Source organism: Kribbella sp. VKM Ac-2571 (genome assembly GCF_004362255.1).
Classification (GTDB): Bacteria; Actinomycetota; Actinomycetes; order Propionibacteriales; family Kribbellaceae; genus Kribbella; species Kribbella pratensis.
On the sequence record NZ_SNWS01000001.1, the window covers coordinates 711711 to 827053 of the forward strand.

Annotated in this window: 101 protein-coding genes and 1 riboswitch (2 of these 102 cut by a window edge); of the genes, 55 read left to right on the forward strand and 46 right to left on the reverse strand. The window is 68.7% G+C overall.

Annotation, left to right across the window (positions count from 1 at the left end; translation table 11 throughout):
* Nucleotides 1-361: the 5' portion of a DUF3043 domain-containing protein gene (locus EV651_RS03450; RefSeq protein WP_133781820.1), read on the reverse strand. 227 nt of this gene lie to the left of the window's left edge; 361 of the gene's 588 nt are visible here — the first part of the coding sequence; its start codon is at nt 359-361; the stop codon falls past the left edge of the window.
* A gap of 166 nt (nt 362-527) precedes the next feature.
* Between EV651_RS03450 and EV651_RS03455 the strand changes: the two genes are divergently transcribed.
* The 4 genes from EV651_RS03455 to EV651_RS03470 all read left to right on the forward strand — a co-directional run bounded on the left by EV651_RS03455 (nt 528) and on the right by EV651_RS03470 (nt 3988).
* Nucleotides 528-1346 (forward strand): PspA/IM30 family protein, encoded by an 819-nt coding sequence (locus EV651_RS03455; protein WP_131462562.1) that lies wholly within the window; start codon nt 528-530, stop codon nt 1344-1346.
* On the forward strand, nt 1343-1618 hold the full coding sequence (locus EV651_RS03460) for a hypothetical protein (RefSeq protein WP_130380279.1): 276 nt from the start codon (nt 1343-1345) through the stop codon (nt 1616-1618). Before EV651_RS03455 ends, EV651_RS03460 begins: the two co-directional genes overlap by 4 nt.
* A gap of 233 nt (nt 1619-1851) precedes the next feature.
* A complete protein-coding gene (locus EV651_RS03465; protein ID WP_238156622.1) occupies nt 1852-3378 on the forward strand; it encodes a sugar transferase in 1527 nt (508 codons plus the stop codon).
* 40 nt (nt 3379-3418) lie between these two features.
* A complete protein-coding gene (locus tag EV651_RS03470) occupies nt 3419-3988 on the forward strand; it encodes an RNA polymerase sigma factor (RefSeq protein WP_133781822.1) in 570 nt (189 codons plus the stop codon).
* A gap of 42 nt (nt 3989-4030) precedes the next feature.
* Here EV651_RS03470 and EV651_RS03475 read toward each other — a convergent pair whose 3' ends face one another.
* The 11 genes from EV651_RS03475 to EV651_RS03525 all read right to left on the reverse strand — a co-directional run bounded on the left by EV651_RS03475 (nt 4031) and on the right by EV651_RS03525 (nt 20084).
* Nucleotides 4031-4378, reverse strand: a complete 348-nt coding sequence (locus EV651_RS03475; protein ID WP_133781824.1) for a hypothetical protein — start codon at nt 4376-4378, stop codon at nt 4031-4033.
* A gap of 3 nt (nt 4379-4381) precedes the next feature.
* Nucleotides 4382-6034: a right-handed parallel beta-helix repeat-containing protein gene (locus EV651_RS03480; RefSeq protein ID WP_133781826.1), complete on the reverse strand. Its 1653-nt coding sequence runs from the start codon at nt 6032-6034 to the stop codon at nt 4382-4384.
* A 13-nt stretch (nt 6035-6047) separates the two neighbouring features.
* Nucleotides 6048-7250, reverse strand: a complete 1203-nt coding sequence (locus EV651_RS03485) for a glycosyltransferase (RefSeq protein WP_133781828.1) — start codon at nt 7248-7250, stop codon at nt 6048-6050.
* Nucleotides 7247-8494 (reverse strand): O-antigen ligase, encoded by a 1248-nt coding sequence (locus tag EV651_RS03490; protein ID WP_133781830.1) that lies wholly within the window; start codon nt 8492-8494, stop codon nt 7247-7249. The genes EV651_RS03485 and EV651_RS03490 overlap by 4 nt, the downstream gene beginning before the upstream one ends.
* Complete coding sequence (locus EV651_RS03495; RefSeq protein ID WP_133781832.1) at nt 8491-10149, reverse strand: hypothetical protein; 1659 nt, start codon at nt 10147-10149, stop codon at nt 8491-8493. Before EV651_RS03495 ends, EV651_RS03490 begins: the two co-directional genes overlap by 4 nt.
* On the reverse strand, nt 10146-11366 hold the full coding sequence (locus EV651_RS03500) for a Wzz/FepE/Etk N-terminal domain-containing protein (protein WP_133781834.1): 1221 nt from the start codon (nt 11364-11366) through the stop codon (nt 10146-10148). The genes EV651_RS03495 and EV651_RS03500 overlap by 4 nt, the downstream gene beginning before the upstream one ends.
* A gap of 70 nt (nt 11367-11436) precedes the next feature.
* A complete protein-coding gene (locus EV651_RS03505; RefSeq protein WP_202870133.1) occupies nt 11437-13383 on the reverse strand; it encodes an alginate lyase family protein in 1947 nt (648 codons plus the stop codon).
* Nucleotides 13380-15530 carry a bi-domain-containing oxidoreductase gene (locus EV651_RS03510; RefSeq protein ID WP_133781836.1) on the reverse strand — a complete coding sequence of 717 codons (2151 nt, stop codon included), beginning with the start codon at nt 15528-15530 and terminating at the stop codon, nt 13380-13382. Before EV651_RS03510 ends, EV651_RS03505 begins: the two co-directional genes overlap by 4 nt.
* A 20-nt stretch (nt 15531-15550) precedes the next feature.
* Nucleotides 15551-17470: an asparagine synthase (glutamine-hydrolyzing) gene (asnB, locus tag EV651_RS03515; RefSeq protein WP_133781838.1), complete on the reverse strand. Its 1920-nt coding sequence runs from the start codon at nt 17468-17470 to the stop codon at nt 15551-15553.
* A 2-nt stretch (nt 17471-17472) separates the two neighbouring features.
* Nucleotides 17473-18711: a glycosyltransferase family 4 protein gene (locus EV651_RS03520; RefSeq protein WP_133781840.1), complete on the reverse strand. Its 1239-nt coding sequence runs from the start codon at nt 18709-18711 to the stop codon at nt 17473-17475.
* Entirely contained in the window at nt 18708-20084 is a 1377-nt protein-coding gene (locus EV651_RS03525; protein ID WP_133781843.1) for a UDP-glucose/GDP-mannose dehydrogenase family protein, read from the reverse strand. The genes EV651_RS03520 and EV651_RS03525 overlap by 4 nt, the downstream gene beginning before the upstream one ends.
* 116 nt (nt 20085-20200) lie before the next feature.
* Here EV651_RS03525 and EV651_RS03530 point away from each other — a divergent pair, with 116 nt between their 5' ends.
* The 4 genes from EV651_RS03530 (at nt 20201) to EV651_RS03545 (ending at nt 22325) form a co-directional block, all read left to right on the forward strand.
* Complete coding sequence (locus tag EV651_RS03530) at nt 20201-20551, forward strand: hypothetical protein (protein ID WP_133781845.1); 351 nt, start codon at nt 20201-20203, stop codon at nt 20549-20551.
* The gene (locus EV651_RS03535; RefSeq protein ID WP_133781847.1) at nt 20551-21219 is read left to right on the forward strand and encodes a hypothetical protein; all 669 of its coding nucleotides are present in this window, start codon (nt 20551-20553) and stop codon (nt 21217-21219) included. Before EV651_RS03530 ends, EV651_RS03535 begins: the two co-directional genes overlap by 1 nt.
* A gap of 111 nt (nt 21220-21330) precedes the next feature.
* Nucleotides 21331-21669, forward strand: coding sequence for a hypothetical protein (locus EV651_RS03540; protein WP_133781849.1), 339 nt, complete (start codon nt 21331-21333; stop codon nt 21667-21669).
* Nucleotides 21666-22325: a hypothetical protein gene (locus EV651_RS03545; protein WP_133781851.1), complete on the forward strand. Its 660-nt coding sequence runs from the start codon at nt 21666-21668 to the stop codon at nt 22323-22325. Before EV651_RS03540 ends, EV651_RS03545 begins: the two co-directional genes overlap by 4 nt.
* A gap of 13 nt (nt 22326-22338) precedes the next feature.
* Here EV651_RS03545 and EV651_RS03550 read toward each other — a convergent pair whose 3' ends face one another.
* Together EV651_RS03550 and EV651_RS03555 are read right to left on the reverse strand one after the other, a co-directional pair.
* A complete protein-coding gene (locus EV651_RS03550; protein ID WP_202870134.1) occupies nt 22339-22656 on the reverse strand; it encodes a helix-turn-helix domain-containing protein in 318 nt (105 codons plus the stop codon).
* 20 nt (nt 22657-22676) lie between these two features.
* A complete protein-coding gene (locus tag EV651_RS03555; RefSeq protein WP_202870135.1) occupies nt 22677-23066 on the reverse strand; it encodes a type II toxin-antitoxin system RelE/ParE family toxin in 390 nt (129 codons plus the stop codon).
* A 246-nt stretch (nt 23067-23312) separates the two neighbouring features.
* Between EV651_RS03555 and EV651_RS03560 the strand changes: the two genes are divergently transcribed.
* From EV651_RS03560 to EV651_RS03605, 10 genes are read left to right on the forward strand one after another with little or no spacing between them, the layout of a single operon-like run.
* Nucleotides 23313-24374, forward strand: coding sequence for an NAD(P)-dependent oxidoreductase (locus EV651_RS03560; RefSeq protein WP_133781855.1), 1062 nt, complete (start codon nt 23313-23315; stop codon nt 24372-24374).
* Nucleotides 24374-25606 carry a class I SAM-dependent methyltransferase gene (locus EV651_RS03565; RefSeq protein WP_133781857.1) on the forward strand — a complete coding sequence of 411 codons (1233 nt, stop codon included), beginning with the start codon at nt 24374-24376 and terminating at the stop codon, nt 25604-25606. Before EV651_RS03560 ends, EV651_RS03565 begins: the two co-directional genes overlap by 1 nt.
* Before the next feature lie 29 nt (nt 25607-25635).
* On the forward strand, nt 25636-26469 hold the full coding sequence (locus EV651_RS03570; RefSeq protein ID WP_133781859.1) for a sugar phosphate nucleotidyltransferase: 834 nt from the start codon (nt 25636-25638) through the stop codon (nt 26467-26469).
* Nucleotides 26469-27128: a PIG-L deacetylase family protein gene (locus tag EV651_RS03575; protein WP_133781860.1), complete on the forward strand. Its 660-nt coding sequence runs from the start codon at nt 26469-26471 to the stop codon at nt 27126-27128. Before EV651_RS03570 ends, EV651_RS03575 begins: the two co-directional genes overlap by 1 nt.
* Nucleotides 27129-27160: 32 nt before the next feature.
* Complete coding sequence (locus EV651_RS03580; protein WP_166658475.1) at nt 27161-28282, forward strand: class I SAM-dependent methyltransferase; 1122 nt, start codon at nt 27161-27163, stop codon at nt 28280-28282.
* Nucleotides 28283-28284: 2 nt separating this feature from the next.
* A complete protein-coding gene (locus EV651_RS03585) occupies nt 28285-29568 on the forward strand; it encodes a hypothetical protein (RefSeq protein ID WP_133781864.1) in 1284 nt (427 codons plus the stop codon).
* Nucleotides 29565-30509 carry a glycosyltransferase gene (locus EV651_RS03590; RefSeq protein ID WP_133781866.1) on the forward strand — a complete coding sequence of 315 codons (945 nt, stop codon included), beginning with the start codon at nt 29565-29567 and terminating at the stop codon, nt 30507-30509. Before EV651_RS03585 ends, EV651_RS03590 begins: the two co-directional genes overlap by 4 nt.
* A 2-nt stretch (nt 30510-30511) precedes the next feature.
* The gene (locus EV651_RS03595; RefSeq protein ID WP_133781868.1) at nt 30512-31759 is read left to right on the forward strand and encodes a polysaccharide pyruvyl transferase family protein; all 1248 of its coding nucleotides are present in this window, start codon (nt 30512-30514) and stop codon (nt 31757-31759) included.
* Between the two features lie 2 nt (nt 31760-31761).
* Nucleotides 31762-32310: a dTDP-4-dehydrorhamnose 3,5-epimerase family protein gene (locus EV651_RS03600; RefSeq protein WP_133781870.1), complete on the forward strand. Its 549-nt coding sequence runs from the start codon at nt 31762-31764 to the stop codon at nt 32308-32310.
* Nucleotides 32307-33635, forward strand: coding sequence for a glutamate-1-semialdehyde 2,1-aminomutase (locus EV651_RS03605; RefSeq protein ID WP_133781872.1), 1329 nt, complete (start codon nt 32307-32309; stop codon nt 33633-33635). Before EV651_RS03600 ends, EV651_RS03605 begins: the two co-directional genes overlap by 4 nt.
* Here EV651_RS03605 and EV651_RS03610 read toward each other — a convergent pair.
* Together EV651_RS03610 and EV651_RS03615 are read right to left on the reverse strand one after the other, a co-directional pair.
* Entirely contained in the window at nt 33607-34326 is a 720-nt protein-coding gene (locus EV651_RS03610; protein WP_238156648.1) for a phosphatase PAP2 family protein, read from the reverse strand. The genes EV651_RS03605 and EV651_RS03610 overlap by 29 nt on opposite strands.
* A 34-nt stretch (nt 34327-34360) precedes the next feature.
* Nucleotides 34361-35899, reverse strand: coding sequence for an FAD-dependent oxidoreductase (locus tag EV651_RS03615; RefSeq protein WP_166658476.1), 1539 nt, complete (start codon nt 35897-35899; stop codon nt 34361-34363).
* Between the two features lie 270 nt (nt 35900-36169).
* Between EV651_RS03615 and EV651_RS03620 the strand changes: the two genes are divergently transcribed.
* The 5 genes from EV651_RS03620 (at nt 36170) to EV651_RS03640 (ending at nt 41754) form a co-directional block, all read left to right on the forward strand.
* Entirely contained in the window at nt 36170-37678 is a 1509-nt protein-coding gene (locus tag EV651_RS03620) for a sugar transferase (protein ID WP_238156623.1), read from the forward strand.
* Nucleotides 37678-38619, forward strand: coding sequence for a GDP-L-fucose synthase (locus EV651_RS03625; protein WP_133781880.1), 942 nt, complete (start codon nt 37678-37680; stop codon nt 38617-38619). The genes EV651_RS03620 and EV651_RS03625 overlap by 1 nt, the downstream gene beginning before the upstream one ends.
* On the forward strand, nt 38616-39614 hold the full coding sequence (gmd, locus tag EV651_RS03630; RefSeq protein ID WP_166658477.1) for a GDP-mannose 4,6-dehydratase: 999 nt from the start codon (nt 38616-38618) through the stop codon (nt 39612-39614). The genes EV651_RS03625 and gmd overlap by 4 nt, the downstream gene beginning before the upstream one ends.
* Nucleotides 39615-39729: 115 nt before the next feature.
* On the forward strand, nt 39730-40476 hold the full coding sequence (locus tag EV651_RS03635) for a WecB/TagA/CpsF family glycosyltransferase (protein ID WP_133781882.1): 747 nt from the start codon (nt 39730-39732) through the stop codon (nt 40474-40476).
* A gap of 9 nt (nt 40477-40485) precedes the next feature.
* Nucleotides 40486-41754 carry a hypothetical protein gene (locus EV651_RS03640; protein WP_133781884.1) on the forward strand — a complete coding sequence of 423 codons (1269 nt, stop codon included), beginning with the start codon at nt 40486-40488 and terminating at the stop codon, nt 41752-41754.
* On the opposite strand, the gene EV651_RS03645 is transcribed toward EV651_RS03640, so the two are convergent.
* The 3 genes from EV651_RS03645 to EV651_RS03655 form a co-directional block, all read right to left on the reverse strand.
* The gene (locus EV651_RS03645; protein ID WP_238156624.1) at nt 41741-43234 is read right to left on the reverse strand and encodes a fibronectin type III domain-containing protein; all 1494 of its coding nucleotides are present in this window, start codon (nt 43232-43234) and stop codon (nt 41741-41743) included. The genes EV651_RS03640 and EV651_RS03645 overlap by 14 nt on opposite strands.
* Nucleotides 43235-43292: 58 nt before the next feature.
* Nucleotides 43293-44822, reverse strand: a complete 1530-nt coding sequence (locus EV651_RS03650) for a fibronectin type III domain-containing protein (protein WP_133781886.1) — start codon at nt 44820-44822, stop codon at nt 43293-43295.
* 144 nt (nt 44823-44966) lie between these two features.
* Nucleotides 44967-47186 carry a LamG-like jellyroll fold domain-containing protein gene (locus tag EV651_RS03655; protein ID WP_133781888.1) on the reverse strand — a complete coding sequence of 740 codons (2220 nt, stop codon included), beginning with the start codon at nt 47184-47186 and terminating at the stop codon, nt 44967-44969.
* A 176-nt stretch (nt 47187-47362) separates the two neighbouring features.
* Between EV651_RS03655 and EV651_RS03660 the strand changes: the two genes are divergently transcribed.
* Together EV651_RS03660 and EV651_RS03665 are read left to right on the forward strand one after the other, a co-directional pair.
* Nucleotides 47363-48988, forward strand: coding sequence for a Wzz/FepE/Etk N-terminal domain-containing protein (locus tag EV651_RS03660; protein ID WP_133781890.1), 1626 nt, complete (start codon nt 47363-47365; stop codon nt 48986-48988).
* On the forward strand, nt 48988-50274 hold the full coding sequence (locus EV651_RS03665; protein ID WP_238156625.1) for a hypothetical protein: 1287 nt from the start codon (nt 48988-48990) through the stop codon (nt 50272-50274). The genes EV651_RS03660 and EV651_RS03665 overlap by 1 nt, the downstream gene beginning before the upstream one ends.
* On the opposite strand, the gene EV651_RS03670 is transcribed toward EV651_RS03665, so the two are convergent.
* Entirely contained in the window at nt 50260-51672 is a 1413-nt protein-coding gene (locus EV651_RS03670) for a right-handed parallel beta-helix repeat-containing protein (RefSeq protein WP_238156626.1), read from the reverse strand. The two genes, EV651_RS03665 and EV651_RS03670, sit on opposite strands and share 15 nt — an antisense overlap.
* A 239-nt stretch (nt 51673-51911) precedes the next feature.
* Nucleotides 51912-53318 (reverse strand): glucuronate isomerase, encoded by a 1407-nt coding sequence (gene uxaC, locus EV651_RS03675; RefSeq protein WP_133781894.1) that lies wholly within the window; start codon nt 53316-53318, stop codon nt 51912-51914.
* A 142-nt stretch (nt 53319-53460) separates the two neighbouring features.
* Between uxaC and EV651_RS03680 the strand changes: the two genes are divergently transcribed.
* Genes EV651_RS03680 through EV651_RS03705 form a run of 6 tightly spaced genes read left to right on the forward strand, consistent with a single transcriptional unit; the run spans nt 53461 to nt 59905 of the window.
* A complete protein-coding gene (locus EV651_RS03680; protein WP_133781896.1) occupies nt 53461-54456 on the forward strand; it encodes a LacI family DNA-binding transcriptional regulator in 996 nt (331 codons plus the stop codon).
* Nucleotides 54457-54512: 56 nt separating this feature from the next.
* Nucleotides 54513-55721: an ABC transporter substrate-binding protein gene (locus tag EV651_RS03685; RefSeq protein WP_133781898.1), complete on the forward strand. Its 1209-nt coding sequence runs from the start codon at nt 54513-54515 to the stop codon at nt 55719-55721.
* Entirely contained in the window at nt 55718-56809 is a 1092-nt protein-coding gene (locus EV651_RS03690) for an ABC transporter ATP-binding protein (protein ID WP_133781900.1), read from the forward strand. Before EV651_RS03685 ends, EV651_RS03690 begins: the two co-directional genes overlap by 4 nt.
* Nucleotides 56806-57684 (forward strand): ABC transporter permease, encoded by an 879-nt coding sequence (locus EV651_RS03695; protein WP_133781902.1) that lies wholly within the window; start codon nt 56806-56808, stop codon nt 57682-57684. The genes EV651_RS03690 and EV651_RS03695 overlap by 4 nt, the downstream gene beginning before the upstream one ends.
* On the forward strand, nt 57681-58526 hold the full coding sequence (locus tag EV651_RS03700) for an ABC transporter permease (RefSeq protein WP_133781904.1): 846 nt from the start codon (nt 57681-57683) through the stop codon (nt 58524-58526). Before EV651_RS03695 ends, EV651_RS03700 begins: the two co-directional genes overlap by 4 nt.
* A complete protein-coding gene (locus EV651_RS03705) occupies nt 58523-59905 on the forward strand; it encodes a mannitol dehydrogenase family protein (protein ID WP_133781906.1) in 1383 nt (460 codons plus the stop codon). Before EV651_RS03700 ends, EV651_RS03705 begins: the two co-directional genes overlap by 4 nt.
* A gap of 17 nt (nt 59906-59922) precedes the next feature.
* On the opposite strand, the gene EV651_RS03710 is transcribed toward EV651_RS03705, so the two are convergent.
* Both EV651_RS03710 and EV651_RS03715 read right to left on the reverse strand, forming a co-directional pair.
* Nucleotides 59923-61317 carry a right-handed parallel beta-helix repeat-containing protein gene (locus EV651_RS03710; RefSeq protein ID WP_238156627.1) on the reverse strand — a complete coding sequence of 465 codons (1395 nt, stop codon included), beginning with the start codon at nt 61315-61317 and terminating at the stop codon, nt 59923-59925.
* Between the two features lie 376 nt (nt 61318-61693).
* Nucleotides 61694-63397, reverse strand: a complete 1704-nt coding sequence (locus tag EV651_RS03715; RefSeq protein ID WP_238156628.1) for a right-handed parallel beta-helix repeat-containing protein — start codon at nt 63395-63397, stop codon at nt 61694-61696.
* A 72-nt stretch (nt 63398-63469) separates the two neighbouring features.
* Between EV651_RS03715 and EV651_RS03720 the strand changes: the two genes are divergently transcribed.
* The 5 genes from EV651_RS03720 to EV651_RS03740 all read left to right on the forward strand — a co-directional run bounded on the left by EV651_RS03720 (nt 63470) and on the right by EV651_RS03740 (nt 67520).
* Nucleotides 63470-64663 (forward strand): glycosyltransferase, encoded by a 1194-nt coding sequence (locus tag EV651_RS03720; protein ID WP_238156649.1) that lies wholly within the window; start codon nt 63470-63472, stop codon nt 64661-64663.
* A gap of 88 nt (nt 64664-64751) precedes the next feature.
* Entirely contained in the window at nt 64752-65162 is a 411-nt protein-coding gene (locus EV651_RS03725; RefSeq protein WP_238156629.1) for an adenylyltransferase/cytidyltransferase family protein, read from the forward strand.
* 20 nt (nt 65163-65182) lie between these two features.
* Nucleotides 65183-65914 (forward strand): CDP-alcohol phosphatidyltransferase family protein, encoded by a 732-nt coding sequence (locus EV651_RS03730; RefSeq protein ID WP_133781912.1) that lies wholly within the window; start codon nt 65183-65185, stop codon nt 65912-65914.
* Nucleotides 65914-66330, forward strand: a complete 417-nt coding sequence (locus EV651_RS03735; protein WP_133781914.1) for an adenylyltransferase/cytidyltransferase family protein — start codon at nt 65914-65916, stop codon at nt 66328-66330. The genes EV651_RS03730 and EV651_RS03735 overlap by 1 nt, the downstream gene beginning before the upstream one ends.
* Nucleotides 66330-67520: a glycosyltransferase family 4 protein gene (locus EV651_RS03740; RefSeq protein ID WP_133781916.1), complete on the forward strand. Its 1191-nt coding sequence runs from the start codon at nt 66330-66332 to the stop codon at nt 67518-67520. Before EV651_RS03735 ends, EV651_RS03740 begins: the two co-directional genes overlap by 1 nt.
* 22 nt (nt 67521-67542) lie before the next feature.
* On the opposite strand, the gene nadA is transcribed toward EV651_RS03740, so the two are convergent.
* Nucleotides 67543-68724, reverse strand: coding sequence for a quinolinate synthase NadA (gene nadA / locus EV651_RS03745; RefSeq protein ID WP_133781918.1), 1182 nt, complete (start codon nt 68722-68724; stop codon nt 67543-67545).
* 82 nt (nt 68725-68806) lie between these two features.
* Between nadA and EV651_RS03750 the strand changes: the two genes are divergently transcribed.
* From EV651_RS03750 to EV651_RS03785, 8 genes are all read left to right on the forward strand, one after another.
* A complete protein-coding gene (locus EV651_RS03750) occupies nt 68807-69382 on the forward strand; it encodes an NTP transferase domain-containing protein (protein ID WP_166658479.1) in 576 nt (191 codons plus the stop codon).
* A 38-nt stretch (nt 69383-69420) separates the two neighbouring features.
* Complete coding sequence (locus tag EV651_RS03755; RefSeq protein ID WP_133781921.1) at nt 69421-70296, forward strand: MoxR family ATPase; 876 nt, start codon at nt 69421-69423, stop codon at nt 70294-70296.
* A 70-nt stretch (nt 70297-70366) separates the two neighbouring features.
* Nucleotides 70367-71392, forward strand: a complete 1026-nt coding sequence (locus EV651_RS03760; protein WP_238156630.1) for a VWA domain-containing protein — start codon at nt 70367-70369, stop codon at nt 71390-71392.
* Entirely contained in the window at nt 71385-72500 is a 1116-nt protein-coding gene (locus tag EV651_RS03765) for an XdhC/CoxI family protein (RefSeq protein WP_133781925.1), read from the forward strand. Before EV651_RS03760 ends, EV651_RS03765 begins: the two co-directional genes overlap by 8 nt.
* 75 nt (nt 72501-72575) lie before the next feature.
* Nucleotides 72576-73085 (forward strand): (2Fe-2S)-binding protein, encoded by a 510-nt coding sequence (locus EV651_RS03770; RefSeq protein ID WP_133781927.1) that lies wholly within the window; start codon nt 72576-72578, stop codon nt 73083-73085.
* Nucleotides 73082-75505: a xanthine dehydrogenase family protein molybdopterin-binding subunit gene (locus EV651_RS03775; protein WP_133781929.1), complete on the forward strand. Its 2424-nt coding sequence runs from the start codon at nt 73082-73084 to the stop codon at nt 75503-75505. Before EV651_RS03770 ends, EV651_RS03775 begins: the two co-directional genes overlap by 4 nt.
* Complete coding sequence (locus tag EV651_RS03780) at nt 75502-76356, forward strand: xanthine dehydrogenase family protein subunit M (protein ID WP_133781931.1); 855 nt, start codon at nt 75502-75504, stop codon at nt 76354-76356. Before EV651_RS03775 ends, EV651_RS03780 begins: the two co-directional genes overlap by 4 nt.
* On the forward strand, nt 76353-76988 hold the full coding sequence (locus EV651_RS03785) for an SRPBCC family protein (protein WP_133781933.1): 636 nt from the start codon (nt 76353-76355) through the stop codon (nt 76986-76988). Before EV651_RS03780 ends, EV651_RS03785 begins: the two co-directional genes overlap by 4 nt.
* 6 nt (nt 76989-76994) lie before the next feature.
* On the opposite strand, the gene EV651_RS41780 is transcribed toward EV651_RS03785, so the two are convergent.
* Entirely contained in the window at nt 76995-77147 is a 153-nt protein-coding gene (locus tag EV651_RS41780) for a hypothetical protein (protein ID WP_202870136.1), read from the reverse strand.
* Entirely contained in the window at nt 77147-77548 is a 402-nt protein-coding gene (locus EV651_RS03795) for a VOC family protein (RefSeq protein WP_133781935.1), read from the reverse strand. Before EV651_RS03795 ends, EV651_RS41780 begins: the two co-directional genes overlap by 1 nt.
* A gap of 219 nt (nt 77549-77767) precedes the next feature.
* Between EV651_RS03795 and EV651_RS03800 the strand changes: the two genes are divergently transcribed.
* Both EV651_RS03800 and EV651_RS03805 read left to right on the forward strand, forming a co-directional pair.
* Nucleotides 77768-78862, forward strand: coding sequence for a glycerate kinase (locus EV651_RS03800; protein WP_133781937.1), 1095 nt, complete (start codon nt 77768-77770; stop codon nt 78860-78862).
* A gap of 148 nt (nt 78863-79010) precedes the next feature.
* On the forward strand, nt 79011-79367 hold the full coding sequence (locus EV651_RS03805; RefSeq protein WP_130446795.1) for an iron-sulfur cluster assembly accessory protein: 357 nt from the start codon (nt 79011-79013) through the stop codon (nt 79365-79367).
* A gap of 63 nt (nt 79368-79430) precedes the next feature.
* Here EV651_RS03805 and EV651_RS03810 read toward each other — a convergent pair whose 3' ends face one another.
* Nucleotides 79431-80882, reverse strand: coding sequence for a DHA2 family efflux MFS transporter permease subunit (locus EV651_RS03810; RefSeq protein ID WP_133781939.1), 1452 nt, complete (start codon nt 80880-80882; stop codon nt 79431-79433).
* A gap of 112 nt (nt 80883-80994) precedes the next feature.
* Between EV651_RS03810 and EV651_RS03815 the strand changes: the two genes are divergently transcribed.
* Both EV651_RS03815 and EV651_RS03820 read left to right on the forward strand, forming a co-directional pair.
* Nucleotides 80995-81705 carry a TetR/AcrR family transcriptional regulator gene (locus tag EV651_RS03815; protein ID WP_166658480.1) on the forward strand — a complete coding sequence of 237 codons (711 nt, stop codon included), beginning with the start codon at nt 80995-80997 and terminating at the stop codon, nt 81703-81705.
* 179 nt (nt 81706-81884) lie between these two features.
* The gene (locus EV651_RS03820; RefSeq protein WP_238156631.1) at nt 81885-83318 is read left to right on the forward strand and encodes an MFS transporter; all 1434 of its coding nucleotides are present in this window, start codon (nt 81885-81887) and stop codon (nt 83316-83318) included.
* A gap of 239 nt (nt 83319-83557) precedes the next feature.
* Here EV651_RS03820 and EV651_RS03825 read toward each other — a convergent pair whose 3' ends face one another.
* On the reverse strand, nt 83558-84811 hold the full coding sequence (locus tag EV651_RS03825; RefSeq protein ID WP_133781943.1) for an aspartate aminotransferase family protein: 1254 nt from the start codon (nt 84809-84811) through the stop codon (nt 83558-83560).
* Nucleotides 84812-84891: 80 nt separating this feature from the next.
* Here EV651_RS03825 and EV651_RS03830 point away from each other — a divergent pair, with 80 nt between their 5' ends.
* Nucleotides 84892-86364 carry an NAD-dependent succinate-semialdehyde dehydrogenase gene (locus EV651_RS03830; RefSeq protein WP_133781945.1) on the forward strand — a complete coding sequence of 491 codons (1473 nt, stop codon included), beginning with the start codon at nt 84892-84894 and terminating at the stop codon, nt 86362-86364.
* Nucleotides 86365-86429: 65 nt separating this feature from the next.
* On the opposite strand, the gene EV651_RS03835 is transcribed toward EV651_RS03830, so the two are convergent.
* Nucleotides 86430-87080 (reverse strand): GntR family transcriptional regulator, encoded by a 651-nt coding sequence (locus tag EV651_RS03835; RefSeq protein ID WP_133781947.1) that lies wholly within the window; start codon nt 87078-87080, stop codon nt 86430-86432.
* A complete protein-coding gene (locus tag EV651_RS03840; protein WP_166658481.1) occupies nt 87077-87805 on the reverse strand; it encodes a maleate cis-trans isomerase in 729 nt (242 codons plus the stop codon). The genes EV651_RS03835 and EV651_RS03840 overlap by 4 nt, the downstream gene beginning before the upstream one ends.
* Nucleotides 87806-87850: 45 nt before the next feature.
* On the opposite strand from EV651_RS03840, the gene EV651_RS03845 reads away from it, so the two are divergent.
* A complete protein-coding gene (locus EV651_RS03845; RefSeq protein WP_133781949.1) occupies nt 87851-90877 on the forward strand; it encodes an FAD-binding and (Fe-S)-binding domain-containing protein in 3027 nt (1008 codons plus the stop codon).
* A gap of 86 nt (nt 90878-90963) precedes the next feature.
* Here EV651_RS03845 and EV651_RS03850 read toward each other — a convergent pair whose 3' ends face one another.
* From EV651_RS03850 to EV651_RS03860, 3 genes are read right to left on the reverse strand one after another with little or no spacing between them, the layout of a single operon-like run.
* Nucleotides 90964-92151 (reverse strand): PLP-dependent aminotransferase family protein, encoded by a 1188-nt coding sequence (locus EV651_RS03850; RefSeq protein WP_133781950.1) that lies wholly within the window; start codon nt 92149-92151, stop codon nt 90964-90966.
* A gap of 4 nt (nt 92152-92155) precedes the next feature.
* Entirely contained in the window at nt 92156-93355 is a 1200-nt protein-coding gene (locus EV651_RS03855; RefSeq protein WP_133781952.1) for a M24 family metallopeptidase, read from the reverse strand.
* Complete coding sequence (locus EV651_RS03860) at nt 93352-94107, reverse strand: Asp/Glu racemase (protein ID WP_238156632.1); 756 nt, start codon at nt 94105-94107, stop codon at nt 93352-93354. Before EV651_RS03860 ends, EV651_RS03855 begins: the two co-directional genes overlap by 4 nt.
* Before the next feature lie 67 nt (nt 94108-94174).
* Between EV651_RS03860 and EV651_RS03865 the strand changes: the two genes are divergently transcribed.
* From EV651_RS03865 to EV651_RS03875, 3 genes are read left to right on the forward strand one after another with little or no spacing between them, the layout of a single operon-like run.
* Nucleotides 94175-95167, forward strand: a complete 993-nt coding sequence (locus tag EV651_RS03865; RefSeq protein ID WP_238156633.1) for a D-2-hydroxyacid dehydrogenase — start codon at nt 94175-94177, stop codon at nt 95165-95167.
* Nucleotides 95164-96549: an amidase gene (locus EV651_RS03870; protein ID WP_133781955.1), complete on the forward strand. Its 1386-nt coding sequence runs from the start codon at nt 95164-95166 to the stop codon at nt 96547-96549. The genes EV651_RS03865 and EV651_RS03870 overlap by 4 nt, the downstream gene beginning before the upstream one ends.
* Nucleotides 96546-97040, forward strand: coding sequence for a DUF3830 family protein (locus EV651_RS03875; protein WP_133781957.1), 495 nt, complete (start codon nt 96546-96548; stop codon nt 97038-97040). Before EV651_RS03870 ends, EV651_RS03875 begins: the two co-directional genes overlap by 4 nt.
* Here EV651_RS03875 and EV651_RS03880 read toward each other — a convergent pair.
* The 11 genes from EV651_RS03880 to EV651_RS03930 all read right to left on the reverse strand — a co-directional run bounded on the left by EV651_RS03880 (nt 97027) and on the right by EV651_RS03930 (nt 110614).
* On the reverse strand, nt 97027-97839 hold the full coding sequence (locus tag EV651_RS03880; protein WP_133781959.1) for a MerR family transcriptional regulator: 813 nt from the start codon (nt 97837-97839) through the stop codon (nt 97027-97029). The two genes, EV651_RS03875 and EV651_RS03880, sit on opposite strands and share 14 nt — an antisense overlap.
* An 8-nt stretch (nt 97840-97847) precedes the next feature.
* Nucleotides 97848-99182, reverse strand: coding sequence for an amidase family protein (locus EV651_RS03885; protein ID WP_133781961.1), 1335 nt, complete (start codon nt 99180-99182; stop codon nt 97848-97850).
* 33 nt (nt 99183-99215) lie between these two features.
* Complete coding sequence (locus EV651_RS03890; protein ID WP_166658482.1) at nt 99216-100346, reverse strand: amidohydrolase family protein; 1131 nt, start codon at nt 100344-100346, stop codon at nt 99216-99218.
* Nucleotides 100347-100375: 29 nt separating this feature from the next.
* A complete protein-coding gene (locus EV651_RS03895; RefSeq protein ID WP_133781965.1) occupies nt 100376-101554 on the reverse strand; it encodes a M20 family metallopeptidase in 1179 nt (392 codons plus the stop codon).
* Nucleotides 101555-101571: 17 nt separating this feature from the next.
* The gene (atzF, locus tag EV651_RS03900) at nt 101572-103155 is read right to left on the reverse strand and encodes an allophanate hydrolase (RefSeq protein WP_133781967.1); all 1584 of its coding nucleotides are present in this window, start codon (nt 103153-103155) and stop codon (nt 101572-101574) included.
* The gene (locus tag EV651_RS03905; protein WP_133781969.1) at nt 103152-105104 is read right to left on the reverse strand and encodes a 5-oxoprolinase/urea amidolyase family protein; all 1953 of its coding nucleotides are present in this window, start codon (nt 105102-105104) and stop codon (nt 103152-103154) included. The genes atzF and EV651_RS03905 overlap by 4 nt, the downstream gene beginning before the upstream one ends.
* A gap of 2 nt (nt 105105-105106) precedes the next feature.
* Nucleotides 105107-105724, reverse strand: a complete 618-nt coding sequence (locus EV651_RS03910) for an urea amidolyase associated protein UAAP2 (protein WP_133781971.1) — start codon at nt 105722-105724, stop codon at nt 105107-105109.
* On the reverse strand, nt 105721-106338 hold the full coding sequence (locus EV651_RS03915) for a DUF1989 domain-containing protein (RefSeq protein ID WP_133781973.1): 618 nt from the start codon (nt 106336-106338) through the stop codon (nt 105721-105723). The genes EV651_RS03910 and EV651_RS03915 overlap by 4 nt, the downstream gene beginning before the upstream one ends.
* Nucleotides 106335-107918 (reverse strand): amino acid permease, encoded by a 1584-nt coding sequence (locus EV651_RS03920; protein ID WP_133781975.1) that lies wholly within the window; start codon nt 107916-107918, stop codon nt 106335-106337. The genes EV651_RS03915 and EV651_RS03920 overlap by 4 nt, the downstream gene beginning before the upstream one ends.
* A 56-nt stretch (nt 107919-107974) precedes the next feature.
* A riboswitch (guanidine-I (ykkC/yxkD leader) is annotated at nt 107975-108092 on the reverse strand.
* Between the two features lie 97 nt (nt 108093-108189).
* Nucleotides 108190-109128, reverse strand: coding sequence for an NAD(P)-dependent oxidoreductase (locus EV651_RS03925; RefSeq protein ID WP_133781977.1), 939 nt, complete (start codon nt 109126-109128; stop codon nt 108190-108192).
* A gap of 85 nt (nt 109129-109213) precedes the next feature.
* Complete coding sequence (locus EV651_RS03930) at nt 109214-110614, reverse strand: serine hydrolase (protein ID WP_238156634.1); 1401 nt, start codon at nt 110612-110614, stop codon at nt 109214-109216.
* Between the two features lie 37 nt (nt 110615-110651).
* On the opposite strand from EV651_RS03930, the gene EV651_RS03935 reads away from it, so the two are divergent.
* On the forward strand, nt 110652-111548 hold the full coding sequence (locus EV651_RS03935) for a diacylglycerol kinase family protein (protein WP_238156635.1): 897 nt from the start codon (nt 110652-110654) through the stop codon (nt 111546-111548).
* On the opposite strand, the gene sigJ is transcribed toward EV651_RS03935, so the two are convergent.
* On the reverse strand, nt 111522-112379 hold the full coding sequence (sigJ, locus tag EV651_RS03940; RefSeq protein ID WP_202870137.1) for an RNA polymerase sigma factor SigJ: 858 nt from the start codon (nt 112377-112379) through the stop codon (nt 111522-111524). The genes EV651_RS03935 and sigJ overlap by 27 nt on opposite strands.
* Before the next feature lie 78 nt (nt 112380-112457).
* Here sigJ and EV651_RS03945 point away from each other — a divergent pair, with 78 nt between their 5' ends.
* A complete protein-coding gene (locus EV651_RS03945; protein WP_133781983.1) occupies nt 112458-112826 on the forward strand; it encodes a DoxX family protein in 369 nt (122 codons plus the stop codon).
* On the opposite strand, the gene pulA is transcribed toward EV651_RS03945, so the two are convergent.
* On the reverse strand, nt 112823-115343 hold the final stretch of the coding sequence (gene pulA, locus EV651_RS03950) for a pullulanase-type alpha-1,6-glucosidase (RefSeq protein ID WP_133781985.1). The gene runs 3131 nt beyond the window's last position; 2521 of the gene's 5652 nt are visible here — the last part of the coding sequence; the start codon falls outside the window, past its right edge; the stop codon is at nt 112823-112825. The two genes, EV651_RS03945 and pulA, sit on opposite strands and share 4 nt — an antisense overlap.

The following is a 115343-nucleotide window of genomic DNA, read 5'->3' on the forward strand; positions in this document are numbered from 1 at the left end:
GCGGCGAGAACACGACGCCGATCAGCGACACCACCAGGAGGACCGGCAGCGCGAACTCCATCACCGAGTAGCGCGCGTCGACGTAGTCGCGGGCGAAGCGCCGTACCGGGCCCTTGTCGGCGGCCGGCAGGTACCGGTCGTCGCCGGTCTGCATCGCCGTCTGCATCTTGGCGCGCTCGGTCCGGACCTTCTCCCGCCGGATCGCCGAGGCCTCCTTGCGGTTGCGCGGCTTCTTGAACGCGGCCTTGCGGGCGGCTTCTGCTTCCTTGCGGCTCGGCGTCGGACGGCCCTTGCCGCCCGGCTTGCCCTGGGGTTCGGCAGGTACGGTGGTATCTGTCTCAGACTTGGTACGACGGAACACGGGGTCAGAACCTCATTCGCAGGGCAGGTCGCGACTCGGGGTGGTCCCCGGACCTTCCTCCTACTTTATCCGGGCCGGTCCTGATGGTGTGGTGACCCGGTGGGACATAGGGTGGAAGGCACGCACGCCGGGTCGTCAGTCCGGCACAGAAGGGGTACGGATATCGATGAGCATCTTCAAGCGGATGTCGACGATCTTCAAGGCCAAGGCGAACTCCGCCCTGGACAAGGCCGAGGATCCTCGCGAAACCCTTGACTACTCGTATCAGAAGCAGCTCGAGCTGCTGCAGAAGGTACGGCGGGGTGTGGCCGACGTGGCCACCAGCCGGAAGCGGGTGGAGCTGCAGGCGTCACAGCTGCAGTCCCAGTCGGCCAAGCTGCAGGAGCAGGCGCAGAAGGCGCTCTCGATGGGCCGCGAGGACCTGGCCCGCGAGGCCCTGACCCGCAAGTCCGGTCTCCAGGGCCAGATCGACGACCTGACCACCCAGCACGCCCAGCTGCAGGGTGAGGAGGAGAAGCTGACGCTGGCCTCCCAGCGGCTGCAGGCCAAGGTCGAGTCGTTCCGGACCCGCAAGGAGACCATCAAGGCCACCTACACCGCGGCCGAGGCGCAGACCCGGATCAACGAGGCCTTCTCCGGCATCTCCGAGGAGATGAGCGACGTCGGTCTCGCAGTCCAGCGCGCCGAGGACAAGACCCAGCAGATGCAGGCCCGGGCCGGCGCGATCGACGAGCTGCTCGCCTCCGGCGCGCTCGACGACGCGAGCGGCACCGTGAAGGACAACATCACCCTGGAGCTGGACCGGATGTCGTCCGGCTCCGACGTGGAGAACGAGCTGGCCGCCATGAAGGCCCAGCTGGCCGGCGGCGGTGCGCCGAAGGAGCTCTCCGGTGAGGGGGCCGCTCAGGCCCAGCCGCAGTCCGCCCAGCCAGTGCAGCAGCCGGCAGCCGAGCCGGCGCGACCTCAGGACGGAGATGTTCGGTGATCGTTCGCATCATGGGTGAAGGCCAGTGGCGACTGGCCGACGACAAGCTGGACGCGCTCAACGCGGTGGACGGCGACCTGGAGAAGGCGGTGTCGTCCGGCGACGAGACGGCGTACCAGACCGCGTTCGCCGCGCTGCTGGACTTCGTCCGCTCCGGCGAGCAGGTTCCGGACAACGAGCTGCACGACTCCGACGCCATCCTGCCCCCGTCGGACAGCTCGCTCGCCGAGATGCGTGAACTGATCAGCGGCGACGGCTTGATCGCCGGCTGATCACTTACAGTAGCTACTGTTTCGAGACCCCTGGGACCGAAAACTGGTCCCGGGGGTCTTTTTCCGGTACGGCGATTGCGCGGGGGTAAACACTCGTCATCAGTGCTGTTCCAGGCGGCATTCGCGTAGTACTGTCTGGTTCACGCCGTTGTGGGGGCGGCGATGGACGAGGTCCGTGACGGGGTGGGGGTTGGTCACGGGTTTCGCTGTACACCTGTGGGGGGTGGCTGTACGTGACCGAATTCGTCATGTCTGAAGGACTCGCCGAACCAGCTGATTTGCGGCCGGCGCCGTCGGGGGACCGGCGTCGGCCGGTCTGGGTGGTTCCGGACACGGTGCCGGCTGTGCTGCCGCGCTCCGCCCGGTACACCGAGGCGCGCTGGGTGGCGAAGTACCGGCGGGCGTCGCTGGCGGCTGATCTCGGCGCCGGGGGGATCGGCGCCGCGCTGGCCCTGGTGGCCCGGTTCGGGGCTCAGATCAACCTTGGATACGTCGTGCTGGGGGTGCTGCTGCCGGTCGCCTGGGTGGCCTGTGTAGCACTGCAACGCGGCTACGAGACCCGGTACTTCGGCACCGGGCCGGAGGAGTTCCGCTCGATCATCCGGGCCGCGGTGGCCCTGACCGCCATCGTGGCGATCTCGTCGTACGCGACCAAGAGCGAGGTTGCTCGAGGGTTCGTCGTGCTGGCGGTGCCGATGACGTGTGCGGCGGCCATGGTCGGCCGCTGGATGCTGCACCGGCAGATCTCCTGGCGGCGGTTCGCCGGCCGGTGCATGCGCCGGGTACTGGTTGTCGGACGCAACGACCAGGTGACCACGCTGAAGCGGCACCTGGAAGAACGGCCGGCCGACGGGTACGTCGTGGTGGCCAGCTGCCTGCCGCGTGGCGACGCCTTCGAGGAGCCGGAACCGGAGCGCCTGGGCCGGACCGAGATGGACATCCTGGCCGCGGTCGACCAGTACACCGTCGAGGTCGTGGCCGTGGCCGCCGACCCCGAACTGGCCGGACACACGCTGCGGAAGCTGTCCTGGGCACTCGAGCAGCGCGGTGTCGAGCTGATCGTCTCGCCGGGCATCGTCGAGGTCGCCGGTCCGCGGATCTCGATCCGGCCGGTCGCCGGCCTGTCGCTGCTGCACCTGGAGCGGCCGTCGGTCTCCGGCGGACCGCACCTGCTGAAGAGCATCTTCGACCGGGTGGTCGGGTGCCTGATGCTGCTCGGCGTCGCGCCGATCCTGCTGGTCACCGCGATCCTGGTGAAACTCACCAGCCGCGGGCCGGTGCTGTTCCGGCAGACCCGGGTCGGCCGCGGCGGCAAGCAGTTCCAGATGCTGAAGTTCCGCACGATGGTGGCCGACGCCGAGGCACGCAAGGCCGAGCTGCACGCGCTGAACGAGGGCAACGGGGTCCTGTTCAAGCTCCGCGACGACCCGCGGGTGACCAGGGTCGGGCGGTACCTGCGACGGTTCTCGATCGACGAGCTGCCGCAACTGGTGAACGTGCTCCGGGGGGACATGTCACTGGTCGGCCCGCGTCCGCCGTTGCCCGCCGAGGTCGCGCAGTACGCGATCGACGACGCGCGGCGGATGCTCGTGAAGCCGGGCCTGACCGGCCTGTGGCAGGTCAGCGGACGCAGTGACCTGACCTGGGAGGAGTCCATGCGGCTCGACCTGCGGTACGCCGACAACTGGTCGATCGCGCTGGACCTTCTGATTCTGTGGAAGACCGCACGTGCCGTGCTGGGGAGCGACGGCGCGTACTGAGTGGTGTTGAGCGGTGTTTGTGTTCCCGAGGGGGGAATCCGTGACTGTAGTAATGGAACGATCGGCCGTTGCCCGATCCGAGGCAGGGACCCTGGTGGTCAGGGCCGCGGCGGGGGACCAGGGTGCCTGGAGTCAGCTGGTCGATCACTATGCGCGGCTCGTCTGGGCCGTCACCCGCAGCTTCCGGCTGGGCGACAGCGACGCCGCTGACGTCTCGCAGGTGGTCTGGCTGCGGTTGCTCGAGCACATCAATCGCGTCGATCCCGAACGGGTCGGCGCCTGGCTGGTCGTCACCACTCGCCGGGAATGCCTGCGGGTACTGGCGTTCCGCAAGCGCGTGCTGCTGACCTACGAGGCCACGGCGTTCGAGGACGTCGCCGGTGACCAGCCGGAGCTGGACTCCGACCTGATCGCCGGCGAACGGGCGGACGACGTACGGCGGGCACTCGAGAAGCTGCCGGACCGCTGGCAGCAGCTGCTCGGCATGCTGATGTCCGACCCGCCGGCGCCGTACGCCGAAATCTCCGCGACGATCGGGATCCCGATCGGCAGCATCGGCCCGATCCGCGGCCGTTGCCTGGAGAAACTCAGACTGCTGCTTGCCTCCTGAGGCAGCAGGCCCCGGTCCGGGCCGCCACCGATCGTGCTCTGGTCAGAGCATGACCCAGGCGGTCCGGACCGGCCTTTGCGCGCCACCGGGCCACCGCAACAGAAAGCTCACCAGCCCGCTCAGCTCGTCGCCGCGGGACTCGATCACCACCGGCCCGGCCGGGAAGACCCACAGTTCCACGTCCAGCGCGGTGCGCGTGACGTCCAGGGTCACCCCATGGCCGGCGAACCGCAGCCGCCGTACGTCGTCGACTCCCGGGTTGTCGATGATGCTGTCGAAGATCAGATCGAGGACGTCGAGGTCGCGCTCGTGCCGGCCGAACGCGGCGTATCCCGCTGAGCGGAACAGTGCGATCTGCTCGCCGGCGGGCCGCTCCTCAGGCAGGGTCATCACTCACCGCTCCCCGAGCACCTTGACGACGCTGTTCTGGTCCTGTCCGTACGGCGCTCCTTGCCAGGATGCCCAGTTCACCCGGTTGCCCTGCCCGTGCACGATGAAGCTCCACGGACCGGCATAGGTGTTGTTGAAGAACCGGTTGCCCTGGTGGTACGTGATCGCGTCCTGCACGGTGGACTTCTGGTACGGCGACCAGGTCGGGAACGTGCCCCAGTTCGAGAACAGTCCGTTGTAACCGCAGCCGGTGCTGAACCCGCACGTCGCGGACACCTTGTCCGGTGCGAGGCTGAAGAGGTTGTCGTGCACCCGGACGTTCTGCGTCTTCCACCTGCAGTCGCTCAGGTAGGGCTGGTTCTGGATGGTGTTCTGGCTGCAGGTCTTGGCGTTCACCACCGACGGATTCACCAGCGTGCCAACACCCGTGCTGGTGTTCGCGGCCGAGCCGGCGAACCGGTCGGCGTTCTCCCAGAGGATCACGCCGGCCCAGTTGTCGATGAAGACGTTCTTACTGATCTCGAAGGTCTGGTTGAACACGCCGGGGATCCGCGAATCGCTGCCGGACTCCGAGATGTACAGCGCCGGTGTCGGGAAACCGCGGTTGCCCGGCCCTTTGCCCAACCCGTTGCGCGCGAAGGTGTTCCCGCGGATGCCGGCGTTGTAGCTGGTCTCGTAGACCAGGCCCTCGGCGAGGTTGCCGGAGATGTAGTTGCCCTCGATGACGAATCCGGTGTTGTTCGTGTCGGCCCAGAGACCGGCGCTGCGGTTGTCGTGCACCCAGTTGTCGCGGACGACGGCTCCGGTCACCTCCCAGAACTTGCCGCCACCGCTGCACCCGCAGCCGCGCTTGAGCGCCTCCCAGTTGTCGGTGTTGTTGCCGGCGATCTCATTGCCCTGGATCGTGATACCGGCGAGCTTGCCGGGGTTGTAGGCGTTGAAGCCGTACTGGCCGTTGCCGAGCAGACAGTTGCCGCGGACAACATTGTGGTCGCCGACCATCACGCCGGCGCCGGCGTTGTCGCGGATCGTGTTGCCGACCACCGACCAGCGGCGGGCCGCGTCGTGGTTCACGACGCCTTCGTCGTTGTTGGTCCGCACCGGACCGAAGTTCTGGATGGTCAGGTTCTTCACCGTGACGGCGGTGGCGTAGCCGGTGAACGCGTACCGGTTCAGGCGGCCGCCGTCCAGCACCGCGCCCGGCGCGCCGACATAGGTGTTGCCGTCCTTCGGGATCACCTGGGCGAAGGCAGCGCTGCCGAGCCGGTGCGTTCCCGGCGCCAGCCAGAAGGTAGTACCGGCGGGCTTCGACTGTGTGACCTGGTTGAGGTTGTCGCCGGTGCCGACCACGACCGCACCTGCCGGAGCGGTGGCCGGGCCCGCCAAGGCCTTGGCGTTGCCGCAGATCCTGGCTGGGGGTGTCACCGGCGCCTTCACCGGGGTGTCGGTGATGGCAGGGGACGAGGACGCGCTCGCCGCGCCGTCGCGTCGCGTGGCATCGTCGCGGAACGCGGAGATACCGATCGCAGCCAGCGTGGCGACAGCGACCAGCGCGACCCCGCCGCGGACGGCGGGGCGGTGGTACCACAAGGCTCGGGTGACAGCAGGCCGCGGGGGCGGTCCGCCGACCTCGGCGTCAGTTCCTTCGTGGGGCATGGGGTCCTCGACGTCAGCGGCGGGCGGCGACCGGGTGGTCTACCGCGAAGCGGTAGATGTCGAGCAACTGCTCGACATTGTGGTCGATCTGATGGTGGTTCTCGTAGGTCTTGCGGGCCTGCCGGCCGAGTTCGGCGTACCTGTCCGGGTCCGAGTCGACGTCCCCGAGTGCCTTGGCCAGGGCTTCGGGCCGCCCGGCCTCGAACAGTGTCCCGTCGACGCCGTCGGTGATCAGGTCGGGGAAGGATCCGTGGCCGGAGGCCAACGGCGGCACACCGACCGCCATCGCTTCGACGACCACCAGCCCGAAGGTCTCCTCCCACTCCGACGGCAGGACGACGGCGCGGGACTCGCCGATCAGCGTGAACACCTCCGGCTTGCTCATCAAGCCGCGCAGCTCGACGGACGGGCGTTCGGCGGCCCAGGCGCTCACCTCGTCGAGCATCGGTCCGCCACCGGCGATGACCAGCCGCAGAGCGTCGTCACCGCCGATCGCGCGGTATGCGTCCCAGGCCTTCATCAGCAGCGGAGCGCCCTTGGCTGCGTCGAGCCGGCCGACGTAGGTCACCTGCCGTTGCCGCGTCCCGCCGACGGGTCCGTCGTACGGCACGATGTTGTGCTTGACGAACGTCCGCTCGGGGTCGAAGTCCATGCCGGACATCAGTTGACGCTGAGACTCGGAGATGAAGATGTAGGCGGACACCAGGTGCCGCCAGCTGCCTCGGTGACCGCGGGTGTTCAGCACCGTGGTCGCGGTGGCGGGTGCGGATCCGCGGTAGCAGCGGTGCAGCAGGCCACTGGCGGGGTTGCCGCCGGCGCAGTCGTGGCAGACCCTTCCGTCGCGGAAGAAGTCACCGCTGGCGCACAGCAGCTTGTAATTGTGCAGGGTGATCACTGCCGGCACCCCGGCCAGCCGGCAGGCGTACAGCACCGAGGGACTCAGCAACGGGAAGGTGTTGTGGATGTGCACGACGTCCGGCCGGTGCCGGGCCAGTTCCTGGGCGAGATCGTGACGGCTGGCGCGGCTCCACACCACGCGGCCCGGAAGGGTCGCCTTCTTGAGCGTCGGCCAGTCCTCGATGTCGTCGCTGTGGCGTTCGAAGTGCCTGACGCTGTGGCCGGCCGCGGCGAGGGCCTCGCTCTCCTGGTCGACGACCCGATTCTCGCCGCTGGGCGCGGTCGACCGGTACCTGTTGTGCACTATCAGGATCTTCATCGCGGTCCTTCACGTACGGCGGAGGAGTACACCAGCGAGGCGGCGAGCGTCAGTTCCAGCAGGTACGGTGACGCCTCACTGAGCCCACTCTCGGTGAACGAGGCGACGACGCAGTACGCGACCAGGAAGAGCGCGAGCGCCCGTTGCGGTCCCTGTGGCCGGAACCACGCCGCGGTCAGCACGAACAGCACGAGCATGATCGTGATCGCGCAGCCGACCAGTCCGACGTCGTAGTAGGTACCGAGCCAGTTGCTGTCGATGGGCAGACCGTTGAACGACTTGTTCGACAGGCCGAACCCGAACAGGGTCTCGAACGTCGAGCGCGGCTGGGCCAGGATGGCGTCCCAGACCGCCTTCCGCCCGGTCAGCGCGCCGAGCTCCTGGGTGTCCTGGCCGCGGGCGAGCCAGGTCGTGACAACCGAGCTCAGTGTGAGCGCGCCGAGGGTGAACACGGCCAGGCCGATCGCGAACGCCTTGCGAACCCGCGAACGAGCGGTGAACAAGCTCAGCCCGGCGATCGTCACACCGGCGACCATCGCGATCAGTGCGGTCCGGGTGTGGGTCAGGAGCAACACCGGAACGCAGACCAGGACGCTGGTGAGCGCCGCTCCCCGCCGGAGCAGGCCCGACATCCACAAGACGATCGTGACTCCGATGGCGACCGCCGAGTAGTGCCCGACCTGGGTCGGCGGGATCGGCCAGAGTGTGCCGCCGAGGCGGCCCTCGGTCATCGCCAAGCCGGGCGCCACGAGCAGTCCGACGACAACCGACGCGACGATGCTCCACAGAACCAGGAGATGCGTCCGCACGAGTAGCAGGTCGCGGCGCGTCCACCACGGCGTCAGCAGCCAGAGCACCAGCGCGAACCCGCAGAGCCGGCCGGCCCGGAACAGTGCACCGAGCAGGAACTCGGCGCGGACACTGGCCAGCAGTCCCTCGACGGCCAGCGTCATCAGCAGGACGACGTACACGCTCGGCCGGACCCGGACCGGCCGGTTCACGGTCAGCACCACGGTCAGCGCGCCGACGAGCGCCCCCTGCGCGATCAGCTTGCCGACCGATCCCGGAATCGGCAGCACATGCGGCGCACCGGGGAAGAACGTCATGACGTTCAGCACCAGCAACGCCCAGGTCAGCTGAACCCGACGGCGTCGGCGGACCTCGGGTGTGACGACCCGCCGGGTCGGGCGCGCACCGAGCCGAGTCGTCAGGTGGTTGCCGATCCGGACAGCGATCGTGGTCATCGGCCGAACATCTCCATGTCGACCGACCGGGTCCGGCCGGCTTCGGCCTCGGCGACGCCGACACCTTCGTCGGTCCGGTCCGGACGGAGGACGATCGCGGTCGCGATGTCGAGTCCGGCCATCCGGAGCATCTCGCCGGTCGCCTGGATCTTCGTCGTGGTCGAACGTCCCGCGGTCACGACGACGGCGGCCCGCGAGGCCCAGGAGGCCAGGTGGTCCGCGCCCAGCTCCGGCGTCAGGGTGGCCAGGGTGAGGACCACGTCGGCCACCTCCCAGGACGCTTCGAGCGCCACATTGCCCGCGTTGACCGATCGGCCCGAGGTGCCTGAGTTCGCCGGGCGGGTGCCGTCTGCGATCCGCAGGTGGGCGCCTTCGGCGGGGCCGTCGCCCGGGTCGGCCAGGTGCACGTCGATGCGTCGCCCCGGCTCGCTGAAGCGAGATTCGTGGGTGCCGGGGAGCTTGACCCCGAGCAGGCGGGCGAGCCTGCCCGACTCGGTGAGGTCGGCGACCAGCACGTGCTTGCCGTCCTCGGCGAGCGAGACGGCCAGCGACGCCACGGCGAGTGCTGACGTGTGCAGGTCGTCGACGCCGACCACCACGAGGGCGGGGGTCGGCCGCTCGCCCCAGGAGATGCGGTGGTCGAGGTGCTGGATGATCATTCGCGTCTCGGGACTGCGCTGCTGTGCCTTTCGGTGGAAGCGCGGTACCGGCAGCAGGCGCCAGCGCGGCGGCCGGGCGGTGCTCAACCGGACCCTTGCGCCGAGCGCGTGCGCGATGTCCTGGCGCTTCCACAACCGGTCCGAGACCAGGGCGCGCACCACGACGAAGCCGATGCCGAGGAACAGCCCCGCGATGAGTCCGGTGGCGGCGTTGATCACGATCGTCTTCTTGGCCGATACGGGTACCGGCCCGGCCACGTCGAGAACCCGGCTGCTGTTCATCCGGGACGCCTGGACCTGCTGGTCGAGCACCTGCTGCCGGATGTAGGTGTACCGGTCCCGTGCAGCACTCAGCCGGGCGCCGGCCGGGCTGTTCGGCCGTTTCATGTCGTCCGGGTCGTCGCCGGCCGCGCGGACCGCCTGTTCGGCCATCGCGAGGTCGTTCTGGGCCGAGGTCAGATCCCGCCGCAGCGGCGTGATCTGCAGGGCGATCTGCTCCTTGCGGTACACCAGGTACGCCTGCGCGATCATCGTCGCGAGCTTGCTCGACTCGTCGTCGGTCTTCGCGCTGGCCGTGATCTCGAGAATCCGGTCGGTCGTGGCGACAGCGGTGTATTCCTTGAGCAGGTCGTCCGGGCTCACCGGCAGCTTGAGCAGATCGATCACGCGCTGCGCCACGGTGTGCGTGGTGGCCAGGCTGACGTCGGTGGCCATCGCCTTGGTCGGGTCCTCACCGTCGCGATGGGTGATCAGCAGCCTGGTCTGCGATGTGCTCGGTGCGGGCAGCACGACGGTCGACGCCAGGCCGCCTGCCAGTCCGATCAGACCGAGGATCAGCCACAGGCGCAGGTGCCGGCGCACGGCGTCGCGGATGAAGCGAAAGGTGACCAGCGCGTCGGGAGGGAAGGACGCCGACCGCTCGTCGTCGAACAGGCCGTCGTCGTCGGTCCAGACCGGTTCCCGGACGGCGGTGTCGTTGTACGGTTGGTTGCTCACTTGGTTCTCCTCGCGGTACCGGTGAGCAGCGTGGGCAGGCGCGAGCTCGAGCGACGCATCGACTGCGAGACGCGGCCGATGGTGCGGTCTGCAGGGTCCGGATCAGTGACGACCAGGCCGTCGATGCTCCGGTCCGCGGCCGCGGCCGCGACCGCCAGGCGGGCGAGTTCCTCCGCCGTCACGGTGCCGGCCGAGAGCGCGATGATCGTGTTCGTGGTGGGTTCGGAACCGCCCAGATGCGGTGCGTCCCGGTCGACGACGACGAGGTGGATGGTCAGCGCGTCGTCGCCCCGCGTCTCGCGGTGGGCGTCCACCACGATCGATGCCGGGATCCCGATCGAGGCGGCGAGCGCTGCCAGCTGGGGGCCGAGCGGAAGTGCCTTGTCGTCGCCGGCGAAAGACAGGACGGTCAGCGAGACCGGTCCGCCACCGCGGACGTCAAGTCCGAGGTGGTGCAGGGTCTTGCGCAGACTCCAGGCCTCGACGGCGGTCGGCGAATAATGCTCGAGCAGGTAGGCCCAGTCGGAGACGTCGGTCGCCTGGTACGACGAGACCGAGGCCAGCACCGGCAGGCCGACCGCGTCCGCGATCTCGTCGCGCAGCCGCAGCCGCCGGTCACCGCGGACCTTCGCCAGGACGCCGATCGAGCCGATCACGGAGCCGATCAGGGCACCGAGGAGGCCGAGGATGCCGAGATGGACCAAGACATTTCCGCCCCGCGCTGTGCTTGCTTGCTCCAGGACCCGTGCCCCCGTCTTCTTCCCGAGGTCACCAGGCAGTTTCTCGTCGGTGGTGATGAAGACCAGGTAGACCTCGGCGACGGCGTTGGCCAGCCTCATCGACTGTTGTGCGGTGGTCCCTTTGGCGTCGATCTTGATGACGTCCTGAGTGACGGCGGTGACCTTGACGCGGTTCCGGACCTCTTCGGCGGGCAGAGCGGGCGTCAGGTTCTGGCCGGCGCTGTTGAGCACCGGTTCGCTCTCTGCGATGAAGACCTGGGTGTCGATGCTCTGCGCACCGCTGCCCGCAGCCTTCTCGGCGTCGGTCGCCGGCGGCGGAGGCAGTACGACGAGCGAGGTGGCGGTGTGCATCGCCGGAGCGACGAGCCCGTAGGCGACGCCGCCGAGCAGGCCGATTGCCGCCACTGCGGCCACGATCAGGCGGTGTCTGCGAATTGCCTGCCAGGATTTCTTCACGTCCAGCTGCTGCGCGCTCACGGGGCCCCCTCCAGGCGAACGTCGGTCCGTATGAACTAATAGAGTGGCGCGACCGGGTGCTGATACACGATCAGGAGCGGAAGCGGAACGTGCTGGTCGCGGGGGAGTCCGCGGTGAGCGTGCCTTCGCCGATCAAGGTGGTGGTCGGGACCTTGTGGCCGAATCGCGGTGAGTACCATCCGAGCAACGGATCGTCGCTACCGCGGTGTGCCGTCCAGGTGAGTCCGTGCGGCAGTTCGACGACCGCCGAGCCGTCGGGCCACTGCAGCTGCCAGCTCGACTGGTTCAGCTCGACTTCCGGTCCCAGATGCCAGGCGATCCGTACGTCGGCGGTCGCGTCGAGGCGGTCCTCGACGCGGAGCACTCCGTCGTGCAGGGTGACGGTGCGCCGGTGCGTCACGGGAGCGTAGCCGTCGTGTTCGGCATCCCAGCTGTTCTCGTCGTGCCGGCGCACTGTGCCGGTCGCGCCGCGCAGCCAGAGGAACGGGCCGCCCCAGGTGGACTGCTCGGCACCCGCTACCTCGACGGTGTTGTGGCCGATCGTGGAGCGGAAGTAGTCCCGCCACTCCTCCTCACCGTGATAGCAGTACGTACCCGGGTCGGCGAGGATGTCGACGCCGTCGACGCGCACCTCGAGCGAGAGCGCGTCGGCGTGGGCGTGCGCGGCGATGGAGAGGAAACCGTGCGGACCGGCGTCCGCACGGCACCAGATCTCCCGGCCCTCATCTCCGTCGATACCAGTCCGGCTCCTCAGGATGGTCAGACCGGCGTCCCGGAAGTGGCCCGGTCGTTCGGCAGGCCGGTCTGGTTGCCCGGCGTTGACCAGCGATCCGACGATGACCGAGGTCGCTGTCGGAGGGCTGTCCGGCCACCAGGGCGCGGCACCGACTACGGCGGCGCCGAGAGAGAGGTACGCCGACCAGTTGCTGATGTCTGGTGGGTCGAGGACAAGCGCCATGCCTTCGTCGTCGTCACCTTGACGTGGTGGCCGCAGGGTCGTGTCGACGATCGCCGCGGCCACATCGACGGTGCGGGTCAGCAGGGCCCACGTCTGCGGACTCAGCGGATGGCCGGCGACGTCGGCCTCCAGAGCGGCGTACAGACCGAGCTCGGAGACGAAGCGGTGGTAGTCGGTGGCCAGCTCGCGGTTGACGCCGGACGGGAACGTGTTGGCGTCGAGTTCCTTCTCCAGCAGGGCTGCGGCATCAGCACGCCAGCGGGCGCTCTTGGTGAACCAGGGGAACGCGCAGGCGCCGACGAGCTGGCCGGCCGCCTCTGCGATCACATGGTTGTTGGCCGAGGAGCCGTGGCTGCGGAACGCGGCGAGATAGCGCTGGTGCCAGTAGATCTGCTGGAGCGCCAACTCGTTGTGCTCGAACAGGTCGGTGATCTCGGGCCAGTCGTTCAGCAGCCGGCGGATCCAGGTCCAGCTGATCAAACGCAGGCCGAGCTCGATGCCGCTCGCCCAGTGCACGCCGGACAGGAACGGGTTCGACCGCCACCAGTCGTTGAGGTGGTCGGCGACGCGTTCGGCGTACCGGTCGTCGTGGGTCAGGTACCAGGCCGCGGCCAGCTGGGTGAGGTGGTGGTGACGGGACAGCTCCCACACCTGCTTGATGTTGCCGACCGCTTCTTCGTTGCGGTGGTTCAGCTTGAAGACGTACTGCGCCGGGTCGGACCGGCGGCCCGTGACCGGGTCGCGGAACCAGTCCGGTGCACCGAGGTCGGTGCGCTCGACGCCGAGGACTTCGAGATTCCCGGCCAGGATCGCGTCGGCGGTCTCGATCACGGCCTTCCGGGCGTCGTCCGGTACGGCGCTCGCGGTTCTCGGCGGCAGCGTCGTACCGAAGGTCAGGTCCTTGCGGAGTGGAAGGTGGATCGCCGCGTCCTGCCCGGGCCTGACGTGCTGGTAGGCCCAGGCAGTACGGCGTCCGGCATCGCGGGTTCGCCAGATGATTTCGGTGGGGGACATCCGGCGGAGGCGGCGGACGTACCAGCCCAGAGGCTGGCGGCTCACACGTGCTCCGGTTTGCCACTTGCGAGGCTGCGGTCGACGGCGATCGTCGCGCGGGTGGTGGCGACCAGCGCGTCGAACGGGATCGGCATCGGGCCGCCGGACTGCACTGCGGCGACGAAGCATTCGAGTTCGGTGCGCTGGCCCTTGTCGGTACTGCGGGACTTGCGGGTGGACGGTTTGCGTCCGGTCCACAGCGAGGCGCTCTGGAAGTTGTCGAACCGGGCGTTGCGGCCGGCGCCGGTGATGTCGATCGTCTCCTTCGGGAAGCGCGCGTTGCCGCCGCCGACGTAGCTGATCGTGCCGACGGAACCTCCTCCGAACCGGAGCGTGACGACGACGTCGCCGGTGTCCGGTCCGGGTACGGCGTACACCTCGGTCGGGAGACTGTTCAGCCACCAGGTCAGCGTGTCGATGAAGTGGCCGCCTTCACCGGCGAACCGGGTGCCTTCCTTGCCGGCGTCGAGGTACCAGCTGGTCGAGTCGAGCTTGCCGGCGTTCACCAGGTAGCGCAGCGAGAAGCTGCCGCCCGGGTAGCCGAAGCGGTCCTTGAGATCGGTCAGCAACGGCGCGAACCGGCGGTTGAACCCGACCATCAGCCGATCGTTGCCGGTGGCATCCACCGTGGCGACGATCCGGTCCAGCTCCTCGTCGGTCAGCGCCAGCGGCTTCTCGACGAAGACCGCCTTCCCGCTCTCCAGCGCCCGGCAGGCAAGCTCCGCGTGCGAGCTGTGCCGGGTCACCACGAACACGGCATCCAGACTGGCGTCTTCCAGCACCTCGTCCGCGCTGGTGGAAACCGCCTCGAACCCGAACCGCCGCTGGGCATTGGCCGCCGACAACGACTTGTTGGTGGCCACCCGCGCCAGCACGGCCCGCTCGTCCTTCTGCAGATGCGGCAGCAGCATGCTCGACGCGTAGTTGCCGGCCCCGATGAACCCCATCCGCACTCCACCACTCGTGGGTGCGGCAGGACGTGCCGCGGTTGTCGTCGGCGTCGGCGCGGCTGCCTGAGGTACGTCGGGGTACTCGAATAGGAAGCCAACGCCTGGATAGGCGCCGCTGCTGAGCTTCTGGTAGACCTCCGTGGCGTCCGCGATCGGGAAAGTGCTGGCGATCAGCGAACCGACGTCGATCTGTTCGCGGGCGATCAGGTCGACGAAGCACTCGAGGTTGCGGCGTTCGGTCCAGCGGACGTAGCCGGCCGGGTAGTCGATGCCTTGGAGCTCGTAGCGGTCGTCGTACCGGCCAGGGCCGTAGGAACGGGAGAACCGGACGTCCAGCTCCTTGTCGTAGTACGCGTTCCAGGGCAGGTCCAGCTTCGTCTTGCCGATGTCGACGACACGGGCGCGGTCGCGGGCCAGGCGAGCGGCCGTCTCGACCGGACCGTTCGAGTGACCGCCGGCGGCCAGCAGGATGCGGTCGGCGCCCAGACCGTTCGACGCCTCCAGCAGCGCTCGCTCGAGCGTCGCGACCCCTGCCTCGTCGGGCGACGAGCAGTGCAGTGCCCCGGCCTTCTCGGCCATCCGGCACCGGTCCTCGACCGTGTCGATCCCGAACACGCGGACCCCGGCGGCAACCAGCAGCCGCACAACCAGCTGCCCGACGAGCCCGAGCCCGATCACCACAGCTGTGTCGCCGAGCTGGACCTCGGCCTGCCGCACGCCCTGCATCGCGATCGCACCGACCGTGGAGAACGCGGCCTGCTCGGCCGGCACGCCGTCCGGCACCGGCACGCACAGGTTCAACGGCACCCAGTTGTACTCCGCATGCAGCGCGAACTCGTTCCCCGCCGCGGCGACCATCTGCCCGACGCTGAACTCCTCGGCCCCGGCACCCACCTCGACCACCACACCGCACAGCGAGTACCCGAGCGGCGTGTACGAGTCGAGCTTGTTCATCACCTTCTTGTAGGTGTTGAGCGCGCCCTGCTGGGCAACGGAGTCCAGCACCTTCCGCACCTGGTCCGGCCGGGCCTTCGCCTTGCCGACCAGGGACAGCTTCGCCTCGCCGACCTTCATCAGCTCGGTCCCGGTGGAGATCAGCGAATAGAGCGAACGAACCAGCACGCCACCCGGCGCACAGGCCGGCGGCGGTACGTCGAGAACCGCCAGCTCGCCGGACTTGTAGTTCTGCGCAACCTGCTTCATAGCCGTCCTTCGCGAAAATGTCAGAGAGAGGTGATCGTTACGCCAAGGGACCGCATGTGCCGGGTCCAGGTCTCCAGGGTCAGCAACTGCCAGATCTGCTTGGAGTAGTCCTCGCGCCCGGCCCGCTCGTCGTCGACCAGCTTCTGTACGGCGGCCTGCCGCAGGAACCCGCTCCCGACCAGCTCCCCGCGCAGCAGAACGTCGTCCACCAGTTCGCGTAGGTCGTTCCGCACCCACGCCCGCAGCGGCGCACTGAACGACGCCTTCGGCCGGTAGATGATCTCCTTCGGCAGCCAGGCCTCGGCCGCCTTCTTCAACGCCAGCTTGCTGACCCGGCGGTGGATCTTTTCGCTTCCCGGGATCGAGAACGCCGCCCGCGCGACGACCGGGTCCACGAATGGCGTCCGTACCTCGGTCGACGTGGCCATGCTGGACCGGTCCGTGTACGCGAGGTTCAGGCCCGGCAGGAACATCCGCGAGTCCGCCAGGCACATCCGGTTCACGTGATCAGTGAGGGTCGTGTCGTGGTAGATGTCGCTGTGCTCGGCGAGCAGCTTCCCGACGTACGGGTCCAGGTCGGGGCTGATGAGGCCGGCGAGCTGGTCGGCGTCGTACATCGTGTAGCTGCGCCGGAACGCCTCTTCCTCCGGCAGGTTCGAGAACGTCTCGAACCGCTTTGCCCAGCGCGCGTACCGCAGTCCGCGACCGTTCGCGGTGACCGGGAGCCGTCGTACCGCCGGGCCGATCAGACCGTTCCGCAGTACGCCGGGGAGCCGCTGGTACGGCGCTCCCATCACGCACGCGAGGTGCTTGCGGTATCCGCCGAACAGCTCGTCGGCGCCCATCCCGGACAGCAGGACCTTCACGCCCGCGTCGCGTGCGGTGTCGCACATCAGCAGCGTGTTGATCGCGGCCGGGTCGCCGATCGGCTCGTCCAGAATGTCAACAATCCGCGGAAGCAGCTCGACGACATCGGGCGCGATCTCGATCTCGTGCAGGTCGATCCCGAACTGTTGCGCCACCTTGCGCGCGTAGATCGCGTCGTCGGGCATCGCTTCGAGCTTCTGGTCCTCGGCCCGGAAGGTGATCGTGTACGAGTCGACACTCGGGTCCATGCGCTTCGCGAGCACGGTCACCAGGCTGGAATCCAGACCGCCGCTGAGGAAGGTGGAGACCGGGACGTCGGCGACCATATGCGCGGCGACCGACTCCTCGATGACGTGTCGCAGGTCGGCGGGGGGACCGCCCGCGGCCTCGGTGGCGACGTCGGTCACCCGCCAGTACGTCTCGTGCCGGCTGCTGCCGTCCGGCCGGAACTCCGCCCACGAACCCGGCGGCAGCTTGTCGACGCCGTCGATCGCGCAGCGCTGTTCGGGCAGCCAGTAGTACAGCATCGACGCGATCAGTGCGCCCGGTTCGGTGCGCAGCTCGGAGCCGACCGCCGTGACGAGCGCCTTCAGCTCGGACGCGAAGATCACGCCGCCTTCACGACGGAGGAAGTACAGCGGCTTGATACCGAGCGGGTCGCGGGCGAGATACAGGCTGCCGCTTTCCTCGTCCAGCATCGCGAACGCGAACATGCCGCGGAAACGTTTGAGCGCGTCCGGGCCCCAGCGGCGCCAGGCCTCCAGGACGACCTCGGTGTCGCCGTTGGTCCGGAAGTGCACGCCCGACTTCGAGAGTTCGGCCCGGAGTTCCTTGTAGTTGTAGAGTTCGCCGTTGTAGCACATCGTCAGACCGCGCTTGCTGAACGGCTGATCCGCGGCCGACGACAGGTCGATGATCGACAATCTGCGATGCGCGAGACAGGCACGGACGTCGCCCTCGTCGAACACGTACAGCCGATCGGCGTCCGGGCCGCGATGGGCGATCCGCTCGCTCATCGCCTCCGCGAGCGCGAAGCCGTCGCGCTGCTGGTAGCAGCCGGCGATGCCGCACACAGTCAGGACCCCGTCGCGTTGCGGATGCCGGCCACGGTGCCGAGGTGGCTGACGTGTCCGGTGAGCTGGTCGTACACCTCGACGTACGCCTTCTGCTGGTGCTTCCACGCGAGCACCTGCTCGACGCGTTCGCGGCCGAGTTTCGCCATCCGGCGCCGGCGGACCTGGTCGTCGAGCAGTTCTGCGATCGCGTCGCCGTACTGCGCCACGTCGTTCGGCTCGACGTACACCGCGGCGTCGGCGGCGGAGACCTTGGTCTCGATCAGGTCGAAGGCGACGACGGGCAGTTCGAAGGCCATGTACTCCATGGTTTTGTTCATTGTCGACACGTCGTTGAGCGGATTCTTCGGATCCGGCGACAGGCCGAGGTCGGCGGTCGACATCACCGCGCGGACCGTCTCGTCCGGCACCCGGCCGGTGAACTCGACGTACTTCGTCAGCCCGAGCTCGTCCCGCAGCGCGACCACGTCGTCGAACGAGTCGCCGCCGCCCATCAGCGTGAACGCGATATCGGTGCGGTGCAGATTGTTGACAATATGATCGGCGGCGCGCACGACGATGTCGACGCCGTCCTGCGGACCCATCACGCCGATGTACGTGACGAGATAGCGGTGACCGCGGCGCAGCGACTCGTCCGCTGCGCCGCGGAGCAGTTTGTCCGGGTCGGGCCCGGTGCGGACCACGGTCACGTCGTGATTTGCCTTGCCGCTGCGCGTGATCGCGATCCGGCGGTAGGAGTCGTTCGTCGAGATCACGTGGTCGGCCTTGCGGTGCGTCATCCGCTCGAGGAAGCGCAATCCCTTGTAGGGAAGGCTGGTTGTGCCGCCGAACCGGGACTGGAACAGTTCCGGGCACAGGTCGTGGTGGTCGAAGACGAACCTGGTCCCGTCCAACCGGCGCAGCAGCATCGCGATCGGCCAGAAGATGTCCGGCGGGTTGCAGGCCTGCAGGACCTTGAACTTGCCGGCCTTGCGGGCCCGGAAGACCAGCCGGAGCGTGGCCAGGAACGAGTACGCGTACTCCCAGACGAAGCTGAGCTTGCTGCCGCCCGGCGCGTACGCGTTGTACTTGTGCACGGTCACCCCGTCGATGACCTCGTACGACGGATCGCCCGGACCCTTCGGGCAGACGACCGTGACGTCGTACCCGGCCGCCACCAGCGCCTGGCACTCCAGCCAGACACGGCGGTCGAACGGAACCCAGAGGTTCTGGATGATGATCAGGACGCGCGGACCGCTCACCAGCCCACTCCTTCGTATCCGTGCAGCGCCTCGACATCGGCGCCGAGCCGGCCGCTGAGGTCGATGGTTCGCGCCGGTGGTGTTCTGAGCAGCGCCTGCACGGCGGGCCGGTCAGTCGCCGCGACGATCGCCACGTCGGCGCCGGCCAGCGCCGCGTCGGGGTCGTCGGTGAGAACCCGCTGCAGGTGCGGGAGCTTGGACGTGACGTGTCGCAGGTTCGCGCCGACCAGGCGGCCCGGGTTCACGATCGCGTCGTAGATCCGCAGGTTGTAGCCCTTGCCGATCAGCCGTTCGGCGAGCTCGACGTTCGGGCTCTCGCGGAGGTCGTCGGTGGCGTGCTTGAAACTGAGGCCGAGCAGCGCGATCTCGCGGCCCGGACCGGCGATCACGCGGTCGACGACGTCGCGGACGCTTCGCTCGTTGGTGGCGAGCGTGCCGGCCAGCAGCGGGAGCTCGGTGTCGTGCATCCGCGCGAGGTGCAGGACGCTGCGCAGGTCCTTCGGAAGGCAGGAGCCACCGAACGCGAAGCCGGGCTTCAGGTAGTACGGCGAGATGTTCAGGCTGGTGTCCTGGACGAAGATCTTCATCACCTCGCGCGAGTCCACGTCGAAGTGCCGGAAGATCCGCCCCATCTCGTTCGCGAACGAGACCTTGGTGGCGTGGAACGCGTTGCAGGCGTACTTGAGTGCTTCCGCCGTACGGACGTCGACCACCTGGACGTCCTTGCCGAGGAACGCGAACAGGTCGGTCAGAGCGGTACCGACCTTCGGGTTGCGGGTGCCGACCACGACGAACGGCGGCTCGTAGAAGTCCGCGAGACCGGACCCCTCGCGCAGGAACTCCGGGCACATCGCCGTACCGAACGTGAGCCCGTCCGGCGGCGGCATCTCGGCCAGCACCTGGGCGACCACCTCGTCGACGGTTCCCGGCGGGACCGTGCTGCGAATGACGATGCTGTGAAAACCCGACTCCGGCCGGACGACGACCTGCGCCGCCTCGGCGATGTCACGCACCGCACGCTTGATATAGGTGAGATCCGTACTACCGGCCTGCGTCGACGGCGTGCCGACACAGATCAGCGAGACATCGGCCCGCTCGAGCGCAAGCCGCGGATCGGTTGTCGCGTGCAACCGTCCCGACGTGGCACCCGCCGCGACCAGATCGTCCAGCCCCGGCTCGACGACCGGGCTGTGACCCTGGGCGATCGGCTCGACCTTCGCCGTGTCGACATCCACGCCCCACACCTCATGCCCAGCAGCCGCCAGACATGCCGCCGTCACCGACCCCACATACCCCAAGCCGAATACGGCAACCTTCATAACGCCCCCCACAGGCTCATGACGCGGTCTCCCCACGTCCCCCACAGCGCCCATGAGAGCGCCCGCCCCGCCCCCCTGATACACCCCTGTGGAAATCTCCCCCGAGAAATCCGCCCCGGAACCTATCCTGATCACAGAACGTGCCGACGCCCCACCGATCAGGAGCAGTCATGCAGACCCCGTACAACCTCCCGAACGGCGACACCGCCATGGTGATCGACACGGACACCGCGGGACAGAGCCTCGGCAGGGCGGTCCAGCTGTGGCGCGAGGGCGCCACCGAGCCCCTCTTCTACGGCTCCGAGGGCCGCCCGGAAGGCGTCGTGATCTCGTTCGACCAGTGGGCCGAGTACGAGGCGCTCAAACTGGAGGCCGAGACCGACCGCCGCGTGGCAGACATCACCCGCGAACGTCTCGCGAACGCCGGTCCAGAAGACTGGATCTCGTTCGAGGACGCCGCCCGTGAGGGTGGTTGGGACCTCGACGTCGACGACGAGGGGCCTGGCCCCAAAGGCAACTGATGCGGTACCTCTTGATCCTCCACAAGGGCCTTCGCGCTGATGTCGATGCCCTGAGCGCGGCCCGCGAGCAGGACCCGCAGGGGGATGCCGCCAAGGAGTACGTTGCCGTCATCAAGGCACTGATAGCTCTGCAGGAAGGACGGGAGGCGGAGTACGGCGGCAAGCGGCTCACCAGTGGCCCGAGCTCGTACGATCTCAGGGACTGTGCTGAGCTCAAGGTGCCGGTGTTCGACGAGTACAAGGACGACGGCTGGCCTCTCGGTCCGTCCCACCGGCTGACGTATCGCGAGTTCGACCCCCTTCCCAGGGTCGAAGACGGCCGCGTGGTCGCGGATCCTGACGCCCAGCCGTACCGGCACGTCGTCGCCTTTGTGCATCGAGCCGACGATCCGGCAGCGGTCACCGGTGATCGTCTGGGGCGGACGCGCGGGTTGCTGGAGCCCGAGCTGCATGGGCTGGGCGGGGGAGAGCGACCGTCGGTGGGCCCTCAGCGAGAGGGCGCACCGACGACACCACACCGGATCCCGGTGCCGGGTGACTTGTTGAAGGCCGCCCAGATCCTGCGCGACAGCCCACCGGCCGGCACTGCGCCGAAGCCGGCTGCCGCCCCGCAGGCGAACGTCAGCCGACCCTCGGCTCCCGGCACCTCGAAGTCAAAGGACCGCTGACTGCCTCCCCGCCGTCCTGATCAACCCCTGTGGAAATCTCCCGCGAGAGAATCGGAGCCGAAACTATCCTGGATCACGGAACGTGTCCGACCTTCCCGCATCGGAGCAATCATGGAAGCCCTCTACGACCTGCCGAACGGCGACCGAGTCCGGGTCATCGACACCCCGACCGTCGGTCAGAGCCTCGGCAGGGTGCTCGAACTCTTCCGTTCCGGCAACACCGAGCCGGTCTTCTTCGGTGACCAGCCCCGGCCGGAGGGTGTCGTCATCTCTTTCGAGCAATGGGCGGAGTACGAAGACCTCAAGGAGGAGGCGGAGACCGACCGTCGTATGCAGGCGATCACCCGTGAACGCCTCGCCAACGCGCGCCCCGAGGACTACGTGCCGTACGACGACATGCTGCGCGAATGGGGCTTGGACGAGCCGGAGGGTGGCGGTGACAAGCGGTGACCTACCGGCTGGTCGTTCATCCCGAACTCCGGCGCGAGGTCACGAAGCTGCATGAGGCGTGGAAGCAGGACCCGTCGAGTGACGCCGGCCGGGAGTTCGAGGCCTTCCGGGACGCGATGTCGGCGCTCCGCGACGGTCGCGAGGGTGACTACATCGGCAAGCAGCTCAGCTATGGTCCGTCGTCGCATGATCTCCGGGACGCCGCGGAGATCAAGGTAGACGTCTTCGACGAGGGCGGCACCCGTGAGCGCCCGCGGCCGTCGCACCGGATGGTCTATCGCGAATTCGACCCACTGCCGAAGGTCGAGAACGGCAGGGTGGTTCCGGACCCGAACGCGCAACCGGTCCGGCAGATCGTGGCTTTCAACCATCGCCGCGACGATCCGGCTGCGATCGCGGGCGACCGGTTGGGACGGGTCCGCGGTCAACAGGACAGAAATCTGCACGGCCTGACCGGCGGCGGTCGTCCTGACGTCGGTCCGCAACAGCCAGGCGCACAAACCACGCCGCACCGACTGCCGATGCCGCAGGACGTGCTGCGCCAGATTCTCCGCGACAGCCCGCCGGCCGGCACGGCGCCGAAGCCGGCCTCGGCGCCGGAGGCGAATGTCAACCGGCTGCCTGGTCCTGGTGCGTCGAAGTCGAAGGAACGCTGAGCCGGGCTTGTGCTCAGGCCGCGTCGGTTTTGTGCGGGGTGAACGAGATGCGGCTTTCGTCGCCGTCGAGCGCGATGTTGAGCGACGCGTCCAGCGCGAGAGCAAGCTTCGAGAGCAGCGGCAGGGTGGGAACGGTGTCCGAACCTTCGATGCGCGAGATCTTGGCCTGCGTCAGCCCGGCGCGATCAGCCAGTTGGCTCTGAGTCAGACCGAGCTCAACCCGCCGTTCGTACACAGCTTTGGCGAGAGCCATCGACAAACGGATCTCACGCCGTGCCTGGACAACATCTTCAGGTTCAACGGCTTCCGCGCCGAGCTTCCGCTGACGCACGGTCTTCCAGCGACTTTGACTCATTGCTCGATCTCTCCTCCCTCGATCATCCGAACGAACTCCTCATGCGCTGGTCCGTGTTGAGTCTCGCAGATCTGCTTGGCCACCAGCGCCCGCTTGACCTCGGCTTCCTCTCGCATCCGTGTCTTGCGGAAGACCGTCAGCAAGACCGCGACCCGGTCCGGAGCGAGCCAGTAGGTGATCCGCATCGCCGCGCCGTCGAGGGTGGGCCGTAACTCGCGGACGCCGTCACCAAGATGACGTGCGTATGGCTCGCCCAGCGACGCGGCTTGCTCGGCGAGGAGCCCGACATATTCCTCGACCTTGAGGAAGTGCTTGGCAGGCAGGCTCTCTAGCCAGGCTCGACTTCCGGTTCCAGTTCGATCGCGTAGAGCCGGTCCACCATTCACTCAGTATATGTCGTAGGCGACATATAGCAACGTGGTCCTGGCACCCGGGGTGTTCCAGCCGGGGCTTCAGGTCAGGTGGTGTGTACACACCGTGACCTCTTCCTGCTGGTGTGGGCGGCGGGCGGTGGGAGTGCCGGGGGTCGGGGGTGAATACGTGAGATTGCGTGTATCAGGACGGCTTTCCGCTGATCTGTATGGGCGACAGAGGCTGTGCTTGGGGTGTGGGCTGGGGTGAGGGGACGCCGGATGAGGGTTCTGGTCAGCGGGGATCGCGGTTATATCGGGGCGGTGATGGTGCCGTTCCTGCGGGCTGCGGGGCATCAGGTGGACGGGTTGGACACCGGGCTGTACGAGGGGTGCGACCTCTTGGGCGGGCCGGAGCCGATCGGGGCGCGCGTGCCGCGTGACATGCGGGACGTGACGGCGGGGGAGTTGACGGGGTACGACGCGGTGGTCTGTCTGGCCGCGTTGTCGAACGATCCGCTGGGGCACCTCAACCGCGACGCCACGTACTCGGTCAACCTCGAAGGGACACTGAACCTCGCCCGAGCGGCGAAGGACGCCGGTGTCGGGCGGTTCCTGTTCGCGTCGTCGTGCAGCCTGTACGGCGCCGCGGGGTCGGAGGCGGTCGCCGAGGACGCGGAGATGTTCCCGGTAACGCCGTACGGCGAGACGAAGGCGCTGGCGGAGCAGGAGCTGTCCAAGCTGGCCGACGACACGTTCAGCCCGACGTACCTGCGGAACGCGACGGCGTACGGCGCCTCGACGCGGCTGCGGCTCGACATCGTGGTCAACAACCTGACGGCGATCGCGATGACGTCCGGCCAGGTCCGCCTGGAGAGCGACGGCACCCCGTGGCGGCCGCTGGTGCACATCGAGGACATCAGCCGTGCGTTCCTGAAGGTGCTCGAGTCGCCGCGGGAGACGATCCACGACGAGGCGTTCAACGTCGGCCGCTCCGAGGACGTGGTCCAGGTCCGCGATATCGCCGAGATGGTCCGTGAGGCGGTACCGGGGTCGACCCTGTCGATCGCCGACGGCGCCGGCCCGGACCTGCGCAACTACAAGGTCGACTTCAGCAAGCTCAACGAGACGTTCCCGGACCTGAGGCTCGAGTGGACGGTCCGCAAGGGCGTCGACGAGCTGTACGACGCCTACCGGCGGCACGGCCTCACGCTCGACGACTTCAACTCGGCGCAGTTCGTCCGGCTGCGCCGCATCCAGCAACTGCTCGGCGCCGGCCTGGTCGACGACCAGCTGCGCCGCCAGACCGACGAGCAGTTCCCCGGGCCGAAGGAGCTCAACTGATGAGCGAGACCGTCGCCTGCCGCCTCTGTGGCGAACCGTTGACCCGGACGTTCGTCGACCTCGGCATGTCGCCGCCGTGCGAGAGCTTCCTGCGCGCCGACCAGATCGACAGCGGTGAGACGTTCTACCCGCTGAACGTGCGGATCTGCGACAACTGCCTGCTGGTCCAGCTCCCGGCGTACGTCGCCGCCGACGACGTGTTCAGCGACTACCTGTACTTCTCGTCGTACTCGACCAGCTGGGTGGAGCACGCCCGCCGCTTCGTCGTCGACATGCAGGAGAGGCTGAACCTGAACGAGAACAGCCTGATCGTCGAGGCCGCGAGCAACGACGGCTATCTGCTGCAGCACGCCGTTGCCGAAGGCATCCCGGTACTGGGGATCGAGCCGGCCGCGAACATCGCGAAGATCGCGAACGAGAAGGGCATCCGCACCGAGAGCTACTTCCTCGGCGAAGCGACCGGCGCCGACGCGGCGAAACGGCACGGCCAGGCGGATCTTGTCGTCGGCAACAACGTGTTCGCGCACGTGCCGGACATCGTCGACTTCGCCAAGGGCCTGCGCGCGCTGGTGAAGGACGACGGTCTGGTGTCGTTGGAGTTCCCGCACCTGCTCCGGCTGATCGAGAATCGCCAGTACGACACGATCTACCACGAGCACTACTCGTACCTGACTCTCAAGACCGCGGCCGACGCACTCAACAGGGCCGGCCTGACGGTTGTCGACGTCCAGGAGCTGCAGAGCCACGGCGGCTCGCTCCGCGTCTTCAGCACGCCGACCGAGACCGCGGGTGAGCCCACCGAGCTGGTCGGCAAGGTGCTGCAGGACGAGGAGGACGCCGGCCTGCACAGCGTCGAGGGTCACCTGGGCTTCGCGGCCGAGGTGTTCAAGATCAAGTCCGACCTGCTCGAGTTCCTGATCCAGGCACAGCGCGACGGCAAGTTCGTCGCCGGGTACGGCGCTCCCGGCAAGGGCAACACGCTGCTCAACCACTGCGGCATCCGCGAGGACCTGCTGCCGTACACGGTCGACCGCAGCCCGCACAAGCACGGGATGTTCCTGCCCGGCACGCACATCCCGATCCATGCCCCGGAGCGCCTGGCCGAGACGCGCCCCGACTACATCGTGATCCTGCCGTGGAACCTGCGCGCGGAGATCGTCCACCAGCTCGGCTACGCACGGGAGTGGGGCGCGAAGTTCGTCGTGCCCATTCCGCGGCTCGAAGTGATCTGAACAAAGGCGTTGGGGGGAAGGGAAGTCAGATGAAGGTCGTGATCTTCTGCGGGGGCTTCGGGCTGCGGATGCGCAGCGGCGTGGACTCCGCACCGAAACCGATGATGACGATCGGCGACCGGCCGGTCCTGTGGCACGTGATGCGGTACTACGCGCATTTCGGCCACACCGAGTTCATCCTCTGCCTGGGCTTCGGGGGGTCCGCGGTCAAGGAGTACTTCCTGCGTTACGAGGAGACGGTCTCCAACGACTTCGTGATGACGAAGGGCGGGCAGCGCATCGAGCTGCTCGACTCCGACATCAGCGAGTGGAAGATCACCTTCGTCGACACCGGGATCGACACCAGCATCGGTGAGCGGCTGCGCCGGGTCCGGCCGTACCTGGAGGACGACGACGCGTTCCTGGCGAACTACGGCGACGTGCTGACCGACGCGCCGATGGACAAGATCGTCGACCATGTGATGACCAGCGACATCACCGCGAGCCTGCTCGCGGTCCCGCCGCAGGCGTCGTTCCACGTGGTCGAGTTCGACCACGAAGCGCGGGTCACCGGGCTGCGCTCGGCCGCCGATCTGAACGTGTGGATCAACGGCGGGTACTTCGTGATCAAGAAGGAGATCTTCGACGTCCTGCACGAGGACGAGGACCTGGTCGGCGACGCGTTCCCGCGGCTGTCCGCGATGCGCAAGCTGGAGGCGATCCCGCACCACGGGTTCTGGGCGCCGATGGACACGCTCAAGGAGCGCAGCCAGCTCGAGGAGCTGTACCGGTCCGGCAAGAAGCCGTGGGCGCTGTGGAGCCACGAGGCCCGCCAGCAGAACGGCAAGCTCGTGGACAAGGCGCCTGTGGTGGTGGCGATCTGATGCTGCCGTTCCAGCTCGGCCTCATCGACGGACCGGTCCACCTGGTCGCTCTCGGCGCGCACCCGGACGACATCGAGATCGGCTGCGGCGGCACCCTGCTCAAGCTGGCCGAGTCGGTGCCGGAGCTGACCGCCGATTTCGTGATCGCGACCGGTACGCCGGTGCGCCTGGAGGAGGCCCGCCGCGCAGCGGAGCTGTTCCTGCCGGACTGCGAGGTGACCGTGACGTCGGCCGAGCTACCGGACGGGCGGCTGCCGGCGTACTGGAACGAGACCAAGGAGTTGCTCGAGGCAACCGCGCGCGGCAGTGACACGGGGCGCCGGCCTGACCTGGTGCTTGCCCCGAGCAAGAACGACGCACACCAGGACCACCGGCTGATCGCCGAGCTGGCGCCGACGGTCTGGCGCAACCATCTGGTGCTGCACTACGAGATCCCCAAGTGGGACGGCGATCTCAGCCGTCCGTGGCTGTACGTCGAACTCACCGAGGAGCAGCTGCGCGACAAGGTGGCGCTGCTGCACAAGGCGTACCCGTCACAGGTCCCGCACGACTGGTTCGACGAAGAGGTGTTCGCCGGACTGGCCCGGCTCCGCGGGATGGAGTGCCGAGCGCCGTACGCCGAAGCCTTCACGACAGGGAAAGCCACGCTGACATGGTGAACGAGGGGACTCTGTTGACTTCAAAAGCGGAAGTGAGCTTCAAGTGTCGCGGCTGCGCGGCGGAGAACGTCGTACCTGTGGTCGACCTCGGGCCGCAGCCGTGTGCCGACTACTTCCCGCCCGCGGACACGCCGGGGCCGGATCCGCGCTGGCCGCTGGAGCTGTGGCTGTGCCGGGACTGCACGCTGGTCCAGCTCGGTCCGGTCGAGGCGCAACTGCCGGAGGAGCCGCTGGCGGTGGAGTCGGCGACGAGCATCGCGCATGCCGAGAAGTCGGTGAAGGAGCTGCTCACCGAGTACCCCGAACTGCACGACAGCGTCGTCTTCGAGTTCGCCAGCCACCATGGGGGTTCCTGGCTCGAGCACCTGTACGCCGCGGGCTCACGACTGGCCGGTGACGGCGAGAAGGCCGACCTGATCATCGATGTGCACGGCATCGTGCACGAGCCGCAGTACGGCGAGATGCTCGAGGTTCGCGCGGAACGGCTCGCGCCGGGCGGCCTGCTGGTGATGGAGTTCCACCACCTGTTGCCGTTGTTCGTCGGGAACCAGTTCGACACCATCCGCCACGGGCACTGGGCTTACGTCTCGCTGCGGGCGCTGCGGAACCTCGCTGCCCTTCACGGGCTGGCGGTCGAGTCGGTGAAGCAGGTCGACATGTTCGGCGGCAGCCTGATGGTGATGCTCCGGCACACGGCCGATGCGAAACCGGACGCCTCGATCGACGTGGTGCTGGAGGACGAGGACGCCGCGGGCATCGCCGACGAGGTACAGCTCGGCAGCCTGCAGGAGGCCGCGCGGCATGCGGCCCGCGCGCTGCACGACGAGCTGGCCCGGCACAAGGCCGCCGGCCGCACCGTCCTCGGGTACGGCGCTCCTTCCAAGGCGCCGGTGCTCCTCGACCTCAGCAAGGTGACGACGGAGCTGCTGCCGTTCACCGTGGATCTTGCCCCCGGCAAGCACGGCCGCCGCGTACCGGGCGGCTGCATGGTGCCGATCCGTCCGATCGAGGACCTGAAGGCCGCACGGCCGGACATCGTCCTCGTTCTCACGTGGGACATCGCCGACGAGATCATCGCCCAACTGGAGGCCGACGGCGGCTGGGGTACGACGTACCTCGTCCCACTCCCCGAACCGCATGAGAGGGGGCGCTGACGATGCGCGGCGTCCTGCGCCGGCTCACCTGGGGACTTGCCGACCAGGCGGTGACCAGCATGGTCAGCTTCATCGTGGGCATCGTCGTGGCCAGGCAGCTCGGCGCGCTGGAGTTCGGCGCGTTCAGCCTGGCCTGGGTGACGTACGGCGTAGTGGTCAACATCTCCCGCGGTCTCGCGACGGACCCGCTGGCCGTGCGCTTCAGCGGTGCCGAACGTCCGATCTGGCGGAAGGCGGTCGCGAGCTCGTCCGGGACGGCGATCGTCGTCGGGATGCTGACCGGTGCCGTCTGTGCTGCGGTCGGCGTCGCGCTCGGCGGCCGGATCGGCGCCGCATTCATTGCCCTGGGCATCATCCTGCCCGGGCTCATGCTGCAGGACAGCTGGCGGTTCGCGTTCTTCGCCTCCGGGCAAGGCGGCAAGGCGTTCGTCAGTGACCTCACCTGGGCGCTGGCTCTGATCCCGCTGCTGTACGTGGCGTCGCGCGAAGCGAGTGTGACCAGGTTCGTGCTGGCCTGGGGGTGTGCGGGTGCCGTCGCCGCGCTCGTGAGCGGCATACAGGCCGGTGTCGTGCCGCGGGTGTCGCGGGCTCGGTACTGGACGACCGAGCATCGTGATCTCGGTCTGCGCTACCTGACCGAGAACGTGACGCAGAGCGGCGCGTACCAGTTGCGGATGTACGGGCTGGGCGCGTTCGCCGGGGTCGCCGCCGTCGGTACCGTCCGCGGCGCCGAGATGCTGCTCGGGCCGTTCTTCATCGTGTTGTCCGGCGTCGGCCTGGTCGCGGTGCCGGAAGCGGCCCGGGTCTTGCGCCGATCGGTCCGGCACCTCCCGATCTTCTGTCTGCTGCTCGGCGGCGCGCAGGCGTTGGCCGCCCTGGCGTGGGGCCTGTTACTACTGGTCGCCCTGCCCGACAAGTGGGGGCACGCCCTGCTCGGCCAGGTCTGGCTGACCGCTTCCGCGTTGGTGCTTCCGGCAACTTTGTCGGTGGCCTTCGCCGGATTCAACACCGGTGCCGCCGCAGGTCTGCGCGCATTGGGCGTGGCTCGGCGCAGCCTGAAGGCCCAGCTGTTCGCCTCCGCCTGCTACCTGGTCGGCGGGGTCACCGGTGGCGCGATCGGTGGTGCGCTGGGTTCGTCCTGGGGAGCCGCGAGCGCGACCTTCACCGCCGCTTTCGTCTGGTGGTTCACACTGCGGGCCGGGATCCGCGAGCGCAAGCAGCTGGAATCGGCCCTGCCTGAAGATCCTGTCGATCGGCAGGAAGTTCCGGAAATGAGGAGCACATGAACGCGGTACCACGGCTGACCATCGGCCTTCCGGTCTACAACGGCGAGAAGTACCTGGCGGAGTCGCTGGACGCCCTGCTCGGACAAAGCTACGGCGACTACCTGCTGATGATCTCCGACAACGCATCGACCGATGCCACGGAGGAGATCTGCCGGGCGTACCTGGCGAAGGACTCGCGAATCAGCTACTTCCGTCAACCGGTGAACCTCGGTGCCGCCCCGAACCACAACTGGTGTTTCGAGCACTCCGACACCGAACTGTTCAAGTGGGCCTCGTACGACGACCTCTACGGCAAGGATCTGCTCGCTCGCTGCATCGAGGCGCTCGACGACGACCCGCAACTGGTCCTCGCGCACGCCTACCAGGCGATCATCGACGGCGCCGGCGACATCGTCCTCAAGGTCGACTACCCGCTCGACACCGCCAACCCGCACGCACCGGACCGGTTCCGCAGTCTGCTGTTCGACGTCGGCGGCGACGACTTCTACGGCGTGATGCGCTCCGACATTCTTCGCCGGACGCCGCTGAACGGCAGCTACCACCACTCCGACCGCACGATCACGGCCGAGCTGGCCCTGTACGGCCGGTTCTACCAGGTGCCGGAGCTGCTGTTCTTCCGCCGTGACCATCCGGACCGTGCCGAGCGGGCGAAGCCGACGATCCGCTCCCGCTCCGCGAACATGGAGCCCCGCCGGGCGAGCCGGCTGCGGCACCCGATGGTCCGCCTGATCGGTGAATACGTGAACGGTTTCGTCGGCGGCATCCGCCGGGCGCCGCTCTCGTCGGCCGACCGCCGCGAGTGCTATGGCCACCTGGCCCGGTGGATGGCCAGCCGTGCGGTCCGCCGTTCGACCGGCCGCATCGAGGACAGCAAGCCGGCCACGCCGCCGACCAAGATCCCGGAGAGCTCGGGTGTGGTCGGGCATGGGGAGGTCGCGTAGCCATGGGTTCTCCAGGCACGCCGGCACGCGTCGCGTTCTTCGGCCTGCTGGGATCCGGCAACCTCGGCAACCACGGCTCGCTCGACGCGATGCTGGCCTTTGTCCGGAACAGGCATCCTGAGGCGGAGATCAGCTGTATCTGCTCCGGACCGGACGAGTTCGAGCGGCAGTACGGCGTCCCCGCGGTCGCGATGACCTGGTACCAGGAGCACGGACCCGGACGGGTCAGGGTGGACGACGTCGCGCGCAAGATGTTCGGCAAGGTGGCCGACCTGGCGCGAATGCCGTTGGTGGTCCGCGGGTACGACGTGGTGATCGTGCCGGGCATGGGTGTTCTCGAGACGACGCTCGAGCTGCGCCCGTGGGGCTTCCCGTACGCGCTGTTCCTGATGTCGCTGTCGGCCAGGATGACCGGTGCGAAGGTCGCGTTCGTCAACGTGGGCGCGAACGTCGCACGTGAGCGAACGCTGCGATGGTTGTTCACCGGGGCCGCGCGGCTTGCGACGTACCGCTCGTACCGGGATGCGTACTCCAGGGACGCGATGCGGCAGATGGGCCTCGACACCAGTCGCGACGAAGTCCGTCCGGACCTTGCCTTTGCGTTGCCGGCGCCTGCTCCCGTCGAGCATCGGCAGCGGACCGTGGGCCTCGGAGTGATGGCTTACCGCGGTACGAACGCGGATCGGGACCGGGCCGACGAGATCTACGCGACGTACACCGCGAAGATCGTCGAGTTCGCCCGCTGGCTCGTCGACGGCGGCTACCGGATCCGGCTCGTGACCGGCGATCCGTCCGACCTGTCCGTCGTCGAGGCAGTGTCCGACGACCTGCGGCGGACCCGCCCGGAGCTCGCCGGGAAGCAACTGATCAGCGAGCCGGCCGAATCGCTCGGCGAACTGATGACCCAGCTGGCGGGGGTCGACCTGGTCGTCGCGTCGAGATACCACAACGTGGTGTCTGCTCTGAAACTGTCCAAGCCGACCATCTCGATCAGCTACGGGACCAAGAGCGACGCCTTGATGGAGCAGATGCGGCTGGCCGAGTTCCGGCAGCCGATCCAGGATCTCGACGTGCCGCGGCTGATCGAGCAGTTCCGCGCGCTCGAGGCTCGCGCCTCGAGCGTGGTGCCGGCCCTGCGGGCCAAGAACGCCGAGTATCTCGAGTCGCTCGAGCAGCAGTACGACGTACTTTCCGCGGCGCTGTTCGGGACGGAGAACTTGTCCCGCGTCGCGCTGGATCAGGGGGATTAGCGATGGATGTGATCGAAGTACCGACGATCGCCGGGGCCTTGCTGTTCCGGCCGACGCCCCACGTCGACGAGCGCGGGTTCTTCTCGCGCACGTTCGACCGCGACGCGGTGTCGGCCGCCGGGCTCGACCCGGACGGGTTCGTGCAGGACAGCATCTCGCGCTCGCGGCGCGGGGTCGTGCGGGGGATGCACGTCCGGTCGGGAGCGGGCGAGGCCAAGCTCGTCAGGTGCTCGTACGGCGCGGTGTTCGACGTGGTCGTCGACCTGCGCCCGGGCTCACCGACGTACCGCAATCGCGAGGTCTTCGACCTGACCGGCGACAACCAGGTCACGGTCTACGTGCCGGCCGGTTGCGCGCACGGTTTCCAGGCCTTGACCGAGCCGGCGGACGTGTCGTACCGGATCGACCGTGCCCACGACCCGGCCGAGGACGTGTCGATCAGGTACGACGACCTGGATCTGGACATCCCCTGGCCGCTCCCGGTCACGCTGGTGTCCGACCGGGACAAGGCCGCACCGTCACTGGCTCTGGCTACTGCGAGGTTGTCATGAGCAACCAGACTGAGAAGTCTTTCGAGAGGTCCGTCGCGGCGAACAAGCGGCTGCACGACCTGATCCCCGGCGGCGCCCACACCTACGCCAAGGGCGACGACCAGTATCCGTTCGAGATGGCGCCGGTGATCTCGCACGGCGCGGGCGCACACGTCTGGGACGTCGACCGCAACGAGTACATCGAGTACGGCTCGGGGCTTCGGTCGGTCAGTCTCGGCCACGCTCACCCGAGGGTCGTCGAGGCGGTCCGGCGTGAGCTCGACCGGGGCAGCAACTTCGTCCGCCCGAGTATCGTCGAACTGGAGGCGGCCGAGCGTTTCCTCGCCGCGGTGCCGACCGCCGAGATGGTGAAGTTCGCCAAGAACGGCTCGGACGCGACGACCGCCGCAGTCAGGCTGGCCCGCGCGGTCACCGGCCGCCCGCTGGTGGCGGTCTGCTCGGACCACGCGTTCTTCTCGGTCGACGACTGGTTCATCAGCCGCACCGCGATGCCCGCAGGCATCCCCGGCGAGATCGGCGATCTGACCGTCGCGTTCCCGTACGGCGATCTGGCCGCGACCGAAGAATTGCTGATCCGCCACGAAGGCAAGATCGCGTGCCTGATGCTCGAGGCCGCGACCCAGCAGGATCCGCCGGCGGGATACCTCCAAAGCCTGCGCGACCTGACCCACCGCCACGGCGCGCTGCTGATCTTCGACGAGATGATCACCGGCTTCCGCTTCTCGGCCTCCGGCGCGCAAGGCTTGTACGGCGTGACGCCGGACCTGTCCACCTTCGGCAAGGCACTCGGCAACGGGTTCGCCGTGTCCGCCCTGGCGGGACGCCGGGAACTCATGGAACGCGGAGGCCTGCGCGACGATCGCGAGCGGGTCTTCCTGCTGTCCACGACGCACGGCGCCGAGACCCACGCGCTGGCCGCGGCCATTGCGGTGATGGATGTCTACGCCGAAGAAGGAATTGCGAGCCGGTTGCACGACCTCGGGGACAAGCTCTCGGCCGGTGTCCGCGAGGTGGCGGCCGCGGCGGGTGTCCAGGACCATGTCGTGGTCCGGGGCCGGGCCAGCAATCTGGTGTTCGGGACGCTCGACGAGAACCTGGAGCCCTCGCAGAGCTACCGCACGCTGTTCCTGCGTGAGTTGCTGCTCGGTGGAGTGATCGGACCGTCGTTCGTGGTGAGCAGCGCCCTGACCGACGAGGACATCGCGCGAACGGTCGAGGTGGTGGCCGGGGCGTGCGCGACGTACCGCAAGGCGCTCGACGACGGAGACCCGAGGGGGTGGACGGGAGGACGACCGGTCAAGCCGGTGTTCCGCCGTTTCGTGTAGGTCGGTGCCCGTCGCCGTCAGCGGGGCGGACCGTTCTGAGCCTGACCAGCCGGTCGATCAGTGCGGCTGTCAGCGGGATCACGAGCAGCGCACAGCCGAAACCACCAAGAGTGTCCGTCGGGTAGTGGGCGGACAGTGAGATCTGTGCCCCTGCCATCAGCCCGCCGCCCAGGACGGCGGTGGCGAGCACGATCGCTGTTCCCGTGACCGCGCCGGCGTGCAGCAGATCGGCCAGCAGTAGACCCACGACCATCGCGGCCGCCGTGACCGCCGCCGTATGGCCGCTGGGATACGACAGGAAGCCGTCGTGAATGCGCCGATCCACGATCGGCTTGAGGACCGTGGTCAGCACGCTGATCGCGGCGATGCCCACCACGGCCGTGGCGGCCAGCGCAGGACGCTTGGCGACCAAGCAGAGTGCGGCTAATGCCAGGACCATCAATGTCCGGCCGGCGGGCTCGCCGAGCCAGTCCAGGCTGTGGGCCATATCCCAGGCACCGGCGGCCGAGCCGTCGACCAGGTGCTGCACCCGGCGGTCGATCCGGCTGGGCCCGGTGTCGCCGGCGAACATCAGTGCCGGTACGACGAGCAGCAGTGCCCCGATGCCGGCAGAACCGCGCAGGCCTGGTGCGAGTGCGGGCGGCGCAGCCGGACGCGCACGGACCACTCGTGGATTGCCGGTCGATACCATCCCCACCCCCGCGACCCAGTCTATGCGGCCTGCGTCAGCCGTGCGTGAGTACGCTCCGGAGATGGTCGGCGAGACGCAGGGACAGCGCCACGATCGTCAGGGTCGGGTTGGACGCACCGTACGTGGGGAAGACCGACGATCCGGCGACGTAGAGGTTCGCCACGGAGTGCACCCGCGAGTCGGCGTCGACAACGCCCTTCCTCGGATCGACGTTCATCCGCGTGGTGCCCATGTGATGGTGGCTGCCTTCGACAAGTGTCGCGGGAACGTCGTCGAACATTGTCTTGAGGTATCCGAATCCGCTGCTCCGGAAGACCGCGTCGAGGATGCCGGTCGAGGTCCGGATGGATTCCCGGTCCCGAGCCGTCGGTTGCCACGTCACCCGCGCGACGGGGATTCCGAGGTCGTCGCGGTGAGACCCGAGTGAGACTCGCGAGTCCCTGTTCGGTGCATGCTCGCCTTGAGCGCGCAACATCAGCGTGCGGGGGCGGGACACCACCGCGCTCAGCGCCATGTCCGCGACAGCGGGAAGGTCTCCGACGACGTTGCGAAGGTGCGTGCCGAGCCCGTCGATCCTGGGCCGCCTGACGATCGCCTTGTGCAGTGTCGAGAGCGACCGGATCGCGGGTGTCGCGGCCGCGGCCGGACGGGGGACGAGATAGAAGGCGCAGTTCAGCAGGCCCTTGTCACGCTGGATCCGTTCGGTGATCCGGAGGGCACCGGTCGCATCGTTGCGGCGGAAGAAGAACGCCGCGTCGTCGACCGTCTTGCGGCCGGACAGGACGAGGTTCCCGACAGGCAGCGCCATTCGCTCGCCGAAGTAGCGCCCGACCAGATCGTGCTCGTTGCCCAGCCCATGTCCGTTGTCGGCGGTCAGCAGCAGCCTGGCGTTCTCGATACCTCCCGTGGCGAGCACGACCACGCGGGGTCGCACGACCACCCGGCTACGGTCTGCGCGTACGGCGGTGATCGATTCGACGCGCCCACGGGACGGATCGGTCATGATGCCGGCCACCCGGCAATGCAGCAGTACGCGCACGTTGGACGAGTTCGTGAGCAGCGGGAGAGCGTCCTGAAAGTCCGCGTCGCTGAACTGGAACAGCGTGGTCTCGACCTCGACGTCCTGAACCGGCGCCGCGGGCCGGCCGTCCGCGGTGGGGTCTCCGTTGACCAAGTCGTAAGGAGCGAGTCCGCAGTCATGCTGCGCGCGGACGTAGTACGGAATCAGATGGTCGCGATCGAAGGGCCACCCGGACTCCGGCCGCTCGGGCCGGCTCTCGAAGTCGATCGGGTCCAGCGGACGAGCTGCCCACCCGCCGTCCATGAGGTGCGGATGCCGCAGCGTTCCGCCGAAGGCCCGCACCCTCGATTCCTCGAGCAGGTGCAACGGATAGCCGTCGATCTCGCCCCTGCTCAGCCGTTGCGCGCGGCGCTCGACGTTCAGCCCGCCGCTCTCCAGCAGGCAGACCCGGATTCCACTGCCGGCCAGTTCCCGCGCAATACTGATCCCGGCGGGTCCGGCACCAATGATGCAGACGTCGGCGTCGACGTCTTCCCCCTCTGAGTTCGCCAAGGCGACGGGCACCCCCCAGGTCGCACAGCACCGTAAATGTCGTCAAGCGATTTCCCCTTGGTTCAAGATACGGCAACTCGCGTCGTTTGTGGGTCACATAAGGATCTCGTCAAGTTCTCCACAGGCGGTGGGGTAGGGCGCCGCCGCGGACCTGCCTCCGTAGTAATGTTCGGTCACTCGGCGCCGACGCGCGGATTGACAAGGACACGCTGCACGCTGCGGCGGACACTGTAAGTGACCGGGCAGTTGCGGGAGGGAACGAGGGCCGCTGTGAGCGGAGCAGAAGCGCCGGACGCTGTGGACAGCCGTCGGCCGCTCTGGGTCGTCCCGCACGAGGTTCCGGCGATCGTTCCGCTGCCGTCGCGCTCGACCGAGCCGCGCTGGGTCGGCGTGTACCGCTGGGCCGCGGTCGGCGGCGATCTGCTCGCGGCGATGCTCGGTGTCTCGATCGCGCTGCTGACCCGGTTCGGGTACCACGTCGGCTCCAGTTACCTCGTGGTGAGCAGTGTGCTGCCGCTCGCCTGGGTAGCCGCGGTCGCCTTGTCGAAGGGGTACGACTCACGGTTCTACGGGGCCGGGCCGGACGAGTTCCGGTCGCTGCTGCGCGCCGGCGTCGGACTCACCGCGGCGGTCGCGATGACGTCGTACGTGACCAAGGCCGAGATCGCCCGTGGCTTCGTGGTGCTCGCGATCCCGGTGATGGTGGTGGCCGCGCTGCTGTTGCGGTACGCGTTGCGGAAGGACCTGCACCGGCACCGGGTCCGGGGTCGCTGCATGCACCGGGTTCTCGTGGTCGGGCGCAGTGGCCCGGCCGCGACACTTTGTGAGCACTTGGAGAGCCGTCCGACCGACGGTTTCCGGGTCGTCGCGACCTGCCGCCCGCGCGGTGACAGCACCGGTGACAGCACCGGTGACAGGGACGGCCCGATGCAGCCCGAGGAGCTCGCCGAGCCGGACATCCTGGCCGCCGCCGACCGGCACGCGGTCGAGGTGGTCGCGATCGCGACCGACCCGGAGCTGGCCGGCCAGTTGCTGCGCCGGCTGTCCTGGGCGCTGGAGCAGCGCGGCATCGAGCTGATCGTCTCCCCGGGCATCATCGAGGTGGCCGGCCCGCGGATCTCGGTCCGCCCGGTCGCCGGCCTGTCCCTGCTGCACCTGGAGCGGCCGTCGGTCAGCGGCGGACCGCACCTGATGAAGGCGGTCTTCGACCGGGTCGTTGCCCTCGGCATCGTCGCCGTACTCTCGCCGCTGCTGATCGGCCTGGCGCTCGCGGTGAAGCTGTCGAGCTCCGGTCCGGTGCTGTTCCGGCAGCAGCGGGTCGGTCGTGCGGGCGCCGAGTTCACGATGCTCAAGTTCCGCAGCATGTACGTCGACGCGGAGCAGCGGCTCAGCGACCTGTACGCGCTGAGCGACGGCAACGGTGTGATCTTCAAGATGCGCAACGACCCGCGGATGACGCCGCTCGGCCGCTGGATCCGCCGGTTCTCGCTCGACGAGTTGCCGCAGCTGTTCAACGTGCTGCGCGGCGACATGTCGCTCGTCGGTCCGCGGCCGCCGCTGGCCGAGGAGGTCGCCTTGTACGCCGCCGACGACTCGCGGCGGATGCTGGTGAAGCCCGGTATGACGGGCCTCTGGCAGGTCAGCGGCCGCAGCGACCTGTCCTGGGACGAGTCGGTCCGCCTCGACCTGCGGTACGTCGACAACTGGTCGATGACCCTGGATCTCCTGATTCTCTGGAAGACCGTGCGCGCGGTGATCTACGGCGCGGGAGCCTACTGATGGATTCTGTCTTGGATTTTGGGGCACCTGTCTATGTCGCGGGTCACCGCGGCCTCGTCGGCTCGGCCCTCTGGCGCCGCCTCGAGGCAGCCGGGTACACGCACCTGATCGGCGCGTCGTCGGCGGAGCTCGATCTGCGCGACCGTCAGCAGACGTTCGACTTCCTGCGCGAGCACCGGCCGGCGGTCGTGATCGACGCCGCGGCCCGGGTCGGCGGCATCCTCGCGAACCGCGACCACCCGACCGAGTTCCTCAGCGACAACCTGCGCATCCAGGTGAACCTGATGGACGCGGCCCTCGAGGTGCGCACGCCCCGGCTGCTGTTCCTCGGGTCGTCGTGCATCTACCCGAAGTACGCCGAGCAGCCGATCCGCGAGTCGAGCCTGCTGACCGGTGAGCTGGAGCCGACCAACGACGCGTACGCGATCGCCAAGATCGCCGGCATCATGCAGGTCCAGGCCGTACGCCGGCAGTACGGCCTGCGCTGGATCTCCGCGATGCCGACGAACCTGTACGGCCCGCACGACAACTTCGACCCGACGTCGTCGCATGTCCTGCCCGCCTTGATCCGCCGGTTCCACGAGGCAAAGGCCGCGGCCGCGCCCGAGGTGGTGTTGTGGGGGAGCGGTACGCCGCGGCGCGAGTTCCTGCACGTGGACGACCTCGCCGACGCGTGCCTGCACCTGCTGGAGCACTACGACGCACCGGAGCCGATCAACGTCGGTGTCGGCGCCGACGTGACGATCCGCGAGCTGGCCGAACTGGTCGCCCGGACGGTCGGCTACACCGGTGCCCTCAGCAACGATCTGTCCAAGCCGGACGGCACCCCGCGCAAGCTGCTCGACGTGAGCAGGTTGCTGGCGCTCGGCTGGAAGCCCACCATTTCCCTGGAAGACGGTGTGGCCGCCACCTACGCCTGGTACCAGGAGCATGTGGCATGACCCCCAACATCAAGAGGGCCTTCATCACCGGCATCACCGGCCAGGACGGTTCGTACCTGGCCGAGCTGCTGCTGTCCAAGGGCTACGAGGTGCACGGCCTGATCCGGCGCGCCAGCACCTTCAACACCAAGCGGATCGACCACCTGTACGAGGACCCGCACGCCCGCGACAAACGGCTGTTCCTGCACTACGGCGACCTGACCGACGGCTCGCGACTCGTCACCCTGCTCGCGTCGATCCAGCCGTCCGAGGTCTACCACCTGGCCGCGCAATCGCACGTGCGGGTCAGCTTCGACGAGCCGGAGTACACCGGGGACACCACCGGGATGGGTACGACGCGGCTGCTCGAGGCGATCCGGATGATCGGACTGGACTGCCGGTTCTACCAGGCGTCGTCGTCGGAGATGTTCGGCGCGACCCCGCCCCCGCAGAACGAGGACACCGCGTTCCACCCGCGTTCGCCGTACGGCGCCGCGAAGCTCTACGGCTACTGGATGACCCGGAACTACCGCGAGGCGTACGACATGTTCGCGGTGAACGGGATCCTGTTCAACCACGAGTCCCCGCGGCGCGGCGAGACGTTCGTGACGCGGAAGATCACCCGCGCGGTGGCGGCGATCAAGACGGGTCGCCAGGATCGCTTGTACCTGGGCAACCTGGATGCCTGCCGGGACTGGGGCTACGCCCCGGAGTACGTCGAGGGCATGTGGCGGATGCTGCAGCACGACACCCCCGCGGACTACGTGATCGCGACCGGTACGTCGTACTCCGTCCGCGACTTCGTCTCGCTGGCGTTCGACCACGTCGGGCTGGACTGGGAGAAGTACGTCGACCACGACCAGAGGTACGAGCGTCCCACCGAGGTGGACTCGCTGATCGGGGACGCGTCGAAGGCGGCCACCGACCTCGGCTGGAAGGCTCAGGTGCACGTTCCGGAGCTGGTCCGCATCATGGTCGACGCCGACCTCGCACTGCTGACGGGAGAGGACTCATGAACTGTATTGAATGCGCGCCTCCGGCGCGCGGGTCATGGGGCTGTGACTCCCGGTCTTCCCTCGTCGCTCTGGTCGCTTCGCTCCCGCCGCTCCTCAGTCCAGACCGGGAGGCCCCATGACCAGGGTCGACGTTCTCGGGATTCACGTCAGCGTGACGAATCTGGACCGGACGGTGGAGACGTTCGCGCGCTGGATCGACGACGGTGAACGTCAGTTGGTGTGCGTGTCCGACATGAACGCGTTGCTGCACGCGCGTGCCGACGCGCGGCTGACCGAGGTCTACAACACGTCCGGTCTGACCGTTCCGGACGGGATGCCGCTGGTGTGGGCCGGTCACCGCGCCGGGTTCGAGGAGATGGGCCGCGTGGCCGGTCCGGATCTGCTCGAGCGTGTGCTGGCGGAGGCGGCGGACCGCGGCTGGACACAGTACTTCTACGGCGGAGCCGAGGGCGTGGCGGAGGAGCTGCGCGAGCGGTTCCAGGAACGGCACCCGGCGTTGAAGGTCGTCGGTGTCGAATGCCCGCCGTACCGTGAACTCACCGACGCCGAGGACGCGGAGACGGTCGCCCGGATGAACGAGGCGCGGCCCGACATCGTCTGGATCGGGCTCGGGGCGCCGAAGCAGGAGCGCTGGATGGCCGACCACCGCGACCGGCTGAACGCGACGATCCTGATCGGGGTCGGTGCGGCGTTCGACTTCCACACGGGCCGGCTGGACCGCGCGCCGTACTGGATGCAGCGCTCCGGGCTGGAGTGGAGCTTCCGGCTGTACAAGGAGCCGCGCCGACTCTGGAAGCGTTACGTGCTGGGCATCCCGCGATTCCTCCTCGGCATCCTCCGCCACCCGCCGCGTCCAGTTTAGAGTGAGGCGGTGAAGTTCCGGCGGCCGAAACTACGTCGGCTGGCCGGACCGGCTGGTCGCGCGGGCTGGGGTCTTGCCGATCAGGGCCTGTCGAGCCTCAGCAATCTCGCCGTCGGGGTCGTCGTCGCGCGGTCCAGTACGGTCGCCGATTTCGGTGTCTACGCGCTCGCGTTCGGCGGCTACACGATCGCCCTGAACGTGTCGCGGGCGATCTCCACCGAGCCGCTCGCCGTACGCCACTCCGGCGCTCGCAGTCCGGAATGGGAACGAGCAGTCCGGGCCAGTACGGCGACGGCGCTGTTCACCGGAGTCCTGGCGTCGTTGCTCGGCCTTGCCATCGCGGCCGTCCCGGCCGTGCCGTCTCGTGGTGTGCTGCTCGCCTTCGCCTTGACCATGCCGGGCCTGCTCCTGCAGGACGCGTGGCGCTGGGCGTTCTTCGTCGTCGGCGAGGGACAGAAGGCCTTCGTCAACGACCTGATCTGGTTGCTCGCGATGCTGGCGATCTTCGGCGGCCTCTATCTCACCGGTACGACGTCCGCGTTCACGCTGACGTTCGGATGGGGACTCGGCGCGGTGGTCGCGGCGATCGCCGGCCGCTTCCAGTCGGGTGTGGCGCCGCGCCGGCAGCTGATTCGTGAATGGGTCAACCGGAACTGGGACCTGAGCCCGAAGTACGTCGGGGAGATGCTCGCGGTCTCCGGCACCATCCAGCTCTACATGCTCGGTATCACCGCGGCCGCCGGCCTCGTCGCGACGGCGGGCATCCGGGGAGCGCAGGTACTGCTCGGCCCGGTGAACGTGCTGAACCAGGGCATCCGGATGATCTCCGTCCCCGAGGCGGCCCGGGCGTTGCGGCACTCGTACCGGCGCCTGTGGCTCGTCGGTCTCGCCATTTCGCTCGGCGTCGGCGCAGGCGCATTGGCGTGGGGCGCGATCTTCCTCCTGCTACCTCCGGTCGTAGGCCGCGAACTGCTCGGCCCCGGCGTCTGGAACCAGGCCCACAGCGTCCTGGTCCCTGTCATCCTGCTCCAGGCGCTGGGCGCCTCCAACGCCGGCGCCTTCGCCATCCTCCGAGCCCTCACCGCCGCCACCCGCGGCCTCCGTGTCCGCCTGATCTCCTCGGTCGTCCTGATCGTCTGCGGCGTCGGCGGCGCCTTCCTCTGGGGTCCCCAAGGCGCGGCGTGGGGCCTGGCCGGTGCCTCGTTCGCCACCCTCCTCCTGTGGTGGAACGAAGCCCACCGAGCGATTGCCGCCCACCGCCGGGTCAGCGGACAGTGACGGTGGAGTAGCCGCTGCGTACGGCGTGATTCCCGTCGGAGACCTCGATGCGGTAGTTCTGGGTCGTTCTGGTCGGTGCTGTGGTGTCGGTGAGCGTGACGGTGGGGCGGGACCAGAACGCGGAGCTGACTCTCGTGACGGCGACGACGGTTGCCCCGCGAAGCAGACGATAGGTGAGACGGATGTCGTCGTTGTCCAGCGAGGCCCGGACACTGGCCTTCACCTGACCGATGGCCGGCCGGGAGAGCGTCGGCGACGCCGGGGCGCTCGGTGCGGCGCCGCGGCCGAGATTGGTGAACCGGGTCAGGCCCTGCTGGCCGGCGCCGTTGACCTTGGTGAAGTCACCGCCGATCCACAGATCGCTGCCACCAGTCGCGGACACGAGTGGACCGACCGACGTCGGCGGTCCGCCGTTCGTGTTCGGGAACCAAGGTCCCAAAGAGCCGTTCGCCGGGTTCTGCAGCAGCAGGAAGTGCGTGCCGCTGCCGTCCGAGAAGGCACCGGGACAACTGTGCGCGTGCGACCCCTTGAACAGCCACCCGTTCACCATGGTGATCGCCTCGGTCGCACCCAGGCAGGTGCTCTTCCAGACCAGTTTGCCGGTGGCAACATCAGCCGCCCAGGTCCCGTCGAAGCAGCCCGGGCCGTCACCGGCGTTGGCGAAGTACACCCGGCTGCCGGACGTCTCGATGTCCTTCACCCGCGACGTGCACCCGCTCGACGGCAACGGTACGGCGGACGCCGCGGCGAAGCGCAGCGGTGCGCCGGTCGAGTTGTTGACGCTGGCAACAGCCCAATGACTCGTTCCGCCGATCTCGGCGAACGTCCCGCCCAGATAGACCTTCGAGTTGTCGTCGGCCGCGTCGATCGCGTAGACATCGTCGTCAGCGTTCGGGTTCCACGGCAGCAGGGCGCCGGTGACCGTGCTGATCGCAGCGGCCCGGTTCCGGGTCACGCCGTTCACGACCCCGAACGACCCGCCGAAGTACAAGCTGGATCCGCCGATAGCGAGCGCCTTCACCCGGTACGACACCTGCGGCGCGATGGCCGCGACCAGTCCGCCGGTCGCCGTGCTGAAGGCGGCGATCCGGTTCCGGACCTGGCCGTCGACGCGGGTGAAGTCCCCGCCGACATACACCCTGGAGCCGTCGGCCGAGGCGACGACCGCCCAGACGATCCCGTCCAGGACATGGTTCATCCCGGCGTCGAGCGCGCCCGTGCTCTGGCTGAACGCGGCCAGATAGGTCCGGCTCGTCTCGTGGGTCCCGGGGGCCGCGCCCGGCGGGCGCACGGTCAGGAAGCGGCCCCCGACGTACACCTTGCCCTTGGCAACAGCCAGGCCGAGCACACTGGCGTCGGTCTGCCAGGTCGATACGGCGACTGCGGTCAGGCTTGCCCCGGTGGCCGTCGCGGGTGGTGCCGGCACCACCCCCAGCACGAGCCCGCTGATGCCCAACGCAACTAATAGTCTTGTCCCCATGATCGATCCCCCTTGGTCACCAAGCTACGACTGAGGGTTCCGATGCGGAAGGGGCAAGTCAGGGGATCTTTACCGTGGCGCTGGCGCCCTTCATGATGTTGCGGCCGTCGTGGACCTCTACGTGGTACGTGTACGACGAGCCGCGGGCGAGGCCGCGGTCGACGACCTGGTAGGTCTTGCGAGGCTGCCAGAAGTACGTCGTGTACTTGTTCGAGCCGACGTTCAGCGAGCCGCGGAAAACGTTGTACGTCAGCGTCAGGTTGTCCAGGTCGTACGAGTCCGTGTAGCTCACGTACACGCGTCCGGACGACGTCGCGGTCAGCGTCGGAGCCTTCGGTACGGCGGGAGCCGCACCGCCGGGCGTGTTCGTGAACCGGGTGATTCCCACCTGGAGCGTGCCGTTCACGTGCAGGAAGTCGCCGCCGACCCACAGGTCGGTGGCGGTGCCGGCCATCGCCAGCGGGCCGACCTGGGTGGTGCTCTTCGGGTTCGCGTCGGTGTTCGGGAACCACGGCCCGAGGTTGCCGTTGATCGTGCTCTCGACCAGCAGGTAATGCGTGCCGGTTCCGTCCGGGAAGCCGTTCGGCGAGGAGCTGCAGTTGTGCGCGTGCGAGCCCTTGTAGAGCCAGCTGCCGATCGCCTTGATCGCCTCGGTCGCGCCCAGACACTTGTTCTGCCAGAGCAGCTTGCCGGTCGACACCTGCGCGGCCAGTACGCCGTCGTAGCAGCCGCCGCCGTCGCCGCCGTTCGAGACGTACACGTTGTCGCCCAGGGTGTCGATGTCCTTCACCCGCGTGGTGCAGGTCGCGGTCGGTTTCGGGATCGCGGCCGCCGCCGGGAAGTCGAAGGCCGCGCCGGTGGTGTTGTTCAGCATCGCCAGCGAGTAGTGGTCCTTGCCGTTGATCGTGCTGAACGGTCCGCCGACGAACACCCGGGTGCCGTTGTCGGCGACGTCGACGGCGTACACGTCGTTGTTCGCGTTCGGGTTCCACGGCAGGAGGTCGCCCTGGATCAGCCGAACGGCGCCCAGCCGGTTGCGGGTCGTGCCGTCGATCGCTCGGAACGCGCCGCCGATGAACACACTGTTGCCGTAGATCGCCAGCGCCTTGACCCGGGCTGCCACGACCGGGTCCCAGGCCGCGACCAGCTTGCCGGTGGCCACCGAGAACATCGCGATCTTGCTGCGCCGGATGCCGTTGACCGTGGTGAAGTCACCGCCGATCACCACCCACTTGCCGTCCGGGCTGGTGGCGATGGCGTAGACCGGACCGTTCAGCACCGGGGCGAACGCGGTCGGCCTCCCGGTGGTGCGGTCGAACGCGGCGACGTACGAACGAAGGGTCTCCGGCGCTTCGCCGGACGCCTTACCCGGCTGCCGGAGCCTGGTGAACATGCCGCCCGCGAACACGGTGTTCCCGGCGATCGCCAGCGCGTTCACGCTGTTGTTGGTCTGCCACGAGGTCTGCTTGATCGCGGACACCGCGGACGCGAAGCCCGGCGTCGCTGCCTGCACCGGAGGTCCGGAGGGAATCAACGCGGCGGCGAGCACTGCCGCCCCCGTGATCAGGGCGAGCACTAACTTCTTCATTTATGTCCTTACACAGGCGGGGGCGTAACAGTGCGTGCCTCATCACGCACCAGCGGCGGACATTACCGCTGTGGGAGGCCCACCGGAAGCGGACCTCCCACCCGCGTTATGAGTTTGTTCTAGAACTTGCAGAAAGACGCCTTTTCACCTTGCTGCGTAGTGAGATTGGACCTGTAGGGGCGTGAGTGCGTACGGGTAGACGGCTGCCTCGTCGATGCCCATTCCGGTCTGGGTCGCGCCGCCGCCAGGCCACGAGTTGGTGAGGTCGTACCCGACCCGCCACCAGCCGTAGTACACCGACGCCGAGCCGACCAAGGCGCTTCCGCTGAGCACGCCGTCGACGTACAGCTTCATCATCCCGTTGTCGTAGCTGCCGACGACGTGGTGCCAGAGGCCGTCGTTCTTGCCGGACGGGCTGGTCAGCGTGCGCTGCGAGCCGTCGTTCACGCCGAAGACGATCGAGCCGTTGGTCCGCATGTACAGCATCCGGTCGCCGCCACCGCCGCTGTTCCCCGTCTTCGAGTTGCCGAAGCCGATGATCCGCCCACCGCGGTTGAAGCCGCTCTGCTGCACCCAGGCCTCGACCGTGAACTGCTGCGGCATGCTGTACGCCTTCTCGCCGACCATCCGCCCGCTGCTCGAACTGGTCGTCATCGCGGTGTTGCCCGCGATCGCGCCGGCGCCGCCCAGCGTCACACCGGTGAACGTGCCGTTGTTGCTCTGCCCCGAGGAGTCGACCGAGGTCGTCGTACCGACCGGCTCACCGAGTCGCCAGTACGCCTGCGGCCCGTCCGCGTTGACGATCTGGTCGTACGCCGTGGAGGCCGCCGAGGCGACCGTGATCTGGTCGGAGTAGTTGCCGCGGACCGTCGTACTGCCGTCGGTGACCTCGACGCGGTAGTTGGTGACCTCACCTGGCGCCGAGGAGGTGTCGGTGTAGCTCAGCCACGGGCGATCCCACGGCGTGGACTTGGCCGTCCAGGTCGCGATGGTGGTGTTGCTGAAGCCCTTGAGCAGCCGGTAGGTCAGCGTGCTGTCGTCGTTGTCGACCACGGTCGGGAAGTGGATCTGCACGACACCGGGCTGGACGCTGTAGGGGAGCAGTTTGGCCGGTTTGGCCGGGGCCGCGCCCGGGGCGGCGTTGGTGAAGTGGGTCAGGCCCTGCTGGCCGGTGCCGTTCACGTTCAGGAAGTCGCCGCCGACCCACAGGTCGTTGCCGCCGGTCGCGAACGCCAGCGGGCCGACGTTGGTGACGCTGTTCGGGTCGGCGTCGGTGTTCGGGAACCACGGTCCGAGCGTGCCGTCGGTCAACTTCTCGCTGAGCAGGAAGTGGTACCCGAAGCCCTGCGGGAAGCCGCCGGCGCCCTGGTTGGCGCAGTCGTGCGCGTGCGAGCCCTTGTACAGCCAGCCGTTGACGACCTTGACCGCCTCGGTCGCGCCCAGGCACTGGTTCTTCCACTTCAGCGTGTTGGTCGCGATGTCGGCCGCCCAGGTGCCGTCGAAGCACCCGCCGCCGTCACCGCCGTTGCCGAAGTACACGGTGTCGCCGCTGGCGTCGATCGTCTTCACTCGCGTCGTGCAGGACCCGTTCGGCGGCGGTACGGCGGATGCGCCGGGGAAAGGCAGTACGGCGCCGCTGACCGGATCGAGGCTGGTCACGGTGTTCTGCAGGGTGCCGTTGACGGTGCTGAACTGACCGCCGGCGTACACCTTGGACGCGTCATCGGCGGCATCGACGGCGTACACGTCGCCGTTCACGGCCGGGGCCCAGGGCAACAGCGCGCCGGTGTCGGTGGTGACGGCCGCGAGCCGCAGGCGATCCACGCCGTTGACCAGGCCGAACGATCCGCCGAAGTACACCGTCGTACCGGAGACCGCGATGGACTTGACGCGGTACGAAACGGACGGTTTCCAGTTCGTCACCAGGGCGCCGGTGGCGGTGTCGAAGGCGGCGATCCGGTTCCGCGTCTGGCCGTTGACCGTGGTGAAGTCACCGCCGACGAAGATCCGGGAACCGTCCGCGGAGGCGGCGACCGCGTAGACCTGACCGTTCAGCACCGGGTTGAACGAGGTGACCAGTGCGCCGGTGCCCGCGTCGAAGGCGGCCAGGTACGCCTGGGCGACCTCGCCGGTCCCCGGTGCGGCGCCCGGCGGGCGGACGCTGGTGAAGCGCCCTCCGGCGTACGCCGTGCCGGCGGCGACCGCGAGGCCCTGGACACTGGCGTTGGTCTGCCAGGTCGAGCTGTTGGTTGCCGCGAGCGAAGCCTCGACGCTCTGCGCCGGTGGCGCGCTCAGCACGGTTGCTGCGACGGCGAGTGCCGTCCCTACGACCCCCAGCCGTGTGAACAGCCTTCGTTTCGTCATGTGGCGATGTCCCCCCTTGGACATGATCGGCGCACGAGGCGCCTGATACCTCAGATATCCCCCCGGAAGAGAGTAGGGCACAGCGAGCACATCGCGTGAGCACCCCGTCCCCACCTGTGGATATCCTGGGGCGCTGGCGCCGGACAGAGTGAGGCTGCGCTGAATTGGAGGTGGGCATGGAACCGGGCACCGTGGTCTGGCGGGAAACCGCTCAGTCGCTGCTGCGGCAGAAATGGCTGATCCTGGGCTGCATCCTGCTCGGGCTGCTCGGCGCCTCCGTGTTCGCGCTCTCCCAGACCGAGCGCTGGACCGCCTCGAGCCAGCTGGTGATCGGCCCGGCGGTGCCGCCGGCGCTGGTCGGCAAGCTGTCGACGTCCGCGGACAAGAGCGGCCCGTTGGGAATGGACCTCCCGGCCGAGACCCAGGCGCGGGTGATGGCCAGCCCGACGCTGCTCAAGGCCGTCGTCAAGGCCCTCGGCATGCCGGACAACGACCAGACCATCCAGGACCTGGCCGCGGTGACACGGGTGAAGGCCGTCACCGACAACGCCTACCTGGTCACCACCGACGGCCCGACCGCGCAGAAGGCGGTCGACCGGGCGAACGCGATCTCCGCGATCTACCTGGCGCAGCGCAACGCCGAGGCCAAGTCGCTGCTGACCAACCTGGCCGAGCAGGCCCAGGCCCGGTCGAAGACGGCGACCACGCAGTCCCGCAGCCTGGTCAGCCAGATCGACGAAGCCGTCGGTCGCGGCGACAACCAGACCGCGGCCGCACTGCGCGACCAGCGCGTCGGCCTGGCGACCGAGGCCCGGCAGGCCGCGGACGACGCCGCCGCGATGCTGAAGGCGCTGTCGACGGTCGGCTCCGGGAGCCAGCTGGTGACGCCGGCGACGACCGACACCGCCAGCTCGTCGCCGATGGTTGCCCGCGACATCCTCGTCGGCGGGATCCTCGGACTGGTCCTCGGCTTCGGTCTCGCGCTCCTGCGGTCGCATCTGACGCCGTACATTTTGACCCGCGACCAGGCGGCACGGGCGTCGTCCGCGCCGGTGATCGCCGCGTCCGAGGGGTATCGGCGGCGGGTGTGGCAGCGGTCCGCTCCGGAGCTCCCGCAGTACGAGATCACCGCGCTCGGCGCCGAGGCGAGCGGTGCGCTGGCGCGGCGCGAGCTGAACCCGCGCGCGTTCGCGGCCGGCTCTCCGGGCGCGCTGCTGGTCGTGTCCGCGTCCCCGACTCCGAACTCGGCAGGGATCGCGCTGGCGATGGCCGAGGCGAACGCGCGCGACGGCCGCGAGACGCTGCTGGTGCTGGCTGACATCGAAGGTACGCCGGTGCTCCCGCACCTCACCGGGCACGAGGGCCTCACCGACCTGGTCAACGAGCCGGCCGCGACTCGCGCGATCCGGGCCCGGAAGCTGTTCCGGCCGGGGACCGTCGCCGACCTGTACGTGCTGCCGCCCGGGCTGAACCACGAGGAGACGGCCGAGGCGGTCGGTCCGTCGCTGGTCCCGGGGATCGTCGCCGACCTGCCACCCGGGTACTCCGTGGTGGTCCACGGCCCGGCCTCCGTCGGGCGGCACGGCATCACGCCGCTCGCCGCCGCGGTCGACGCGTCGGTGCTGGTGGTCCAGGTCGGCCTCGACAAGGAGATGGACGTCGCGCGGCTGACGGGCGCGCTGCAGTTCGCCGGGGCTCCGGTGCTAGGCGTCGTACTGATCGGCACGTCGGCGCAGGACGAGACGCTCGGGATCCCGCTGAACTACAAGCCGCTGGACGCGGGTACGCCGACGATGCGCTGATGTCCATGGCTTCCGGGACGCGATTGGCCCCCGCGGTGCCGGGGACGGTCGCCGGCGAGAGCGAGCGGCCGGCCTGGTTCTGGCTGATGCTGTGGTGCCTGTTCGTGCTCGGCGTGCAGCCGTGGTCGTCGCGGGTGGCCGCGCCGCAGGGGACGACCGGGTCCACGAACAGCATCGCGAAAGGGTTGCTGCTCGGAGCGGTCTTCATGGTCGCGCTGGCCGCGACCAGGCCCGGGTTCCGGACCCGGGTGAATCCGGCCAGCTGGCTGTACGTGATGTACGTGCTGTTCGCGTGTGCGACGGCGTTCCTGCTGGCCGAGCCGATGGGGCCGCTGACGCGGTTGGCACGCTTCCTGATCGGCCTGGTGCTGCTCTTCCTGCTGTGGGGGCCGTTGGTGCAGGTGCCGGAGCGGCTGGTCCGCGCGCATCTGTGGGCCCACCTGTTGCTGGCGGCAACCGTCGTACTGAGTCTGGCCTATGCGCCGTCGCAGGCGTGGCGGCCGCTGCGGTCCCTCGGCGCCGGGTACCGGCTGCAGGGCGTCCTCATCCCGATGCTGCCGCCGCGCGTCGGCGAGGTCGGCGCGATCCTGCTCGGGCTGGCGCTGATCGGCCTGGTCTGCCGGAAGCTGGCGACGCTGCCCGCGGTGGCGATGATCGGCCTGGGCGGCGTCCTGATCGCGGCCAGCCGGACCCGTACGTCGGCCGCCGCGGTCGCGGGCGGGCTCGTGATCGCACTGATCATCACCCGGAAGACGTGGCTCGGCCGGATCGCGTGCCTCGCCGTACCGGGGCTGCTCGGCGTCGCGTTCCTGACCATCGGGTCGTTGCACACCTGGCTGCTGCGCGGCCAGGGCACGCAGCAGATCACGTCGCTGAGCGGCCGTACGACGAGTTGGCAGGCGGTCGTGGACGAGAAGGTGTCGATCCAGACCGCGATCATCGGCCACGGACTCGGCAACAAGCGCGTGCTGCTCACCCGTGGTGAAGGCGATGTCGACGTGATGGCGATCGACAACAGCTGGCTCGGGCTCTACTGGGAGACCGGGCTGCTGGCCGTGGCGATCGTCGCGGTGGCGCTGATCGCGGCGTGGGTGTCGGTCCTCCGCGCGCCGACGCCGTACGTCCGGGCCTGTGGCGCCTTGCTGCTCGGGTACGTCACGGCCGCGTCGCTCAACGAGAGCGGCCTGTCCGACCTGTCCTCGATGACCGTGCACCTGCTGGTGGCCGCCGCGATCTGCGACGGCGACCGGCTACGGCAGCGAAGACGCGCGTCAGCTGCTCACTGAGTCCTGGTCGAAGCCGGATTGCTGCCACTCGGACCAGGTCATCGTCTTTCCCTTGTAGGCGAAGCGATCCGCGCCCTGGTAGCTGTTGCGGCGGAACGTGATGGCGCCGGGTTGCGCGGGAGAGCGCTTGTTCTCCACCACGCCGAGGGAGGAGGCGGCGTCGGTCATCACGACCAGATTGCCCTCGACGAGGACGTTGCGCAGGACGTAGGTGCCGCGCGGACCCTCGCCGCGCGTGCGGGACTGGATGGACAACGCGTTGCGGTTGTCCTTGATCAGGTTGCCCCGGACCTGTACGTCGGACGACGTGTTGACGTTGATGCCGCCGCCGTCCCAGAGCGTGCCGCCGGAGCCGCGGCCGGTGCCGAAACCGTTGTGCTGTACGACGTTCTGGTCGATGACGCCGGCGTAGCTGATCTCGTACCGGATGCCGTCCGCGGCGTTGTCGCGGATCCGGTTCCCGGTGATCCGGCGGTCGTACTCCGCGATGTCGCTCCACATCCCGATGCCGCGGTTCGCGACGATGTCGTTGCCGCTGACCTCGCCGGACGACCTGGTGGACTTGATCCCGCCGGACTCCCAGTCCGCGATCCAGAACCCGTCGGTGTTGTTGCGGGTGACCAGGTTCGCGCTGATCCGGACGCCGGCGGACTTGTACTGGCCAATGCCGAGCTGCCCGTTGTCGGCGACCGTGTTCCGGCTGACCTCGGCGTTGTCGCCCTCGATCACCATGATGCCGACGGCGTGGTTCCACCGGACCTCGTTCGCGGTCACCTTCCAGCTCTTGCCGGCCTGCAACGCGCCCGCCTGCGGGCGGCTGGCGAAGTGCTCGATCGTCAGGCCGGTCACGGTCACCTTGTCGGCCGACTTGTCGATCGCGGTCTGGGTGCGCGACATCTCTGTGACGTGTCCGGTCGGGTCGTCGCCCAGATAGAGGGCGTTGGCCTGGTAGTCGGCGAAGAACGTGCCCGGTGTCACCTGGCTCAGGCTCATCACGCGGGTCAGGTGGTTGCCGTCGAGGAACAGTTGCTCGCCGAGCTGGCACGGCTTGGTCTTGTCGTCCTCACACTGACCCTTGAGCGGGTACGCCGCGGGCAGGACACCCTGCACTGTCCAGGTGTTCCCGGACCGCTTCCATCCGGTGAGTCGGACGGCACCGCTCAGTACGGCGCCGGGGTCACCCGCGAGCGTGTCGCCCTCGCGGGGATGGATGGCTCGCGTGAGGCGGTGGATGCCCTTCGCAAAACAGAACGTGGTGCCTGCCGGGGCGGCGTCGATGATCGGCTGCGGGTCCGCGCCGACCGCGATGGGCGTTCCCTTGCAGGCTTCCGCCGTACTCGGCCCCGTCGGCCCGAGCACAGCGGCCGCCGCCGCCGGGGGAGCAGTGGGCACAGTCACCGTGACGGTCGTAGCGGGCGTCGAGGGCTCCGGGGCGCTCCCCGTATCCGTGCAGCCCGACACCAGCAGTAGCCCCAGCACGGCACCACACGCCGCGACACCACGACCCCTCATCAACATCCCTTTCCCGGCGTACAGGCTCCCCGGACCCTACCTGCACTTCTGGGGGCGTTGCACGCGAGCCGGTGGCGGTGCACAGGTTATTTCCTGTGCACCGGGCCCGGTTGGGGTACGACGCCTCAGGTGAGGTACGTGTCTCGGGCGAGGTCGTAGGCGAGTGCCTTCGCGATCTGCAGGGCGTCGTCCTCGTCCAGCCGGTGCTGTACGACGAGGTCGGCCAGGTAGCCGGCGTCGATCCGGCGAGCGAGGTCGTGCCGCGCGGGAATCGACAGGTACGCGCGGGTGTCGTCGACGAAGCCCGAGGTGTTGTAGAAACCGGCCGTCTCGGTCACGAGTTCGCGGAACCGGCGCATTCCGTCGGGGCTGTCCAGGAACCACCACGGCGCACCGAGCCGCACCGCGGGGTAGACGCCCGCTAGCGGTGCTAGCTCCCGCGAGTACACGGTCTCGTCGACGGTGAACAGCACCAACCGGAAGCCCTCGGCGTGCCCGAACCGCTCGAGCACCGGTCGCAGCGACCGCGTGAACTCGGTCGCCACCGGGATGTCGTGTCCCTGGTCAGGCCCGTACGTCGCGAAGATCGCCGGGTCGTGGTCCCGCAGTACGCCGGGGTGCAGCTGCATCACCAGTCCGTCCTCGGCTGACATCACCGCCGACTGGTACAGCATGTGTCCCGCGAACGCCGCCGCGTCCCCAGCCGTCACGTCACCCTTCAACGCACCGGCGTAGACCCGCCCGGCCTCCGCATCGGTCAGCGGTACGGCGGCCGCACTCAGGTGACCGTGATCGGTCGCGCGCGCACCCGCTGCGATGAACGCCTGCCGACGTTGCCGGATCGCCTGCAGGAAACCGTCGTACGTCGAGGTGTCGACGTCGGCCAGCGCGCCGAGCTGCGCGATCAGCGCGGGCCAGCCGTCCCGGTCGACGTGGGCGACAGCGTCGGGCCGGAAGGTCGGGACCACCCGGCCCGGCAGGTCCGCGGCGAGCTTCGCGTGCTGGGCGAGGTCGTCGGTCGCCGCGTCGGTGGTGGAGATCAGCTCGATGTTGAAGCGGTCCAGCAGCGCTCGCGGCCGGAACTCGGGCTCCGCGATGCGGGCCATGATCTGGTCGTACAGTTCGTCGGCGGTCTCAGCGGACGGGTGCACGGTGAGACCGAGGACCTCGGCGAACTCGTGCTCCAGCCAGTAGCGGCTCGGCGTGCCGAGGAACAGGTGCCAGTTGGCGCAGAACTCCCGCCAGATCTCCCGCGGCTCGGCGGTCTGCCGGCCGTCGCGGCGGGGGAGTCCGAGCGTGTCGGGGGAGACGCCCTGGGAGATCAGCATCCGGGTCACGTAGTGGTCCGGCACGACCAGCAGCTCGGCGGGGTCGCCGAACGGCGCGTCGTCGGCGAACAGCCCGATGTCGACGTGACCGTGCAGGCACAGCAGCGGCAGGTCCTTCGTCGAGGCGTGGATCCGGCGGGCGACGTCCCGCGCGGCGCCGGCCGGCAGGGCGCGGTCCGGATGGGGCTGCAGGGCCTTCGGCATGGGTCCTCCGATGTGGGCTGAAACGTGTTCTGCAAAGGATTGCAGCCGCCGCTTGTCAGCACAAGGCAGCGTCCGCTGGTCGACCGCTTGACACAAACTGCAACCGATTGCAGACTCATCCGCGACCCCTGAGGAGATGACCATGGCGGCAACGATCCGGGATGTGGCGCGGCTGGCCGGCGTATCGCCGTCGACGGTCTCGCGTGCGCTCTCGCTGCCCGGCATGGTCAACGCGACCACCAGGGCCCGCGTCGCGGCCGCCGTCGAGCAGCTCGGGTACGAGCCGAATCGCGCGGCCCGCGGCCTGATCACCGGCCGGACCGGCACGATCGGCCTGGTCGTGCCGGACCTGGCCAACCCGTTCTTCGCCAGCCTCACCAAGGGCGTGCAGGCACGCGCCCGCCACCACGACGTCGCCGTGTTCGTCGCGGACACCGACGAGGACCCGGCGGCCGAAGCCGGGCTGGTGCGGGCGCTGTCCAAGCAGGTCGACGGTGTCGTGCTGTGCTCGCCGCGGGCGAGCGACGAGGAGCTGGCGGCGATCGCTCAGGACACCACCGTCGTACTCGTCAACCGCACCGCCGTCGGTCTGCCAGGCGTTGCCTACGACAACGAGGACGGGATGCGGCAGGCCGTCGCCCATCTCGTTGCCCTCGGCCACCGCCGGATCGCGTGGGTCGGTGGGCCGGCGACGTCCTGGTCGACCCAGCACCGCGGGTTCGGCCTGCGGAACGCGGTCGAGGCGCTGCGGGCCGAGCTCGCGCCGGTGGGCAACTTCGCGCCGACGTACGAAGGCGGCATGGCGGCCGCGGACCAGGTGGTCGCGACCGGCGCCACCGCGGTCGTGGCCTACAACGACCTGGTCGCGATCGGTCTGCTGGCCCGCCTGCACAGCCGCGGCATCTCGGTCCCGGGCGACCTGAGCGTGGTCGGGGTCGACGACATCGCGATGTCCAGGATGGCGCGGCCCGCGCTGACCACGGTCCGGCTGCCGAAGCAGGAGGCCGGGCGGATCGCCGTCGAGCTGCTGCTCGCCATGCTCGACGACCCGGACAGCGCGGCCGAAGGCCCGAAGCACGGGGAACTGCACGGGGAACTGATCGTCCGGGACTCGACCGGACCAGCACCACAGAAGTGATCACCCGGCCAGTCGTGACGCTGTGCCGGGCCGCCCTTGATCCGAGGAGACACCCGATGCATCTGCAGCGGAAGTTGATCGCGGCCACCGGCCTGTTGGCCGTGTTGGTCGCCTGCGGCGCCCCGGCGCCGAACAAGCCCGCCACCGACAGCAGTGGCGACGTGCCGGACAAGCCGGCCAAGGCCGTGACGCTGAACGTCCTCGACGTGGCCGGCAATCTGCAGCTGACCCAGGGCATGATCGACGACTTCGTCAAGCAGCACTCCGACGTGATCTCGAAGGTCACGTACTCGAAGGGACCCGCGCCTGAACTGGCCGGCAAGATCAAGGCCCAGCAGAACGCGAACCGGGTCGACATCGACCTGGTGCTGACCGGCACGGACGGTCTCGCCGCCGGCCGGGAGCAGGGCCTGTGGACCGACCTGCTGACGAAGTACTCCGACCGCCTGCCCGGCATGAAGGACTACTTGCCGCCTGCGGCCAAGATGCAGGAATTGGGCGGCAAGGAAGGCGTGACGATCACCTACTACCCGTCCGGGCCGCTGCTCGAGTACATGCCGTCGAAGGTCCCGTCGCCGCCCAAGACGGCCGACGACCTGCTCGCCTACGCGAAGGCCAACAAGGGCAAGGTCATGTACGCGCGGCCCGCGAACTCAGGCCCCGGCCGCACGTTCCTGATGGGCCTGCCGTACATCCTCGGCGACAAGGACCCGAAGGACCCGGTGAACGGCTGGGACAAGACCTGGGCGTACCTCAAGGAACTCAACCAGTACGTCGACTTCTACCCGTCGGGCACCGCCGACACGATGAAGGCGCTCGCCAACGGTTCGGCCAACATCATCGCGAGTACGACGGGCTGGGACATCAACCCGCGCGTCCTCGGCACGGTCCCGAAGGAGGCCGCGATCACGCCGATCCAGGGCTTCCACTGGGTCACCGACGCGCACTACGCCGTCGTACCGAAGGGCGTGTCGACCGACAAGCAGGCGGCGATCCTGCAGCTGCTGCAGTTCATGCTGACGCCTGAGCAGCAGGCCAAGGCGTACGACAAGGGCTACTTCTACCCGGGGCCGGCGATCAAGGGTGTCGAGCTGTCGCAGGCGCCGCAGGAGAGCAAGGACGCGATCTCGGAGTTCGGCCGGCCGGAGTACGACAAGTTGATTGCCGACAATCCGACAGAGGTACCGCTGGACGCTAAGGCGCTGGTGGCTGCCTTCGACAAGTGGGACCGCGAGGTCGGCGGCAGCAAGGTGAAGAAGTCGTGACCTCGACCTCGAACTTCGAGCAGCTGCGGCTCGACGGCGTCACCCGCCGCTTCGGTCCGCCGGACACCCCGGCGGCACTGTCCGAGCTCGACCTGACCATCGAGCGGGGCGAGTTCATCGCCCTGCTCGGTCCGTCCGGTTGCGGCAAGTCGACCGCGCTGAACTGCCTGGCCGGTCTGCTCCCGCTGACCGCGGGCTCGATCTGGCAGGACGACCGGCGGGTCGACACGCTCCCGCCGGAGAAGCGCGGCTTCGGCATGGTGTTCCAGAACTATGCGCTGTTCCCGCACCTGACCGTCCGCGACAACATCGCCTTCGGGCTGCGGATGCGCAACCTGCCGAAGTCCGACGTGCAGTGGCGGACCACCGAGGCGATCGAGATGGTGCAGCTGACCGAGCACGCGAGCAAGCTGCCCGGCCAGCTGTCCGGCGGTCAGCAGCAGCGGGTGGCGATCGCCCGCGCGACCGTACTCGAGCCTTCGCTCGTGCTGATGGACGAGCCGCTGAGCAACCTGGACGCCAAGCTCCGGCTCGAGATGCGCACCGAGATCCGCCGGCTGCACCAGTCGCTCGGGTTGACCACCGTGTACGTGACGCACGACCAGGAAGAGGCGCTCAGCATGGCCGACCGCCTGGTCGTCATGCGGCAGGGCAAGGTGCAGCAGATCGGCACGCCCGAGGAGGTGCACACCAAGCCGTCGACGTGGCACGTCGCCGACTTCATGGGCTACCGCAATCTGCTGCCGCTGAAGGCTTCGCACCTGAACGGTGACCAGGTGACCGTGGATCTCGGCGGTACGGCGATCCGCGGGTCCGCGCAGGGTGCTGTCGCGCCTGGGGACGATGTGATCGCTGCCGTGCGGCCCGAGGACGTGACGCTCGGGAATGAAGGTGTGAAAGGGCTCGTCGAGGTCGTCGAGTACCAGGGCCGCGAGCGCGCGGTGGAGGTGGTGTTGGACGGCGGCGTCCAAGACCGCGGGGCGCAGGATCCGGTGCGGCTGCACGTCCGGACCGAGCAGCGGGTCGAGGCGGGGGAGCAGGTGGCGCTGACCGTCACGCCCGGGCGGCTCCTGGTGTATCCGTCATGAGCGCGACCTGGCAGCACCGGCTGGCCGAGCGCGGCGTCGACCGCCGCCTGTGGTTGTTGCTCCCGGCCACGATCATTGTCCTGTTGTTGTTCGTCTACCCATTCCTGTACGGGCTCAGCCTGTCGTTCCAGCCCACGCAGGGCGGCGGCGTGCTGGCCAACTACGACAAGTTCTTCGGCGACGCGTACCAGCGCGACACGATCGCGACCACACTGAAGATCGCGCTCCCCGCGGCGCTGCTGAACGTGCTGGCCGCCGTGCCGATCGCGTTCCGCCTGCGGGGCCGGTTCCGGGGCAAGCGGCTGCTGACCACGATCCTCGTCGTACCGATCACTCTCGGGACCGTCCTCACCGCGCAGGGACTGCTGAACTACCTCGGCCCGACCGGCTGGCTCAATCGCCTCCTGCTCAGCCTGCACATTGTTGACAATCCGATCCGCCTCACGAACAACTACTGGGGCGTGTTCTTCTCGCTCGTCATCACCGGGTTTCCGTTCGCGTTCCTGCTGGTGCTGTCATACCTGTCGGGGATCGACCCGACGCTCGAGCGGGCCGCGGCAACTCTCGGCGCCTCCCGCGCGCAGCGGTTCCGGCGGATCACCCTGCCGTTGTTGGCACCCGGATTGGCGACAACCTTTTTGTTGACATTCGTCCTCGCGTTCTCCGTGTTCCCGTCGGCAGTGCTGGTCGGCAACCCGGCCGGATCCACCCGCGTCATCTCGCTGGCGGCCTACCAGGCGGCGTACGAGCAGTACGACTACTCCTACGCGTCGGCGATCGCGATGGTGATGGGCGCGGTGGAGCTGGTCGTCGTGGCGATCGTGCTGGTGTGGCGGTCGCGGCTCTACACCGGATCGACGGGAGGCAAGGGATGAACGCCAAGGTGAGGTCTGTTCGCGCCACCCCGCTGGGCTGGGTGATCTGGGCCGTCGTCGTGTTCTTCTTCGTCAACCTCGCCGGCGTCGTGCTGTCGGTGCTGGTCAGCTCGTTCGGCAAGAAGTGGTTCGACACCTGGTTCCCGAGCGGTTTCACCACCCAGTGGTACGGCGACGCGTGGCGAGAGTTCACGTTGTTCCATGTCATCGTCGTCACGCTGCTCGTGTCCGCGCTGGTCGTCGTACTCTCGGTGCTCGTCGGCGCGCCCGCGGCGTACGTGCTGGCCCGAAAGAACTTCCCCGGCAAGCGGCTGGTGTACCTGACGTTCCTGCTGCCGATCCTGATGCCGCCGATCACGTACGGCATCCCGCTCGCGACGGTGCTCTACAAGTTCGGTTTCGCGGGGCACCTGTCCGGTGTCGTGCTGGCGAACCTGGTGCCATCGGTGCCGTTCGTGATCCTCACGATGACGCCGTTCATCGAGCAGGTCGACCCGCGCATCGAGGACGCGGCCCGGATGCTCGGCGCCGGCACCCGCGCGGTGTTCCTGAAGATCCTCGCGCCGCTGCTCGTCCCCGGCCTGCTGGCCTCGGCGATCCTGGTGCTGGTCCGGACGGTCGGAATGTTCGAGTTGACGTTCCTCACCGCCGGTCCGGACTCCCAGACGCTCGTGGTCGCGTTGTACTACTCGATGTCCGCGGCCGGGATCCGGGCCCAACAGTCCGTCGATGCGATGGCCGTGATCTACACCGCGATGATGCTGGTACTTCTGGTGGTGGCACTGCGCTTCGTCAACCCGACCCAATTGGTCGCCCGAGTGAAGGAAGAACCCTCCGAATGACTTCGAGCAGGCTGAGTCTCACCAATCTCCCCGTCGCCCCCGCGGTCGACCCGAAGGCGTTGTCGGTCGGCATCGTCCATCTCGGGATCGGTGCGTTCCACCGCGCCCACCAGGCCGTCGTCACCGAACGGGCGGCGGTCGAAACCGGCGAGACCCGGTGGGGCATCACCGGCGTGAGTCAGCGCTCGACCACGGTCCGGGACCAGTTGGCGCCGCAGGACGGGCTGTACTCCGTCCTCGAGCGGGGTCTCGGTGAGCCGTCGGTTCAGGTAATCGGCAGCGTCCGCGAGGTGCTGACTGTGCCCGAGGACCCGGAGGCGGTGGTCGCACGGATCGCGGACCCGGCGGTGTCGGTGGTGACGCTGACCGTCACCGAGAAGGGGTACCGGGCCGCCGGCGCCGGGCTGAACCTGGACGACCCCGAGATCCAGGCCGACCTGACCGGCCGCCCGCCGCGCACGGTCGTCGGCCAGCTCGCGGCGGCGATCGCCCGTCGCGAAGAGCCGTTGACGATCGTCTCCTGCGACAACCTGGTTGCCAACGGCCCCTTCCTGCGCACGCTGGTGACGGAGTACTTCGATGCGCTGGGCAAGGTTCCTTCGTCGTTCGAGGGGACGCGGTTCCCGGCCAGCATGGTGGACCGGATCGTGCCGGCGACGACCGATGCGGACCGTGACGAGGCCGCTCGGCTGCTCGGCGTACGAGATGAGGCCGTGGTGGTCGCGGAACCTTTCCTGCAATGGGTGATCGAGGACGATTTCGCGGGTGCACGTCCCGCCTGGGAGCGTGGTGGCGCCGTACTCACCGGTGATGTCGCGCCGTGGGAGCAGGCCAAGCTGCGGATGCTCAACGCCACGCACTCGATGCTCGCGTATCTCGGTGCGCTGCGCGGCTACGAGACGATCGCCGAGGCGGTCCGCGACGAGGAGTTGGGTGGGCTCGCGCGGCAGTTGATGACCGACGACGTCGTACCGACCCTCACACCGCCCGACGGGCTGGACCTGGCGGCGTACGGCGCGACCGTGCTGGAACGGTTCGAGAACCCGGCGCTGAAGCACCGCACCCGCCAGGTCGCGATGGACGGCTCGGTGAAGCTCCCGGTCCGGATGCTCGGCACGGTCCGCGACCGCCTGACAGCCGGCGCCGAGCCCCGCATGATCTCACTCGCCGTCGCCGCCTGGATGGTCTACGTCCAACGCACCCCCGACCTGGACGACCCCCAGGCCGACCGCCTGAAATCCGCAGTAGCAGACACCACCGACCCCACCAAACTCGTGGACGCCCTACTGGCCGTCGACACCATCTTCACCCCCGACCTCCGCGACTCCGAGCTCTTCCGCGACCTCCTGGTAGACCACGTGAACACCCTGACCCGCTGACCCCGCCTGCCTGCGGTTCACTGCGGGAGGATGGTGAGGATGCCGGTGGCGTCGAGGATTGCTTTGCCCAGGGTGAAGGCGCTGGTGGTGTCCTGGCCGGTGGTGTGCCAGGCCTTGGCTGTGTACCACTCGCCGGTTTTCTGGAAGCGTTCGGCGGTGAGGCTGTCGAGGATGTAGGTGTTGTCGTTCAGGGTGACCTCGCCGGGCGGGATGACCGCGCCGGCGTTCTGCACCATGCCGGTCGCGGTGGTGCCGCCGCGCATCGTCACCTGGTTGCCGGAGACAACGATGTCGCGGAGCACGTTGGTGCCCCACGGGCCGGATCCGCGGGTGCGGGACTGGATCGCGATCCCGTTGACGTTGTTGGCCACCACGTTGTCGCGGACCTGGACGTTCGACGAGGTGTTGACGTTGATCCCGCCGCCGTCCCACAGCGACGTACCGGATCCGCGGCCGGTGCCGAAGCCGTTGCCGCCCACCACGTTGTCCTCGATGACGCCGTTGCGGCCGATCTCGTAGCGGATTCCGTCCGCCGCGTTGTCGAGGATCTGGTTGCTGCTGAAGATGCGGCTGTCGTCGTACGCGTCGCTCCACAGCCCGACGCCGCGGTTGTACTGGATCAGGTTTCCGCTCACCCAGCCGCCGCTGGACCAGGTGGTCTTGATCCCGCCGGACTCCCAGTCCGCGATCCAGAAGCCGTCGGTGTTGTTGTAGCTGACCTCGTTGGCGGCAATGCTCGCCTTCAGCGTGCTGTACTGGCCGATGCCGAGCTGGCCGTTCGAGTGGATGTGGTTCCTCTCGAGTACGGCGCCGTCCGCGTTCACCAGCATCGCGCCGACCCCGTGGTTCCAGCGGATGTCGTTGGCGATCACCTTCCAGCCCAGGCCGAGCACCACCGCACCGCCCTGCGGCGGGGTGGCGAAGTGCTCGATCGTCAGCCCGCGGACGGTCACGTTGGTCGCGCCGGACTCGATCGCGGTCTGCGTCTTCGACATCTCGATCGAGTGCCCGGCCGGATCGCTGCCCAGATAGATCGCGTTCGCCGCGTAATCGGCGTAGAAGGTGCCAGGGGCAACCTTGTCACGGGTTGCCACCCGGGTCAGGTGCTTGCTGTCCAGGAACAGTTGCTCGCCCAGGTAGCAGATGTTCGCCGTGTTGTCCTCGCATTGCCCGGTCCGCGGATACGCCGGTGGCAGGGCTCCCGTGGTCACCCAGTCGCCGTTGTTCGGCGTCCATTTGGTGAGTCTGATCGATCCCGTGAGTACGGCGCCGTCGTTGCCGGCGAGCACCTGGTCCGCCTTCGGGTGGATCGTCTCGGTGATCCGGTGCCAGCCGCGGGTGAAGCAGAACGTCGTACCGGTCGGGGCCTCGTCGACGATCCGGGCGGCGTTGTCGCTGGTGCGGATCGGCACACCGCTGCAGGCGGGCGCCACCGCGGGACCGGTCCGGAACGTCCCGTCGGCCGGCGGAAGGGTGGCGGACGGATCGGCGGATGGATCGGCGGATGGATCGGCGGATGGATTGGCGGATGAAGTGGCGGACGGAGTGGCCGCAGGTGGTTCGGTGACAGGTGGAGTGAGGGCACCCTGCGCAGGCAGGGGGCTGACGGCAACCAGACTGGTGCCGACTGCAACAACTGCGACGACTGCTGTTCTCATAGCGGAGCCTCCGGTGGCACAGGTAGCCCTGAGCGCACCCCCCATGGCGCGGCTTCGTTACGCAGATTACCCCTACGTCACGTAGTCATGGCAATACGTAGCGCACAAACATGTTGCGAAAGGCAAGCGGTCAATTCGCGAGAAAGCTGCCCACTGTGTCCAGGCCCGCGTCCTGCCAGCCGGCGGCGGTGAGCTTGGTGCCGAACCGGGCGAACCGCTGGGTGCCGAGGTCGTCGAGGACGTACTTGTTGCCGCTGAACACCACTTCACCGGCCGGCACCGTGGCGCCGGAGTTCTGGACCATGCCCGTGGCCTGGGTCCCGCCGGTCATCTCGATCGTGTTCCCGCTGACCCGGACGTCGCGCAGCAGGTACGTGCCCCAGGGGCCGCTGCCGCGGGTCCGGGACTGGATCGTCACGCCGTTAACGTTGCCCGACACCCGGTTGCCCTTGATGGTGACCCCGGTCGAGGTGTTGACGTTGATCCCGCCGCCGTCCCACAGCGACGTACCGGATCCGCGGCCGGTGCCGAAGCCGTTGCCGGTCACCGTGTTGCCTTGGATGGTGCCGTTGCGGCTGATCTCGTACCGGATACCGTCCGCCGCATTGCCGACAATCTGATTGTCGCTGATCACCCGGCCGTCGTCGGCGACGTCGGCCCACATCCCGATGCCCAGGTTGGACTTGATCACGTTGCCGCTGACGGTGCCGGAGGAGCGGGTGGACTTGATGCCGCCGGACTCCCAGTCGGCGATCCAGAAGCCGTCGGTGTTGTTGGAGCTGATCACGTTCCGGGTGACGGCGGCCGCGGCCGAGCTGTACTGCCCGAGGCCGAGCTGACCGTTGTGGTGAATCAGGTTCTTGTCGACCTTGGCGCTGTTCGCCTTCACCAGCATCACACCGACCGCATGGTTCCAGCGGACGTCGTTGGCCGTCACCTTCCAGCCGGGCCCGGACACGAGCGCCCCGGCCTGCGGTGCGCTGGCGAAGTGTTCGATGGTGAGGCCGCGCACGGCCACGCCGCTCGCGCCCGACTCGATCGCGGTCGCCGTCTTCGACATCTCGACGTCGTGACCGGCCGGGTTGCTGCCGAGGTAGATCGCGTTCGCCGCGTAGTCGGCGTAGAACTTGCCGGACTTCACCGCCGCGACACTCGCGACCCGCGTCAGATGCGTGTCGTCGAGGAACAACTGCTCCCGCAAGTAGCAGATGTTCGCCTTGTTGTCCTCGCACTCACCGCTCTTGCCGTACGCCGACGGCAGCGCACCTCGCACAACCCAGACGGACCCGGACTTGGCCCACCCGCTCAGCGGCACCGACCCGGTGAGTACGGCGCGCTGCGCGCTCGCCAGCACCTGGTTCGCCTTCGGGCGGATCGTGTCGGTGATCCGGTGCAGGCCTGCCGCGAAGCAGAACGTCGTACCGGCCGGCTTGGAGTTCACGATCGACTGGGCGTTCTGACCGGGCTTGATCACCGTGCCGACGCACGGCCCGGCGACGGCGGGACCGGCCTCGTCGGAGTCGACGACGGGCGGCTTCGGGAGCTTGGGCTCGACCGGCTTGCTCGGCGTCGCCGATGTGGTCGGCTTGCGGGTCGGATGCGTCGTCGCACCTGGCTTCTTCGGTGGTGCGGTCGTAGCTGTGGTCTTCGGCTGGCTCGTACCGGGCTTCGCCGTGGTGGTCTTACCCGGGCGGTGCGAGGGCAGCACGCGAGACGCGGCCTGCTCGGACTTCGCCGCGGTCGTCGCCTTGTTCTCGCCTGCGATGACCGGCACCGCGACCGTGACGACGGCCGCCGCCGCAGCGATGAGCGCTGCGAACCACAACTTCCTCAATGCACTCTCCTGGGAGCGGGCGAGACCAGGCGTAGTTACGTCGGGACTTAAGGTAGTGCCATGCGGGTCGCCATGCTGCACAACCGTTACCGGACCGGTCAACCCAGTGGTGAGAACACGGTTGTCGCGCAAACGGTTGATTTGTTGCGTAACTCAGGACATGAAGTCGACCTTTACGCCCGCAACAGCGACGACATCGCCGAGATGGGCCGAAAAGATCGCGCACTGTTACCGTTTCGCTCCGTTTGGTCATTTTCGGCGGAACGCGATTTAACACAGCTATTGCAGGCGCAGCGGCCCGATGTGGTGCATGTGCACAACACTTTCCCGTTGTTCAGCCCTTCGGTACTGCGGGCGGCGTACCGGCTGGACCTCCCGGTCGTGGCGACGTTGCACAACTTCCGGCTGCTGTGTGCGAACGCCGTCCTGCAGCGTGACGGCGGGCCGTGCGAGTCCTGCATCGGCAAGGTGCCGCTGGCAGCCGTGAAGCACGGTTGCTACCGCGACTCGCGGGTGCAGACGTTGCCGCTGGCGACGAGCATCGGCGTGCACAACGCCTTGCACACGTGGCAGCGGTACGTCGGGACGTTCGTCGTACCGTCCGAGTTCGTGCGGGACCGGTACGCCGCGGCCGGGTTCGATCCCGAGCGGTTCGTGGTGAAGCCGCACGCCGTACCGCATTCGGGTGCCGTACGCAGCGGCGCGGGGGATGCGGTGGTGTTCCTCGGGCGGTTGAGCGAGGACAAGGGGTTCGCGGATCTCCTGCAGGCGTGGGACGCGTCGCTCGGCCGATTGGTGGTGGTGGGCGATGGCCCGCTGCGGGCCGCGGCCGAGGAACGTGCCCGGAAAGACCTGTCGATTCAGGTGCTTGGTCAACTGCCCTGGGCGGACGGCATGGAACAGCTGCGGTCTGCGCGCGCCGCCGTCGTACCGGCCCGTTCGTATGAGAGTTTCGGGCTCGTGGTGGTGGAGGCTTTCGCGCACGGCGTGCCCGTGGTCGCGTCCCGGCTCGGGGCGCTCGCGGAGCTCGTCGACGACGGCGAATCCGGCGCGCTGACCGCGCCCGGCGATCCGGAAGGATTGCGGAAGGCGATCGGGTTGGTGGCTGATCCCGGGACTTCGATAGCCTTCGGCGAACGAGCCCGTCAGGTCTACCTGGACCGCTTCACACCGGAGCGAGACCTGGTGGCCACGGAAAGGATCTACACCGATGCGATCGCCCGGCACTCCGCCAGCGGCCGGGCGCGCACGGAACCACGGGCATGAAGACGCAGGGGGCGGCGTCGTGCCGGACGGAATTCAGGAGTTCGTGTTGGGGGATGTGACTGTGGGCAGTGTGCCCCGGGTCGGATGCGTGGCTGGAGTCTTCGACCTGTTCCACGTGGGCCATGTCGAGGTGCTCGAGCGGGCGCGGCGGCACTGCGACCGGCTCGTCGTGGCGGTGCTGTCCGACGAGTGGGCGCTGAACGCGTGGGGCGGGCGGCCGTTCGTGCCGCTGCTCGAGCGGGCGCAGATCGTCGAGCACCTGCGCTGCGTCGACGAGGTAGTTGCCTTGGACGACGTACGGTCCGACTGGCTGACCGGCGTACTGGGAGTACAGACCGTGTTCGCTGCCGGCGCCACGGACGGCGTGCTGGGGGTGGACGAGCTCGACGGGATTCCGGTCGGCCTGATCACCGTCCTGCCCGCCGGCCGCGGCTCGCGCAGCCCGATCCTGCGCGCCGCGATCGACCAGCGGCAGTCCCGCAGTTCGAACGTCGCATGAGCGAGCGTAGCGAGCGAACAATGAGCAGAGCTGGGCTGCGGGATACCGTCGCGCAGCTGTCCCGGGCGCAGAAGCCGTCGGCCGGTACGCCGGCGTACTCACGATTCGTGAACCGGCGGATCGGGCGCGTGTTCGCGGCCGCGGCGTTCCTCGGGAGGCGGACGCCGAACCAGGTGAGCCTCGCGTCCGGATTCTGCTCGCTGATCGGGATCGTGCTGCTGGCCTGCGTGCGCCCGTCACTCGGCCTTGCGCTGGCGGTGACGTTCTTGCTCGTGCTCGGGTACGGGCTGGACTCCGCGGACGGGCAGCTGGCCCGGCTGCGCGGCGGCGGGTCGGCGTTGGGTGAGTGGCTCGACCACATGATCGACGCGGTCAAGATCGTGCTGCTGCACAGCGCCGTACTGATCTCGTTCTACCGTTTCGATGCCTTTGACAACGATCTGGTGTTGCTGGTCCCGCTCGCGTACGTGTGCGTGTCGTCGGTGCTGTTCTTCGGGCTGATCCTGATCGACCAGCTCCGCCGGCGGCACGACGCCTCCACCAAACCCAACGTGCGCGGCGATTCCGTGCTGAAGTCGTTGCTCATCGCACCGACCGACTACGGCGTACTGTGCCTGGTCTTCCTCGCCTTCGGTACGCCGTCGTTGTTCGTCGTGCTGTACGGCGCTCTGCTGGTGCTGAACGTCCTGTTCCTCGCGGCCGCGGTCGGGAAGTGGTACCGGGAGATGGCCGCGCTGGGGGTGCGCGGCTGATGGCGATCGTCGGGTACGCGCCCGGGGTGTACGACATGTTCCACATCGGGCACCTGAACATCCTGCGCCGCGCCCGCGAGCACTGCGACCACCTGATCGCGGGCGTCGTCGAGGACGAGGTCGTCACCCGGATCAAGGGCCGGCCGCCGGTGGTTCCGCACCAGGAACGGATGGATGTCATCCGGGCGCTCGACCTTGTCGACGAGGTGGTGAGCGACTGGTCGAGCGACAAGTTCGAGATGTGGCAGCAGCTGCGGTACGACGTTCTCTTCAAAGGCGATGACTGGAAGGGAACGGAAAAGGGGAAGAGACTGGAAAGGCTGCTGGGTGAGGTCGGCGCACAGGTGCACTATTTCCCGTACACCGCCTCCACCTCGAGCACGGATCTGCGCAGGCTCCTGGAGGGGATGAGCTGATGTACGGCCGGCCGAAGGTACTGCTCAGCGCGTACGCCTGCCGGCCGACGGGCGGGTCCGAGCCGGGCGCCGGGTGGGCGTGGGCGAAGGCGGCGGCGCGGGACCACGACGTCTGGTTGCTGACCCGGGGCAAGTTCGTGCACGAGATCTCCGAAGAGCTCGCGGCGCGGCCGGTGCCCGGTCTGACCGTCGTACCGCTCGAGCTGCCTCGCTGGATTCTCCGGCTGCGGCGACGGCCCTCGGACGTGTACTGGTACTACCCGCTGTGGCAGGGGCTGGCTCGTCGTACGGCGCGGCGCCTGCATGCGGAGCAGTCGTTCGACGTGATCCATCACCTGACCTTCGCGGTCGACTGGATGGGCGCGGGCGTGGTCGAACCGTCGTCCGCCAAGGTGATCTGGGGACCGGTGGGCGGGTCGACGAGCGCGCCGCTGTCGATGGCGCACTGGCTCGGCGCGCGCGGTGTCGTGGCTGAGCTGGTACGCCGTGCGTACACCGGGCTCCGGCGCCGCGCGACCGGGCGGCGGATGGCGCGGACGGCCGACCTGATGGTTGCCCAGAACAACGATGTGGCGGAGGCGTTCGCGCCGTACGCTCGCGAGATCGTGGTCCAGCCCAACGTGGCGATCCGGCGCTTCACCGCGTCCGGTCCTTATGAGCCGTTCGGTGCTCCCGGTGTGAAGACGGCGCTGTTCGTCGGGCGGCTGATCCCGTGGAAGGGCGTGCTGCTCGCGATCAGCGCGCTCGCGCGTCCTCAGGCGGCCAACTGGGAGCTGCGGATCATCGGCGACGGTCCCGATTGGGGACGTGCGGAAAGCCTGGCCTGGCAGCTCGGTGTTCGCGATCGTGTCGAGTTCATGGGCGCCCTGCCGCGCGAGGAGGTGCTGGCGGCCATGTTCCGCGCCGACGCCCTCCTCGCCCCCGCGTTCCGCGAAGCCGCCGGCTGGGCCGTCACCGAGGCTCTCGCCTCCGGCTGCCCCGTGGTCTGCGTGAACCGGGGCGGCCCCGCCGTCATCGTCGGCCCCGACGAAGGCGTCACCGTCCCCTGGCAGGGCGACGTAGTAGGCGAACTCGCGAAGGGCCTCGCCTCGCTACGCGGCCGAATCACCCCAGTAGACCGCTGGGGCCCCGACCGCCTCCCCAACCTCCTGGCCGACTGGTACACCCCGGCGCGGGTGTCCGCGGACTAGTTAACCTGCCTGGGCAGGACAACTAGTCGCGGGCGGTTTTGCCGGGGAGGGCGAGCATTCGGTCGAGGGCTACCTTGGCGTAGTGCTGGGTGTCGGCGTCGACCTTGATGGGGTTGACGACGTGGCCGGCTACCAGGTTCTCCAGGGCCCAGACGAAGTGCGGGAGGTCGATGCGGTTCATCGTGGCGCAGTAGCAGACCGTCTTGTCGAGGAAAACGATGTTCTTGTCGGTGTGCTGCTTCGCGAGGCGCTGGACCAGGTTGAGCTCGGTGCCGACGGCCCACGACGTACCGGGTTCGGCAGCTTCCAAGGCGCTGATGATGTACTCCGTGGAGCCGACCTGATCCGCCTTCGTGACCACCTCGTGGCGGCACTCGGGGTGGACGATCACGTTCACGCCGGGGACCCGCGAGCGGACGTCGTCGACGGATTCGGGGGTGAACCGGCCGTGCACCGAGCAGTGCCCGCGCCACAGGATCATCTTCGCCGCCGCGAGCTGCTCGTTCGTCAGGCCGCCGTTCGGCTTGTGTGGGTCGTAGACCACGCAGTCGTCGAGCGACAGTCCCAGCTGCAGTACGGCGGTGTTGCGGCCGAGGTGCTGATCCGGGAGGAAGAGCACCTTCTCGCCCTGCTCGAACGCCCAGTTGAGCGCGGTCTCCGCGTTGCTCGACGTACACACGACGCCGCCGTTACGGCCGCAGAACGCCTTGATGTCGGCGCTGGAGTTCATGTAGGTGACCGGCACCGTCACGTCCGCGACGCCGGCGTCGGCGAGCGCGTCCCACGCGGCCTCGACCTGCTGGATACGCGCCATGTCCGCCATCGAGCAGCCGGCCGCGAGGTCCGGCAGGATCACCGTCTGGTCGTCGTTGGTGAGGATGTCCGCGGACTCGGCCATGAAGTGCACACCGCAGAACACGATGTACGGCGCGTCCGGGCGGGCTGCCGCGTCGCGGGCGAGCTTGAACGAGTCACCGGTGACGTCCGCGAACTGGATCACCTCGTCGCGCTGGTAGTGGTGCCCGAGCACGAACACCTGGTCACCGAGGGCCGCCTTCGCCTTCAGTGCCCGCTCGACCAGGTCCGGGTCGGACGCCGGCGGGAGCGCGCCCGGGCACTCGACACCGCGCTCGGAGTGCGGGTCCGTGTTCTGCCCGAGGAACAGCAACGGAAGGGACTTCGAGCCGTCTGCGATCGTCGTCACGTCAGATATCGTCGCACGCCGATCCCGGTACGCCGCGTGGGGCACGTCACTGCTCAGAGTGTGAAATCAGTACAGTCCTGGTGTGAAGATCGCGGGGCTGGTGCTCGCCGCGGGGGCCGGGCGGCGGATGGGTACGCCGAAAGCACTCATCCGGGACGCTGACGGGGTGACGTGGGTGGTCCGTACGTCCCGTCTGCTCACCGAGGCCGGCTGCTCACCGGTTGTCGTAGTCGTGGGGGCGTCCGCGGATCAGGCGCGCGCGGAACTGTCCGACGAGCCGGTCGAGGTTGTCGAGGCAACCGATTGGGACGAGGGGATGGGGGCCTCCCTCCGTGCCGGCCTTCGCTCAACCAACACGTCATCGAACGCGGTGCTCGTGGCGACGGTGGACGTGCCGGGGCTGACGGCGGCCGCTGTACGGCGGGTTGCGGATCGCGGTGGCAAGGACGCTCTGGTGCGGGCGACGTACCGGGGTGTGCCGGGGCATCCGGTGCTGATCGGGCGGGCGCATTGGGACGGGGTGATCGCGTCGGCGCGGGGCGACGAGGGGGCTCGGGGGTACCTGCGGGAACACGAGGTGGCCCTGGTCGAGTGCGCGGATGTGGGCGACGGGGAGGACGTCGACACGCGCGGGGAGCTCCCGCCCGGGCACGGGTGAGGGTTGGCAACCGTGGGAAGTGGGTGAATGCTGAAGGAGTGAGTGCCGTCGGCTCGGCGGCTGAGCTTGCCGAGTGTCTGCGGGCGACCGGGTATCTAGCCGGAGAGGGCTTGGCCACGGTCGGGTATCTCGCGCTCGCGCTGCACCGCCCGTTGCTGCTGGAAGGCGAGCCGGGCACCGGCAAGACCTCGCTCGCCGCCGCCATCGCCGAGGCGCTCGACCTGGACCTGATCCGGCTGCAGTGTTACGAGGGCATCGACGCCTCGCAGGCGCTCTACGACTGGGACTTTCCGCGCCAGATCCTGCATCTGCGCACCGTCGAGGCGACCAGCTCCGACGCGGCGGTCGAAGAGGTCGAGAAGAGCCTTTTCGACGAGCGGTTCCTGCTGTCCCGTCCGGTACTGCGGGCCCTCCGCGAAAGTCCCGCCGTACTGCTCGTCGACGAGATCGACCGGGCCGACGACGAGTTCGAGGCTTTCCTGCTCGAGGTGCTGTCGACGTACGAGGTGACGATTCCGGAACTCGGCACGATCACGGCTGAGGTCCCGCCGATCGTGGTGCTGACCTCGAACCGGACCCGCGAGGTGCATGACGCGCTCAAGCGCCGGTGCCTGTACCACTGGATCGATCATCCGGGGCTGGCGCGCGAGATCGAGATCGTCCGGACCCGGCTGCCAGAGGTGTCCGCGCGGCTTGCCGAGCAGGTCACTCGATCGGTGCAGCGAATGCGTGACCTCGATCTGCTCAAGCCGCCCGGTGTCGCCGAGACGCTCGACTGGGCGCGCGCCCTCGATGCGCTCGGCGCCGACGTACTCGACGTCGAGACGGCGGCCGCGACCCTTGGTGCGGTCCTCAAGTACCGCGAGGACACCGACCGCGTCCGCGAATCCCTCGACCGCCTGCTGGCGAGCTGAGACCCCGATGGCTGCTCCGGATCTTGCGCTGGCTGGGTTTGCTACTGCGCTTCGACACGCTGGACTCGCGGTGACGGCCGACCGGGTGCACCTCTTCCTGCAAGCCGTTGCTTCACTCGACGCGACCCTGACCGCGGACGTGTACTGGGCCGGCCGCGCCGCTTTGTGCAGTGGCCCCGACGACACCGCGAGGTACGACGAGGTGTTCGCTGCCTGGTTCACCGGCGACCGATCGCGCGGCGTCGTCCCGAGCCGCACCCCACAGCCCTCCGTCCAGGCCAACCTCGGCGAAGGCACCGACGAAACCGAGGGCGACCACACTCTCAACGTCTCAGCCAGTACGACGGAAGTCCTCAGGCACCGCGACGTCGCCGAACTCTCCGCCGCCGACCGCGCCGAACTCGCCCGCCTCTTCGGCACCCTCCGCCCGCAGGCCCCGATGCGCCGCGCGAACCGGCGCCGCCCGTCTCATCGCGGCGAGATCGACCCGCGCCGCACGCTACGCGCCCAACTGCGCCAGGTCGGCGAACCGGGCCGTGTCCGCTACCGTCGCCGGGGCGTCCGGCCGCGGCGCGTCGTCGTACTGATCGACGTCTCCGGCTCCATGCGCCCGTACGCCGACAGTCTGCTGCGGCTCGCGCACGTGATGGTCCAGCAGGCGCCGCGGTCGGTCGAGGTCTTCACGATCGGCACGCGGCTCACCCGCGTCACCCCGGCGCTGCGGCACCGCGATCCCGAGTTCGCGTTGCGGTTGGCGGGTGACGTCGTACCGGACTGGTCGGGCGGGACACGGCTGGGGGAGGTGCTGAAGGTGTTCCTGGATCGCTGGGGTCAACGCGGTACGGCGCGGCGGGCCGTCGTCGTGGTGTGCAGTGACGGGTGGGAGCGCGGTGACGCGTCGCTGCTCGGCGCGCAACTGCAGCGGCTGGCGGGACTTGCGCATCGGGTGGTGTGGCTGAATCCGCATCGCGGCAAGCGGGGATACGAGCCGGTGCAGGCCGGGATCGTCGCCGTACTGCCGCACCTGGACGACCTCGTTGCCGGGCACAGCTTGGCCAGCTTCGCCGAACTCCTGGAGGTGGTGGCGGATGCGTGACGTGCTCGACAAGCTGCTGACGTGGTGGCAGGCCGGCGAATCGGTTGCTGTCGGCACCGTTGTCGCGACGTTCGACTCGGCGCCCCGGCCGCCGGGTGCGGCGATGCTGGTCGGCCCCGAGCTGGAGGTGGTCGGCAGCGTCTCGGGCGGCTGCGTCGAGGGCGCGGTGTACCAGCTCGGCGAGGAGATCCTCGAGTCCGGCGAGCCCGTGCTGCAGCGGTACGGCGTGAGTGACGAGTCGGCGTTCGCGGTCGGACTCACCTGCGGCGGCATCATCGACGTGTTCGTCGAGAAGGTCGACCGTACGACGTTCCCGGAACTGGCGGAGGTGGCAGCGGACATCGCCGAGGGCCGCCCGGTCGCGGTCGCGACCGTGGTCGCACACCCCGACCCGGCGAGGGTCGGCCGACGCTTGATCATCCGTCCCGATGCTTCGGCGGGAGGGCTTGGGGCGGATCGGGCTGATGATGCGGTGCTTGACGATGCGCGCGGATTGTTGGCAAACGGACGATCGGAGACGTTGGAGTACGGGCCGGACGGGCAGCGGCGGGGGGAGGGGATGCGGGTTTTCGTGTCGTCGTACGCGCCGGTGCCGCGGATGCTGGTGTTCGGGGCGATCGACTTCGCGGCGGCGGTCGCGCGGCTCGGGTCGTTCCTCGGGTACCGCGTGACGGTCTGCGACGCGCGGGCGGTGTTCGCCACCGCGTCGCGGTTCCCGTCCGCGGACGACGTGGTCGTGGACTGGCCGCACCGGTACCTGTCCGGTGAGGCGGCGTCCGGCCGGATCGACGACCGGACGGTGATCTGCGTACTGACGCACGACCCGAAGTTCGACGTACCGCTGCTGGAGGTCGCGTTGCGGCTGCCGCAGGTCGCCTATATCGGCGCGATGGGATCGCGGCGCACGCACGACGACCGGCTGAAGCGGTTGCGGGAGGCCGGGCTGACCGAGGAAGAGGTGGCGCGACTCTCGAGCCCGATCGGTCTGGACCTCGGTGCGCGGACGCCGGAGGAGACCGCGGTGAGCATCGCCGCCGAGATCATCGCCCAGCGGTGGGGTGGCGCCGGGCAACGACTTTCCGGGGCAGCAGGACCGATCCACCACTGATCGAGGCTTGTGGTCCACGTCACAACAGGAGCAGGATCAAACGTACGGCGATTGCTGACATCTGGAGGCGGGGCGATGACCCGGATCACGGTCAAGGTCGACGGAAGCAGCTTCACGGACGAGGTGGAGCCGCGCACGCTGCTCGTGCTGTATCTGCGCGAGCAACTGGGGAAGACGGGCACCGTGGTCGGCTGCGACACCGGCAACTGCGGCGCCTGCACGGTTCACCTGGACGGGCGGAGTGTGAAGTCCTGCTCGTTGCTCGCGGTCCAGGCCGACGGTCATGAGATCACCACCATCGAAGGGCTCGCGACGAACGGCGCGCTGCACCCGATGCAGCAGGCCTTCCACGAGAACCACGCCCTGCAGTGCGGATACTGCACACCAGGAATGATCATGCAATCCATCGATCTGATTGCAGACAATCCGAATCCGAGCGACGAGGACATCCGGCACGGGCTCGAGGGCAACCTCTGCCGCTGCACCGGCTACCAGAACATCGTCAAGGCCGTCCGAGCGGCAGCAGCGGCAGCACCCGCAGCACCGGCAGAAGCACAGCACAGCGCGGCCGGAGGTGCGCAATGACCGCCACCGAGGAACGCCCGGCGACCGAGATCGGCGCCTCGCGCCGGCGCAAGGAGGACGCCCGGCTGATCACCGGCCGGACCCGCTGGACCGACAACATCGTGCTGCCCGGCCTGCAACACCTCGCGATGGTGCGCAGCCCGTTCGCGCACGCCCGGATCACGGCGATCGACACCGAGGCGGCCAAGGCGGCGTCCGGCGTCGTTGCCGTGATCACCGGCGCCGACATCGCCGACGAACAGGGCGCGCTGCCGAACGCGTGGGCGGTCATCCCCGACCAGAAGGCGCCGGTGCACCCGTCGATGGCGGTCGACCATGTCGCGTTCGCCGGTGAGATCGTCGCGATGGTCATCGCCCGGACGGCGGCCGAGGCGAACGACGCCGCCGACCTCGTCGACGTCGACTACGAGGAGCTCGAACCCGCCCTCGAACTCAAGGCGGCCGCCCGCGACGAGGTGATCGCGCATCCGGATCTCGGGACGAATGTGTCCGCGGTGTGGTCGTACGACTCGGCCGAGTCGGGCACCGGCGGCGACGTCGAGGCGGCGATCGCGGCCGCCCGCGACGGCGGCATCGTGATCGAGAAGGAGTTCCGCCAGCAGCGCCTGATCCCGGCGTTCATGGAGCCGCGGTCGATTGTCGTCGATCCGACAACTGAACAGATGACCGTCTGGTCGTCGACCCAGGTACCGCATTTCGTGAAGATCTTCATCGCGCTCGTGCTCGGCATCCCGGAGAGCAAGGTCCGGGTGATCGCACCGGATGTCGGCGGCGGTTTCGGCGGCAAGCTGCAGTTCACCCCGGAGGAAGTACTCACGGTCATCGCGGCCCGGCGTACCGGGAAGCCCTGTAAATACACCGAAACCAGGTCCGAGTCGTTGATGGTCGCGCACCACGGCCGGGACCAGTGGCAGCAGGTCACGCTGGCCGCGAACGCCGACGGCACGGTCACCGGGCTGAAGGTCGAGCTGATCGCCGACATGGGCGCGTACCTCGGCCTGGTGACGTCGGCGATCCCGCTGCTCGGGGCGTTCATGTACAACGGGATCTACAAGTTCCCGGCGTACCACCTGGGCATCACCAACGTGTTCACGAACAAGACGTGGACCGATGCATACCGCGGCGCCGGCCGGCCCGAGGCGACGTACGCGATCGAGCGGATGATGGACGAGCTCGCCGCCCGGGTCGGCGTCGACGCCCTCGAGATCCGCGAGCGGAACTGGATCAAGCACGAGGAGTTCCCGTTCTCGACGGTGTCCGGGCTGCGCTACGACTCCGGCAACTACGAGGCCGCGACCGCGAAGGCGCGCGAGCTCTTCCGGTACGACGAGCTGCGCGCGGAGCAGCGGCGGCGCCGGGAGTCGGGCGACCCGGTCCAGCTCGGGATCGGCATCTCGACGTTCACCGAGATGTGCGGCCTCGCGCCCTCGCGCTGGCTCGGCTCGATGGGGTACGTCGGCGGTGGCTGGGAGCACGCCGCGGTACGGATGCTGCCGACCGGGAAGGTCGAGGTCGTCACCGGGACGAGTCCGCACGGCCAGGGACACGAGACCGCGTGGAGCCAGCTGGTCGCGGACAGGCTCGGCGTGGCGTTCGAGGATGTCGAAGTGCTGCACGGAGACACGCAGGTCGCCGTACGCGGGCTGGACACGTACGGGTCGCGGTCGCTGGCCGTCGGCGGCATGGCGGTGCTGGCCGCCGCGGACAAGGTGATCGAGAAGGCGAAGCCGATCGCGGCGCAGCTGCTGGAAGCGAACGCGGACGACCTCGACTTCAGCGGCGGCCGGTACGGCGTGCGCGGGACCGACGCCGGGATGACGATGGCCGAGCTCGCGTTCGCGGTCTTCCAGGGACACAAGTTGGGCGGCTCGGCCGAAGCGAGCCTGGACGCCGACGCGACCCTCGACCCGGACGACTTCTCGTTCCCGCACGGCACGCATCTGTGCGCGGTCGAGGTCGACACCGAGACCGGTGCGACGAAGATGCGCTCGTACGTCTGCGTCGACGACGTCGGCGTGGTGGTGAACCCGATGATCGTCGAGGGGCAGGTGCACGGCGGGCTGGCCCAGGGCATCGCACAGGCGCTGTTCGAGGAGGCGGTGCACGACGAGGGCGGGACGCTGGTCACCGGGTCGTTCGACCAGTACCTGGTGCCGGGGGCGCCGGATCTGCCGGCGTTCGAGACCGCGCGGACCGAGACGCCGGCGACCACGAACCAGCTCGGTGTGAAGGGAGTCGGCGAAGCCGGGACCATCGCGTCGACGCCGGCTGTCGTCAATGCGATTGTCGACGCGCTGCGGCCGCTCGGGGTCACGGACGTGCAGATGCCGTGTACGCCGTACCGGGTCTGGAAGGCGATCCAGGAAGGTGCCCAGGAAGGTGCCCGGGAAGGTGCCCAGCAGAAGGAGGCGCGGTCATGATCCCGGCGGCGTTCGAGTACTTCAGCCCGACGAGCGTGGACGAGGCGCTCGGGTTGCTGCGCGAGCACGACGACGCGAAGGTGCTCGCGGGCGGGCAGAGCCTGATGCCGGCGCTGCGGTTGCGGCTGGCGGCACCTGAGGTGATTGTCGACATTCAGAAGATCGACGAACTGCACGGCGTGCGGGACGACGGCGACGCGCTGGTGATCGGCGCGATGACTCCGCACAGCACGGTGCAGTCGGATCCGTTGGTCGGTGCGCATGCCCGGCTGATTTCGTTGGCCACGGCAACGGTCGGGGATCCGCAGGTCCGGCACCGCGGGACGTTCGGCGGGTCGCTGGTGCATGCGGATCCGGCGGCGGACCTGCCCGCGGTCGCGGTCGCGCTGGACGCGTCGTTCGTGATCGCCGGGGCGGACGGCCGGCGGACGGTGCCCGCCGCAGAGTTCTTCCAGGGCGTGTTCAGTACGGCGGTCGGCGAGGACGAGTTGCTGGTTGAGGTACGGGTGCCGAAGTACACCGGCTGGGGCGCGCACTACGAGAAGTTCAACCGGGTCGCGCAGGCCTGGTCGATCGTCTCGGTCGCGGCCGCCGTACGGCTGGACGGTGACTCGATCGCCGAGGCGCGGGTCGGGCTCGGCAACATGGGCCCGGCCCCCGTCCGGGCGACCGCGGTCGAGGCGGCGCTGGTGGGGAAGCCCGCGACCGCGGACGCCATCCGCGAGGCCGCGGCGCGGGCGGCGGACGGAACGTCACCGGGGAGCGACCTCAACGGTGACGCGGACTACCGACGACATCTCGCCACCGTGCTCACCCGCCGGGCGGTCCTGGCCGCGGCAGGTACGGCGTGAAGCTCGAGCACAGGTTCGTCGTACCCGCGCCCGTAGAGGAGACGTGGGCCGCGTTCAACGACCTCGAACGGGTGGTGCCGTGTTTCCCCGGCGCCACCCTGGCGTCGCACGAGGGTGACGAATTCACCGGCTCGTGCAAGGTCAAGCTCGGACCGGTGTCGCTGCAGTACAACGGCACCGGCACGTTCCTCGAGCGGGACGAGTCCGACCATCACGCCGTGATCGAGGCCAAGGGCAAGGACAAGCGAGGCAACGGTACGGCGACCGCCCGCGTCACCGCCCGCCTGACCGGCACGGACTCCGGGGTCACCGAGGTCACCGTCGATACGGACCTGACCATCACCGGTCGGCCCGCCCAGTTCGGCCGCGGCCTGGTCCAGGACGTGTCCGACAAACTCCTGGCCCAATTCACCACCTGCCTGACCACCAAACTGAGCACCGCCCCCGAAGAACCCCCGGCAGCAACCGAGCCTTCCGCGCAGCAGCCATCACCGACCAGCGCACCACCGGACACCGACGCGGTCCCGCTGGACCTCGGCGCCACACTCGTCCCGGCCCTGGCCCGCCGCGCAGCCCCCTACCTGATCGGAGCCGCCCTCGCCCTACTCCTCCGCCGCCTGTTCCGCCGCTGACAGGAGTCAGCCGAGCAGTCCTTCGCGGCACGCCCGGTGCGCGCGCCGCGTCGTCTCCGGCAACCGGTACCGCGGCGCGAGCCGCAGCACCGAGCACCTCCCCGCCATCGACCAGCGCAGCCCAAGCGCCGGCCAAGGCACCATTGCCGGCCGCTGCATCAAGAGTCCGCCGACATGGGTGCGCCGCCTGGGGGCCACTCGACGAGCTCGATGCGGTAGCCGTCCGGGTCGAGGAGCCAGGAGGTTTTCGGGCCGTCGGGACCGCCCGGGAGTTCGGCCGTGCCGGGGCGCAGACCTGCCGCCGTGAGGCGGGTGAGGGTGTCGGCGAGTGACTCGACCTCGATCGCGAAGTGCGCGAACCCACCCACCTCGACCGGGCCGTCCGCGGGGCGGTGGACGAGTTCGAGGGACACAGACGGCTCGTCCGGCAAGCGGAGCCAGACCAGGGTGGAGCCGTCCTCGAACGGCATCGTGGCGAGCTTCACGTACCCGACCCCGTCGTAGAAGGCGAGTGAACGTTCCAGGTCGGTCACGCGCAGCGCGAACAGGACTGTCTTCATGCCGAACGATCCAACTGTTCTCTCCAGTCCCCGTCAATCAGCCTAATCCTTGAGCGCTAACAACAGGAGGTGGCCGGTGATCGCCGTGGGTTCGCGGGCTGCTCAGGCGGGCGGTGCGGTGTACGTATACGACTACGTCCTGTCGTTAGGCCCGCCAAGCGCGCTGGCGGACTTGGACGGGGCGCCCGGCCGGCAGGTGCTGTGAGGGAGGATGTGCGCATGCGGATTCTGATTGCGCCGGACAAGTTCGCGGGGACGCTGACAGCCGTTGAGGCTGCGGCGGCCATCGAGGAAGGGTGGCGGCGGCGGGACCCGGGTGCTGAGGTACTGGTCGCGCCGATGGCCGACGGCGGTCCGGGGTTCATCGACGTACTGTCTGCGGTGGTCGACGGGAAGTTGCTGTCGGTCACTGTGCGTGGGCCACTCGGCGAGGAGACTCCCGCGACGGTGCTGCTCGCCGGCGAGACGGCGTACGTCGAGACCGCGCAGGCTTGCGGGCTGCACCTGGTGGAGCCGAAGCAGCGGCGTCCTGAGGAGGCGAGCACGTACGGGGTTGGGCAACTGATCACAGCAGCCGTGGACGCCGGCGCGAAGCGGATCATCCTCGGCCTCGGAGGATCCGGCACGAACGACGCGGGCGCTGGCCTGCTCGCCGCGCTCGGTGCGACCGCGGAGTCCGGTCAGCTGGACAGGGGAGCCGCGGGGCTGGCTGGGCTGGGGGCCGTGGATCTGGGGCCGGCTCGGGAGCGGGTCGCGGGGGTTGAGTTCGTTGCGGCCAGTGATGTGGAGAATCCGATGCTCGGGCTGCGCGGCGCGACGAATGTGTTCGGTTCGCAGAAGGGGATCTCGGACGAGCGCAAGCCTGAGGTCGACGGTTGGCTGACGCACTTCGCGGAGCTGGCCGACCGGAAGACCGCGGACAAGAAGGGTGCGGGTGCCGCGGGCGGGCTCGGGTACGCGCTGCTGCTGCTCGGCGCCGAGCGGGTCTCCGGGATCGACCTGGTCGCAGAGCTGACCGGGCTCAAGCAGAAAGCGTCGCAGGTCGATCTGGTCATCAGCGGTGAAGGAGCGTTCGACTTCCAGTCCCGCGACGGCAAGGTGATCGCGGGTGTCGCGAAGATCGCGAACGACGCGATGCGCCCCTGCGTCGTCCTCGCGGGCAAGGTCCTGATCGGGTCCCGCGAGATGCGTTCGATGGGTGTCGAGTCGGCGTACGCGCTGGTCGACGCGGTCGGCGAGGAGCAGGCCTTCGCAGACCCGCACGGCTCGCTGGCCGCGGTCGCGGAGCGTGTCGCCCGCACCTGGGCCCGGTGACCACTCTCTGACGGGGTAGTTGATCTGCGAAATTGGTGTGCGACCATGGGAATGAGCGCGGGCCGGGTGACGTTGGCCTGTGTTGACAAGAGACTTCCGTGCTGACGCAGCTGTACGTCGGCACTTGAGCAGATGACTGGAGTCAGGAATGACTGAAGCGCAGACCGAGCAGGCCGTTGCCACGGGTGTTCTCCTCACCGACGGGGCCGCCGCCAAGGTGAAGGCGCTGCTCGACCAGGAAGGCCGCGACGACCTCGCGCTCCGGGTCGCCGTGCAGCCGGGTGGGTGCTCCGGGCTGCGGTACCAGCTGTTCTTCGACGAGCGCCAGCTCGACGGCGACGTGGTGGCCGACTTCGGTGGTGTGAGTGTCGTCACCGACCGGATGAGCGCTCCGTACCTCAAGGGTGCGTCGATCGACTTCGTCGACACCATCGAGAAGCAGGGTTTCACCATCGACAACCCGAACGCCACCGGCTCCTGCGCCTGCGGCGACTCGTTCAACTGAGCTGACCTGAAGCCCCTGGCCGCCGGCAGGCGACCAGGGGCTTCGGCATGTCCCGACTTTTCATCAGCCGTGACCGACGCTTTCCTCCCGGGCGCGCTTCGGGAGTAGGTACGACACCGCGAGGCTGACGACGAACAGGCCGATCGCGACCAGGACCGAGGTTTTCGTCGCACCCAGGAACGCGTGGGTCGGCAGCAGCTGAAAGAACACGGTGCCGATCACGGCGACTCCGATCGCGCCGCCGTACTGCTGCATGGCGGTCAGTACGCCGGACGCCGAGCCCGCGGCCTGGTCGTCGATCGAGGCCAGGATGATGTCGAACAGCGGGGCGAACACCATGCCGGCGCCGATGCCGGTGGCCAGCGTCGCCGGGACCAGGTTCCAGATCGTGGTCGCGTCGCCGTGCGTGTGCAGGGTGAACCACACGCCGACCATCGCGACCGCCATCACGGCGATGCCGAGTTGCAGCGCCTTGCGGCCGAGCTTCGGAGCGAGCAGACCCGCGGACAGCGGCGCGCCGATCGCGATCCCGAGCGAGAACGGCACCATCGCGAGGCCCGCCTTCAGTGGGCTGTAGTGCAGGCCCAGCTGGGTGAACAGGTTGAAGACCAGCATGAAGCCGTTCATCGCGAGGAAGAACGTGGTGATCACGCCGAGGCCGGCGACGTACCCGCGGTTGCGGAACAGCGACGGGTCGATGACCGGGTTGCCGGACCGGCGCTCCCGCCAGCCGAACAGCGCGAAGACCGCGACCGAGGAAGTCAACATCAGGATTGTCCACAACGGCCAGCCGAGCTCGCGACCTTGCACCAGCGGGTAGATCAGCAGGCCGGAGGCGAGGCTGACCAGGATCACGCCGATGGCGTCCAGCCGGGACGCCCCGGGGGTCTTGACCTCGGGCATGAAGCGCAGCGCGCCCGCCAGGGCGGCGATCCCGATCGGGACGTTGATGAAGAAGATCGTCCGCCAGCCGGCGTCGAACCAGTTCGCGTCGATCAGTACGCCGGCCAGGATCGGGCCGGCGACCGCCGACAGTCCCATCACCGGGCCGAACATCGCGAACGCCTTGCCGATCTCGTCCGGCGGGAAGATCGACTTCAGGATCGCGAAACCCTGCGGGATCATGACCGCGCCGAGCAGGCCCTGCGCAACCCGGCTGCCGATCAGCAACTCCGGGCTGGTTGCCAGCCCGCAGACCGCGGACGCGATCGTGAACCCGAGGGCGCCGATGATGAACAGCCGCCGGCGCCCGACCAGATCGCCGAGCCGGCCGAAGGTGACCAGTCCGATCGCGAAGGCCAGGGTGTAGCCGGCGAGCATCCACTGCATGGCCGATTCGGAGCCGCCGAGGTCCGCCCGGATCGACGGAGCAGCAATGTTGACAATCGTCGCGTCGACAAGATCCATGATCTCGGCGACGAGGATGGTGGCGACCACGAGCCAGCGCCAGCGGTACGGCGTACCGCGCGGGGTGGGCGTGGTGTCGGGTGAGGTCTGTACGGCGGTGGCGCTCATAGGTGGCTCCTTCGGGTTAGTGAGGTCTTTGGCGAACGGTGTTCGTTGACGAACACTGTTCTACGCTCGAATGGTGTTCTCGTCAAGTACGGCGTTCGCTACAGTGGTTCATATGACCCAATCGCCGTGGCAGCCGATCAGTCCCGCCAAGCCCGTGCGTCCGGCCAAGGAGCCGCTGAACCGGGAGCGGATCGTCGACACTGCCCTGCGGGTGATGATCGACCAGGGGTACGAGGCGGTCTCGATGCGGAAGATCGCGCAGGAACTGCATACCGGCCCCGCCTCGCTGTACGCGCATGTCGCGAACAAGAAGGAGCTCGATCAACTCCTGGTCGACCGCGCGGCGCAGGCGATGAACCTGCCCTCGCCGCCGGATCCCGAGCGCTGGCAGGAGCAGTTGAAGGAAGCGATGCGCGAGATGCTGCGCGCGATGCGGACGATGCCCGGTGTGGCGCGGGCCGCGATCGGAGCGGTGCCGCTGGGGGAGGCCGCGCTGCGTACTACCGAGTGTCTGCTCGGCATCCTCAAGGCCGGCGGGCTGCCGGATCAGGCGGTCGCGTGGGCGGTCGACCTGATCCCGCTGTACGTGACCGCGGTGGCGTTCGAGGAGAACGTGCAGCGGGCGGATCAGTGGAGCCCCGAGGATATCGAGCGATTCCTCGACGGGTTGCGGTCCTACTTCGCCTCGTTGCCGGCCGACCGATTCCCGCTCACGATGGCGCTCGCGGGTCCATTGACGGCCGGCGCGGCGGGGGATGACCGGTTCGAGTTCGGCATCGCGGTGATCACAGCCGGCCTCGCCTCCCTCGCCGAACGCCCCTGAACGGCGTTGAAGCGGGCTTGAACGATTTGGCGTGATCGAGCGGTAGTGATCGCTTGTGGTTCACGATTGCACATGGCTAACCTTCGGATTGTCAACAAAACTACGAACTGATCCCGTGGGCGTGTGGACTGTCCGCAGGTGGGCCCTCGGGTGAGGCCGTATGACGACAGGAGGAAACCGTGGACTCTGAGACCCCGCCGCCTGCGAGCGCCAAGCCCCCGCAGGGTGAAGGCGCCCAGGACGGGCCGCCTGTGACCACGACCGAACGGGAGCAGCCGCCGGCAGTGCTCAGGAAAGCGATCGCCGCCTCGGCGATCGGGAACGCGACCGAATGGTTCGACTACGGCATCTACGCCTACGGCGTGACGTACATCTCGGCCGCGATCTTCCCGGGCGACACCGAGAGCCAGACCCTGCTGGCGCTGATGACGTTCGCCGTCTCGTTCCTGGTCCGCCCGCTCGGCGGACTCGTCTGGGGCCCGCTCGGAGACCGGTTGGGCCGCAAGCACGTGCTGGCGATCACGATCCTGATGATGTCCGGCGCGACACTGCTCGCCGGTCTGGTCCCCTCGTACGACTCGATAGGGCTGTGGGCGCCGATCCTGCTCGTCCTGCTGCGGATGATCCAGGGCTTCTCGACCGGTGGCGAGTACGGCGGTGCCGCGACCTTCATGGCCGAGTACGCACCGAGTCGCAAGCGCGGGTTCCTCGGGAGCTTCCTGGAGTTCGGCACGCTGGCCGGCTTCTCACTCGGCGCGCTGCTGATGCTCGGCTTCTCGCTGGTGCTCGGCGACGACGCGATGCACGCCTGGGGCTGGCGGCTGCCGTTCCTGGTCGCCGCGCCGCTCGGTCTGGTCGGCGTCTATCTCCGGTCCCGGCTGGAGGACACGCCGGTGTTCCGTGAGCTCGAGGCGAAGGGCCAGAAGGAGCAGGAGACGACGACCCAGTTCAAGGACCTACTCGCCGTTTACTGGGCTCCGATCCTGCGGCTCGGCGGCATGGTCATCGCGTTGAACGTCGTGAACTACACGCTGCTTACGTACATGCCGACGTACCTCGAGAAAGAGATCGGGCTGAGCGCGGACGAATCGCTGATCGTGCCGATCATCGGAATGTTGACAATGATGATCTTCGTCCCGTTCGCCGGGCGCGCGTCGGACCGGCTCGGCCGCAAGCCGCTGTGGTGGGCGTCGCTGGCCGGCCTGTTCGTGTTCGGCGTCCCGATGTTCCTGCTGATGGGCACGAACGTGGCCGGCGCGATCATCGGCTTTGCGGTCCTCGGTCTGCTGTACGTGCCGCAGCTCGCGACGATCTCCGCGACGTTCCCGGCGATGTTCCCGACGCACGTCCGGTACGCCGGATTCGCGATCGCGTACAACGTGTCGACCTCGTTGTTCGGCGGTACGGCGCCCGCGGTCAACGACTGGCTGACGTCGAAGCTGGGTGACTCGCTGGTGCCGGCGTACTACATGATGGCGGCCTGCGTCGTGGGTGCGCTCGCGCTCGCCAAGGTCCCCGAGACGTCACGGTGCCCGCTCAACGGCACCGAGATCCCGGGCACCGACGACGCCCCGCCGCCGGTCGCCCTCGAACCGGCCCACGCCAAGGCCTGACCTGCGGATCCGCGCTCTCCGGAAACAATTCGCCAACCACCGCGAAAAAGTTTCCGGAGAGCGCGAATCCGACCCGACCAAACCCAGCAGCCGACACCCCAACCCGCGGCCCGAACGGCGACCCGACCGACTACCCCACCGCTCGATCGACCCCACCGGCGACGCGTGATCGACCGATCCGACCGGCGACGGGATCGACCGACCCGAACGGCGACCCGACCGGCGAGTCAGCCGGTGGCTCAGCCGATTACTGAGGTGACTGCGTCGGACCAGAGGGCTGCGGCCTCGTCGATCTCGTCGGGGGAGACGACCAGCGCGGGAATGAAGCGCACGACCTGACCCCAGGCGCCGCACGTGAGGAGCAGCAAGCCCCGGCGTGCCGCCTCCTGCTGGACCGCGGCGGCCGTGACCGGGTCCGGCTTCCCGTCCGCGTCCCGGAACTCGTTACCGATCATCAGCCCGAGTCCGCGGACGTCGGTGATCTGCTCGTGCTTGTCCGCGACCAGTTGCAGCGCCTGCTTGAGCTGAGCGCCACGGTCCGCGGAGTTCTGCACGAGCCCCTCGTCCTTGATGACGTCCAACGTCGCCAACGCCGCCGCACACGCGACCGCGTTCGCGCCGTACGTGCCGCCCTGCGAACCGGGCCATGCCTTCTCCATCAGCTCCGACGACGCAGCGATCCCCGACAACGGGAACCCGGACGCGAGTCCCTTCGCCGTGACCAGGACGTCCGGATGCGAACCGAAGTGGTCGCCGCCCCAGAACCTCCCGGTCCGCCCGAACCCGGTCTGTACTTCGTCCACCACGAGCAGGATCCCGTGCGCGTCGGCACGCTCGCGAAGGCCCGCGAAGAACCGCTCGTTCGCCGGCACGTACCCACCCTCGCCGAGCACCGGCTCTACGAAGAGCGCCGCGGTGTCGGCCGGCGTACTCAACGTCTGCAGGACATAGTCCAACTGGCTGAGCGCGAAGTCGGTCGCCTGCTCGACGGGCCAGCCGAAGTGACCGGGGTCCGGGAACGGCGATACGTGGACGCCGGCCATCAACGGGCTGAAGCCGGAGCGGAACTTGGTCCCGGACGTGGTCATCGTGGCCGCCGCCACGGTCCGGCCGTGGAAGCCGCCGTGGAACACGATCACGTTCGGCCGGCCGGTCGCCTGGCGGGTGAGCCGTAGGGCGGCCTCGATCGCCTCGCTGCCGGAGTTCGCGAAGAACATCCGGTCGAGGTGCCGGGGGAGGACCTCGCCGAGCCGTTCCACCAGCGTGAGCAACGGCCGGTGCATCACGGTCGTGTACTGCGCGTGGATGATCCGGCCGACCTGCTCCTGGGCGGCCGCGACCACTCGCGGATGGCAGTGCCCGGTCGAGGTGACGCCGATGCCGGCGGTGAAGTCCAGGTACCTGCGGTCTTCCTCGTCGAACAGTTGGACGCCCTCACCGCGGGCGGCGACCACACCGGTCGCCTGCTTGAGGATCTGCGAGAGCTCGGCCACGGACTTCCCCTCCAGTCGTCGGATGGTAGATTGTCGACAATCAGCCTATCTCAGCTGCTGAGGCCGGTGAAGGGGTGCAGATGGACCAGTCGAGGGTGGACGAGTCGAGGGTTGTCGAGGCCGTCGAGAAGCGGCTGTTCATCGACGGGAAGTGGACCGACGCGACCAGCGGCGCGACGTTCGACGTTGTCGATCCGTCGACCGGCGAAGTGCTGTGCGCGGTCGCCGACGCCTCACCGGACGACGGCCGGACCGCACTCGAAGCGGCCGTCGCCGCCCAGCTGGACTTCGCCCGTACGTCGCCACGCGAACGGTCCGACATGCTCATGACGGCATACGAGCTCTTGATGCAACGCGTCGACGATCTCGCCTTGCTGATGACGCTGGAGATGGGCAAGCCGCTGGCGGAGGCGCGCGGCGAGATCGCGTACGCGGCCGAGTTCTTCCGGCACTTCGCAGGTGAAGCGGTCCGGATCGACGGCGGGTACCGGACCGCGCCGGCCGGGAACGCCCGCTTCCTGATCACCAAGCAGCCGGTCGGGCCGTGCCTGCTGATCACCCCGTGGAACTTCCCGATGGCGATGGGGACCCGCAAGCTCGGCCCCGCGATCGCGGCCGGCTGCACGAGCGTCATCAAGCCCGCTCACCAGACTCCGCTGTCGATGCTGGCGTTGATGGGGATCCTGGCCGAGGCCGGCGTACCCGCGGGGGCCGTCAACTGCGTCACCGCGATGGACGCAGGCGGCGTGATGGAGCCGCTGATCCGGTCCGGCCTGGCGCGGAAGCTGTCGTTCACCGGGTCCACGCGGGTCGGCCGCATCCTGCTCGAGCAGTGCGCGGAGAAGGTGCTGCGGACGTCCCTCGAGCTCGGCGGCAACGCGCCGTTCGTGGTCTTCGAGGACGCGGACCTGGACGAGGCGGTGACGGGCGCGATCGCGGCCAAGATGCGGAACATGGGCGAGGCCTGTACGGCGGCCAACCGGATCTTCGTGCACGAGTCGGTGATCGACGAGTTCGGGCGGCGGCTCGCGAAGCGGATGAGTGGGCTGACGGTCGGACGCGGTACTGAGCCGGGCGTGAACGTCGGCCCGCTGATCGACGAGGCAGGCCGGGAGAAGGTGCGGTCGCTCGTAGCGGACGCGGTCGGCCGGGGTGCCACCGTGCTGACCGGGGGCGAGGTGGGGGCCGGCACCGGGTACTTCTATCCGCCGACGGTGCTCACCGGCGTACCGCGGGAGGCGGCGATGGCGGACCAGGAGATCTTCGGGCCGGTCGCGCCGCTGACGCCGTTCAGCACCGAGGAGGAGGTCGTGCGGGCCGCGAACGACACCGAGTACGGGCTGGTCGCGTACGTGTTCACCAACGACCTGCGGCGGGCGCTCCGGGTCGCGGAGTCGATCGAGACCGGGATGGTCGGGCTGAATCAGGGCGTGGTGTCGAATCCCGCCGCGCCGTTCGGGGGCGTGAAGCAGTCCGGGCTCGGCCGTGAGGGCGGCGCGGTCGGGATCGACGAGTTCCTCGAGACGAAGTACATCGGCATCGCGGTCAGCTGACAGGCCCGGCGTTGACAGGCCCGGCGTTGACGGGCCCGGCGTTGACAGGCCCAGGGTTGACGAGCTCAGCGGCTGACGAGGCGTTCGATGGCGTCGTCCATGTGGGCGCTCAGGAGGTCCTCGGTGCGATCGACGTCGCCGGTCCGGATCGCGTCGGCGAGCCTCTCGTGCTCGACGGCACGGGCGTCGGTGGCGAGGTACGTCTCCTCGAGCGCGTGGATGCACATCCGGGTCTCGATCATGGACGTCTGATGCATTCGCGACAGCCGGGGGCTGTCGGCCAGCCGCACGAGCAGCTCGTGGAACGCGATGTCGAGCTCGCCGACCGCGGCCGGGTCGCCGTCGGCGGCGGCCATCTGGTCGATGACCGCGAGCAGCGCCAGTCCGACGGTCTCGAAGTCGCCGTCGCGGAGGATCTTCAAGGCGGCGGCGCGCTCGATCGCCTCGCGAGCGAGGTACATGTCGCGGATGTCCTGGGGCGTCATGTCGATGACGAACAGGCCGCGGTTGCGGATCGAGACCAGCAGCCCTTCCTGGGTCAGGCGCTGCATGCCCTCCCGCAACGGACCGCGGCTGACCCCGAGCTTGCGGGCCAGGTCGGCCTCGACGATCTGCGCGCCGGGCTTGAACTCCCCGTGGCCGATGGCCTTACGCAGTTTGTCGGCGATGATGCTCGGCGTCGACTCCTGAGCCAGCGGCTCGATGTAACTGGTCACTCTGGATTCCCCCTTGTGGCGAACAACGTCCCCAGATCTGGCAAGGAGGGTACAACCCCGGCCAGCTCCAGCCCCTTCCAGACCGTCACCTGGTTCGCGGTCAGCACCGGTTTGCCGACTGCGGTCTCCAGTTCGTCGACGATCCCCAGCGTGTGCATGGCGGTGTCCGGCACCAGGACCGCCTCGGCGTCTGGGTGGTCGGCCGCCTTCACCATCGCGACCACCTGCTCGGGCGCGAGCGTCCCGACCTCGGCGGCGGTGATGATCCCGTTGCTGCCCATCGACACCACGTCGACGCCGCCCGCGGTCAAGAATCGGACGAAGTGCTGTGCGACATCCTCCGGGTACGACGCGGCGACGGCGACCCGCTGTACGCCGAGCGTCCGGCACGCGTCGACGAACGCGATCGAGGTCGAAGACGCCGGTACGCCGAGCGCCTGCGCCACCCCGGCCGCCTGGATGTGCGCACCCTCCCTGCCGAACACGAAGCTGCCCGAAGTACACGCCCACATCACCGAGTCCGGCCGCGCCGGCTTGAGCTCGGCCGCCCCTTCGGCGAGCCGTTCCGCCCGGCCGAGGTCGAGGAGGGCGTCCACCCGATGCGCGTCCTCACCCACCGAGGTGATGACGACGGGAAGCCTCACCGAGCCGTTCAGCCGTGCCTCGAGTGCCGGGTAGTCGTCTTCCGCGCTGTGTCCGGGGTAAAGGAGTCCTACCGTGACCATCGAGCCTCCTGGCTGGTCAATCGTCCGAAAGGTAGATTGTCGACAATGTTAACCCCAGAGCGCCCCGGCGCCGGATCCGTCGCGTACGACGTCGCCGGGCTGGCCGGCACGCTCCGCCGGGAACTCCGGGGTGCGGTCCGCGATGATCGAGGGACGCGGGCGCTGTACGCCGCAGACGGGTCGAATTACCGCGCGGTGCCCGATTTGGTCGTCGTACCAGCTGATGCCGAGGACCTGGCGGCGGCTGTTGCGTTGACCGCCGCCGCTGGGGCGCCGGTGGTGATGCGCGGGGGCGGTACGTCGATGGCAGGCAACGCGATCGGCGGCGTCGTCATCGACACCTCGCGGCACGTGAATCGCATCCTCGACATCGACACATCGGCGCGTACGGCGGTCGTCGAGCCGGGCGTCGTCCTGACTGATCTGCTGGCCGCCGCGAAGCCGCACGGCTTGGCGTTCGGCGCCGACCCCTCGTCGGCAAGTCGCGCGACCCTCGGCGGCATGATCGCCAACAACGCCTGCGGCGCGCACTCTGTTGCCTGGGGCACCACAGCCGACAATCTGCGTTCCCTCGACGTGATCCTCGCCGACGCAACCGGCCTGACCCTCGAGGCCGGCACGGGTACAGCGTCGGCCGCGGCGCTCGCGGAGTTGAGGGCCCGGCCGGGGCGGGAGGGGGAGTTGCATCGGGCGCTTCAGGCTTTCGCGGGGCGGAACGAGTTGCTGATTCGCCGGCGGTTCGGGCAGTTCACGCGGCAGATCTCCGGTTATGCGCTGCATCGGCTGCTGCCGGAGTACGGGTACAACGTGGCCGGTCTGCTGGCTGGTAGCGAAGGCGGTCTGGCCGCGACGCTGCGGGCGACTGTCCAGCTCGTTGAGTTGCCCAAGGCAAAGGTTTTGTGCGTTCTCGGGTTCGCCGACTCGATCACGTCGGCCGACTGTGTACCGGTCGTGCTGCGGCACGCACCGCTCACGATGGAGTCCATCAACCACGAACTGGTGGACCGGCTGCCGACGGAGGTGCGTGACGCCGCGGTCCACGCCGGTCTCCCGAGCGGCAACGCCTGGCTGCTGGTCGAGATCGCCGGCGACGACGAGGCGACCGCCGCGTCGGCTGCCCGCGCGATGCTCGAGGAACTGCGCGATTCCGGCGCGACCGCGTCCCTGGTGACCGACCCGAAGGCGCAGGGCGTCCTGTGGCGGTGCCGTACGGACGCCGCGGGCCTCGCGACGCGGCGCGCGGACGGGGCCGAGGCGTGGGGCGGTTGGGAGGACGCTGCCGTACCACCGGAGCGGTTGGGCGCCTACCTGCGCGGTCTCGACGAACTGCTCGGGCGGCACGGTCTGTCGGGTGCGTCGTACGGGCATTTCGGCGAGGGCTGCATGCACATGCGGATCGACTTCGACCTGCTGAGTCCGCAGGGCATCGCGACGTACCGGGAGTTCGTCGAGGAGGCCGCGGATCTGGTGGTCGAGCTCGGCGGTTCGGTGTCCGGCGAGCACGGTGACGGGCGGGCGCGCGGGGAGTTGCTCAGCAGGATGTACGGCGCTGACGGGGTCGCGCTCCTCGGCGAGTTGAAGCGGATCTGGGATCCGGCGGGCGTGCTGAACCCGGGCATGATTGTCGACCCGCCGCGGCTCGACCTCGCGATCCGGCATGACGGGCCGGCCAAGGATCGCAGAATGTTGACAATCTTCGACTATCCCGACGATGGGCACGACTTCGCGCAGGCCCAGCGGCGGTGCGTGGGGATCGGGAAGTGCCGGCAGTCGTCCGGCAGCGTGATGTGCCCCAGCTACCAGGTGACGCGGGACGAGCTCCACTCGACGCGTGGGCGGGCGCATCTGTTGTGGGAGATGTTGCAGGGCGACCTGATCACGGACGGGTGGCGGTCGACCGAGGTACGCGACGGGCTGGACCTTTGCCTGTCGTGCAAGGGTTGTCTGTCGGACTGCCCGGTGAATGTCGACGTGGCGACGTACAAGGCCGAGTTCACCCATCACCACTACGCGCGCCGCCCGTGGGCACGGCCGTTGTCGCACTGGTCGATGGGTTGGCTGCCGCTGTGGTCCCGTCTTGCGTCCCGAGCGCCGGGTCTCGTGAACCGCTTCGCCGGCCTGCCACTGACCAAGCGCCTCGGCGGAATTGCCGCAGAACGTGAGGTCCCGGCCTTCGCTCCGGAGACCTTCACCCATTGGTTCACCCACCGCAACAGCTCACCAAATGGCTCCCCGAGCGGTTCTTCACCGGCGGGCGCCGGCTCGACCGGTCGTCCGGGCGGTGGTTCGGGCGGTGGTCCGGGCGGTGGTTCGGGTGGTGGTTCGGGTGGTGGTTCAGGCGATGGTGGGCGGCGGGTTGTGCTTTGGCCGGATACGTTCACCAACTACCTCGCGCCGGAGGTCGGCCGTGCCGCGGTCGCCGTACTGGAAGCCGCTGGTTACGAAGTGGTGCTGCCCGCGAAGCCGGTCTGCTGCGGGCTCACCTGGATCTCGACCGGCCAGCTCACCACCGCCCGCCGCGTTCTCAACCGATCCCTTCGCGTACTCGCGCCGCATCTCCAAGCCGGTACGCCGATCGTCGGCCTCGAACCCAGCTGTACGGCGGCCTTCCGCCACGACGCCTCCGCCCTCCTCGCCGGCAATCCCCTCGCCGTGGCGGCGGCCGCGAACATCCGCACGTTCTCCGAGCTACTGGTCGAATCCGGCTGGCAGCCGCCGTACGTCGGGGGAGCGGCGTTCGTCCAACCGCATTGCCACCAGCACGCCGTCCTCGGCTTCGACGCCGACCGCAAGCTGATGGAAGCGGCCGGCATCGAGGCAGGTCTCGCGGACCCGGGCTGCTGCGGTCTCGCCGGCAACTTCGGCTTCGAACGCGACCACTACGAGATCTCCGCGGCAGTCGGCGAACGCACGCTGCTTCCCGCCGTACGGTCGTTGCCCGAGACAACCACCGTCCTGGCCGACGGATTCAGCTGCCGCACCCAAATCTCCCAAGCCACACCCCGCCACCCCCGTCACCTGGCCCAACTCCTCGCCCAATCCCTCCCCGACGCGCCTCGCCCTCCAGAGTAGTCACCCACCCACAAGCCGCTTTCGAACGGATATCCGCGCTTCTGCCGCCGCGGCTCGACGACTGGCGGGTAGCTCGGGCGGGCTGGTCAGACGGCTAGTTTGTCGGTGGCTCGGCGAAGGCGGGTGATGCCTTCGTGGATGCGGGCTGGGGGCGTGGAGGCGAAGCAGAGGCGGAAGGCGTTCTGAAAGCGGGCGGTGGGGGAGAAGGCCGGGCCGGGGATGAACGCGACGCCCTCAGCCAGCGCCAGCTCGAACAGTTCCTGAGCGTTGACGCCGTTCTCCAGCGTGACCCAGAGGAAGAAGCCGCCTTCCGGATCGGTCCAGTGCGCGATGTCGCCGAAGTGCTCCGTCAGCGCGGCACGCATCGCCTCCTTGCGCTGTTTGTACTCCGCTCGCTGCCGAACGAGATGTTCCTCCAGATGCCCGCCGGTCAGGAACCCGGTGAGCAGCCGCTGCGCCGGCAGATTCGTGCAGGTGTCCATCGCCTGTTTCGCGTTGATCAGCAACTGCTGCAGTTCGGGATCCGCATCGACCCAACCGACGCGCAGACCGGGCGCGACGATCTTCGAGAACGTCCGTACGGCGAAGACCAGCGGATCGCCTGCGCCGAGCTCGCGCAGCGTCGGGAGCGGGTCGCCCGCGAACCGGAGCAGACCGTACGGGTCGTCGTCGATCACCATCGAGCCCCACGACCGGGCCAGCTCCAGCAGGCGATGCCGCCGTTCGAGGGAGAGCGTCGCACCGGACGGATTCTGGAAGGTCGGGATCGTGTAGATCGCCTTCGGCCGCCGCCCGTCCAGCAGCCGTGGTAGATCGTCGACAATCATGCCGTCGCCGTCGACCGGAACCTCGAGCAGCTCCGCGCCGTACGAGAGCGCCGTCGCACTACCGTTCGTGTACGTCGGCGACTCGACGACGACTAGATCGCCCGGGTCCACGAAGATCTTGCAGAACAGGTCGAGACCCTGCATGCCGCCGGCCGTGATCGTGAGTCGCTCGGCAGTCGTCTCGTCGCTGGTCCCTCGGAGCATCTCGAGCAGTGCCGCGTGCAGCGGCGGGTCGCCCTCGGTCGCCGCGTAGTCGTAGCTGGACGGTCGGCTCAGCTCGTCGGCCGCGATCGCGGACAGGATCTGCGCCGGTACCGCCTCGGCCGCGGGCGATCCCATCGCGAAACGGACGATGTCGTGCGTCTGCTTGTGCAGCAACGACGTACTCGAGTCGATCACCGAACCCACCAGTCCGGCGGCGCGTGCGGCGTACGGGAGTGCGGGCAAGGGACTACCTCCTGATCGTCAGTTCGTGGCACAGACCGGTCAGTCGCTCCACTCCGTCGGCGGCGACCACCACGGGCTCGGACAGCTCGTAGCCCCAACCGTCCATCCACATCCCGAGGATGAGATGGAACGCCATTCCCGCGGTCAGCACGGTGGTCTCCTCGCGCCGCAGGCTGACGGTGCGTTCACCCCAGTCGGGCGGGTACCCGATACCGATCGAGTACCCGATCCGGGATTCCTTCACCAGACCGTGCGCGGCGATCACGTCGTTGAACGCCGCGTGCACGGTGCTGCCGGTAACACCTGGTCGGATTGCCGACAATGCGGCCTGCATGCCGTCAGCAACGATCTTCGCGGTCTCGCGGAGGCGTCGCGGCGGGTCGCCGAGCATCACGGTGCGGGCGAGCGGCGCGTGGTACCGGCCGAACACGCCGGCCAGCTCGATCGTGGTTGCCTCATTGTCGACAAACCGACGATCGCTCCAGGTGAGGTGCGGCGTGCCGGCGGCGGCACCGGTCGGCAGCATCGGCACGATCGCCGGGTACTCACCACCGTGCTCGGGCGTGCCGATCGTCTGCGCGGCCAGGATCTCCGCGGCCACGTCGCACTGCCGCCGACCCGGCTGGAGCCGGTCGAGCGCGGTCCGCATCGCCTGCTCGGCGATCGTGCCGGCGATCCGCAGCTGACCGATCTCGTACGGCGACTTGACCAGCCGGACCCAGTTCACCAGCTCGGCGGAGTCGACCACCCGCCGCCCGGGCAGACCGTTGCTGAGGGCAAGATAGCTGCGCGCGGTGAAGTAGTGCGCGTCGCTCTCGACCGCGACGTCGGCGCCGGCCGGGATCAGCTCGTGGCAGACGTTCGCGATCCAGTCGTACGGATGGACGTCCGGACGGTGGACCAGCTGCTCGGGATATCCGTGGATCTGGTCTGCGCGCAGGTTGCAGGTGTACGAGGCTCCGGCCGCGTCCATCGCCCGCGCGAACAACTGCACGTCGCCCTCGGCCGGAACCAGCAGGCACTGCGGCGTGTAGAACGACCAGGCGTCGTACCCGGTCAGGTAGTAGAGGTTCGCGGGATCGCTGACCACGAGCGCGCCCAGACCGCGCCCGGCCAGTACGGCGCGGACCTTCGCCAGCCGGGCGCCGTACTCATTCAGCGCAGGCTCATTCAGCGCAGGCTCATTCAGCGCAGGCTCGTTCATCGGACGCTCAGCAATCGCTGCCCCGGACCGATCCCGGTATGCCCGGCGAGCTCGAGCACGGACCACATCGTGACCTGGTTCGCGGTCAGGACCGGCTTGCCGAGCGCGGCCTCCAGCCCGGCGATCACGTCGTACGTCGGCAGGTTCGTGCAGCTGATGAAGATCGCCTCGACCAGGTCGCTGTCGACGCTGCGGACCAGCTCCACCGTCGTCTCGTAGGGGACGGCCCAGATCTGCGCGATCAGGCCGAGCCCGGCGGTCGCGACCACCTCGATTCCGGCCTGCGCGAGGAACGCGGTGAGCCCCGCGGTCAGGTCGTTCGTGTACGGCGTGACCGTCGCGATCCGGGTGACCCCGAGCCGGCGCAAAGCGAGCAGCAACGCGCCGCTCGTGGTCACCGCGGCCGGCGCTCCGGCGCCGACCATCGCGTCCACCAGCGCCAGTTCGCCGGTCAGCCCGCCGACAAAACTGCCGAACGTGCATGCGTACGCGACCGCGAGCGGGGCGACCGCGAGCACGTCGTACGTCGTCCGCGCGATGAGTTCCGGATCCGAGATATGTACTGCCATTTCGACGGTCGCAGCCATCGGTGCGTACGGCGTCCGCGTGACGTGCAGCGTGACGTCGTCGGGCGCCCAGCGCCACAGCTCGCGGTCGAGCGCGAAGTCGTACGGCGCGACGACACCGATACCGGTCTGCAGCAGTGGAGGCACCGCCGCCGGCATCGGATGGGTGGAGGGACGCGTGCTCATGCGAGTCAGTGTGCGGCCATCAGGAGATTGTTGACAATCCTACTAGCGAGTTCCTAGCCTCGATGACGTGCCAGCCTCCCCGCCAGCAAGCGCCGAGCGACCTGTGATCGCGGTGCTCTGCGAGCGAGCGACCGACCGGCCGCCGGGTCTCGACAGGCTGCCGGCCGACTTCCGGTACTCCGCAGCGGACGGATTGCGCGAGGCCGTTCGGGGTGCGCGGGCCCTGATGCTCTGGGACTTCTTCTCGACGGCGGTCCGGGACGTCTGGGCGGAGGCCGGCGCACTCGAGTGGATCCATGTGACCGCGGCCGGTGTCGACACGCTGATCTTCGACGAGCTGCGGGACTCCGCGGTCGTGGTCACGAACGCGCACGGCGTGTTCGACCGGCCGATCGCCGAGTACGTGCTCGGCGCGGTGATCGCGAACGCCAAGGACAGCCTCCGCAGCTTCGACCTGCAGCGCGGCCGTCGCTGGCAGCACCGCGAGACGCGGAGTGTGTTGGGCGCGAAGGCACTGGTCGTCGGAACCGGTGCGATCGGAAGAGAGACTGCCCGGCTGCTCCGCGCCGCCGGGTTGGAGGTGCGGGGCGCCGGCCGGGTCGCGCGAGGGGACGACCCGGACTTCGGCGAGATTGTTGCCAGCAGCAATCTTCAGGCCGAAGCCGGATGGGCCGACCACGTCGTGATCGCCGCACCCTTGACCGCCGCGACCCGCGGGCTCGTCGACACGGCGGTCCTGGCCGCGATGCGACCCGGTGGGCACCTCGTCAACGTTGCCCGCGGTCCGATTGTCGACGAAACGGCACTGCTCGCCGCGGTCCGCGACGGACGGATCGCGGCCACCCTCGACGTCTTCGACAACGAGCCGCTGCCACCGGACCATCCGCTCTGGGACGCGCCGAACGTAACGATCACCGCGCACATGTCCGGTGACGTGATCGGCTGGCGCGACACCCTCGCGAACCAGTTCGCGACGAACGTCCGGCGCTGGCTGGCCGGGGAACCGCTGCTGAACATTGTCGACAAGAAGCTTGGCTACATTCCGACAGGAGATCGATGAGACAAGCATCCGAGCTGGTCGAGGGGTACCGCACCGGCGCGCTGTCCCCGGTCGAGGCGACGCAGGAAGCGCTGGATGCGATCGAGCGGTACGACGCGCAGGTCAACGCCTTTGTGCTCGTCGACGCCGAGGGTGCGCTCGCCGCGGCCAAGGAATCGGAAGCCCGCTGGCACGCCGGCACGCCACTCGGCCCCGGCGACGGCGTACCCACATCCATCAAGGACGCATTGTGGACAAAAGGATGGCCGACACTGCGCGGCAGCACGATGATCGATGCGGCCGGACCGTGGGACGAGGACGCGCCGTCGGTCGCCCGGCTGCGTGAGACCGGCGCCGTCTTCCTCGGCAAGACGACGACGCCGGAGTACTCCTGGAAGGGTGTCACCGACTCCTACACGTACGGCGCCACGGGCAACCCCTGGGATCCGTCGAAGACGTCGGGCGGCTCGAGCGGCGGTTCGGCGACCGCGGTTGGACTCGGGATGGGCGTGTGGTCGCTCGGCACGGACGGCGGCGGATCGGTCCGGATCCCGGCCGCGTTCACCGGTACGGTCGCGCTGAAACCGACGTACGGGCTGATCCCGTTGTTTCCGCCGAGCGCGTTCGGGACGCTGTCGCACGCGGGGCCGATGACGCGGACCGTGCGCGACGCGGCGGCGCTGCTCGACGTGGTCACCGGGTTCGACTCACGGGACTGGTCGGCGATGCCCACGCCGGGCCGATCGTTCCTGGACGGGCTCGACGACGGGATCGCCGGGTTGCGGATCGGGTTCTCTGTAGACCTTGGTTTTGTTGACAATCAAGCGGAGGTCGCGGCGCTGGTCCGCACCGCGGTCGGCGTCCTCGAGAGTCTGGGCGCCGAGGTGACGGAGGTCGATCCCGGGTTCGCGGATCCGATCGACGCGTTCAACGTGCTGTGGTGGTCCGGCGCCGCGAAGGTGCTCTCGGCGTACACGGTCGACGACCGCGTCGATCCGGGACTGCGCCGGGTCGCGGAGCTCGGGGCGGCGTATTCCGCGTCGGACTTCCTCGACGCGACCGCGGTCCGGATGGACCTCGGCTCACTGATGGGCCGCTTCCACGAGCGGTACGACGTACTCGTCACGCCGACGTTGCCGATCACGGCGTTCCCGGTCGGCCAGGACGTGCCGGACGGTTCGGCGTCGCCGGACTGGACCGCCTGGACGCCGTACACGTATCCGTTCAACCTGACTCAGCAACCGGCGCTGAGCGTGCCGTGCGGCTTCACCAGTGCCGGCTTGCCGGTCGGACTGCAGGTGGTCGCGCCGCGGCATGCCGACGCGCGGACGCTGCGGGTCGGCCAGGCGTATCAAGCGGCCACGGACTGGCACCTGCGTACCCCGACCTTGGAGGCTCAGTGAGCAAGCACATCTCCGTCAGCCTGGACAAGCGCGGCATGAGCTGCGTGGCGAAGTTGCTCGACGACGTGGCGCCGCGGACGTGCGCGGCGGTGTGGGACAAGCTGCCGCTGTCGGCGCCGGTGTTCCACGGCAAGTACGCGCGGAACGAGATCTACACGCTGCTGCCGGCGTTCGCGCCCGACCCCGGCAAGGAGAATACGACGGTCACCCCGATCCCGGGGGATCTGTGCTGGTTTTCGTTCGACTCCGACGATCTGGGGAATCCGGCGTACGGGTACGAGAACACGACCGGCACCGGGACGACTGGTGCGATTGTCGACCTGGCGGTGTTCTACGGCCGCAACAACCTGCTGATCAACGGCGATCAGGGCTGGGTCCCGGGCAACGTGTTCGGTGCGATCACCGAGAATCTCGACGAATTCGCCGCCGCCTGCCAGGACCTCTGGATGGGCGGCGCCAGGGGAGAGACGTTGTCGTTCAGTCGGTTGTGAGCGGCTGTTGCAGTTCGGTGACCCACTGCTCTGGGTCCTCCGGGGTGTCGAGGTAGAGCTCGCGGGCGGGCTCGGCGGGGCGTCGGCCGTTGTCGTCGAGCCAGCGCGCCAACGCCTGCCAGGAAGGCAGTACCTGGTCGATCGGCCCGCGGTGTACCAGCGTCGCGGCCTGCGTTGTGGGCAGGTCGATCACCTCCAGTCCGTTGAGGTTGCCTCCGGCATCGACCGCGGCCGGAACCGTCGCGCGTACGACGATCTCGTCCTCGGACTCCTGCGCGTACAAGCAGGTCAGCCGACCGGACGGCCGTACGTCGGCATCCGGCAACCGCCGGCCGAGCTCCGCGCACAGCGGATGCACTACCGGCGTGATGTCGTCGGGTGTGAAGCTCGCGGCCGTCGCGGTGAGGCCGACCAGTCGTACCGCGGGCAGCTCCTTGACCACGATGTCTGCAATCGGAATGTCGGCTTCCAGGCCGCGCAGACGGGACTCGACCTGGGTGAGTCGCGCGGAGCTCTCGGCGAGCATGGTCTCCAGTTGTGCGCGGCGCATCGTGAGCATCGCACGCAGTTCCGCCGGACTGAGATTGTCAACAATCATTTTGCCGACCTGGTCGAGGGAGAAGCCGAGGTCCTTGAGTGCGACGATCCGGTTCAGGTCGGCGAGCTGACCGGCGGTGTAACTGCGGTAGCCGGTGACGGGATCGACGTACGCCGGTCGCAGCAGGCCGAGCGCGTCGTAGTGCCGCAGCATCCGAATCGACACCCGGCCGTGGCGGGCGAACTCTCCGATTGCGAACATGAGGGCAGTCAACCAGCCAGGAGTTCGGCGAACGTGATCGCGGTGTCGTCCTCGTGCCACGGACCGATCACCTGGGCGCCGACCGGCAACCCGGCCGGTGTGTGTCCGATCGGCATGCTGAGCGCGGGATGACCGGTCAGCGATGCGTGCGCGATCCAGAACACCTGGGTTTCATAGGGTTGCCCGTCGATCGTCGTCGAGCCGTGCGGGAACGCGACGGTGAAGGTCGTCGGGCACAGGAAGACGTCGACGTCCTGGAAGTACTGCTGCCACCTCGCACGCGCCTGCAGCCGGCGCCGGTCGAGGTCGCGTACGTCTGCGGCGGTCAGGGCGCTGTCCGAGTCGCCGTGCAGTGCGAAGAACAGTTCGACCTGGCGGCCGAACTCCTCCGCTTGTTCGTTCGCGTTCACTCCGTCCGGCCAATTGTTGACAATCTTTGCGCCGCTGCGGGCCAGGCGGTCGATCGTGTCGGAGAGTGCATCGCCGACCTCGCTCGTGACAGGCGCCGAAGGGTGGTCGGTGACGATGCCGACGCGGTAGTCCTGGAGGCGGTCGTGCCGGGGCGGGCGGAGGTTGTACGAGTACGGGGCTTCGGGGCCGGCGGTTGCGCGCAGTGCGGTCCGGAGGTCGGCGGCGGAGCGAGCTAGTGGTCCGATTGTTGACAATACGGGCAGTTCGGTCGGGAGGTACGGCGTACCGGGGATCTCGAAGCCGCGCTGCGGGACCAGGCCGTTGGTGGGCTTGAGTCCGTAGACGCCGCAGTACGCCGCTGGGAGTCGGATGGAGCCGACGAGGTCGGAGCCGTACTCGAGGTAGGTGAGGTCGGCCGCTAGGGCGGCCGCTGCGCCGCCGCTTGATCCGCCAGGGGTGCGGTTGAGGTCAGCGGGGTTGTTGGTTCGTCCGTAGATCTCGTTGGCGGTTTGTCCGAAGTCCGCGAGCATCGTATGCACGTTGGTCTTCCCGACGACGATCGCGCCGGCGCGATCCAGCCGCTCCACGACAAGCGCGTCGTGGTCGACGACATACTCCGCAAACGCCGGATTGCCCCAGGTGGTGCGCATCCCGGCGACATTGAAACAGTCCTTGACCGTCACCGGCACCCCCAGCAACGGCCGGTCCAAACCGTCCCGCCCGACCACACCGCCCTGCTCGACCGCCCCTCTACGCTCGGCCAGTAGGGCGTCGGCTCGGTCTGCTTCCGCCAGCGCGTGCTCGCGCCGGACCTCGACCACCGCGTTGACCATCGTGTCAGCTGCGATCCGCGCGAGGAGTTCCTCCGTCACCTCACGCGACGTGATCTGACCCGTGCGGATCCGCTCCGCGATCTCTCCTGCTGTGTACATGCGCCCGGTCTATGGTCTGACACCGTGTCAGAGTCAACGCCCGACTTCGACTCCGTTGTGGAACACCTTTTGGATCCGCGTCGACAGCGAGCTGCAGTCCAGGTCGTCGCCCCGCAGCAGCACCAGGTCCGCCCGCTTGCCCACCGCAATCTCACCGCGATCATCCGCGAGCCCCAGCAGCGTCGCCGCATCGATCGTCGCGGCTCGCAGCGCCCCGGCGTCACCCAGTCCGGCGGCAGCCAGATGCCTCAGTTCCCACAGGACTTCCGTGTGCGGCCGGACCGGGTTGTCGGTGCCCATCGCGATGCGCACTCCCGCGGCGATGGCGAGTCGCATGGATTCCCGATGGGCCTGCGCGGCGCCCTCCGGTGTAGCGGTCGGCTCCGACTGGGTGACGGACAGGGTCGGCACGTACCAGGTCCCGTGCTCGGCCATCGCCTGCACCGCGGCCTCGTCGAGGTACGTCCCGTGCTCGATGCTCCCCGCACCGGCGCGGGCGGCGAGTTCCGCGGCCCGGGCTCCATGCGCGTGCACCATGACCCGCCGGCCTCCGCGCCGCTGCGCCTCGTCGACCAGCGCAGTCAGCTCGTCCTCGGTCAGCTCGAGATCCGTGAGGCCCTTCCCGATCGCCAGCGAACCCGTGACGGTCACCTTGATCCAATCCGCACCGGCCCGGACCATCCGCCGTACGACGGCCCGAGCCTCGTCGGCGCCGTTGAAGACCGGATCGGGCAGCGACGGATCCTCGAAGAAGTCGAGCGGCCCGGTGCGCGGCGCCCACAGGTCCCCGATGGCACCCGTCGTACCCACCTGCCGCAGGCTCAGCAGCACCTGCGGTCCGTCGATCCAGCCCTTCTCGACCGCCATCCGCACCCCGGCGTCCGCGCCCCACGCGTCGCGCACCGTCGTGAGGCCGAGGCTCAGGAGGGTTCGCAACACGGGTACGGCGGACAGCGGGCGAACCGACCGCGGCAGCCCGAACGGGTCGATCCGCGTCTGCGCGATGCACAGATGCGTGTGGCAGTCGATGAACCCCGGAACCAGCAACCCGCCGTCGCAGTCGATCGCGTCGTCGCCGTCCAGCCCGATCCCGACTCCGACGATCCGATCGCCTTCGAGTACGACGTCGGCTCGATGAACCTCGCCGGACCCAACGTCGAGCACCGACCCATTGCGAAGAAGCAACCGCCCGCTCATAGGAGCCGCAGTGCGGTGAGCGCGTACGCGCGTGCTGCCGTGACCAGTTCGGCGACGGCGACGGATTCGTCCGCGCGATGTGCTTGGGTGGTGACCGAACCGGGGCCCAGGACAACGACCGGTACGCCGAGATCCCGGGCGATGTACCCGCCGTCGCAGGCCGCGGTCCACCCGGCGAGCGGCAGCGGTGGTCCGCCGGCGTCGAAGCGCGCGGCCTCGGTGATGCGGACCAGGTCGGCATCCTCGGGGGTTTCGAAGGCGGGCATCTCCATCGGCATCGCGAGCTCGACGGTCAGTCCGCGATCTTCCAGGTGCAGCGCGGCGATCCGCCGGTCGAGGTCGGCGAGGATCGCGGCGGGGGACTCACCGGGAAGGAGCCGACGGTCGGCGACGATCACGCAGTCGGCGGGAACGATCGAGCCGCCGGTGCCGCCGTTGATCTGGCCGACGCTCCAGGTCGCCGGGCCGAGCAGGGGATGGGGCGCGGCGGCGAGTTCTTTGTGCAGGCGTTCGATCTCGGCGACGACGGCTGCCGCGCCGTAGATCGCGTTGGCGCCGCCGTCCGGGTTGCCGGCGTGCGAGGCGCGACCGTGGACCGAGACCTGGAGGTACGAGTCACCGCGCGCCGCGACGATCGTCTGCAGGTCGGTCGGCTCGGCCGTGACACATCCGACGTACTGGCGGACCGGGTTGGCTTCGATATAGGCGCGGATGCCGTTGCCGGTTTCTTCCTCGTCGACGACCGCGGCCAGTTCGACCGGACCGCTCAGCGTGGTGCCGCGGAGGGCGGCGAGTGCGACCAGAGCCGCGGCGAGTCCGCCCTTCATGTCGGATGCGCCGCGGCCGTAGATCCGGCCGTCGCGCAGGAGTCCGCCGTACGGGTCGACGGTCCAGCCGTCGCCGACCGGGACGACGTCGGTGTGGCCGAGCAGCAGCAGACCGGGATCGTTGCCACCGGCAAGCGTGATCGAGACGTTGTCCCGGCCGGGCTCGACAACTGAAGTGCCGACGTCGAGCCCGAGCTGACGACCCGCCGCGGTGAGGGCGGCCACGGTGGCGGTTTCCTCACCGGGCGGGTTCTGTCCAGGGGCACGGACGAGATCCTGCGTGATCTGCACCAGCAGGTCCTCGTCGATGCGATCCAGCACCTTCTGTTCGGCGGGCGTCAGGCTCATGCCCACCAACCTTAGGCTCAGTCCCCGGCCAGGTACGCTCGCCAGCCGCCGGATGCTGTGATGTCACGCTCGGGGTCCGCGGCGTCCGCCGTACACAGGAAGCCGAGGACCTGTTGGCCGTCCGAGAGTTCGAGTGGGCCGATCGCCAACGGCGGATCGATGGTTGCCGCGAATCCACCGAGCTCGGCGGCCGGCATGCTCCACACCTCGACCTCGATCCCTGGGCCTTCCACACCCGACAGGGTCCGGGTCAGACCGGGACGCGGTCCGTCGACCAGATACATCCGGTACGACGAAGCAGTCCGTGCAGTGAAGGCGAGTCGGGCACCACGCCGTACCAGCTGATCGTTGAGCGGCTGGCCGGACAGATGGGCACCCGCCACCGCGAGCAGGATGTCGGTGTCCGGCACATTCTCACCACACCAGCGCCCCGCCAGGTCGATCAGCGAGCGGTCGTGACCAGCCGGCGCCAGGAGCTGGATCCCGAACGGCAGACCATCGGCCCGATCCGGCCCCGGGAACGCGACCGCGCACAGGTCGAGCAGGTTGACCATGTTCGTGAAGCGACCGAGGCGACTGTTCACGCCGATCGGATCGGCTGCTACCTCGGCCAGCGTCGGATGCCCGGGAGTCACGGGCAGCAGGAGCGCGTCGAGCTGCGTCCAGAGATGCTCACTCGCACGCTTCAGCGTCGCCAACCGGTCGAACCCGGCGAACGCGGCGGCCGCAGTCAACGTCGCGCCGCCCCGCACGATCGTCCGCACAGTCGGGTCGACCGCCGCGGAGTCGTCCAGCTTGTCCCCGAACGCCAGCCAACGCTCGGCCAGCCACGGTCCGGAGTACAGCAGCTCGGCAGCTTCGAGCAACGGCTGTACGTCGACCTTGACCACCTCGCCCAACCGATGCGCCTCGTCGAGCGTCGCCTGCCACGCCTGTTCGTACTCCGGATCCAGATCCAGCCCGGCATCCGGTACGCCGATCACCGCCGCCGACCCAGCAACGCGGGCCGGGCGGCGCTGGGGGAGTGACGACGCTCGCCGCGACCAGGCGTCATCAGGGTCGAAGGCGACCATCACGTCGAAGACGCGTCGCGCGGTGGCGACTGATCGCGCCATCACCGTGACGCAGTCGAGCGACCGGCACGCAGGTACGACGCCACGCGCAGAGACCAGGCCACGACTCGGCTTGATACCGACGAGCCGGTTGAAGGCGGCCGGAACGCGGCCGCTGCCCGCGGTGTCGGTGCCGAGCGCGAAGTCGACCTGCCCGGTGGCGACCGCGACCGCGCTGCCCGAGCTCGAGCCGCCCGACACATGCTCAGGTGAGAAGACCGAGTGGCAGGCGCCGTACGGCGATCGCGTGCCGACCAGACCGGTCGCGTACTGATCCAGGTTCGTCTTCCCCAGCGGTACGGCGCCGGCGGCGATCAGCCGCTCGACCACGAACGCGTTGTCCTTCGCGGGCTCCGTGGTGCGGGGGTCGCCTGCGGTCGTCGGCACACCGGCGAGGTCGATGTTGTCCTTGAGCGCCATCGTCAGCCCGTGCAACGGTCCGGGCGCCGGCTCGATCGGGTCGACCCGGGTGATCCACTCGTTGTTCATGCGCCCCACCGTGCCCGCTCGGCCTCGAACGCGGCGCGGCGTCTGGCGCGCAAGGTCGCGATGTCCACAGGTGCCTCCTGCTCGATCCGGCGTACGTCGGAGATCGAGAACGTCGCCGGTGCGGTCTTCAGATCCGCCCGCCCGGCCGCGATCTCGGCCCGCTCGTGCGCGAGTTGCTCCGCGCTCACCGGCGCGAATCTGATCAGGTCGAACTGCCTCAGCAACCAAGGTTGCGCGTCATCCGGTGACAGCCGCCAGACCGGGACCGTGCGGCCGACGAGCTGGTACCCGCCCGGACCCTCCATCCCGTAGACACACAGGTAGATCCCGCCGATCCCGACCGCGTTCTGCGGCGTCCAGGTCCGCGCCGGGTTGTACTTCGTGGTGACGAGCCGATGCCGCGGATCGACCGGTACGGCGACCGGTGCGCCGAGATACACGTCGCCGAGACCGACCACCAGGTACGTCGCGGCCTGGACGATCTCGAAGACCTCGTCGCGGGTGTCCAGATCGTTGACCCGCCGGATGAACTCGACGTTGTCCGGGCACCACGGCGCGTCCGGCCGGACCGATGTGGCGTAGCGGCGCATCGCCTCGTGCGCCGCCGGATGATCGAACGCGATCGGCAGCACCACCTCCCGGGCCGGCAGCACCACGGTCTCGGGATCGCCAAGGCCGGCGGCCAGGAACGCGAGCCGCTCCGCGAGTTCGGTGAGTGCGAGCCGGGCCGAGTCGACCGCGACGAGCAGCGATCGCACGCCCTCGACGATCTCCGTGATCCCGGCCGGCCGGTCGTCCCGGAGTGCCTGGGCCAGGAGGTGAATCCAGACCCGAACGGTGAGGTCGAGCTCGGCCGGTCCTGCCTCGACCAGCACGTGCCGCTCGCCTGCGCACCTGATCGTGTACGACGGCGCCGTGCCGGCCTGCTCGCCGTGGTGCAGGAGCTTCGGGCGATCCGGCGTACCGATCGCGACGGGGACCGGGGTGGGCTCCTGCCGGAGATCGGTCAGCCAGCGTCTCCGGGCCTGGATCGCTTCGGCAGCCGCGTCGGGGGTCACGGGGACCAGGCGAACAGAGTCGCCGGCGCGAAGCTGGCCGAGCATCCATCGGTCGGCCTCGATCACCACGGCTGGTACGACGAAACCGCCGAGCGACGGCCCGTCCTTGCCGACGATGACCGGGGTGTCGCCGGACAGCATGATGCCGCCGACCGGGTAGGCGGAGTCGTGCACGTTCGACGGATGCAGACCGGCCTCGCCGCCGTCGGTCCGGGCCCAGCCGGGGTTCGGGCCGATCAGCCGGACGCCGGTGCGGTCGGACCGATGGTCGACAATCCACTCGTTGGTAAAGAACGTGGCGACACCTTCGGCGGTGAGATGCTCCGGTGCCCCGTGGGGTCCGGGGATCACGCGCACCTGCCAGGAGTCCGACATCGCCGGTAGCTCCACCGACAACGGGGTGAGCAGGTTCTCCTGCCGACCCAGCGGAAGCTGATCGCCGGCCTTGAGCGGCCCGCCGTCGTGACCGCCGAAACCGCCGAGCACGAAGGTGGATCGACTGCCCAGCACCCGCGGCACGTCCAGTCCGCCCTGGATCGCCACGTATCCGCGCATTCCGGGACCGTCGAGCAGGCCGACGTCCAGCACCGATCCGGCCGGCCACCGGACGACCGTCCCCGGTCGGAACGGCAGATTGTCGACAGTCGGATTGCGAACTGCGCCTCCGACGCAGATCAGCCGATCCTCGTCGCAGGTGAGCGCCGGTCCGGTGAGTACGCATTCCAGCCCGGCCGCACTGTCCGGGTTGCCGACTGCGGCGTTGACCAGCGCGAACGTGAGTTCGTCGGCAGCCCCGGACGGCGGTACGCCGACGTCCCACAGGCCCGGCCGCCCGGCCAGGTCCTGCACCGTCGTTTGGATGCCTGGGGCAACAACTGTGACGACGGCCACCGTCACCACCGGCCCAGCAACTGGATCGGCGTCGGATTCCAGCCGTTACAAGGATTGTTGACCTGCGGACAATTGCTGATGAGCACGAACAGGTCGCGGCTCGCGGTGATCTCGACGTACTTGCCCGGAGCGGACAGGCCGTCCTCGAACGAGAGGCCGCCGCTCGACGTCACCGGCACGTTCATGAAGAAGTTGACGTTGTGGGTGAGCTGCCGCTGACCGATGCCTGCCCGCGCTCCGTAGCGCAGGAACGTCTGCCTGCAGGCGTGCTGATGCCGCGTGGACTCGCCGTACCGGATGACGTTGCTCTCCTGCGAGCAGGCGCCGCCGACGGTGTCGTGCCGGCCGCAGGTGTCGTCGGTGATCACCGCGAGTTCGTCGAGTCCGGTCGACATCAGGCGTGATCCGGTGGTCAGGAACACGGCCTGCTGCTCGCGGATCGTGTCGAACGCGGAGTACCGGTTGTCGATGTCGTGGGCGTCGTAGAACAACGTGTCCACGGCCTGGTTGCCGTGAAGGTCGACAATCTGCAATCGACCGCCTGATGGCACGGTCACGAGGGTGCCGTCGCCGGCTTCGACCACGGTGTCCAGCGCGCCGGTGGTTGAGGTGAGGGTCATGCGATCAGCTCCCGGGTCAGGCGCAGCGCGCGGATCGCTTCCTCCCGGAGTTCGGGATCTGGTGCGGGATCAGGCGTTTCGAGTTGTACGGCGACGCTCGCCGTAGTGCCGTCCGAGAGCGCGTGGGGGGCGGTCGAGACGAAGATGAGGAGGTCTTGGTCGGCGCGGAGCGTGACGGTGTCACCCGAGTGGCCGTGGTCGGGCACGTACGTCAGCGAGGCGCGAGGGTCGTCGGCGACGGAGACCTTGCTGAAGAAGTTGATGCAGGCGTGCAGGTCCGCCTCGCCGAATCCGTGTTTGGTGAGTTCGAGAAGGAGGAGTCGGTCGGGGAGCGCGCCGGTAAGGCAGTCGTGCCAGTCGAGGCTGGAGGCGGTAACGGTTGCCAGCGCCAGGCCGCGATCCGACATCAGGACCATGCCTGGCTTGATGCGGGCCGACATCTGCGATTTCAACGTGTCCGGGATGTTCAGGCGATCGAGGCGGTCGGCGCCGATGATCAGCATCGTCGCGTTCGCACCGTCGGCGAGAGCGGTCAGCGTGACGGTGCGGCCCGCCCGCACCGGCGCCGACCACGCGGCGGCACCCGGAAGCTCGTGCTTGTGATCGAGAGTCATGCGCTGGCGCCTTCCGCTTCGACGGCCGGCGCGGCGGCGGGCACGGGTACGCCGATCGAGCCGTAGTAGGCGCTGCGCTGGGTCCGGTAGGCGAGGAGACCGCCGACGGCGACCACCCCGAGGGTGATCAGCGGGAGGTACTGCAGATACCAACCGTCACCGGCCGGGTCGTACACCTCGGCGCGTGGCCAGCCGAGATTGATCGCCATCGCGAGGCCGTAGGCCACCGCGACAATGTTGACAATCAGACCAAACCGTCCGAGCGAGAACAGCGACCGTCCGTTCTCGTCCACGCCGCCGGGCAGTCCGCCGCCGGTCAAACGACGTACCAGCAGTGGCGTCGTGACCATCAGGTAGGCGACGTACAGCAGCATGATGCAGACGCTGGCGAGACCGAGGAACAGGCCCGCGTTTCCCACGTTCACCACGAGGCAGACACCGGCAAGAACACCAGGCACCACCGTCGCAGCGACCGGCGTACCGGTCCGCGTGGACACCTTGCGCAGCTGCCGCGATCCCGGCAGCACGTTGTCGCGTGCCATCGAGAAGATCATCCGGGCCGCCGCGGTCTGGATCGCCAGCGTGCACACGCAGACCGCGAGCGCGACGTCGAGGAGCAGCAGCTTGCCGGCCGTCGTGCCGAGCCGGCTCGTCAGCACGTAGGGGAGGCCCTGGGTGGCGAGATCCCCGTCGGTCAGCGACGGCGCGGCCATCAGCGCGGCGACGATCAAAAACGCGCCGCCGATTCCCGAGGCGGTGACGGCGCGGATGATCGTCCGGGGCGTCGTCGCGCGCGGCTTGTGCGTCTCCTCAGACAACTCGCCCGCACTGTCGAACCCGACCAGCACGTACGCCGCCATCAACGCCGAGATCAGCAGCGGTACGACGTACCCGGTGCTGCTGTCGAGATTCGTCGTGTGCAGGACGACGGACGGACCGCGCTCGGCTCTGGTTGTCAACAAAACAACGATCAACACGACGCCGACCAGTTCACAGGTCACGCCGACCGAGTTCACGACCGCGGTGATGCGGACGCTGGTCGCGTTCAGCACCGTGGTGGCGACGAGCAGCAGACAGCCGAGAAGTACGGCGTTCGCGGCGCCGTCCTTCGACGCGAGAGCGGGATCGCTGCCGACCAGCTGGAAACCGGGCCAGACCGCGGGCAGCACGACCTGCAGCGCGATCGCCGCCGTGGCCAGCGTGATGATCTGCGCGATCACCATCGTCCAGCCCGCGAACCACCCGACGACAGCACCGCCGAGACGACGGGCCCACTGGTAGATCGCTCCGGACAACGGATACCGGGCGGCGAGCTCGGCGAAGCACAACGCCACCATCAGCTGACCGATGAGCACGACCGGCCAGGTCCAGAAGAACGCCGTACCGCCGAAGCCGAAGCCCAGACCGAACAGCTGGAACACGGTGGTGAGGATGGAGACGAACGAGAAACCGGCCGCGAACGACGCGTAGCTGCCGACGCGGCGCGAGAGCTGCTGCGCATAGCCGAAGTGGCCGAGATCGCGTGCGCCGAGCTGATCGCTGCTGAGAGTTTCCGTGGTTGCTGTGCTGGATCCTGGCATTCGGGCCTCCGCTGCATCGGGCCCAGGAACGCGCACGGCAGCCCGGGGCCATCAAGGCCTCCCGGGCTTTTGTCCCGCCGTGGAGCGGTGGGTCACGAGTGACCGCACCGCCTCCCCTCTCGGACCAGTCCTGCCGTCAGATCGACCGGCAGCGGAACCCTAGGGGCGCCCCGCCTTCCCGGCGGGTCTGTTCCAGTTCAGGACGGGCCGATTTCGGCAGCCGTCCTCGTGTGTAACAGCGAAGTAAACGAATCCTCTCACCAGTTCCGCGTCAGAGCCCGTGGCGGAAACCTTCGCGCCAGGATGCGTAGCCGGGCTGCCAGTCGAAGGTCTTCTTGGCGCGGGTGTTGTCGGCGCCGCGGATCTCGGTGAAGGCGGCCACGCCGACGTCGCCGGCGGCGAGCCGGCCGAGCCAGACCGGGACGCGGCGCGGCGCTTTCGCACCGAGGATCCGGGCGAACTCGGGCAACCAGACCGCCGCCTGCGCCGGGTCGTCGTCCGCGACGTGGAACACGCCGGTGACGTCGCTCTCGATCGCCTTCACCGTCGCCGCGGCCGCGTCGTCGTAGTGGATGAAGGACCAGACCCCGGTGCCGTCGCCGATCAGCGGGAGCCGGCGCTTCTGGATCATCTCGACCATCGAGCCGCCCTTGCCGATGTCGCCGGTCGGGCCGTAGAAGTTCGCGTACCGCAGCGCGACGCCCTCGATCCCTTCGGTGTTCAGGGCCGCCGACTCGAGGTGCTTGATCCCGGCCATCGTCTGCCGCTGGGCGGGTACCGGGTTCGGGTCGAGCGGGTCCGCCTCGGTCTTCGTGGCGGATCCGCCGTGCTCGAGGTTCCAGCCGGCGTACGACTGGACGACGAACCGTCGTACGCCGGCCGCCTGGGAGGCCGCGAGCAGGTTGTCGGTGCCTTCGGTTCGCAGCCGGTTCGTCATCGCGAAGCTGTCGTCGAAGTGCTTGAAGTCGATGCCGCCCTTGAGCGCCGTCATCTGGTGTACGACGACCTCCGGGCGGACCGACTCCACCGCGGCGCGTACGGCGGCGGCATCGAGGCCGTCCGCGAGTACGGCGTCCGCGCCGAACGACCGCACGCCGGCCGCGCCGGACTCGGACCGAGTCATCCCGGTCACCTCGTGTCCGGCCGCGAGCAGCTGCGGTACCAGTGACCGGCCCAGTCCGCCGGTCGCGCCTGCCACCAAAACCTTCATGTCATCCTCCGTCGTCCGTGCCAGTCGTCCGTGTTTGGCGACCCGGAGGACACGCGCCGGTCCCGGCTTTGTGACGTGACGTGAATCACTTCTCCGAAGTCAGCCTGAATTCGGTGGGTCCGAAGGACACATTGAGCTTTCCGTCGACGGTCATCGTGTCGCCGTCGACCTGGCAGCTGATCGTCGCGCCGAACGGAGACTCGACCCAGCGGAAGGCCGCGACGAATGCATTGCCGTCACCGTGCGCACTGGTCACCAGGCGTTCGCCGATCTCGGGGCTCGCGTCGCCGACCGTGCCGTGGGCGGTCTGCTCGCGCCACTCGCCCGGCGCGCACACGACCTCGTGCAGGCTCCCGTTGCTGAAGTCACGGAAGCTGAACGTGCCGGTGCCGTCGGGGTCGAGCCGTACGGCGGTCAGTCCGGTCGGGTTGTTCACCGCGAAGCGGTACGTCTGCCCGTTGCCCGGCGCGGGTGCGGGACCGCTCGGCGGCGCAAGCTCGAGCCGCTGCGGGCGTTGCGTCGCGGGGACCTCCTTGCCCTCGAGAGCAGGCAGCAGATAGTCCCAGGCGGTGTTGAGGATCGCCTGCATGTCGCTGGTCGCGCTCGTGGTGATGAGGACCGCGTCGTACTCCGGGAAGACCAGGATGAACTGCCCGAACGCGCCGTCGCCGCGGTACGTGTTGTGGCGGCCGCGCCAGAACTGGAAGCCGTAGCCCTGTTTCCAGTCCGGGTTCTCCTCGTTGTCGTTGGGGACCTGCTTCGAGGTGGCCGCCTCGAACCACTCGGCCGGGACGAGTTGCTTGCCGTTCCACTCGCCGTGCTGGAGCAAGAGTTGCCCGAAGCACGCCAGGGACTCGGTGTTGAGGCTCAGGCCCCAGCCGCCGACGACGATGCCTTCCTTCGACACCTGCCAGGTCGCCTCGGTGGCGCCGAGCGGTTCGAACAGCCGGGGGCGCAGGTAGTCGAGCAGGCTCGCACCGGTGAGCCGCTGCAGGATCGCCGACAGCATGTACGTCGCGCCGCTGTTGTACACGAACACGGTGCCCGGCTCGTGCTGCACCTCGAGTCCGAGGAAGATCTTCACCATCCGGCGATCCCGGCTGAGCGCCTCGACGGTGTCCTTCGAGTGCCCGGTCGTCATCGTGAGCAGGTGCCGGACCTTCATCGCGGCCAGGTTGTCGCTGACCGTCTCGGGCAGGTCGTCCGCGTCGAAGAACGAGATCACCTGGTCGTCCAGCGACAACAGCCCGGCGTCGATCGCCAGTCCGATGCCGGTCGACGTGAAACTCTTCGACACCGAGAACAGCAGGTGCCGGTCCTCCAGCCGGTACGGCGCCCACGCCTCCTCCAGCACCACGTGTCCGTGCCGCACCAGCATCACGGTCTGGATCTCCGGCCGCCCGGCGTCCAGCGCTCCGACGAAACTGCCGAGTGCGGCGGTGGACAGCCCCTGGGCTTCTGGCGTACTCCGTGGAAGTCTGCTCATTCTCAGCACGTTATCTCTTCGAACGGACAAAGATCAGGTGAGTTCTGCCAGGCGGGCAGCCGTCATCGTGAACCCGGTAAAGGTCGACGGCGACGAGTTCCGCCGTACCGTCGAGAAGGGGCTGGCCGAGCGGGGGTTCGAGGATCCGCTCTGGCTGGAGACGACCGAGGACGACGCCGGCGTGACGATGGCCCGGCGGGCGATCGACGACGTGGTCGATCTGGTGCTGGTGGCCGGCGGCGACGGGACCGTGCGGGTGGTGTGCGCCGAGCTCGCCCGGACCGGGATCCCGGCGGCGGTGCTGCCGGCCGGAACCGGGAACCTGCTCGCCCGCAACCTCGGGATCTCGCTCGAGCTCGAGACCGCGCTGGCCGAGGTGCTCGACGGCTCCGACCGGCGGATCGACAGCGTGCTGGTGGAAGGAGATCAGCTGCCGACCGACCGCTTCGTGGTGATGGCGGGCCTCGGGCTGGATGCCGCGATCATCGCGGACGCCCCCGACGACCTGAAGAAGCGGGCCGGCTGGGCGGCATACGTGGTGTCGACGCTGAAGAACCTGAACCATCCGTCGGTCCGGGTCGAGATCACGGTCGACGACCAGCCCCCGGTACGCCGTCGCGCGCGCACCGTGGTGATCGGCAACGTCGGCAGACTGCAGGCGAACATCCCGCTGCTGCCGGACGCGACGCCCGACGACGGGCGGATCGACGCGGTGGTCCTCGCCCCGCGCCGGGTCAGTCATTGGCCGCGGCTCGTGCTCGGCCTCGTGATCAAGTCCTGGCGGGAGGAGCACCTGCAGCGCTTCACCGGCCGTCGCATCCAGGTGCGGGCGGAGCGCCCAGTACGGCGCCAGCTCGACGGCGACACCGTTTCCAGCGGCACGTCGCTGACCGCCGAGGTCGACCCGTCAGCCCTGATCGTCCGGGTGCCCTGACGGCTGGAGGTGGGTCAGCTTGTCGGGGTTCACGATGCCGTGGATCGCCGTGATCCGGCCTTCGGCGATGGTGAACGACCAGACCGCGACGGTGCGGTTCGACCGGTCGTGGATCCGCAACGCGGGCTGTCCGCCGACATGCACCGCCTCGGTGGTCAGTTGACGGAACTTGCCGAAGGCGCCGATGAGCATCCGGGCCACGTTGCCGGCGCCGTGCACCGGACGGGGGAAGCCGCCCTTGCCGCCACCGTCGCCGGTGAAGGTCGCATCCGGGGTGAGTACGGCGACGAGCGCCTCCAGCTCACCGTCCTCGGCGGCCGCGACGAACCGCCGTACCAGCTCGTCGCGTTCCTGGGGGGACGGGTCGAAGCGCGGTCGATTGTCGGCAATCCGACGGCGGGCGCGGACGGCGAGCTGACGGCAGTTGGCCGGCGTCTTGCCGAGGAAGCCGGCGAGATCGTCGTAGGAGTAGCCGAACACGTCGCCGAGCAGGAACACCGCGCGCTGGTCCGGGGTGAGTCGTTCGAGGACGACGAGGAAGGCGGTGGACAGCGAGTCCGAGAGTGCGGCGCGGTCCGCGAGATCGACGTACTCGTCGACGGCCGGCTCCGGCAGCCACGGTCCGAAGTACTCTTCCCGCTGCCGCCGCGCCGAGCGCAGCTGGTCGATCGCCAGGCGGGTCGTCACCGTGGTCAGGAACGCCTTCGGTGAAGTGACCTCCGGCTCCCGGTGCAACCGCAGGTACGCCTCTTGTACGACGTCCTCCGCGTCCCCGAACGTGCCCAGCATCCGGTACGCGATCGACAGCAGCAGCGGCCTGAGTTCCTCCATCACACCCATCACAGACGATCGGGGACGCCTCCTGGTGACAGTGTCACAGGTCTGATCTGTCGATCGTCTGCAATCGACATGAATACGATCACCTGGATCTTCAGCGGCGTGCTGGCGGTTGTCTTCACGATCTCCGGGGTGCTGAAGGCCGTCATGTCCCGCGCTCGCCTCATCGCCACCGGTCAGACCGGGATCGCCCCGTTCCCGATGCCGCTGGTCCGCTTCGTGGCTGTCTGCGAGCTGCTGGCAGTGGCTGGCCTGTTCGCGCCGTGGCTGACCGACACCGCCCGTGTCCTCACCCCACTCGCGGCTGTGGGCCTGTGCGTGGTGATGATCGGCGCCGCCACGTCCCACTCCTCGCTGCGCGAGCCCGGCTCGACTGCCGCCAACACCATCCTTCTGGCGCTGGCGGCATTCGTGGCCGCGGCTCGGTTCGCCGGTCTCTAGGGCTGGACGAAGACGGCGACAGTTCGCGGTGGGACTGTTGCGGCGCCCGTGGTTGCGGACCATGCGGCCTGCTTGACCACTGCGTCGGTGCCGTTGGCTTGGACGGGTGACAAGCTCAGGCTGGCCCCCGTCAGGCCGGGGACCTGCTGGGTGACGGTAGCGCTGGTCGAGTTGAAGACGACCACGATTCCCTTCAGCGCCGGGTCGACGTCCGGGCCGACGGTGTCGTCGACGCGCATCGTGATGACGCCCGGCGTCGTACCGCTCAGGGGGAAGCTCAGTTTCTGATTGATGAGAGCGGCCGACCCGAGGCGGAACAGGGGAGTGGAGAAGCGCAGCTTCAGCAGATCGGCGGCCGCGGCGGACGCCGACGCCACATCGGTCGCCGACGGCTTTAGAGCCGGATTGGCGAGTAGCGGCTTCATGTACTGCCATTTGGCCTCGTTGTCGGTCTTCGGCGGCAGGCCGTGACCGAAGCCGTTGTCGGCACCGGTCCAGTCGAGCGTGTTGAACCAGTCACCCGAGTCGTACGAGTTGCGGTCCAGCGACTTGCTCCGCAGCAGGTCCGCGCCGGCGTGCCAGAACGACGGCGTCTGCGCCAGCGCGGTCGTTGCCAGCGACAACGTGTTCATCCGGATCCGGTCCGGCATCGGCAGGTTCGTCGGCAACTTGTACGTCAGCGTGTCCCACAACGTTTCGTTGTCGTGGGCATCGACGTACGTGATCACCTCGTCCGGCTGGTCGGCGTACCCGGCCGGCGAGCCGTTGTAGTCGACCTGATCACCACGGACGTCGGCGCCCGACGACGCCGACTTGAAGGTGAACGTGCGAAGGTTGCCGGCCAGCCCGAGCTGGACCAGGTCGGTGTCGTGCGCGAGCCGCTTGGCACGCTCGTCCGGCGTACCGTTCACGGGGTCGCCGTTCGGGTCGCTCGCCTCGCCGGAGCCGAAGCCCTGGATCCGCGGGTTGTCGTCGAACGGTCCGCCGCCGCGGACCGCGTCCCGCAGCCGGTCGGAGAAGGTGCCGATCCCGGTCCCGCCGAGATTTCCCTGCCGGGCCTGGACGAACAGCGCGTCGTCGGCGACCTCGCCGAAGTTCCAGCCCTCGCCGTACAGGTAGATCGACTTGCCGTCGACGCCGTCCTTGGCGAGCGTCAGCTTGTCCAGCGCGGCGCGGACCTTCAGCATGTTCGCCTTGGTGTGGTGGCCCATCAGGTCGTATCTGAAGCCGTCCACGTGGTAGTTGCGCGCCCAGCTCACCGTGCCGTCGACCATGATCTTCTCGGCCATCGCGTGCTCGGTCGCGATGTTGCTGCAGCAGGTCGAGTTCTCGACCTTCCCGGTGGCGTTGAGCCGCTGGTAGTACCCGGGCACGATCTGGTCGAGCACCGACGTCGGTGCCTGACCTGCGGCCGCGGTGTGGTTGAAGACCTGGTCGAGGACGACGCGCAGCCCGGACCTGTGCAGTCCGCCGACCATCGTGCGGAACTCCGCGACGCGTGCCAGGCCATCGCGTTCAGTCGCGTACGACCCCTCCGGCGCGAGCCAGTGGAACGGGTCGTAGCCCCAGTTGAAGCCGTCCTTCGCAGCCACCGCCGTCACACACGCCTGCTGCTGCTCGGAGTCGGCCGGCAACGACTTGAGATCGCACGCGGGCGTCTGCTGGCCGGTCTCGGGGATTGATGCAATGTCGAATGTCGGCAATAGGTGCACGGTGTTGAGCCCGGCGGCTTTGAGCGTCCGCAGGTGCTTGGTCCCATTGCCTTCGTCGGCGAAGGCCAGGTAGGTACCGCGGTGCGCGGCCGGCACCGTGTTGTCGTTGATCGAGAAGTCCCGCACATGCAACTCGTAGATGGTCGAGTCGACGCCCCGTGCGAGCTTCGGCGCGGGAGTGGTCGACCAGAGCGCCGGCTTACCCGCCGGGTCATTCAGGTCGGCGGCCACGGAGTACGCCGAGTCGGTGGTCAAGGCAACCGAGTACGGGTCCGTGACGACGTTCGTCTCGACCTTGCCGGTGCTGGGTGCGAACACCTTCACCTGATAGCGGTACGACGCGTTCTTCCACGACCGTGGCCCGCTGACCGACCAGGAACCGTCACCGTTTGTCCGCATGGGGATTGTCGACGATCCGATCATCAACCGGACGTGCTGGGCGGTCGGCGCCCAGAGCGTGAAGGTCGGCTTGCCGGCCTGCCACGTGACGCCGTACGAGCGTCCGGTCGCGTTTCCGTAGACGTCGTCGAGCACGCCCGGGATCTGTACGCCGGTCGCGTCGAGCAGACGCCCTGCATCGTCGTACTGCGCCAGACCGAGCTGACCGGTGAGGATCTTGCGAACGTCCGCGCTGTCGAGTCGGAGCGTCGTGTAGCCCGGTTTCACCACAGCGGAGTCGTAGCGCAGTGCGGCCGACGATCCGCCGATGTCGTTCGCGTCGATCTTGAGCGAGCCGGTGTCCGACCAGTGCAGCCGCCACCGGTATCGCTCGGCGTGGTCGACCGCAGGTACGGCGAGGGTGTCG

Excerpts from the sequence above, each read along its gene's own strand:
- EV651_RS03780 (WP_133781931.1), top strand. The coding sequence starts at position 75,502 with ATGATCCCGGCGGCGTTCGAGTACTTCAGCCCGACGAGCGTGGACGAG.
- EV651_RS03610 (WP_238156648.1), bottom strand. The coding sequence starts at position 34,326 with ATGGTATCGACCGGCAATCCACGAGTGGTCCGTGCGCGTCCGGCTGCG.
- EV651_RS03815 (WP_166658480.1), top strand. The coding sequence starts at position 80,995 with ATGACCCAATCGCCGTGGCAGCCGATCAGTCCCGCCAAGCCCGTGCGT.
- EV651_RS03805 (WP_130446795.1), top strand. The coding sequence starts at position 79,011 with ATGACTGAAGCGCAGACCGAGCAGGCCGTTGCCACGGGTGTTCTCCTC.
- EV651_RS03810 (WP_133781939.1), bottom strand. The coding sequence starts at position 80,882 with ATGAGCGCCACCGCCGTACAGACCTCACCCGACACCACGCCCACCCCG.
- EV651_RS03930 (WP_238156634.1), bottom strand. The coding sequence starts at position 110,614 with ATGAGCAGACTTCCACGGAGTACGCCAGAAGCCCAGGGGCTGTCCACC.
- EV651_RS03455 (WP_131462562.1), top strand. The coding sequence starts at position 528 with ATGAGCATCTTCAAGCGGATGTCGACGATCTTCAAGGCCAAGGCGAAC.
- EV651_RS03625 (WP_133781880.1), top strand. The coding sequence starts at position 37,678 with ATGGATTCTGTCTTGGATTTTGGGGCACCTGTCTATGTCGCGGGTCAC.
- EV651_RS03830 (WP_133781945.1), top strand. The coding sequence starts at position 84,892 with ATGGACCAGTCGAGGGTGGACGAGTCGAGGGTTGTCGAGGCCGTCGAG.
- EV651_RS03650 (WP_133781886.1), bottom strand. The coding sequence starts at position 44,822 with ATGAAGAAGTTAGTGCTCGCCCTGATCACGGGGGCGGCAGTGCTCGCC.
- EV651_RS03525 (WP_133781843.1), bottom strand. The coding sequence starts at position 20,084 with ATGGGCGCTGTGGGGGACGTGGGGAGACCGCGTCATGAGCCTGTGGGG.
- gmd (WP_166658477.1), top strand. The coding sequence starts at position 38,616 with ATGACCCCCAACATCAAGAGGGCCTTCATCACCGGCATCACCGGCCAG.
- EV651_RS03845 (WP_133781949.1), top strand. The coding sequence starts at position 87,851 with ATGTTAACCCCAGAGCGCCCCGGCGCCGGATCCGTCGCGTACGACGTC.
- EV651_RS03560 (WP_133781855.1), top strand. The coding sequence starts at position 23,313 with ATGAGGGTTCTGGTCAGCGGGGATCGCGGTTATATCGGGGCGGTGATG.
- EV651_RS03795 (WP_133781935.1), bottom strand. The coding sequence starts at position 77,548 with ATGAAGACAGTCCTGTTCGCGCTGCGCGTGACCGACCTGGAACGTTCA.
- EV651_RS03740 (WP_133781916.1), top strand. The coding sequence starts at position 66,330 with ATGTACGGCCGGCCGAAGGTACTGCTCAGCGCGTACGCCTGCCGGCCG.
- EV651_RS03885 (WP_133781961.1), bottom strand. The coding sequence starts at position 99,182 with ATGTACACAGCAGGAGAGATCGCGGAGCGGATCCGCACGGGTCAGATC.
- EV651_RS03920 (WP_133781975.1), bottom strand. The coding sequence starts at position 107,918 with ATGCCAGGATCCAGCACAGCAACCACGGAAACTCTCAGCAGCGATCAG.
- EV651_RS03880 (WP_133781959.1), bottom strand. The coding sequence starts at position 97,839 with ATGTTCGCAATCGGAGAGTTCGCCCGCCACGGCCGGGTGTCGATTCGG.
- EV651_RS03840 (WP_166658481.1), bottom strand. The coding sequence starts at position 87,805 with ATGGTCACGGTAGGACTCCTTTACCCCGGACACAGCGCGGAAGACGAC.
- EV651_RS03530 (WP_133781845.1), top strand. The coding sequence starts at position 20,201 with ATGCAGACCCCGTACAACCTCCCGAACGGCGACACCGCCATGGTGATC.
- EV651_RS03510 (WP_133781836.1), bottom strand. The coding sequence starts at position 15,530 with ATGAAGCAGGTTGCGCAGAACTACAAGTCCGGCGAGCTGGCGGTTCTC.
- EV651_RS03585 (WP_133781864.1), top strand. The coding sequence starts at position 28,285 with ATGCGCGGCGTCCTGCGCCGGCTCACCTGGGGACTTGCCGACCAGGCG.
- EV651_RS03655 (WP_133781888.1), bottom strand. The coding sequence starts at position 47,186 with ATGACGAAACGAAGGCTGTTCACACGGCTGGGGGTCGTAGGGACGGCA.
- sigJ (WP_202870137.1), bottom strand. The coding sequence starts at position 112,379 with ATGGAGGAACTCAGGCCGCTGCTGCTGTCGATCGCGTACCGGATGCTG.
- EV651_RS03570 (WP_133781859.1), top strand. The coding sequence starts at position 25,636 with ATGAAGGTCGTGATCTTCTGCGGGGGCTTCGGGCTGCGGATGCGCAGC.
- atzF (WP_133781967.1), bottom strand. The coding sequence starts at position 103,155 with ATGAACAACGAGTGGATCACCCGGGTCGACCCGATCGAGCCGGCGCCC.
- EV651_RS03660 (WP_133781890.1), top strand. The coding sequence starts at position 47,363 with ATGGAACCGGGCACCGTGGTCTGGCGGGAAACCGCTCAGTCGCTGCTG.
- EV651_RS03595 (WP_133781868.1), top strand. The coding sequence starts at position 30,512 with ATGGGTTCTCCAGGCACGCCGGCACGCGTCGCGTTCTTCGGCCTGCTG.
- EV651_RS03720 (WP_238156649.1), top strand. The coding sequence starts at position 63,470 with ATGCTGCACAACCGTTACCGGACCGGTCAACCCAGTGGTGAGAACACG.
- EV651_RS03665 (WP_238156625.1), top strand. The coding sequence starts at position 48,988 with ATGTCCATGGCTTCCGGGACGCGATTGGCCCCCGCGGTGCCGGGGACG.
- EV651_RS03540 (WP_133781849.1), top strand. The coding sequence starts at position 21,331 with ATGGAAGCCCTCTACGACCTGCCGAACGGCGACCGAGTCCGGGTCATC.
- EV651_RS03600 (WP_133781870.1), top strand. The coding sequence starts at position 31,762 with ATGGATGTGATCGAAGTACCGACGATCGCCGGGGCCTTGCTGTTCCGG.
- EV651_RS03735 (WP_133781914.1), top strand. The coding sequence starts at position 65,914 with ATGGCGATCGTCGGGTACGCGCCCGGGGTGTACGACATGTTCCACATC.
- EV651_RS03575 (WP_133781860.1), top strand. The coding sequence starts at position 26,469 with ATGCTGCCGTTCCAGCTCGGCCTCATCGACGGACCGGTCCACCTGGTC.
- EV651_RS03475 (WP_133781824.1), bottom strand. The coding sequence starts at position 4,378 with ATGACCCTGCCTGAGGAGCGGCCCGCCGGCGAGCAGATCGCACTGTTC.
- EV651_RS03480 (WP_133781826.1), bottom strand. The coding sequence starts at position 6,034 with ATGCCCCACGAAGGAACTGACGCCGAGGTCGGCGGACCGCCCCCGCGG.
- EV651_RS03945 (WP_133781983.1), top strand. The coding sequence starts at position 112,458 with ATGAATACGATCACCTGGATCTTCAGCGGCGTGCTGGCGGTTGTCTTC.
- EV651_RS03770 (WP_133781927.1), top strand. The coding sequence starts at position 72,576 with ATGACCCGGATCACGGTCAAGGTCGACGGAAGCAGCTTCACGGACGAG.
- EV651_RS03490 (WP_133781830.1), bottom strand. The coding sequence starts at position 8,494 with ATGACCACGATCGCTGTCCGGATCGGCAACCACCTGACGACTCGGCTC.
- EV651_RS03730 (WP_133781912.1), top strand. The coding sequence starts at position 65,183 with ATGAGCAGAGCTGGGCTGCGGGATACCGTCGCGCAGCTGTCCCGGGCG.
- EV651_RS03680 (WP_133781896.1), top strand. The coding sequence starts at position 53,461 with ATGGCGGCAACGATCCGGGATGTGGCGCGGCTGGCCGGCGTATCGCCG.
- EV651_RS03775 (WP_133781929.1), top strand. The coding sequence starts at position 73,082 with ATGACCGCCACCGAGGAACGCCCGGCGACCGAGATCGGCGCCTCGCGC.
- EV651_RS03870 (WP_133781955.1), top strand. The coding sequence starts at position 95,164 with ATGAGACAAGCATCCGAGCTGGTCGAGGGGTACCGCACCGGCGCGCTG.
- EV651_RS03695 (WP_133781902.1), top strand. The coding sequence starts at position 56,806 with ATGAGCGCGACCTGGCAGCACCGGCTGGCCGAGCGCGGCGTCGACCGC.
- EV651_RS03910 (WP_133781971.1), bottom strand. The coding sequence starts at position 105,724 with ATGACCCTCACCTCAACCACCGGCGCGCTGGACACCGTGGTCGAAGCC.
- uxaC (WP_133781894.1), bottom strand. The coding sequence starts at position 53,318 with ATGCCGAAGGCCCTGCAGCCCCATCCGGACCGCGCCCTGCCGGCCGGC.
- EV651_RS03925 (WP_133781977.1), bottom strand. The coding sequence starts at position 109,128 with ATGAAGGTTTTGGTGGCAGGCGCGACCGGCGGACTGGGCCGGTCACTG.
- EV651_RS03765 (WP_133781925.1), top strand. The coding sequence starts at position 71,385 with ATGCGTGACGTGCTCGACAAGCTGCTGACGTGGTGGCAGGCCGGCGAA.
- EV651_RS03915 (WP_133781973.1), bottom strand. The coding sequence starts at position 106,338 with ATGACTCTCGATCACAAGCACGAGCTTCCGGGTGCCGCCGCGTGGTCG.
- EV651_RS41780 (WP_202870136.1), bottom strand. The coding sequence starts at position 77,147 with ATGCAGCGGCCGGCAATGGTGCCTTGGCCGGCGCTTGGGCTGCGCTGG.
- EV651_RS03855 (WP_133781952.1), bottom strand. The coding sequence starts at position 93,355 with ATGAACGAGCCTGCGCTGAATGAGCCTGCGCTGAATGAGCCTGCGCTG.
- EV651_RS03645 (WP_238156624.1), bottom strand. The coding sequence starts at position 43,234 with ATGGGGACAAGACTATTAGTTGCGTTGGGCATCAGCGGGCTCGTGCTG.
- EV651_RS03800 (WP_133781937.1), top strand. The coding sequence starts at position 77,768 with ATGCGGATTCTGATTGCGCCGGACAAGTTCGCGGGGACGCTGACAGCC.
- EV651_RS03705 (WP_133781906.1), top strand. The coding sequence starts at position 58,523 with ATGACTTCGAGCAGGCTGAGTCTCACCAATCTCCCCGTCGCCCCCGCG.
- EV651_RS03605 (WP_133781872.1), top strand. The coding sequence starts at position 32,307 with ATGAGCAACCAGACTGAGAAGTCTTTCGAGAGGTCCGTCGCGGCGAAC.
- EV651_RS03635 (WP_133781882.1), top strand. The coding sequence starts at position 39,730 with ATGACCAGGGTCGACGTTCTCGGGATTCACGTCAGCGTGACGAATCTG.
- EV651_RS03535 (WP_133781847.1), top strand. The coding sequence starts at position 20,551 with ATGCGGTACCTCTTGATCCTCCACAAGGGCCTTCGCGCTGATGTCGAT.
- EV651_RS03895 (WP_133781965.1), bottom strand. The coding sequence starts at position 101,554 with ATGAGCCTGACGCCCGCCGAACAGAAGGTGCTGGATCGCATCGACGAG.
- EV651_RS03565 (WP_133781857.1), top strand. The coding sequence starts at position 24,374 with ATGAGCGAGACCGTCGCCTGCCGCCTCTGTGGCGAACCGTTGACCCGG.
- EV651_RS03700 (WP_133781904.1), top strand. The coding sequence starts at position 57,681 with ATGAACGCCAAGGTGAGGTCTGTTCGCGCCACCCCGCTGGGCTGGGTG.
- EV651_RS03485 (WP_133781828.1), bottom strand. The coding sequence starts at position 7,250 with ATGAAGATCCTGATAGTGCACAACAGGTACCGGTCGACCGCGCCCAGC.
- EV651_RS03685 (WP_133781898.1), top strand. The coding sequence starts at position 54,513 with ATGCATCTGCAGCGGAAGTTGATCGCGGCCACCGGCCTGTTGGCCGTG.
- EV651_RS03590 (WP_133781866.1), top strand. The coding sequence starts at position 29,565 with ATGAACGCGGTACCACGGCTGACCATCGGCCTTCCGGTCTACAACGGC.
- EV651_RS03860 (WP_238156632.1), bottom strand. The coding sequence starts at position 94,107 with ATGAGCACGCGTCCCTCCACCCATCCGATGCCGGCGGCGGTGCCTCCA.